The organism is Nitrosomonadales bacterium, from assembly GCA_016716325.1.
Taxonomy (GTDB): Bacteria; Pseudomonadota; Gammaproteobacteria; order Burkholderiales; family Gallionellaceae; genus Gallionella.
The window spans coordinates 979,616-1,090,822 of record JADJWO010000001.1 but is presented as its reverse complement, the minus strand read 5'-3'; the positions used below and the strand labels follow the sequence as shown (position 1 = coordinate 1,090,822).

At 60.7% G+C, this 111,207-nt stretch carries 115 protein-coding genes, 2 tRNA genes and 2 pseudogenes (2 of these 119 only partly in view); 72 read left to right on the top strand and 47 right to left on the bottom strand.

What is annotated here, in order from left to right:
* Both ybeY and IPM27_05180 read left to right on the top strand, forming a co-directional pair.
* Window positions 1–56, top strand: partial view of an rRNA maturation RNase YbeY gene (ybeY, locus tag IPM27_05185; protein MBK9160943.1) — the end only. 397 nt of this gene lie to the left of the window's left edge; 56 of the gene's 453 nt are visible here — the last part of the coding sequence; its start codon lies off the left edge, out of view; its stop codon occupies window positions 54–56.
* An 11-nt stretch (window positions 57–67) separates the two neighbouring features.
* Window positions 68–907: a CBS domain-containing protein gene (locus IPM27_05180; GenBank protein ID MBK9160942.1), complete on the top strand. Its 840-nt coding sequence runs from the start codon at window positions 68–70 to the stop codon at window positions 905–907.
* Between the two features lie 11 nt (window positions 908–918).
* On the opposite strand, the gene IPM27_05175 is transcribed toward IPM27_05180, so the two are convergent.
* On the bottom strand, window positions 919–1,650 hold the full coding sequence (locus IPM27_05175; protein MBK9160941.1) for an rRNA pseudouridine synthase: 732 nt from the start codon (window positions 1,648–1,650) through the stop codon (window positions 919–921).
* Window positions 1,651–1,754: 104 nt separating this feature from the next.
* On the opposite strand from IPM27_05175, the gene lnt reads away from it, so the two are divergent.
* The 8 genes from lnt to IPM27_05135 all read left to right on the top strand — a co-directional run bounded on the left by lnt (window position 1,755) and on the right by IPM27_05135 (window position 10,558).
* Window positions 1,755–3,362, top strand: a complete 1,608-nt coding sequence (gene lnt / locus IPM27_05170; GenBank protein ID MBK9160940.1) for an apolipoprotein N-acyltransferase — start codon at window positions 1,755–1,757, stop codon at window positions 3,360–3,362.
* Window positions 3,277–3,639: a GIY-YIG nuclease family protein gene (locus IPM27_05165; GenBank protein ID MBK9160939.1), complete on the top strand. Its 363-nt coding sequence runs from the start codon at window positions 3,277–3,279 to the stop codon at window positions 3,637–3,639. The genes lnt and IPM27_05165 overlap by 86 nt, the downstream gene beginning before the upstream one ends.
* 91 nt (window positions 3,640–3,730) lie before the next feature.
* Window positions 3,731–4,654, top strand: a complete 924-nt coding sequence (gene glyQ / locus IPM27_05160; protein ID MBK9160938.1) for a glycine--tRNA ligase subunit alpha — start codon at window positions 3,731–3,733, stop codon at window positions 4,652–4,654.
* Between the two features lie 153 nt (window positions 4,655–4,807).
* Window positions 4,808–6,925, top strand: coding sequence for a glycine--tRNA ligase subunit beta (locus tag IPM27_05155; GenBank protein ID MBK9160937.1), 2,118 nt, complete (start codon window positions 4,808–4,810; stop codon window positions 6,923–6,925).
* Between the two features lie 2 nt (window positions 6,926–6,927).
* Window positions 6,928–7,458 carry a D-glycero-beta-D-manno-heptose 1,7-bisphosphate 7-phosphatase gene (gene gmhB, locus IPM27_05150; protein ID MBK9160936.1) on the top strand — a complete coding sequence of 177 codons (531 nt, stop codon included), beginning with the start codon at window positions 6,928–6,930 and terminating at the stop codon, window positions 7,456–7,458.
* 4 nt (window positions 7,459–7,462) lie between these two features.
* Window positions 7,463–8,170 (top strand): 1-acyl-sn-glycerol-3-phosphate acyltransferase, encoded by a 708-nt coding sequence (locus IPM27_05145; GenBank protein ID MBK9160935.1) that lies wholly within the window; start codon window positions 7,463–7,465, stop codon window positions 8,168–8,170.
* Window positions 8,134–8,904 carry a M48 family metallopeptidase gene (locus tag IPM27_05140; protein ID MBK9160934.1) on the top strand — a complete coding sequence of 257 codons (771 nt, stop codon included), beginning with the start codon at window positions 8,134–8,136 and terminating at the stop codon, window positions 8,902–8,904. Before IPM27_05145 ends, IPM27_05140 begins: the two co-directional genes overlap by 37 nt.
* Window positions 8,905–8,956: 52 nt before the next feature.
* Window positions 8,957–10,558 carry a fatty acid--CoA ligase gene (locus tag IPM27_05135; protein ID MBK9160933.1) on the top strand — a complete coding sequence of 534 codons (1,602 nt, stop codon included), beginning with the start codon at window positions 8,957–8,959 and terminating at the stop codon, window positions 10,556–10,558.
* Here IPM27_05135 and cyaY read toward each other — a convergent pair.
* Entirely contained in the window at window positions 10,555–10,869 is a 315-nt protein-coding gene (cyaY, locus tag IPM27_05130; protein ID MBK9160932.1) for an iron donor protein CyaY, read from the bottom strand. The genes IPM27_05135 and cyaY overlap by 4 nt on opposite strands.
* Window positions 10,870–11,041: 172 nt before the next feature.
* On the opposite strand from cyaY, the gene lysA reads away from it, so the two are divergent.
* Together lysA and IPM27_05120 are read left to right on the top strand one after the other, a co-directional pair.
* Window positions 11,042–12,289 (top strand): diaminopimelate decarboxylase, encoded by a 1,248-nt coding sequence (gene lysA / locus IPM27_05125; GenBank protein ID MBK9160931.1) that lies wholly within the window; start codon window positions 11,042–11,044, stop codon window positions 12,287–12,289.
* Between the two features lie 152 nt (window positions 12,290–12,441).
* The gene (locus IPM27_05120; protein MBK9160930.1) at window positions 12,442–12,912 is read left to right on the top strand and encodes a histone H1-like repetitive region-containing protein; all 471 of its coding nucleotides are present in this window, start codon (window positions 12,442–12,444) and stop codon (window positions 12,910–12,912) included.
* Window positions 12,913–13,175: 263 nt separating this feature from the next.
* Here the strand turns inward: IPM27_05120 and mgtE are convergent, their stop codons facing one another.
* The 15 genes from mgtE to IPM27_05045 form a co-directional block, all read right to left on the bottom strand.
* Window positions 13,176–14,630 (bottom strand): magnesium transporter, encoded by a 1,455-nt coding sequence (gene mgtE, locus IPM27_05115; GenBank protein ID MBK9160929.1) that lies wholly within the window; start codon window positions 14,628–14,630, stop codon window positions 13,176–13,178.
* 55 nt (window positions 14,631–14,685) lie between these two features.
* The gene (gene mtgA / locus IPM27_05110; GenBank protein ID MBK9160928.1) at window positions 14,686–15,381 is read right to left on the bottom strand and encodes a monofunctional biosynthetic peptidoglycan transglycosylase; all 696 of its coding nucleotides are present in this window, start codon (window positions 15,379–15,381) and stop codon (window positions 14,686–14,688) included.
* Between the two features lie 2 nt (window positions 15,382–15,383).
* A complete protein-coding gene (gene aroE / locus IPM27_05105) occupies window positions 15,384–16,187 on the bottom strand; it encodes a shikimate dehydrogenase (GenBank protein ID MBK9160927.1) in 804 nt (267 codons plus the stop codon).
* A 42-nt stretch (window positions 16,188–16,229) separates the two neighbouring features.
* Entirely contained in the window at window positions 16,230–16,985 is a 756-nt protein-coding gene (locus tag IPM27_05100; protein MBK9160926.1) for a metal ABC transporter permease, read from the bottom strand.
* Entirely contained in the window at window positions 16,982–17,878 is an 897-nt protein-coding gene (locus IPM27_05095) for a zinc ABC transporter substrate-binding protein (GenBank protein ID MBK9160925.1), read from the bottom strand. The genes IPM27_05100 and IPM27_05095 overlap by 4 nt, the downstream gene beginning before the upstream one ends.
* An 8-nt stretch (window positions 17,879–17,886) precedes the next feature.
* Window positions 17,887–19,272, bottom strand: a complete 1,386-nt coding sequence (locus IPM27_05090) for a carbohydrate porin (GenBank protein ID MBK9160924.1) — start codon at window positions 19,270–19,272, stop codon at window positions 17,887–17,889.
* 86 nt (window positions 19,273–19,358) lie between these two features.
* Window positions 19,359–19,661 (bottom strand): hypothetical protein, encoded by a 303-nt coding sequence (locus tag IPM27_05085; GenBank protein ID MBK9160923.1) that lies wholly within the window; start codon window positions 19,659–19,661, stop codon window positions 19,359–19,361.
* Window positions 19,662–19,676: 15 nt separating this feature from the next.
* Window positions 19,677–20,510, bottom strand: a complete 834-nt coding sequence (locus IPM27_05080) for a TonB family protein (protein MBK9160922.1) — start codon at window positions 20,508–20,510, stop codon at window positions 19,677–19,679.
* A gap of 14 nt (window positions 20,511–20,524) precedes the next feature.
* Window positions 20,525–22,444, bottom strand: coding sequence for an RNB domain-containing ribonuclease (locus tag IPM27_05075; GenBank protein MBK9160921.1), 1,920 nt, complete (start codon window positions 22,442–22,444; stop codon window positions 20,525–20,527).
* A 117-nt stretch (window positions 22,445–22,561) separates the two neighbouring features.
* Window positions 22,562–22,882 (bottom strand): c-type cytochrome, encoded by a 321-nt coding sequence (locus IPM27_05070; GenBank protein MBK9160920.1) that lies wholly within the window; start codon window positions 22,880–22,882, stop codon window positions 22,562–22,564.
* 130 nt (window positions 22,883–23,012) lie between these two features.
* Complete coding sequence (gene lipA, locus IPM27_05065) at window positions 23,013–23,954, bottom strand: lipoyl synthase (protein ID MBK9160919.1); 942 nt, start codon at window positions 23,952–23,954, stop codon at window positions 23,013–23,015.
* Complete coding sequence (gene lipB, locus IPM27_05060; GenBank protein MBK9160918.1) at window positions 23,947–24,582, bottom strand: lipoyl(octanoyl) transferase LipB; 636 nt, start codon at window positions 24,580–24,582, stop codon at window positions 23,947–23,949. Before lipB ends, lipA begins: the two co-directional genes overlap by 8 nt.
* Window positions 24,579–24,863, bottom strand: coding sequence for a DUF493 domain-containing protein (locus tag IPM27_05055; GenBank protein ID MBK9160917.1), 285 nt, complete (start codon window positions 24,861–24,863; stop codon window positions 24,579–24,581). Before IPM27_05055 ends, lipB begins: the two co-directional genes overlap by 4 nt.
* Window positions 24,860–25,714 (bottom strand): D-amino acid aminotransferase, encoded by an 855-nt coding sequence (locus IPM27_05050; protein ID MBK9160916.1) that lies wholly within the window; start codon window positions 25,712–25,714, stop codon window positions 24,860–24,862. Before IPM27_05050 ends, IPM27_05055 begins: the two co-directional genes overlap by 4 nt.
* An 11-nt stretch (window positions 25,715–25,725) precedes the next feature.
* Window positions 25,726–26,865 carry a D-alanyl-D-alanine carboxypeptidase gene (locus IPM27_05045; GenBank protein ID MBK9160915.1) on the bottom strand — a complete coding sequence of 380 codons (1,140 nt, stop codon included), beginning with the start codon at window positions 26,863–26,865 and terminating at the stop codon, window positions 25,726–25,728.
* A gap of 163 nt (window positions 26,866–27,028) precedes the next feature.
* Between IPM27_05045 and IPM27_05040 the strand changes: the two genes are divergently transcribed.
* Window positions 27,029–27,457 (top strand): CZB domain-containing protein, encoded by a 429-nt coding sequence (locus IPM27_05040; GenBank protein MBK9160914.1) that lies wholly within the window; start codon window positions 27,029–27,031, stop codon window positions 27,455–27,457.
* 7 nt (window positions 27,458–27,464) lie between these two features.
* On the opposite strand, the gene IPM27_05035 is transcribed toward IPM27_05040, so the two are convergent.
* Both IPM27_05035 and IPM27_05030 read right to left on the bottom strand, forming a co-directional pair.
* Complete coding sequence (locus IPM27_05035) at window positions 27,465–28,010, bottom strand: response regulator transcription factor (GenBank protein ID MBK9160913.1); 546 nt, start codon at window positions 28,008–28,010, stop codon at window positions 27,465–27,467.
* Entirely contained in the window at window positions 28,007–29,266 is a 1,260-nt protein-coding gene (locus IPM27_05030) for a HAMP domain-containing histidine kinase (protein MBK9160912.1), read from the bottom strand. The genes IPM27_05035 and IPM27_05030 overlap by 4 nt, the downstream gene beginning before the upstream one ends.
* Before the next feature lie 298 nt (window positions 29,267–29,564).
* Here IPM27_05030 and IPM27_05025 point away from each other — a divergent pair, with 298 nt between their 5' ends.
* Together IPM27_05025 and IPM27_05020 are read left to right on the top strand one after the other, a co-directional pair.
* Window positions 29,565–30,053: a copper chaperone PCu(A)C gene (locus IPM27_05025; GenBank protein MBK9160911.1), complete on the top strand. Its 489-nt coding sequence runs from the start codon at window positions 29,565–29,567 to the stop codon at window positions 30,051–30,053.
* Window positions 30,054–30,196: 143 nt separating this feature from the next.
* A complete protein-coding gene (locus IPM27_05020) occupies window positions 30,197–30,619 on the top strand; it encodes an Hsp20/alpha crystallin family protein (protein MBK9160910.1) in 423 nt (140 codons plus the stop codon).
* On the opposite strand, the gene IPM27_05015 is transcribed toward IPM27_05020, so the two are convergent.
* Entirely contained in the window at window positions 30,608–30,775 is a 168-nt protein-coding gene (locus IPM27_05015; GenBank protein ID MBK9160909.1) for a hypothetical protein, read from the bottom strand. The genes IPM27_05020 and IPM27_05015 overlap by 12 nt on opposite strands.
* On the opposite strand from IPM27_05015, the gene argB reads away from it, so the two are divergent.
* Genes argB through IPM27_04995 form a run of 4 tightly spaced genes read left to right on the top strand, consistent with a single transcriptional unit; the run spans window position 30,774 to window position 34,017 of the window.
* A complete protein-coding gene (gene argB, locus IPM27_05010) occupies window positions 30,774–31,658 on the top strand; it encodes an acetylglutamate kinase (GenBank protein ID MBK9160908.1) in 885 nt (294 codons plus the stop codon). The genes IPM27_05015 and argB overlap by 2 nt on opposite strands.
* Window positions 31,658–32,299 (top strand): pyrimidine 5'-nucleotidase, encoded by a 642-nt coding sequence (locus IPM27_05005; protein MBK9160907.1) that lies wholly within the window; start codon window positions 31,658–31,660, stop codon window positions 32,297–32,299. Before argB ends, IPM27_05005 begins: the two co-directional genes overlap by 1 nt.
* 11 nt (window positions 32,300–32,310) lie before the next feature.
* Window positions 32,311–32,889 (top strand): nucleoid occlusion factor SlmA, encoded by a 579-nt coding sequence (gene slmA, locus IPM27_05000; GenBank protein MBK9160906.1) that lies wholly within the window; start codon window positions 32,311–32,313, stop codon window positions 32,887–32,889.
* A 15-nt stretch (window positions 32,890–32,904) separates the two neighbouring features.
* On the top strand, window positions 32,905–34,017 hold the full coding sequence (locus IPM27_04995; GenBank protein MBK9160905.1) for a 3-deoxy-7-phosphoheptulonate synthase: 1,113 nt from the start codon (window positions 32,905–32,907) through the stop codon (window positions 34,015–34,017).
* Window positions 34,018–34,173: 156 nt separating this feature from the next.
* On the opposite strand, the gene IPM27_04990 is transcribed toward IPM27_04995, so the two are convergent.
* A complete protein-coding gene (locus IPM27_04990; GenBank protein MBK9160904.1) occupies window positions 34,174–35,250 on the bottom strand; it encodes a calcium:proton antiporter in 1,077 nt (358 codons plus the stop codon).
* A 145-nt stretch (window positions 35,251–35,395) separates the two neighbouring features.
* Here IPM27_04990 and IPM27_04985 point away from each other — a divergent pair, with 145 nt between their 5' ends.
* On the top strand, window positions 35,396–35,776 hold the full coding sequence (locus IPM27_04985; GenBank protein ID MBK9160903.1) for a DUF2934 domain-containing protein: 381 nt from the start codon (window positions 35,396–35,398) through the stop codon (window positions 35,774–35,776).
* 71 nt (window positions 35,777–35,847) lie between these two features.
* On the opposite strand, the gene IPM27_04980 is transcribed toward IPM27_04985, so the two are convergent.
* The 13 genes from IPM27_04980 to IPM27_04920 all read right to left on the bottom strand — a co-directional run bounded on the left by IPM27_04980 (window position 35,848) and on the right by IPM27_04920 (window position 46,378).
* Window positions 35,848–36,414: a cob(I)yrinic acid a,c-diamide adenosyltransferase gene (locus tag IPM27_04980; protein MBK9160902.1), complete on the bottom strand. Its 567-nt coding sequence runs from the start codon at window positions 36,412–36,414 to the stop codon at window positions 35,848–35,850.
* A gap of 1 nt (window position 36,415) precedes the next feature.
* The gene (locus IPM27_04975; GenBank protein ID MBK9160901.1) at window positions 36,416–36,841 is read right to left on the bottom strand and encodes a DUF1841 family protein; all 426 of its coding nucleotides are present in this window, start codon (window positions 36,839–36,841) and stop codon (window positions 36,416–36,418) included.
* Between the two features lies 1 nt (window position 36,842).
* Window positions 36,843–37,475 (bottom strand): endonuclease III, encoded by a 633-nt coding sequence (gene nth / locus IPM27_04970; protein ID MBK9160900.1) that lies wholly within the window; start codon window positions 37,473–37,475, stop codon window positions 36,843–36,845.
* A complete protein-coding gene (locus IPM27_04965; protein MBK9160899.1) occupies window positions 37,472–38,161 on the bottom strand; it encodes an electron transport complex subunit E in 690 nt (229 codons plus the stop codon). Before IPM27_04965 ends, nth begins: the two co-directional genes overlap by 4 nt.
* Window positions 38,158–38,817: an electron transport complex subunit RsxG gene (gene rsxG, locus IPM27_04960; protein ID MBK9160898.1), complete on the bottom strand. Its 660-nt coding sequence runs from the start codon at window positions 38,815–38,817 to the stop codon at window positions 38,158–38,160. Before rsxG ends, IPM27_04965 begins: the two co-directional genes overlap by 4 nt.
* A complete protein-coding gene (gene rsxD, locus IPM27_04955; protein ID MBK9160897.1) occupies window positions 38,814–39,848 on the bottom strand; it encodes an electron transport complex subunit RsxD in 1,035 nt (344 codons plus the stop codon). The genes rsxG and rsxD overlap by 4 nt, the downstream gene beginning before the upstream one ends.
* A gap of 1 nt (window position 39,849) precedes the next feature.
* Window positions 39,850–41,505 carry an electron transport complex subunit RsxC gene (gene rsxC, locus IPM27_04950; protein MBK9160896.1) on the bottom strand — a complete coding sequence of 552 codons (1,656 nt, stop codon included), beginning with the start codon at window positions 41,503–41,505 and terminating at the stop codon, window positions 39,850–39,852.
* Window positions 41,502–42,050: an electron transport complex subunit RsxB gene (rsxB, locus tag IPM27_04945; GenBank protein MBK9160895.1), complete on the bottom strand. Its 549-nt coding sequence runs from the start codon at window positions 42,048–42,050 to the stop codon at window positions 41,502–41,504. The genes rsxC and rsxB overlap by 4 nt, the downstream gene beginning before the upstream one ends.
* A complete protein-coding gene (gene rsxA, locus IPM27_04940; GenBank protein ID MBK9160894.1) occupies window positions 42,050–42,625 on the bottom strand; it encodes an electron transport complex subunit RsxA in 576 nt (191 codons plus the stop codon). The genes rsxB and rsxA overlap by 1 nt, the downstream gene beginning before the upstream one ends.
* Window positions 42,626–42,728: 103 nt before the next feature.
* Window positions 42,729–43,751, bottom strand: a complete 1,023-nt coding sequence (locus IPM27_04935; GenBank protein MBK9160893.1) for a quinone-dependent dihydroorotate dehydrogenase — start codon at window positions 43,749–43,751, stop codon at window positions 42,729–42,731.
* Between the two features lie 181 nt (window positions 43,752–43,932).
* On the bottom strand, window positions 43,933–44,817 hold the full coding sequence (locus IPM27_04930) for a hypothetical protein (protein ID MBK9160892.1): 885 nt from the start codon (window positions 44,815–44,817) through the stop codon (window positions 43,933–43,935).
* On the bottom strand, window positions 44,817–45,590 hold the full coding sequence (locus tag IPM27_04925) for an arginyltransferase (protein ID MBK9160891.1): 774 nt from the start codon (window positions 45,588–45,590) through the stop codon (window positions 44,817–44,819). The genes IPM27_04930 and IPM27_04925 overlap by 1 nt, the downstream gene beginning before the upstream one ends.
* Window positions 45,587–46,378 carry a leucyl/phenylalanyl-tRNA--protein transferase gene (locus IPM27_04920; GenBank protein MBK9160890.1) on the bottom strand — a complete coding sequence of 264 codons (792 nt, stop codon included), beginning with the start codon at window positions 46,376–46,378 and terminating at the stop codon, window positions 45,587–45,589. Before IPM27_04920 ends, IPM27_04925 begins: the two co-directional genes overlap by 4 nt.
* Before the next feature lie 133 nt (window positions 46,379–46,511).
* On the opposite strand from IPM27_04920, the gene IPM27_04915 reads away from it, so the two are divergent.
* Window positions 46,512–47,996, top strand: coding sequence for a hypothetical protein (locus IPM27_04915; protein ID MBK9160889.1), 1,485 nt, complete (start codon window positions 46,512–46,514; stop codon window positions 47,994–47,996).
* Between the two features lie 54 nt (window positions 47,997–48,050).
* Here the strand turns inward: IPM27_04915 and IPM27_04910 are convergent, their stop codons facing one another.
* Entirely contained in the window at window positions 48,051–48,710 is a 660-nt protein-coding gene (locus IPM27_04910) for an alpha/beta fold hydrolase (protein MBK9160888.1), read from the bottom strand.
* Entirely contained in the window at window positions 48,707–49,231 is a 525-nt protein-coding gene (locus IPM27_04905; protein ID MBK9160887.1) for a DUF615 domain-containing protein, read from the bottom strand. The genes IPM27_04910 and IPM27_04905 overlap by 4 nt, the downstream gene beginning before the upstream one ends.
* A gap of 64 nt (window positions 49,232–49,295) precedes the next feature.
* Here IPM27_04905 and pmbA point away from each other — a divergent pair, with 64 nt between their 5' ends.
* The 15 genes and pseudogenes from pmbA to IPM27_04830 all read left to right on the top strand — a co-directional run bounded on the left by pmbA (window position 49,296) and on the right by IPM27_04830 (window position 64,246).
* Entirely contained in the window at window positions 49,296–50,690 is a 1,395-nt protein-coding gene (pmbA, locus tag IPM27_04900; protein MBK9160886.1) for a metalloprotease PmbA, read from the top strand.
* Between the two features lie 117 nt (window positions 50,691–50,807).
* The gene (locus IPM27_04895) at window positions 50,808–52,055 is read left to right on the top strand and encodes a serine hydroxymethyltransferase (protein MBK9160885.1); all 1,248 of its coding nucleotides are present in this window, start codon (window positions 50,808–50,810) and stop codon (window positions 52,053–52,055) included.
* An 87-nt stretch (window positions 52,056–52,142) separates the two neighbouring features.
* Window positions 52,143–52,637 (top strand): transcriptional repressor NrdR, encoded by a 495-nt coding sequence (gene nrdR / locus IPM27_04890; protein MBK9160884.1) that lies wholly within the window; start codon window positions 52,143–52,145, stop codon window positions 52,635–52,637.
* A complete protein-coding gene (gene ribD / locus IPM27_04885; GenBank protein MBK9160883.1) occupies window positions 52,637–53,725 on the top strand; it encodes a bifunctional diaminohydroxyphosphoribosylaminopyrimidine deaminase/5-amino-6-(5-phosphoribosylamino)uracil reductase RibD in 1,089 nt (362 codons plus the stop codon). Before nrdR ends, ribD begins: the two co-directional genes overlap by 1 nt.
* A gap of 4 nt (window positions 53,726–53,729) precedes the next feature.
* On the top strand, window positions 53,730–54,326 hold the full coding sequence (locus IPM27_04880; protein MBK9160882.1) for a riboflavin synthase: 597 nt from the start codon (window positions 53,730–53,732) through the stop codon (window positions 54,324–54,326).
* Window positions 54,323–55,420, top strand: a complete 1,098-nt coding sequence (gene ribB, locus IPM27_04875) for a 3,4-dihydroxy-2-butanone-4-phosphate synthase (GenBank protein ID MBK9160881.1) — start codon at window positions 54,323–54,325, stop codon at window positions 55,418–55,420. The genes IPM27_04880 and ribB overlap by 4 nt, the downstream gene beginning before the upstream one ends.
* A complete protein-coding gene (locus IPM27_04870) occupies window positions 55,417–55,881 on the top strand; it encodes a 6,7-dimethyl-8-ribityllumazine synthase (GenBank protein MBK9160880.1) in 465 nt (154 codons plus the stop codon). The genes ribB and IPM27_04870 overlap by 4 nt, the downstream gene beginning before the upstream one ends.
* 4 nt (window positions 55,882–55,885) lie before the next feature.
* A complete protein-coding gene (gene nusB, locus IPM27_04865; GenBank protein MBK9160879.1) occupies window positions 55,886–56,350 on the top strand; it encodes a transcription antitermination factor NusB in 465 nt (154 codons plus the stop codon).
* A 42-nt stretch (window positions 56,351–56,392) separates the two neighbouring features.
* Window positions 56,393–57,888: pseudogene (locus IPM27_04860) on the top strand (MBOAT family protein).
* Entirely contained in the window at window positions 57,888–59,027 is a 1,140-nt protein-coding gene (locus IPM27_04855; protein ID MBK9160878.1) for a hypothetical protein, read from the top strand. The pseudogene IPM27_04860 and the gene IPM27_04855 overlap by 1 nt, the downstream one beginning before the upstream one ends.
* Before the next feature lie 10 nt (window positions 59,028–59,037).
* Window positions 59,038–59,991: a thiamine-phosphate kinase gene (thiL, locus tag IPM27_04850; GenBank protein ID MBK9160877.1), complete on the top strand. Its 954-nt coding sequence runs from the start codon at window positions 59,038–59,040 to the stop codon at window positions 59,989–59,991.
* Complete coding sequence (locus tag IPM27_04845; protein ID MBK9160876.1) at window positions 59,975–60,478, top strand: phosphatidylglycerophosphatase A; 504 nt, start codon at window positions 59,975–59,977, stop codon at window positions 60,476–60,478. The genes thiL and IPM27_04845 overlap by 17 nt, the downstream gene beginning before the upstream one ends.
* 5 nt (window positions 60,479–60,483) lie before the next feature.
* A complete protein-coding gene (locus IPM27_04840) occupies window positions 60,484–61,149 on the top strand; it encodes a thermonuclease family protein (GenBank protein ID MBK9160875.1) in 666 nt (221 codons plus the stop codon).
* A 216-nt stretch (window positions 61,150–61,365) separates the two neighbouring features.
* Window positions 61,366–62,535 carry an IS4 family transposase gene (locus tag IPM27_04835; protein MBK9160874.1) on the top strand — a complete coding sequence of 390 codons (1,170 nt, stop codon included), beginning with the start codon at window positions 61,366–61,368 and terminating at the stop codon, window positions 62,533–62,535.
* A 160-nt stretch (window positions 62,536–62,695) separates the two neighbouring features.
* Complete coding sequence (locus IPM27_04830; GenBank protein ID MBK9160873.1) at window positions 62,696–64,246, top strand: bacteriohemerythrin; 1,551 nt, start codon at window positions 62,696–62,698, stop codon at window positions 64,244–64,246.
* A 286-nt stretch (window positions 64,247–64,532) separates the two neighbouring features.
* Here IPM27_04830 and IPM27_04825 read toward each other — a convergent pair whose 3' ends face one another.
* The 3 genes from IPM27_04825 to IPM27_04815 form a co-directional block, all read right to left on the bottom strand.
* Complete coding sequence (locus IPM27_04825; GenBank protein ID MBK9160872.1) at window positions 64,533–65,495, bottom strand: patatin-like phospholipase family protein; 963 nt, start codon at window positions 65,493–65,495, stop codon at window positions 64,533–64,535.
* 73 nt (window positions 65,496–65,568) lie between these two features.
* Complete coding sequence (locus IPM27_04820; GenBank protein MBK9160871.1) at window positions 65,569–66,177, bottom strand: ParA family protein; 609 nt, start codon at window positions 66,175–66,177, stop codon at window positions 65,569–65,571.
* 216 nt (window positions 66,178–66,393) lie between these two features.
* Window positions 66,394–67,899, bottom strand: a complete 1,506-nt coding sequence (locus IPM27_04815) for a DUF853 family protein (GenBank protein ID MBK9160870.1) — start codon at window positions 67,897–67,899, stop codon at window positions 66,394–66,396.
* Between the two features lie 73 nt (window positions 67,900–67,972).
* Here IPM27_04815 and IPM27_04810 point away from each other — a divergent pair, with 73 nt between their 5' ends.
* The 30 genes and pseudogenes from IPM27_04810 to IPM27_04665 all read left to right on the top strand — a co-directional run bounded on the left by IPM27_04810 (window position 67,973) and on the right by IPM27_04665 (window position 97,093).
* Window positions 67,973–68,698, top strand: a complete 726-nt coding sequence (locus IPM27_04810; GenBank protein ID MBK9160869.1) for a YebC/PmpR family DNA-binding transcriptional regulator — start codon at window positions 67,973–67,975, stop codon at window positions 68,696–68,698.
* Between the two features lie 55 nt (window positions 68,699–68,753).
* Window positions 68,754–69,311 carry a crossover junction endodeoxyribonuclease RuvC gene (ruvC, locus tag IPM27_04805; GenBank protein MBK9160868.1) on the top strand — a complete coding sequence of 186 codons (558 nt, stop codon included), beginning with the start codon at window positions 68,754–68,756 and terminating at the stop codon, window positions 69,309–69,311.
* Window positions 69,312–69,464: 153 nt separating this feature from the next.
* Window positions 69,465–70,403 carry a prenyltransferase gene (locus IPM27_04800; GenBank protein ID MBK9160867.1) on the top strand — a complete coding sequence of 313 codons (939 nt, stop codon included), beginning with the start codon at window positions 69,465–69,467 and terminating at the stop codon, window positions 70,401–70,403.
* Between the two features lie 147 nt (window positions 70,404–70,550).
* On the top strand, window positions 70,551–71,132 hold the full coding sequence (gene ruvA, locus IPM27_04795; GenBank protein MBK9160866.1) for a Holliday junction branch migration protein RuvA: 582 nt from the start codon (window positions 70,551–70,553) through the stop codon (window positions 71,130–71,132).
* A complete protein-coding gene (ruvB, locus tag IPM27_04790; protein ID MBK9160865.1) occupies window positions 71,129–72,190 on the top strand; it encodes a Holliday junction branch migration DNA helicase RuvB in 1,062 nt (353 codons plus the stop codon). Before ruvA ends, ruvB begins: the two co-directional genes overlap by 4 nt.
* Window positions 72,177–72,584, top strand: a complete 408-nt coding sequence (gene ybgC / locus IPM27_04785) for a tol-pal system-associated acyl-CoA thioesterase (GenBank protein MBK9160864.1) — start codon at window positions 72,177–72,179, stop codon at window positions 72,582–72,584. Before ruvB ends, ybgC begins: the two co-directional genes overlap by 14 nt.
* A 16-nt stretch (window positions 72,585–72,600) precedes the next feature.
* Window positions 72,601–73,278, top strand: a complete 678-nt coding sequence (tolQ, locus tag IPM27_04780; protein MBK9160863.1) for a protein TolQ — start codon at window positions 72,601–72,603, stop codon at window positions 73,276–73,278.
* Window positions 73,279–73,461: 183 nt separating this feature from the next.
* Window positions 73,462–73,854, top strand: coding sequence for a protein TolR (tolR, locus tag IPM27_04775; GenBank protein ID MBK9160862.1), 393 nt, complete (start codon window positions 73,462–73,464; stop codon window positions 73,852–73,854).
* Entirely contained in the window at window positions 73,851–74,495 is a 645-nt protein-coding gene (locus IPM27_04770; GenBank protein ID MBK9160861.1) for a TonB C-terminal domain-containing protein, read from the top strand. Before tolR ends, IPM27_04770 begins: the two co-directional genes overlap by 4 nt.
* An 11-nt stretch (window positions 74,496–74,506) precedes the next feature.
* Window positions 74,507–75,778, top strand: a complete 1,272-nt coding sequence (tolB, locus tag IPM27_04765; protein ID MBK9160860.1) for a Tol-Pal system protein TolB — start codon at window positions 74,507–74,509, stop codon at window positions 75,776–75,778.
* A 24-nt stretch (window positions 75,779–75,802) separates the two neighbouring features.
* Window positions 75,803–76,294 carry a peptidoglycan-associated lipoprotein Pal gene (pal, locus tag IPM27_04760; protein ID MBK9160859.1) on the top strand — a complete coding sequence of 164 codons (492 nt, stop codon included), beginning with the start codon at window positions 75,803–75,805 and terminating at the stop codon, window positions 76,292–76,294.
* Window positions 76,295–76,297: 3 nt separating this feature from the next.
* Window positions 76,298–77,052: pseudogene (gene ybgF / locus IPM27_04755) on the top strand (tol-pal system protein YbgF).
* 6 nt (window positions 77,053–77,058) lie between these two features.
* Window positions 77,059–77,721, top strand: a complete 663-nt coding sequence (gene queE, locus IPM27_04750) for a 7-carboxy-7-deazaguanine synthase QueE (protein ID MBK9160858.1) — start codon at window positions 77,059–77,061, stop codon at window positions 77,719–77,721.
* 3 nt (window positions 77,722–77,724) lie between these two features.
* Entirely contained in the window at window positions 77,725–78,399 is a 675-nt protein-coding gene (gene queC / locus IPM27_04745; GenBank protein MBK9160857.1) for a 7-cyano-7-deazaguanine synthase QueC, read from the top strand.
* 78 nt (window positions 78,400–78,477) lie between these two features.
* Window positions 78,478–78,553, top strand: a tRNA-Lys gene (locus tag IPM27_04740).
* Between the two features lie 30 nt (window positions 78,554–78,583).
* A tRNA-Thr gene (locus tag IPM27_04735) sits at window positions 78,584–78,659 on the top strand.
* A 104-nt stretch (window positions 78,660–78,763) separates the two neighbouring features.
* Complete coding sequence (sucC, locus tag IPM27_04730; GenBank protein MBK9160856.1) at window positions 78,764–79,933, top strand: ADP-forming succinate--CoA ligase subunit beta; 1,170 nt, start codon at window positions 78,764–78,766, stop codon at window positions 79,931–79,933.
* Window positions 79,930–80,811 carry a succinate--CoA ligase subunit alpha gene (gene sucD, locus IPM27_04725; protein ID MBK9160855.1) on the top strand — a complete coding sequence of 294 codons (882 nt, stop codon included), beginning with the start codon at window positions 79,930–79,932 and terminating at the stop codon, window positions 80,809–80,811. Before sucC ends, sucD begins: the two co-directional genes overlap by 4 nt.
* A 2-nt stretch (window positions 80,812–80,813) precedes the next feature.
* A complete protein-coding gene (locus IPM27_04720; protein ID MBK9160854.1) occupies window positions 80,814–81,554 on the top strand; it encodes a TerC family protein in 741 nt (246 codons plus the stop codon).
* Window positions 81,555–81,565: 11 nt separating this feature from the next.
* Window positions 81,566–81,991, top strand: coding sequence for a universal stress protein (locus IPM27_04715; protein MBK9160853.1), 426 nt, complete (start codon window positions 81,566–81,568; stop codon window positions 81,989–81,991).
* Window positions 81,992–82,134: 143 nt separating this feature from the next.
* Window positions 82,135–84,738 carry a CHASE2 domain-containing protein gene (locus tag IPM27_04710; GenBank protein ID MBK9160852.1) on the top strand — a complete coding sequence of 868 codons (2,604 nt, stop codon included), beginning with the start codon at window positions 82,135–82,137 and terminating at the stop codon, window positions 84,736–84,738.
* A 5-nt stretch (window positions 84,739–84,743) separates the two neighbouring features.
* The gene (locus IPM27_04705; protein MBK9160851.1) at window positions 84,744–85,571 is read left to right on the top strand and encodes a Stp1/IreP family PP2C-type Ser/Thr phosphatase; all 828 of its coding nucleotides are present in this window, start codon (window positions 84,744–84,746) and stop codon (window positions 85,569–85,571) included.
* 22 nt (window positions 85,572–85,593) lie between these two features.
* Entirely contained in the window at window positions 85,594–86,340 is a 747-nt protein-coding gene (locus tag IPM27_04700) for an FHA domain-containing protein (protein ID MBK9160850.1), read from the top strand.
* 100 nt (window positions 86,341–86,440) lie between these two features.
* A complete protein-coding gene (locus IPM27_04695; protein ID MBK9160849.1) occupies window positions 86,441–88,627 on the top strand; it encodes an adenylate/guanylate cyclase domain-containing protein in 2,187 nt (728 codons plus the stop codon).
* Between the two features lie 16 nt (window positions 88,628–88,643).
* A complete protein-coding gene (locus IPM27_04690; GenBank protein MBK9160848.1) occupies window positions 88,644–89,408 on the top strand; it encodes a 3',5'-cyclic-nucleotide phosphodiesterase in 765 nt (254 codons plus the stop codon).
* Between the two features lie 10 nt (window positions 89,409–89,418).
* Window positions 89,419–90,513 carry a cyclic nucleotide-binding domain-containing protein gene (locus IPM27_04685; protein ID MBK9160847.1) on the top strand — a complete coding sequence of 365 codons (1,095 nt, stop codon included), beginning with the start codon at window positions 89,419–89,421 and terminating at the stop codon, window positions 90,511–90,513.
* Between the two features lie 39 nt (window positions 90,514–90,552).
* Window positions 90,553–92,940 (top strand): Flp pilus assembly complex ATPase component TadA, encoded by a 2,388-nt coding sequence (tadA, locus tag IPM27_04680; GenBank protein ID MBK9160846.1) that lies wholly within the window; start codon window positions 90,553–90,555, stop codon window positions 92,938–92,940.
* A 4-nt stretch (window positions 92,941–92,944) separates the two neighbouring features.
* Entirely contained in the window at window positions 92,945–94,669 is a 1,725-nt protein-coding gene (locus IPM27_04675) for a GAF domain-containing protein (GenBank protein ID MBK9160845.1), read from the top strand.
* Between the two features lie 298 nt (window positions 94,670–94,967).
* Window positions 94,968–95,417 carry a prepilin-type N-terminal cleavage/methylation domain-containing protein gene (locus IPM27_04670; GenBank protein MBK9160844.1) on the top strand — a complete coding sequence of 150 codons (450 nt, stop codon included), beginning with the start codon at window positions 94,968–94,970 and terminating at the stop codon, window positions 95,415–95,417.
* A gap of 83 nt (window positions 95,418–95,500) precedes the next feature.
* Entirely contained in the window at window positions 95,501–97,093 is a 1,593-nt protein-coding gene (locus tag IPM27_04665; protein MBK9160843.1) for a hypothetical protein, read from the top strand.
* 15 nt (window positions 97,094–97,108) lie between these two features.
* On the opposite strand, the gene IPM27_04660 is transcribed toward IPM27_04665, so the two are convergent.
* Window positions 97,109–98,524, bottom strand: coding sequence for a M48 family metallopeptidase (locus IPM27_04660; GenBank protein MBK9160842.1), 1,416 nt, complete (start codon window positions 98,522–98,524; stop codon window positions 97,109–97,111).
* Window positions 98,525–98,667: 143 nt separating this feature from the next.
* Between IPM27_04660 and IPM27_04655 the strand changes: the two genes are divergently transcribed.
* Genes IPM27_04655 through IPM27_04645 form a run of 3 tightly spaced genes read left to right on the top strand, consistent with a single transcriptional unit; the run spans window position 98,668 to window position 100,516 of the window.
* Entirely contained in the window at window positions 98,668–99,960 is a 1,293-nt protein-coding gene (locus IPM27_04655; GenBank protein ID MBK9160841.1) for a protein kinase, read from the top strand.
* 11 nt (window positions 99,961–99,971) lie between these two features.
* Window positions 99,972–100,289 (top strand): rhodanese-like domain-containing protein, encoded by a 318-nt coding sequence (locus tag IPM27_04650; GenBank protein MBK9160840.1) that lies wholly within the window; start codon window positions 99,972–99,974, stop codon window positions 100,287–100,289.
* Window positions 100,286–100,516: a sulfurtransferase TusA family protein gene (locus IPM27_04645; GenBank protein MBK9160839.1), complete on the top strand. Its 231-nt coding sequence runs from the start codon at window positions 100,286–100,288 to the stop codon at window positions 100,514–100,516. Before IPM27_04650 ends, IPM27_04645 begins: the two co-directional genes overlap by 4 nt.
* A gap of 100 nt (window positions 100,517–100,616) precedes the next feature.
* On the opposite strand, the gene IPM27_04640 is transcribed toward IPM27_04645, so the two are convergent.
* From IPM27_04640 to IPM27_04625, 4 genes are all read right to left on the bottom strand, one after another.
* Window positions 100,617–103,442: a valine--tRNA ligase gene (locus tag IPM27_04640; protein ID MBK9160838.1), complete on the bottom strand. Its 2,826-nt coding sequence runs from the start codon at window positions 103,440–103,442 to the stop codon at window positions 100,617–100,619.
* A gap of 108 nt (window positions 103,443–103,550) precedes the next feature.
* Complete coding sequence (locus IPM27_04635) at window positions 103,551–104,003, bottom strand: hypothetical protein (GenBank protein MBK9160837.1); 453 nt, start codon at window positions 104,001–104,003, stop codon at window positions 103,551–103,553.
* Window positions 104,003–104,431 (bottom strand): DNA polymerase III subunit chi, encoded by a 429-nt coding sequence (locus IPM27_04630; protein ID MBK9160836.1) that lies wholly within the window; start codon window positions 104,429–104,431, stop codon window positions 104,003–104,005. Before IPM27_04630 ends, IPM27_04635 begins: the two co-directional genes overlap by 1 nt.
* Window positions 104,428–105,915: a leucyl aminopeptidase gene (locus IPM27_04625; protein ID MBK9160835.1), complete on the bottom strand. Its 1,488-nt coding sequence runs from the start codon at window positions 105,913–105,915 to the stop codon at window positions 104,428–104,430. Before IPM27_04625 ends, IPM27_04630 begins: the two co-directional genes overlap by 4 nt.
* 32 nt (window positions 105,916–105,947) lie before the next feature.
* On the opposite strand from IPM27_04625, the gene lptF reads away from it, so the two are divergent.
* Window positions 105,948–107,087: an LPS export ABC transporter permease LptF gene (gene lptF, locus IPM27_04620; protein MBK9160834.1), complete on the top strand. Its 1,140-nt coding sequence runs from the start codon at window positions 105,948–105,950 to the stop codon at window positions 107,085–107,087.
* Window positions 107,084–108,160: an LPS export ABC transporter permease LptG gene (lptG, locus tag IPM27_04615; protein ID MBK9160833.1), complete on the top strand. Its 1,077-nt coding sequence runs from the start codon at window positions 107,084–107,086 to the stop codon at window positions 108,158–108,160. The genes lptF and lptG overlap by 4 nt, the downstream gene beginning before the upstream one ends.
* Window positions 108,161–108,172: 12 nt before the next feature.
* Here lptG and IPM27_04610 read toward each other — a convergent pair whose 3' ends face one another.
* The 3 genes from IPM27_04610 to IPM27_04600 are packed head-to-tail and all read right to left on the bottom strand — an operon-like array spanning window position 108,173 to window position 109,459.
* Entirely contained in the window at window positions 108,173–108,541 is a 369-nt protein-coding gene (locus IPM27_04610) for a DUF3106 domain-containing protein (protein ID MBK9160832.1), read from the bottom strand.
* 4 nt (window positions 108,542–108,545) lie between these two features.
* Entirely contained in the window at window positions 108,546–108,899 is a 354-nt protein-coding gene (locus IPM27_04605) for a DUF3619 family protein (GenBank protein ID MBK9160831.1), read from the bottom strand.
* Window positions 108,896–109,459, bottom strand: a complete 564-nt coding sequence (locus tag IPM27_04600) for an RNA polymerase sigma factor (GenBank protein MBK9160830.1) — start codon at window positions 109,457–109,459, stop codon at window positions 108,896–108,898. Before IPM27_04600 ends, IPM27_04605 begins: the two co-directional genes overlap by 4 nt.
* 166 nt (window positions 109,460–109,625) lie before the next feature.
* On the opposite strand from IPM27_04600, the gene ilvB reads away from it, so the two are divergent.
* Window positions 109,626–111,207, top strand: the 5' portion of a protein-coding gene (gene ilvB / locus IPM27_04595) for a biosynthetic-type acetolactate synthase large subunit (protein MBK9160829.1). 128 nt of this gene lie beyond the right edge of the window; only the first 1,582 of its 1,710 coding nucleotides appear in the window; its start codon is at window positions 109,626–109,628; its stop codon lies beyond the right edge, outside the window.

The window sequence follows — 111,207 nt, the reverse complement described above, 5'->3', positions numbered from 1 at the left end:
TGGAAACCGCACTGATGCTAAAATTGCGCTACCCCGATCCTTACCAGGTGAATTAAGCAATACGAATATGGACGATTCAGAGAGTAGCAAGCCCACCCTGTTGGAGCGTCTTTCCACGTTGCTGCTTCGCGAGCCCGAAGACCGCGAACAGCTTATCGAACTGCTGCATTCGGCCTATGAGCGCAACCTGCTGGACGCGGAGGCGTTGTCGATGATGGAAGGCGTGATGCAGGTCTCCGAGCGCCAGGTGCGCGAGATCATGATCCCGCGCGCGCAAATGGATGTCATCGACATCAGCGAGTCGCCGGAAAAATTCATTCCTTTCGTTATCGAAACCGCACACTCGCGTTTTCCGGTAGTGGACGGCGACAAGGACAACATCATCGGCATCCTGCTGGCGAAAGACCTGTTGCGCTATTACGCGGGAGAGGAATTCGATGTGCGCGACATGTTGCGGCCTGCGGTATTCGTGCCGGAAGCGAAGCGTCTCAACGTGCTGTTGCGCGACTTTCGCAGCAACCGCAATCACATCGCGCTGGTCGTGGATGAATACGGCGGCGTGTCCGGCATGGTGACGATAGAGGACGTGCTGGAGCAGATCGTCGGCGATATCGAGGATGAATACGACTTCGACGAGGATGAGGACAATATCATTCCGGACGGCGCGGGCATGTATCGCGTCAAGGCCGACACCGAGATAGTGGATTTCAATGAAGTACTCGGAACGGAATTCAGCGACGAAGAATATGACACGGTGGGTGGACTGGTGCTGAAAGCCGCCGGGCAACTGCCCAGGCATGGCGCACATATCCAGATCGGGGACATGACGTTCACCGTGTTGCGCGCGGATAGCCGCAGGCTGTATTCGCTGCTGGTGGAACGCAAAAAGACCGAGCCTGCCGCTTAGCGGAGGGGGGATCAGAACTGCTCGTTCTCTCCCAGATAGCGCCACTGTCCGAGCGGAAGATTGCCCAGTTTTACCTTGCCGATGCGGATGCGTTTCAGGCCGCTCACTTTCAGCCCGACCAGTTCGCACATGCGGCGTATCTGGCGCTTCTTTCCTTCGTGCAGCACGAAACGTAGCTGGTCTTCATTCTGCCAGGTCACCTTGGCGGGTTTCAGGTAAGCGCCATCCAGTTTCAGCCCGTGGTTGAGCAGGGCCAGCCCGCTGTCATCCAGCTTGCCCTGCACGCGTACCAGGTATTCCTTGTCCACGGGAGAGTCCTCGCCGATCAGCCGTTTGGCGACACGGCCATCCTGGGTGAGTACCAGCAGGCCTTGCGAATCGATGTCCAGCCGGCCCGCCGGGGCGAGGCCGATGAGTTGGCTGCGATGGAAGCGTAGCGGTGAGCCATCTTCCTTCCAGTGGTTCGCCGCCTCGAACAGTACGCTGGCAGGTTTGTAGTTGTGCTCAGCCTGTCCCGATACGTAACCGATGGGCTTGTTGATCAGTATGGTCACGCGCTGTTGCTGGGTATGCTGCGCGGCGGTGCGCAACGTCACTTGCTGGTGCGGGTAGACCTTGCTGCCCAGTTCGCTGACCGTTTCGCCATCGACTTCCACCCAGCCTTTCTCGATATAGACGTCGGCTTCGCGGCGCGAGCACAGTCCGAGTTCGGACATGCGTTTGGACAGGCGGACTTTTTCCATGGGGCGGGGACAGATTCATTGGTTCGGGCGGCGATTTAATCACAAATGCCGCCCGGGACGGAATCGGTTATTCTTTGCGCCTCTCTCGCGGATCGCTTCATTCGATGTTCAAGACATATCAATCCCTGATCGCAGCCTGTGCCGCAGGAGCGCTTTGCGTGACCGGCTTCGCGCCGTTCGGCATTTTCCCGCTCCCGGTGCTCGCGCTTGCCGTGCTGTTCGTGCTGCTGCGCGCAGCCACTCCAACCGAGGCGGCGCGCCTGGGGTTTGCCTTCGGACTGGGGTTGTTCGTTGCCGGAATCGGCTGGATCTATGTCGCGCTGCACGATTACGGCGACATGCCGATGCTGCTGGCGCTGCCAGCCACCTTGCTGTTCGCGGCTTTCCTCGCGCTGTTCCCCTCGCTGGCCTGTTATGCGCAGGCGCGCTTTCCCTTGTTGAACGGCACATGGTTCAGGAGCCCGGAAGAATCGAGGCGCGCCAGACCGGATGCAACGTACGGCATTCCTGCGCCTGCGGCGCTCGTCCTGCTGATGCCGGCGGCCTGGGTGTCCGTGGAATGGCTGCGCGGCATGATCTTTACCGGATTCCCGTGGCTGACCCTGGGCTATGCTCATTCGGACAGCCCGCTGGCGGGATACGCGCCGCTGCTGGGTGTGTATGGCGTGTCGCTGGTAGCAGCGGTGAGCGCCGGGTTGCTTGCGATGCTATGGCTGGAACGCTGGAACAGGCTTGGGCGTGCCGCGCTGCTGGCATTGGCAGTATTGTGGGGAACCGGGGCGCTGTTGCGTGCCGTACCGTGGACGCAGCCTGCGGGCGGACCGGTCAGCGTCGCGCTGGTGCAGGGCAACATCGCGCAGGATCTCAAGTTCAACGAAGAAGCGCTGGTCGGCACGCTGGAAACCTATCGCCGTCTGGCGCTGCAAAGCGACGCGCGCCTCACCGTGCTGCCCGAGACCGCGCTGCCGCTGCTGCGCCACGAGATGCCCGGCGCCCTGCTCGAACAGTTGCGCAAGCACGCCCGGCAGAACGGCGGAGACATGCTGATCGGCGCCTTCGAGCGCGACAACGGCATCTATTACAACAGCGTGTTCACGCTGGGCATGGCGGATGAACAGCACTACCGCAAGCAGCATCTGGTACCGTTCGGCGAATTCATCCCGCTGCGCCCGCTCATCGGCTGGTTCATCAACGGCGTGCTCGACATCCCGATGGGCGATCTGGGTCGCGGCGGCATGCGTCAACCGCCGCTGGAAGTGGCCGGACAGCGTGTTGCGGCCAACATCTGCTATGAGGACGCGTTCGGTGAGGAGATCATCCGCGCCCTGCCGCAGGCCACGCTGCTGGTGAACGTCACCAACGATGCATGGTACGGCCATTCGCATGCAGCGGAACAGCATAACCAGATCGCGCAGATGCGCGCGCTGGAAAGCGGTCGCATGCTACTGCGCGCCACCAATACCGGTGTCACATCCATCATCGGTGCAGACGGCAGGGTATTGCAACAACTGCCGCAACATCGGGAAGGCGTGCTGCTTGGCGCGGCGCAAGGCTATCAGGGCATGACGCCATACGTGCGCTGGGGAAATGTTGCCGTGATGCTGCTGATCGCGCTGATGCTGGCCTATGCCTGGGTGCGCCGCAAAGCATTCCCTCTCCCGCTTGCGGGAGAGGGCAATACAGCCCCTCCCCCCTCGCGGGGGGAGGGGTAGGGGAGAGGGGGGGGTGAACTGGTTCTGTTACCTGTTGCGCTGCGCCGACGACACCCTGTACTGCGGCATCACCAACAACCTCGACAGGCGCATCGTTGCGCACAATGCCGGAACGGCATCGAAATATACGCGCGCAAGATTGCCGGTGGCGATGGTGTACGCCGAGGCGTGTCCCGACAAGTCTGGCGCACTGAAGCGTGAAAGGGTAATCAAGGGGATGCCGCGCGTTGCCAAGCTGAGACTTATCGACCTAACGGGAAGAGACGAAAAACGGTAAAATGCGCGCTCCTGCAATCGCCGAAAACTGAATAATGCAAACCTCTGGATCCGACATCACGCCTAAAAACGGGTATGAGTCTTCACCAAAGCTGGGCAAGCCCAGCTTTCAGCAAATCATCCTGACGCTACAGAATTACTGGGACAAACAGGGCTGCGCACTGCTGCAACCTTACGACATGGAGGTCGGCGCGGGCACGTCGCATACCGCCACGTTTTTGCGCGCACTGGGCCCGGAGCCGTGGAAGGCGGCTTACGTGCAGCCTTCGCGCCGCCCCAAGGATGGACGCTATGGCGATAACCCGAACCGGCTGCAGCATTACTACCAGTTCCAGGTGGTGTTGAAACCGGCGCCGGCCAACATCATCGATCTGTATCTCGGCTCGCTGGAGGCGCTCGGGTTCGACCTCAAGCAGAACGATATCCGCTTCGTCGAGGACGACTGGGAGAACCCGACGCTGGGTGCGTGGGGGCTGGGCTGGGAAGTCTGGCTGAACGGCATGGAAGTGACGCAGTTCACTTATTTCCAGCAGGTCGGCGGCATCGACTGCAAGCCGATCACCGGCGAGATCACATACGGACTGGAGCGGTTGGCGATGTACCTGCAGAGCGTGGAGAACGTGTTCGACCTGACCTGGACGCCGGGCGTCAGCTATCGTGACGTGTATCACCAGAACGAAGTGGAGCAATCCACTTATAACTTCGAGCATAGCGATGTGGAATTCCTGCTCGGCGCGTTCGGCAGCCACGAGAAACAGGCGAAGCATCTGATGGAACAGCAGCTGGCACTGCCTGCTTACGAGCAGGTGCTGAAAGCGGCACATACGTTCAACCTGCTGGACGCTCGCGGCGCGATCTCCGTCACCGAACGCGCCGCCTACATCGGCCGCATCCGCAACCTTGCGCGCAGCGTCGCGCAGAGTTACCTCGACAGCCGCGCCCGTCTCGGCTTCCCGATGGCGCCGAAAGCATGGGCCGATGAAGTGCTGGCCAAGTTGCAGAAGGAGGCCGCATAGCATGAGAGCCATCCATGCCGTCATTCCGGGCTTGACCCGGAATCCAGCGAAAATAAATCTTCCGCGCAGCGGACAAAACCAGCATTGTCCCGCGTTGCGGGATTCGTTGAATCAACTGGATTCCCGCCTGCGCGGGAATGACGAGGTTTGAGCATGACCAGCAGAAATTTATTAGTCGAATTGTTCGTCGAGGAACTGCCGCCGAAGTCGCTGAAGAGGCTGGGCGAAAGTTTTGCCGGGGAACTGGTTGCGGGTTTGCGGTCGCAGGGACTGGTTGCCGATGGGGCGGCCATTACTTCTTATGCGTCACCGCGCCGTCTCGGGGTGCATGTCGCGGACGTGGCGACGCAGGCGCCGGACAAGCCGGTGTCGCAGAAGCTGATGCCGGTGGCGGTGGGGCTGGATGCGAACGGGCAGGCTACGCCCGCATTGCTGAAGAAACTCGCCGGCTTGGGAGCCGATGCGTCGGTCGTGACTAAGCTGAAGCGTGCGCAGGACGGCAAGGCGGAGGCGCTGTTCTTCGACAGCATCGTGAAGGGTGCAACACTGGCGGAAGGCCTGCAGAAGGCGCTGGAAGAAACACTCGCTAAACTGCCGATCGCCAAGGTGATGAGCTACCAGCTCGAGGACGGCTGGAACAGCGTGAGTTTCGTGCGACCCGCGCATGGGCTGGTCGCCTTGCACGGTGCCGACGAGGTGCCGGTCAGCGTGCTGGGCCTGAATGCCGGGCGCGCCACGCAGGGCCACCGTTTCGAGGCCGACGTTGCGCAGGTGGTATTGAAGGATGCCGACAGCTACGAGGCGCAACTGGAAAGCGAAGGCGCGGTGATCCCGTCCTTTGAGAAGCGCTGCGCCGAGATCGCCAGGCAACTCACCGCTGCTGCTGCACAGGAAAACCTCAAGCCGATCGAGGACGAAGCCTTGCTGGACGAGGTGACCGCGCTGGTCGAGCGCCCCAATGTGCTGGTTGGCACGTTCGAAGCCGAATACCTGGAGGTGCCGCAGGAATGCCTGATCCTGACCATGAAGGCGAACCAGAAGTATTTCCCGCTACTGGATGCGGGGGGCAAGCTGACCAACAAATTCCTGATCGTGTCGAATATTCGCCCTGCGGATGTGAGCCTGGTGGTCGGTGGCAACGAGCGCGTGGTGCGTCCGCGCCTGGCCGACGCGAAGTTCTTCTTCGACCAGGATCGCAAGAAGCCGCTGGAGTCTCGTGTCGACAAGCTCGCCAACGTGGTGTACCACAACAAGCTGGGTTCGCAACTGCAGCGCGTCGAGCGTATCGAGACACTGGCCGGCACCATCGCGCGCCTGCTGGATGCGGACAAAGCGGACGCGGAACTGGCGGCGCGGCTGTCCAAGGCCGACCTGCTGACCGACATGGTCGGCGAGTTCCCGGAACTGCAGGGCATCATGGGCCGTTACTACGCGCTGCACGACGGCGAGAAGCCGGAGGTGGCCGATGCGATCGAGGCGCACTACCGTCCGCGCTTCGCCGGGGATGCGTTGCCGCAGGGCAATATCGCCTGTGCGCTGGCGCTGGCCGACAAGCTGGAAACGTTGCTGGGTATCTACGGGGTGGGACAGGTGCCCACCGGGGACAAGGACCCGTTCGGTTTGCGCCGCCATGCGTTGGGCATCCTGCGCATCCTGATCGAGACGCCTCTCGATCTGCCGCTGGGCGCCTTGCTCAAGAAGGCGGCGGAGAATTTCCCGGACGGGATGCTGAGCGCAACGGTCGCCGCAGATGTGGAATCCTTCATGCTGGATCGTTTACGCGGTTACCTGCGCGACCGCAGCTTCGAGATTTCCCATATCGAGGCGGTGCTGTATATGCTGAATGGCCGCCTGCACGAAGCCCTGCCGCGACTCGAAGGCGTGCGCGCCTTTGCCGCGCTGGATGTTGCGAAAGACCTGGCGGCCGCCAACAAGCGCGTGCAGAACATCATGCGCAAGAACCAGGACGAGCTCGGCGCTGACCTGAAAGGCGCAAAGGTGAAGCCGGCATTACTGAAGGAAGATGCGGAGCGGGAGTTGTATCAGGCGATGAGCGACATCGGGCCGTTCGCGCAGGGGTATTTCGAGAAGCGCGAGTATGGGCAGAACCTGAAAGCGCTGGTCACGCTCAAGCCGTTCATCGACGACTTTTTTGAAAAAGTCATGGTGATGTGTGAAGACAGGGAGATGCGCCTGAATCGTGCGGTGCTGTTACAGCAACTCGGCAGGCTGATGAACCAGGTCGCCGATATTTCCAAACTGGCGCCCTGAACATGAAGCTCATCATCCTCGACCGCGACGGCGTGATCAATCACGATTCCGACCAGTTCATCAAGAACCCGGAAGAATGGAAGCCCATCCCCGGCAGTCTGGAAGCGATCGCGCGCCTGAACCAGGCCGGCTACCGCGTGGTGGTGGCCACCAACCAGTCCGGCATCGGGCGCGGCCTGTTCGACATGACGATGCTGAACGCGATCCACGACAAGATGCACAAGGCCTGTGCATTGGCCGGCGCACGCATCGACGCGGTCTTTTTCTGTCCCCATACTGCGGACAACCATTGTCATTGCCGCAAGCCGAAGGCCGGCATGCTGGAAGAGATCGCCGCCCGCTACAACGCCGACCTGTCGGGCGTGCCGGCGGTCGGCGACTCGCTGCGCGATCTGCAATCCGCCGTTGCGGTGGGTGCGAGCCCCTGCCTGGTGCTGACCGGAAAGGGCATGAAGACTCAGGCGGCGGGCGGCTTGCCGGAAGGCACGCAGGTATTCCCCGATCTGGCTGCGGCGGTCGCCGCGCTGGTGTAGGAAGATGCTGGCGATACGTTCTTTCGTTTTTCTGCTGTTGCAGATCGTCATCACGCCGGTATTCGCGATGCTGGCCCTGCTGCTATTCCCCTTGCCGCCGCTCACCCGTTACCGCTTCATCTCACAATGGGCGAAGCTGATGCTGCCGTTGCTGCGCCTGGTGTGCGACATCCGCCATGAAGTGCGCGGCATCGAAAATATCCCCAGGGAACCCTGCATCGTGCTGTGCAAGCACCAGTCGGCATGGGAGACGATCGCCTTGCAGGAGATCTTCCCGCCCCAGGTATGGGTGTTGAAACGCGAGTTGTTGTGGCTGCCATTCTTCGGCTGGGCGCTGGCGCTGACCAGCCCGATCGCCATCAATCGCAGCGACGGCAAGGGCGCAATGAAACAATTGCTGAAGCAGGGCAAGGAGCGCCTTGCACAGGGATTCTGCGTGGTGATCTTTCCGGAGGGAACGCGCGTGCCGTTCGGCAAGCGCGGCAAATACAAGATCGGCGGGGCATTGCTGGCGGCGAGCAGCGGGGCGCCGGTGGTGCCGGTGGCGCATAACGCCGGACGTCTGTGGGGACGCAACGCGTTCAGCAAGCATCCCGGACTGGTCACGATGAGCATCGGCAAGCCCATCGCCACACAGGGCCGCAAGGCCGAAGAGATCAATGCCGAAGTCGAGGCATGGATCGAGAACGAGATCCAGCAACTGCCGCACTGATGTTCAAGCGCCTGCGCAATCTGGTCACGCCTCCCGCAATGGAACAACGTGCCGCATTGCTCGCCGGCAAACATGTCACCTACACGTTGAAGCGCAGCGGCAGACGCCGCAGCATCGGCCTGCGCATTGACGATCGCGGGCTCACCGTGAGCATGCCGTTGCGCGCATCGGAGAAATGGCTGCACAGCGTGTTGCAGGACAAGGCGCGCTGGGTGGTGGAAAAACTCGACGGCTGGCAGACGCGCAAGGTGGCAGAACCCCGTTGGGCCGATGGCGAGACCATCGACTATCTGGGCGGGCAACTGATCCTGCGCGTGCGACCAAGCCTGTTCGCTGCGCCGGCGCAGCAACATGGCGGGGAATTGTGGGTGTTCGTTGCCGACGACAACGATGCGTCGCAGATCGAGCGCGCGGTGACGGACTGGTACCGGAGCGAAGCCCAACTACTGTTCGTGGAACGTGTCGCGCATTACGCGCCGCTGCTGGGTGTCATGCCGCGCGCGGTGAAATTGTCCGCCGCAAGGACGCAGTGGGGTTGCTGCACGGCACGCGGCACGGTGCGGCTCAACGCGCAACTCGTCAGGTTGCCGCAACGGTTGGTCGATTATGTGGTGGTGCACGAGCTCGCCCATTTGCGCGAGATGAATCATTCCGAGGCATTCTGGCGCGTGGTGCGGGATGCCTGTCCGGATTACGGGAGGATGCGCCGCGAACTCAGGGCGGTAGCGTTATAGATCGCCTGCAGAGGGTATCGGCTGCTTCAGGAATGCGAACGGGAGTGTCGAGATGACCGCTTATACCTATCCGCTGCTCATCAAACAGTTGTTGCACACGCCGCTGGCGAATGCGCCGGATCAGGAGATCGTCTATCGCGACCGGGTGCGTTATGACTACCGTACTCTGCGCGCGCGCATCGGCCGGTTGGGCAGCAGCCTGGGAGTGTCGCCGGGGCAGACGGTCGCAGTGATGGACTACGACAGTCATCGCTATCTGGAATGTTTCTTCGCGATCCCGATGCTCGGGGCGGTGTTGCAGACGGTGAACGTGCGCCTGTCGCCGGAGCAGATCGCATACACCCTCAACCATGCGCAAGCCGACGTGCTGCTGGTGCACGAGGATTTTCTGCCGTTGCTGGAGAGTTTCCGCGCCCGGCTCGAAACGGTGGGCCGCTTCGTGCTGCTGTCCGATGGTGAGCCGCCAGCCTGTCCGGAACCGTTTGCCACCGATTACGAAACCCTTCTGGCGGGAGGAGAGCCGGAGCACGTGTTCCCGGATTTCGACGAGGACACGCGCGCCACGACCTTCTATACCACCGGCACGACCGGGTCGCCCAAGGGCGTCTATTTCAGCCATCGCCAGCTGGTGCTGCACACCCTCTCGGCTGCGGTCGCCTTCGGTACCGCACCGGTGCAGGGGCGCTTCGGGAGGGGGGATGTGTATATGCCGATCACGCCGATGTTCCATGTCCATGCATGGGGCTTCCCGTATATCGCCACGATGCTGGGCGTCAAGCAGGTGTATCCGGGGCGTTACCAGCCGGACGTCCTGTTGCAACTGATCGGGAGCGAAGGCGTGACATTTTCGCATTGCGTACCGACGCTGCTGCACATGCTGCTGTCCAGCCCGCTTGCCAAGGAAACGGAGTTGGGTGGATGGAAAGTGGTCATCGGCGGATCGGCATTGCCCAAAGGACTGGCGCAGGCTGCGCTGGAACGCGGGATAGATGTGTATGCCGGATATGGTCTGTCGGAGACCTGTCCGATCCTGTCGCTCGGATTGCTGGAGGCGGGAGAGGATGACGGTACGGAGGCTGCCATCGAACGGCGCATCAAGGCCGGCCGCGCCATTCCGCTGGTGGATATGCGCATCGTGAACGAATTCGGAAGGGAATTGCCGCAGGACGGACGCGCCGCCGGCGAGGTTGTGGTGCGCGCGCCCTGGCTGACGCAGGGTTACCTGCGCGACGCGGCAGCGTCGGATAGGCTGTGGGAAGGCGGATACCTGCATACCGGCGATATCGCGACGCGCGACGCGAGCGGTTTGCTGAGTATCACTGACCGGCTCAAGGATGTCATCAAATGCAGCGGCGAATGGCTGTCTTCGCTGGAACTGGAGAGCCTGCTCTCCGAACATCCGGCGGTGAGCGAGGTGGCGGTGATCGGTATGCCGGACGAAAAATGGGGTGAGCGTCCTCTGGCGCTGGTGGTGCTCAATGCGGGGCAGTCGGCGTCCCCGGATGCGTTGCGCGAACCGGTGGATCGGCGCATCGATACGGGCAACCTGTCGCGCTATGCCCGGCTGATGCAGATCCGTTTCGTTGCCGGCCTGACGCGCACCAGCGTCGGAAAACTGGACAAGAAAGCGATGCGGCAGCAGTTTGCCGGCTAGGCTGTGAAGGAGATGGTCTCGTCCTGGGCGGCGAACAGTTCGGCAAGCCGCGCATAGAGTTCGCTGCCGTCCCGCCGGCTGAGCCACGCGCCATCCTGCCATGCGTAATGGAAGCCGCCGGATTTCGCGGCGACCCAGACTTCCTGATTGGCGTCGTGGCGGTTGACGATGATCTTCTGGCCGTTGTCGAACTCGATTTCCAGCACGTTGCCGCTGCGGTTGCATTCGATATCGCCGGCGCAACGATCGACGGCAGATTCGATGCGCTGCAGTGCCGCATCGGCCAATCGGTTGAATTCGCTTTCATTCATGGTCAGCCCTTATAATCGCCCCGTCTGAATTTTCCCCCGGGTGTCATCATGCGTTTTAGCATCCTCCTGTCCATTATCGTGGCTTTGATCCTGCTGCTGCAAGGCTGCGGACACAAAGGGCCGCTGCTGCTACCGCCGCCCGCTGCGACAACCTCTCCGCAGGGCGAATAGCATGGACGATCATTTTCATTATCAGGGCGATGCACTGTATGTCGAACAAGTGCCGCTGGCCGATATCGCCGCGCAGTACGGTACACCATGCTATGTCTATTCGCGCGCCGCGCTGAGCGACAGGTTCCGCCAGTTCGCCGATGCGCTGCGCGGTCGCGAGCACCTGATCTGCTATGCGGTGAAAGCCAATTCCAATCTGGCGATCCTGAATGTGCTGGCGCGCCTCGGCGCGGGATTCGATATCGTGTCCGGCGGGGAGTTGCAGCGCGTGCTGGCGGCCGGAGGGGATGCGAGCAAGGTGGTGTTCTCCGGCGTGGGCAAGAGCGTTGCGGAAATGCGCATGGCGCTGGAAGCGGGCATCCTGTGCTTCAACGTCGAGTCGGAAGCCGAACTGGAACGGCTCAACGAAGTGGCCGGCAGCATGGGCAAGGTGGCGGCAATCAGCCTGCGCGTGAATCCGGATGTGGATGCCAAGACGCATCCCTATATTTCGACCGGCCTGAAACAGAACAAATTCGGCGTGGCATACGCCGAAGCCATCGCGCTGTACCGCAGGGCGCGCGATCTGCCTTGTCTGCGCATCACCGGAATGGATTGCCATATCGGTTCACAACTCACCGACATCGGCCCGTTCATCGCTGCCGCGGAAAAGGTGCTGGCTCTCGCGGATGCATTGGCGAAAGACGGTATTGTGCTGGAGCATCTCGATCTCGGCGGCGGTCTGGGGATACGTTACAAGGACGAGACGCCGCCGGCGATAGCGGATTATGCAGGTGCGCTGCTAGGTGCGCTGCTAGGCCGGAGCGAGAAGATTATCCTGGAACCCGGACGCGCATTGGTCGGCAATGCCGGCGTGCTGCTGACCCGCGTCGAATATCTCAAGCATGGCGAAGAAAAGAATTTCGCCATCGTAGACGCCGCGATGAACGACCTGATGCGTCCAGCCTTGTACGATGCCTACCACGACATCATTCCGGCGCAGCGTGAAAATCATGTATTGCAAAGCTACGAAGTGGTCGGCCCGATTTGCGAAACCGGGGACTTCATCGGTCATGCGCGCAACTTGGCGATTGCGCCGCAATCGTTGCTGGCTGTGCGTTCTGCGGGAGCTTACGGGATGAGCATGAGCTCCAATTACAACACCCGGCCGCGTGCTGCAGAGGTGATGGTGGAGGGCGATACGGCACATTTGGTGCGAGAACGCGAATCGGTGCGGCAGTTGTATGCCGGCGAGAATATCGTCCCTTGAGTGTTGCAATTTCCGCAAATTTTTTTCACGAATCTTGTTGCGTGATTTTTTAAACGTGGATACAGTGCCATTGCCGCAAGCGTCTTGGCTTTGATGGCAGGCGTTTGGGGGGGTAGTGAGTCGTAAGTGAATGTTCTAAATTTTTATGGAGAATGAAAATGGCAACATCAAAAACGCCCGCAGCAAAGAAACCCGCCGCCAAGAAAGCAGTCGCCAAGAAGCCGGCAGCCAAAAAAGTCGTAGCGAAAAAACCCGCCGCTAAAAAAGTAGTCGCCAAGAAGCCGGCAGCCAAAAAAGTCGTAGCGAAAAAACCGGCCGCTAAAAAAGTAGTCGCCAAGAAGCCGGCAGCCAAAAAAGTCGTAGCGAAAAAACCAGCCGCCAAAAAGGTGGTCGCCAAGAAACCGGCAGCCAAAAAAGTCGTAGCGAAAAAACCAGCCGCCAAAAAAGTGGTTGCCAAGAAACCGGCAGCCAAAAAAGTCGTAGCGAAAAAACCGGCTGCCAAAAAAGTGGTTGCCAAGAAACCGGCAGCCAAAAAAGTCGTAGCGAAAAAACCGGCTGCCAAAAAAGTAGTTGCCAAGAAACCGGCCGCAAAGCCGGCGGGCAAGGGCATTCTGGGCGCTTGATCCTGCTTTGCAGGTGGGCGGGATGATCGTTCTCCGCCCTTTTTGATCGCTCGGCAGGTTTGTGCAGTGACCCGTGCTTATGCGCGGGGCGTTTTTGCTCCCCCCTGAATAAAGAACGCCCGGACAAAACCGTCCATAACCGCAAGACCTGGCAACAGGTTTCTTGTGGGCGGGCGGCAGAGTCTGGATGTCTCTACTGGATCCGGCTGTCGTTGTCAGAGCGAGTCGTTGAAGTTGTGGTTGCTTGTCCCGTCATCCGATCATCAAACCAGGAAGATCGTTGCCAATCCCAGGAAGATAAAGAAACCGCCACTGTCTGTGATGGCGGTAATCATTACGCTTGAACCAATGGCCGGATCGCGCCCCATTTTCTGCATGACCAGCGGGATCAACAACCCGGCGAGAGCGCCTACTGAAAGATTGAGTATCATTGCGCCGGTCATCACGAGACCGAGCGGTATGCTGTGATACAGGAAATAAGCGAACAGCCCGGCGATACCTCCCCATACCAGACCGTTCAGGCCGCTGATGGCCAACTCCTTGAGCATCAGCCGTTTGGCATGACCTTGCTTGATCTGCTCCAGGGCCAGTGAGCGGATGATGATGGCGGTGGTCTGGTTTGCCGAGTTGCCTGCGATGCCGGCAACGATGGGCATCAGCGTGGCGAGAGCAACGAATTTTTCGATGGTGCCCTCGAACTCGCCGATCACGCGCGAGGCGAAGAATGCCGTGCACAGATTCAATGCCAGCCATGCCCAGCGGTTCTTCGCCGATTTCCACATCGGCGCGAAGATGTCTTCCTCTTCGCGCAGGCCCGCCTGGTTCAGCAAGTCGGTTTCCGATTCCTCGCGGATGAAATCGAGCACGACGTTCACCGTCATGCGTCCGAACAGCTTTCCGTCCTCATCCACTACCGGTGCGGAAACCAGGTCGTAGCGTTCGAAGGCCTGCGCAGCGTGGTCGGCCTTGTCGTCGGGATGCAGCCGGATGGTGTCGGTCAGCATCAGGTCTCCGACGACGACGTCGGGTTCGTTGACCACGATCAGGTTGATCGGCAGGGCGCCCTTGAAGCGGTCGTCACGGTCGACCACGAATACCTGGTCGGTGTGGTCGGGCAGTTCGTCAAAGCGGCGCAGGTAGCGGGAGACAGCTTCCAGCGTCACATCTTCGCGCACATGCACCATATTGAAATCCATCAGCGCGCCGACCGAATCCTCCGGATAGGACATCGCCGCGCGCAGCTGTTCGCGTTCCTCGATGGGCAGCGACTTGAACACGTCGCGGATCACGTGTTGCGGCAGATCCGGCGCAAGGTCGGCGATCTCGTCGGTGTCGAGCTGCTCGGCGGCCTCGCGCAGTTCCTCGCGGCTCATGGTGGCAATCAGCGATTCGCGTACCGCGTCGGAAACCTCGATCAGGATTTCGCCGTCGCGTTCGGATTTGATCAGGTCCCATACCATCAGGCGCTGCTCGATGGGCAGCGCCTCCAGAATGTAGGCGATGTCCGCGGGATGCAGGCCGTCGAGCTTGCGCCGCAATTCGGCCAGGTGTTGCTTGTGCACCAGTGTATCTACCAGCGCATGACGTTCTTCGCGCGGCATTTCCTGGCGGTGGATGACGTCTTCCAGCAGGGCGTGTTTGTGCAGCAGCGATTCCACCTGCTTGAGGTGATCCTGCACATTCTCGGTGTAGTGCTTTTTCTGGCGTTCGTCTGTCATGGCGCGCTCTGCCTGTGAATCGCGCGCTATTGTAAAGAATTAGGCATGCGCCTGCTCACGGAATTTCGGCGCTGTTCATCCGTGCACGGATGATGGCGGTCTTGCGCAGCAGGCCTCGCGCCTCGCGGTGCGTATCGTAATAACGCGGATTGGGCACCATTGCCGCCAGTTTTGCGGCCTGTTCGGAGGACAGGTTCGCCGCGCTGACATGGTAGTAATGGCGTGCCGCAGCTTCCGCGCCGAACACGCCGTTGCCCCATTCGATGATGTTCAGATAAATCTCGAAGATGCGCCGCTTGTCCATCACCGCTTCAAGCATCACGGTGATTGCCGCCTCCTCGAGCTTGCGCCATGGTGTGCGTCGGGTGGACAGGAACAGGTTTTTGGCGAGTTGCTGGCTGATGGTGGAACCGCCCGCGACGATCCGGCCTTTCTTCAGGTTCTTCTCGTAGGCCTTCTGGATGCCTTCCCAGTCGAAGCCCTCGTGATCGACGAATTTCGCGTCTTCCGATGCGATCAGCGCGCGTTTGAGGTTGTTGGAAATCTTCGCGTAGGGAACCCACTTGTGGCGAAGTTCCGCATCCGGGTTCTTGTCCTGCATGACTTCCAGACGACTTTCCATGAATGCGCTGGTGGACGGGTTGAACTTGATCCACCAGCAGATGTGCGCGAACAGCCAGATCTGGTAGAGCAGTACCAGGCCGACCGCAACGGCGAATGCGCGCCACATCCAGCCATACAGCCTTTTCATGGTCACTTGCGCAGGGCGGCGATGACTGGGGCAGTGTCTGGACGTAGGCCGCGCCAGAGGTGAAAGGCTTCCGCGGCCTGTTCGACCAGCATGCCCAACCCGTCTGCCACCACAGCCGCGCCATTGGCGCGTGCAAACTTCATGAACGACGTCTCGCGCCCGTACATCATGTCGTATGCCAGCGCGCCCGGTTTGAACAGGTTGGCGGGCAAGGGTAGTTGTTCGTCCTTCAGTCCGCTGGAGGTGGCATTGATGACAAGATCGAATTTTCTTTCCGGAAGTTGGTCGTAGCTGCGCGCAAATACCGAGCAATCCTCGAAATCGGCAGCAAGCGCCTGCGCCTTTTCGATCGTGCGGTTGGCGATGACCACGCCAACCCCGGCACTGAACAGCGGCCACAGCACGCCGGCTGCAGCGCCGCCGGCGCCCAGCAGTAGCGCGTCTTTCCACATCAACTTAAAGCCCAGGTTGTTCTCGATATCGATGAGCAGGCCGGCCCCGTCGGTATTGGTGCCCAGTATCCTTCCGTCGCGGAACAGCAGGGTATTGACTGCCCGTGCATTCCGGGCGCGGGCGCCGATCTCGTCACACAATTTGAACGCTTCGAACTTGAATGGCACGGTCACGTTGCAACCCAGGTATCCCTCGTCGCGCAGACGGTGTACGGTCGCGGCGAAGCCGTCCAGCGGAGCTTCGATGGCTTCGTAGCTGATGTCCTGGTTGGTCTGTTCGGCGAACATCCTGTGGATCAGCGGTGACTTACTGTGTGAAACGGGGTTGCCGATGACGGCGTAACGGTCGGTCATGTCGAATCTGCGATAAATGGAATATGCGCATTGTAAAGAAAATCAGGCCGCCTTTCGTGCGCTTGTCAACGGTATGGCGGCGGCACCTGAGATAGCCATCGCCCAGACAATGGCTGCGCCGGCAGGCAGGTCGAACCATGACGAAACCAGCAGGCCGCCGGCATAGCCCGAAATGCCGATGAAGAAGGCATATGCCGCCCGTCGCGAAGCAGCACGGAAGGAGGCGAGTGCCGGAACGATCAGGCTGGCGAATACCAGATATACGCCGACCAGTTGTACCGAGGCGGTGACTGCAAGGGCGAACAGCGCGTAGAAGCCAAGATCGCCCAGCCGGGCACGTTGCCAGCGCCATATCAGCAGCAGCACGGTGCTCAGGATGGCGGTGGCGATCAGTTGCGTATTGCTGACCCACAGGATCTGCCCGACCAGCAGGTCATTCAGATGTTCGCCGGCATGGGTGTCACGGCTCATCAGCAGGATACCGCCGCTGGCGGCGAGCACGAAGGTCAGGCCGATGCAGGCCTCCTTCACCGCTTCCAGACGCCGCTCGATCCATGCCAGCAACGCCGCGCCGCACAATGCGCTGGCCGCAGCGATCAGTTGCACCAGTAGCGGCTGGTCGGTCAGTTCCAGCAATCCGGCGATTACTACACCCAGCCCGGCGATCTGCGCGACGGCAAGATCGGCAAAGATCACACCGCGTGCCAGTATCTTCATGCCGAACGGGATATGCGTGGACAATACCAGCAGGCCGGCGATGAAGGCTGGCAACAGGATGTCGAGTTCGATGTCGTTCATTTCAGTCCCGCCAGCAATCTCCGGATGGTGTCGTCAAACAATCCGGACAGGTCCGTGGCAGCCTTACTGCCGCCGACCGTGTAAGGGAGTTCCACTGCGGCGATCTGCGCGCGATCCGCGATCCATCCGGAAGGACGCCCATCCTGGTAGGCGGCGCGCAGCACCATCTTTGCCGGGTGTTGTTGCAGCCGGTCCAGCACCTGTCCCAGATAGGCGACGCCGGGTTCCATACCGGGCCTGGGTTCCAGTTCGGCGACCTGTTTCAGTCCCAGCCAGTTGTTCAGGTAGGGGAAGCCGCGGTGTTGCGCGATCACCGGCACGCCCCTGAGCGGTGCGGCCTGTTGTTCCCATCTGGCGATGGAGGCGCGCCATTGCTTGTCGAATGACGCAAGCTGTTTCCGGTAGTGTGCGGCGTTGGGCGGGTCGAGCCGGCACAGGCGATCGGCGAGTGCGTCGGCGACGGGCAGGAAGTTGCGCGGGTCGGTCTGGATGTGTGGATTGCCCGTCGCATGTACATCACCCTCGGCGCGATCCAGGCGAGTCGGCACTTCCAGCATTTGCACCGATTGCGCCGCCTCGAAATAACCGTTGCCGCCGGGTTGTATCGCGCGGTTGCCCGACTCTCGCAACACCACCGGTAGCCAGGCCGCTTCGAGTCCGGCGCCGGTGCATACCATCAGGTCTGCGCGGCGAGCCTTGGCGATCAGGCTGGGACGCGCTTCGACGCGGTGCGGATCCTGCAATGGGCCAGTGGCGGTGTAGATGGTGGCACGGTCCCCCGCGAGTTGCCGGGTGAGCGCCGCCCATTCCGGTTCGCAGGCGAATACGTTGAGCGCTGCGTGGGCATTGCCGCCAAGCAGCAGCAGCAAGAATGCATGGAGAATTCTTCGCATGATTTTCATTAGTATTGATGTGAGCTGTGCGCGCCCAGACTCATGATGTATTGCACGAACAACTGGTTGTCGGGCAGGCCTTGCCGCGTGTTGTCACGAGCCAATTGCAGGCGCAGGCGCGAGAATTCGCTCGGGCTGTAATCCAGCATCAGGCTGGTGCGCGCGGGTTGGAAACCGTAGTCGGCGATGACGTTGGCGGCGTTCAGCGCGCCGATCGTGGCGATGCCAGGATCGAGCCTGTCATAACGCAGGCCGGCGCGCCAGTTCGGCTGGAACTGGTATACGCCTTGCAGATACCAGCCGCTTTGCGTCACGCTGAAACTGTCGGTCACATTCGCAAGCGCGGTGTCGTATGTCAGCATGCCGATTTCCTTACGGCGGAAATATTCGCCCTGAAATTTCGCGTAACGGTTGCGCATGTTGCCGTTGGGCGCATATTTCCAGACGAAGTCCAGCCCGGTCGTTTGGCTGTCGCCGCTGAAACTGTTGCTCACGCCGCCGGCGGTTCCAAGCAGATCGGGCACGGCATCACTGACGCGATCCGCCGCGCGCGTCCTGTGCAGCGATGCGCCGATGCGCCAACTGTGTTCGATGCCGATGTCGTCGCCGGCATGCGCGAACAGCACGCCGGAGCCAGCGCCGTTCTTGACGCGATCCGAGCCGGGGAAGCCACGTCCGCGCCCGAGCTCTGCGCCCAGTTCGATGAAGGTGTCGGTAGGTGCCAGCCATTTGACTTGCAGGCCATCTTCGCCCAACTGGTTGCCCCACAGCGAGGCATACACCAGCGGTTGATCGACGAAATCCCAAGCGTGGGCATGCTGCTCGTTGAGATAGCCCAGCCCGGAGAAATAGCGGCCAAACTTGAGGTTGATGCCGTTGCCCGGTGCGGATGTCTGGACGAAGGCATTCTCCACGCCGACTCCGCCGGCCGGATCGAGCGCCAGCGTGGCAACGCCGCGATAGTCGGCATCGATGTTGGCGCTGATGCCCAGTTCGGATTCGCCGAGGTTGAAGCCCTGCTCGTGCCCCATGTTCGGGTTCATCGCGAAACCGGTGGCCGGGATGGCAGGATCCTGACGCACAGACCCGTAAGTGCCGCCCAGTATCAGCGCAATCGCCGGATTGAAGGCGTTGTCGGCGCCGACAGTGGGGGACGATGGTGCCGCATCCGCTGGTCGCAGCCGAGTTTGGGCTGCATCGGCTTGTTTGCCGGCCGATTCGGCGGTTTGCAAACGTTGCTCCAACTGGGCGATACGTTGCTCATAGCTTTGCTTCAGTTGTTGAATCTGCTCGCGGATGGCTTGCAGATCGGGGTCGCTCGCGGCGGATGCGTTGAGCGAATGGGGCAGTAGCGCGACAGCAATCGCCACGCTAAAACAGGATTTGTTGAACATGTATTACTCCGTAAAAACAATGAATGAATCGCGTAAAGCAGGCCGGGGCAATTCCGGTCCGCGTTCAGTGCGAGAAATCGATTGAACTAAACGAAGTAAGGTGGGGCCCGAGCGGTGAAGGCAGTGAAGGCGGTGGAAAAGAGCGAAGCGGAAGCAGCGGTGGCGAAATGCGTCTCTTGCCTTGCCGGGATGAATTGATGCGTGTGGTTGCCGAGGGCGCTGCCGAGTTGCGCATAACTGGCGCACAAGTCGCATAGCCGGTCGTGCGGCTGCGATTGATCCTGAGATTGCTGTTCCAGCGTGTGCGCGATGCCGTGCGCCAATCCGCCAAGCTGGCTGAGCAGCAAGGCTAAAACGAGCAGCAGACGGATGGGCAGAGAGCGGTGCATGGGGCGCATTCTAGCCTACTCGCTTTCGAGCCGGTCGGACGAAGTGAACGTCCAGGTACGCGTGATGGTCAGGATATCCCAGTCCCTGGTAATGTCCGGCGGCAGTGGCGCATAGGGCGCGGCAAGTTTGACGATGCGCATCGCCGCCGCATCCAGGATGCGTTGCCCGGAGGAGCGGTTGACTTCGACGCTTTCGACGCTGCCGTCTGCCCTGATCGAGACGCTGAGCTGCAATTTCCCGTAGATGCGTTCACGCCGTGCCTGCTCCGGATAATTCAGGTTGCCGATGCGCTCAACCTTGACGCGCCAGTCTTCGATGTATTGTGCGAAACGGTACTCCTGCGTGCGTGCGCCGATGAATTTTCGGCGCGGCATTTTCTGGTAGGCATCCCAATTCTTGTTGATCTGCGCCTCCAGTCGGGCGATTTCCAGGCTTTTCTCCACCAGTTCATTGCCGCTGCTGGGTGAGGCGCTGCGCTGATTTTTCAGTTCCTGCTGCGTCACCTTGAAGTCGCTCTTGAGCCGGGTCAGCATGCGCCGCGATTCCTGCTCAAGTTGCGCGACGCGCTTGGCAAGTTGTTCCGGCGTGAATTGTTTGTCGTCGCGTATGGTGGGCAGCGGGCTTTTGGCTTGCCGATCTTCGACGGTATTGCCGCCGCCGTCCAGATTGGCCTGTGCCAGCGCATCGGCCTTGCTCGGCCTGGATTTCGATTTGCTGTTGACCAGCACCACTTGCAGCGGCTGCATGAAATTGGGGGCGCTGCGGGGATCGGGCAATACCAGTGCAATGCCGAACAATGCGAATGCATGCAACGCGACCGAGAAGGTCATGGCAATGGACAAACGCATTTTCAGCGTAGCGATCAAATCGCGCTCTCCTCCATTTTCGCGACGAAGCGTGCGCGCACGTCCAGATCGAGCAGGTCGATCTCATCGATGGCCAATCGCACGCGGCTGTTGGCAGGCAATTCCGGCAATGAGGGAACCTTGAATACCAGCGGAATGTCGGTCAGTTTCACCAGATTCTCGCGCAGCACGACGGCAGTAACAACAAGTTCGCGCAGCGCTCCGTTCGCTTCCTCTTTATCTGTGCGGGAAGGGGCATCCCTTTCCTGCAACAGCCAGCGCAGGCACCAGTAACGTTCCATGCCGCGCTGGAATTCCCCATAGATGCCGTACATGGTGTCGAAATCGCGCATCGCGGCATACAGCGCCTCGTCGTTCCGGGCGTAGGCCGGTTCGCTCTCGTGCAGCATGGCGATGATCTGGCGCTGGTTCAGCATATCCACATAGCGGCGTAGCGGTGAACTCGACCACATGTATTGCGCGACGCCCAGTCCCTGGTGCGGCGCGGCGACGGTACTCATCTTTACCTTGCCGCCCTGCTGGGTACGGTAGATGCCGACGAAGCCGTGCTCGGCAAGATGCCTGCCCCATTCGCTGTTCACCAGGATCATCAGCTCGGAGACCACCTTGTCGATGGGCGAGCCGCGACGGCGCTGGGTGATGCTGACTTTTGCCTTTTCACTGGACGGGTCGTTGTCGATATGGAAGTTGTAATCGGTCTGCTGGGTGTTGTTGTCCGCCGGCTTGCCGCGCGCCGTCTCCAGTTTTTGCGCCAGGCGCCACAGTAGCGTGAGTTCGTTCGCGTAGGGGTAATCCAATTTTCCGGCAGCCAGCGTGTCCTCGTTGAACAGCGGTTCCAGCGTATCGTGGCGCAGATTCGCCGTAATGTGGATGCGCTCGACGCGGCTTTCGTGGCTTAGCAGATCCAGCGTTTCGCCATCGATTTCGTTGTACATCGACAGCGCCGGGCATATGTGATCCGCGCACAGCGTAAAGGCTTGCACTACATTGTCCGGCAGCATGGTGATCTTGTTGCCGGGCATGTATACCGTGGAAAGCCGTTGGGCGGCGAGCCGGTCGACCTCCGAGTCGCGCAATATTCCCAAGGCGGGCGCGGCGATATGCACGCCGACGCGCCAGTTGCCGTTGGCCAGTTTTTCCACCGAGAACGCATCGTCGATTTCGGTCGTTGTCGCATCGTCGATACTGAAGGCGTCCACGCCGGCCAGCGGCAATTCTTCCCATGCGCACGGTTCGACGGGCGGAAAGCCGGTCCCGCCGGGGAAATGTTCGAGCAGGAAACGCTGCAAATGGTAATCGTGCGTGGAGGGGATCGCGCCGCAGCGCTGCAACAGATGCGCGGCAGACAGGTGGCTGGCGGCGCAGGCGGCTTCCAGTGCCTTGGCTTCGATGGTGTTGCGATCCGGTTTGTAGAGCAGTTGCGGCAAATGCCCGGAAAATTCGGGCGGCAACTCGAAACGGCCAAGTTGTTCGGCATAACGCGCTTGCAATGCCAGTTGCTGGCGTTTCTTCTCCGCGCCGGCCAGTGCGGCCTTGAGCACGTCGGGCGGCGCAGCGCGATAGCGGCCTTTGCCCTTTTTGTGGAAATAGATCGGCGCGCCATGCAGACGGATCAGAGCGGCGGCAGCTTCCAGCGAACTGGGGGGGTGGCCGAAATATTCGGTGGCGATCTGCTCGGAACCGAATTCGTCGGGCGGACAGCATTCCCAGAGGAAGTCCACGTCGATGGTTTCAGCCAGCGCTTCCGCTTGCGGCAGCAACTCCGACAAAGCGGGCTGCGTGAAGCGCAGCATCACATGGGTTGCCTTGACTTTGCTGCGCTTGCCGGACAGGCTTTCGACCTGCAGCGAAGTGATGTTGTCGGTCATGACGCTGCCGACCTTGAAAGCGCCGTCTTCTTCGTAAAGGATGTTCATTGGGCGGGACGGTAAAAGTTGGCGCAAATTATAACAGTTCGGTCATGCCGGGGCGGCTTGCGCCGGACAACAAAAAAGCCGGCGCAAGCCGGCCTTTTTGAGTGAGAACGGTTCGCCTTATTTCTGGCTGAGGGTCCATTCCACGATGGTCTTGATGCTCTCATCGCTAACCGATTTGGGTGTGGCGGGCATCGGCATCGAACCGAAAGCACCGCTGCCACCGTTACGCACCTTGGCTTCCAGTTTGGCTGCCGCCCCCTGGACGCCTGCGTACTTGAGCGCGATATCCTTGATCGACGGGCCGACGGTCTTTTTGGCGGCAGCATGACATGTGCCGCAGTTGCTCTTCTTGAACAGGGCTTCGCCATCGCTGGAAGCAACGGCAGCGGTGGAAACGGACAGTGCGGCAGTCAAAGCGACGAGATAACGAACTTTCATAACGATCTCCTTATATTAAAAAAACGGATGCAATCTGCATTCCAATGAACAACATACAACATACGATGCCAATTCTGTCCATCCGGGGATATGTGCGGGTGGGTAGACAGTTAATTGAATGCCGAGTTCCTCAAATGATACCAGCTTGTTGGGCCTGTTCGTCGGCAAAATAGCTGCTGCGCACCATCGGTCCGCAGGCCGCATGGTTGAAGCCCATGTCTTTTGCGGCCTGTTCGAGCAGCGCGAACGATTCCAGCGGCGCGTAGCGCAGCACCGGCAAATGTCCGTCGGATGGTTGCAGATACTGGCCGATGGTGAGCATGTCCACGCCATGCGTGCGCAGGTCGCGCATCACCTCCAGCACTTCTTCGTCGGTCTCGCCCAGCCCGAGCATCAGGCCGGACTTGGTCGGAACGAGCGGGAAGCGTGCCTTGAAGGCCTCGAGCAATTTCAACGAGTGCGCATAATCCGCTCCGGGACGTGCCAGCCTGTACAGACGCGGCACGGTTTCCAGGTTATGGTTCAGCACGTCGGGCAGGCTGGCGGCAAGCGCATCCAGCGCTTCTTCCATCCTGCCGCGAAAATCAGGCACCAGGATTTCCAGACGGGTGTCCGGGGAGTTGGCGCGGATCGCGCTCAGGCAGTCGGCAAAATGCCGGGCGCCGCCGTCGCGCAGGTCATCCCGATCCACGCTGGTGATGACCACATATTTAAGCTTGAGCAGGCCGATGGAGCGGGCGAGGTTGTACGGCTCTGTGGCGTCGGGCGGTTGCGGCTTGCCGTGCGCCACGTCGCAGAACGGGCAACGGCGCGTGCAGATATCGCCAAGGATCATGAACGTAGCGGTGCCTTTGCCGAAACATTCGCCGATGTTCGGGCAGGATGCTTCCTCGCATACCGTGTGCAGGCTGTGCTCGCGCAGCATCCGCTTGACCTCGTTGTATTCCGCGCCGCTGCCGGATTTGACGCGTATCCATGCCGGCTTGCGCAGGCGCTCCTGCAGCGGCACGATCCTGATCGGGTTGCGCGCGGTCTTGGAATGTCCGGTCTGTTTATGGCTGTCACTACTCATGCCGGTTCTTCCTTTCGAGGTGTTGCTGTAATCCGTGGGTCAGGTTTTGCACCAGTTGCGCCTGCAATTCGCCGATCGAGGCGGTGATGCCGAGTTCGCAGCACTGTGTGACGCGCAGCCCGGCATAGCCGCACGGGTTGATGTTGGCGAACGGGCCGAGATCCATGTCCACGTTGAGTGACAGGCCGTGATAGCAGCAGCCGTTCCTGATCTTCAGCCCGAGCGCGGCGATCTTTGCGTCATCCACATATACGCCGGGCGCATCCTCGCGCCGCTGTGCGGCCACGCCGAACTCTCCAAGCAGGTCGATCACCGACTGTTCCATCAGGCGCACCAGTTCGCGCACGTTGATCTTCCAGCGGCGCATGTCGAGCAGCAGGTAGGCGACGATCTGGCCGGGACCATGGTAGGTGATCTGCCCGCCGCGATCGATCTTTACGACCGGGATTCCGGTATGGTGCAGCAGATGCTCCGGTTTTCCCGCCAAACCCTGCGTATAGGTGGGCGGATGCTGTACCAGCCAGATCTCGTCGCGCGTTTCGGGGGTGCGCTCCGCAGTGAAGCGCTGCATCGCTTCCCATGTGGGCTGATATTCGACCAGACCGAGCGAGTGGATATGCGGGATCACAGCACCATCACCACCATCGGGTGGTCGCAGAGTTCCTGATAGACCGCATCGAGTTGTTCGCGCGAGGTGGCGGTGATCGTGCAGGTGAGGCTGACATACCGGGCGTTCTTGCTGGCACGCATCTCCATGCTGGCAGCAAGGAAGTCGGGGTCGTGCCTGTTGACCACTTCCAGCACGGCCTGTGCGAAACCGGCCTGCTGCAGGCCGAATATCTTCAGCGGGAATTCGCAGGGATACTCGAGCAGGCTGTCGGTCAGTCTGGTTTCGGGCAGATTGTTCATGCGCGCATCACGTTCCGTTTGAAATCCTGGTAGCCCCGGTTCAGTTGGTCGAACACCGCCCCCGGCTTGCCGGAACCGACGGATTTGCCATCCAGCGTCGTGATGGCCAACACTTCCTTGGTGGACGAGGTAAGCATCAGTTCGTCGGCGTCGAACAATTCTTCTTTCAATATGCGCCGCACTTCATGCGGGATACCGCTGGCGGCGGCGATTTCCAGCATCACGTCGTACGTGATGCCGGGCAGCATCAGGTTGTCCTTGGGCGGCGCGAGCAGCTTGCCGTTCTTCACCAGGAAAATATTGCTGGCCGATCCCTCAGTCAGGAACGCGTTATCCCGTATCAGGATGGTTTCCGTGCAGCAGGCATCGACCGACATTTGGCGCAGCAACACGTTGGGGAGCAGCGAGATGGATTTGATGTCGCAGCGCAGCCAGCGGTTGTCTTCCGCCGTGATGCATGAGACCCCGGCCTCCAGCAATTCCGGTGGCGGGGAGGTGAGGGGGTTGCTCATCGCGAATACGGTCGGCGGCACCGGCGGAACGGGGAAGACATGATCCCGTTTTGCCGCGCCCCGGGTGACGTGCAGGTACACGTACTGGTCCTCTTCCGTACTGCGCGCGACGAGTTCATTGACGATGGTGGCCCATTCGGGCGCGCTGAGCGGATTGGTGAGCCGGATGCCGTCCAGGCTGTATTGCAGCCGCAACAGATGTTCTTCCATGCGGAACGGCCTGCGCGAATACACGGGGATCACTTCATAGACGCCGTCGCCAAAGATGAAGCCGCGATCCAGCACGGAAATCTTCGCTTCTTCGACCGGCATGTATTGCCCGTTCAGGTAGATGGTCATGGAGGAATCCCTCATTGGAACAGCAGGCGGATATTATCCCATCCGCGCGAGAATACATTGGCCAAGGGTACCTCCTCCAGCGCCACAAGGGGAAATTCCGCGTAGGGTTTGCCGGCCAGGGTCAGTTTGAGCGTGCCCAGAGGCTGGCCGCTGCTGACCGGCGCGATGATGGGTTGCCTCGTTTCCATCGTTGCCTTGAGTTGGTCGAGCGTACCCTTGGGAACCGTCAGGAGCAGATCGTTGCGGGGGCCGACCTCCACTTGTCGTTGCGTACCTTTCCAGATGCGTACACTGGTTACCGGCTGGCTCTTCTGGTAAAGACGGACCGCATCGAAATCCTGGAAGCCGAAATTCAGCAGTTTCTGGCTTTCGGCGGCACGCAGGCTGTCGGAATTCGCACCGAGCAGCACCGAGATCAGGCGGCGATGGTCGCGCAGCGACGAGCCGATCAGGCAATACCCGGCTGTATCGGTGTGTCCGGTCTTGACGCCGTCCGCATAGGGATCTATCCACAGTAACCGGTTGCGGTTGGCCTGGGTGATCTTGTTGAAGGTGTAGTCGCGCAGGGAAAACAGCCTGTAGTGTTGCGGATAGTCTCGCATGACGGCTGCCGTCAGCAGGGCAAGGTCGATTGCGCTGCTGTAATGCTGCGCGTCCGGCAAACCGACCGGATTGGCGAAGTGCGTGTTATGCATGCCCAGCCGTCCTGCTTCCCTGTTCATCATGTCGACAAAACCCGCTTCGCTGCCGGCGATGTTGACTGCAAGGGTGATGGCGGCGTCGTTGCCGGACTGCACGATCAGTCCGTGCAACAGTTCATCCACGGTCACTTCCTGGTCGGCTTTGAGCAACATGCGCGATTCGCGGCTACTGCTACGCACTACGGCCGAAGCGGGAACGGTCAGGCTTTGCTTCAGCGACAGCGTGCCGTGTTTGATCGCGTCGAAAACCAGATACGCGGTCATCAGCTTGGTCAGCGAAGCGGGTTCCGTGCGCATGTCGCCGTTCCGGCTCGCCAACACCTGGTTGCTGGTGTAGTCGTAAAGCACATAGGCTCTGGCGGCCAGTTCCGGCGCGGCGGGCATTTGCGGCGGAAGCGCGAAGCCGGCTGAGGGCAACAGGAGGGTGATGAGCAGGAAGATGGATTTCATGGTTTGACGGTTTTCTGGGTGCGCAATTATAGACTTTGCGCAACGGCAGGCGATAGCCGTTGAGGGACTAGGCCGAAATGCATAGATATTTCGGCATATTGTTCTTTGGTTAGCAAGTGGCTATAAAGATGCATATGGACGGTTCGGTTGGAGGAGGTGTGTGATGGCGTCAGTACCTGGAGTAAATAGTCTGGCTGGATTCGGCCTGTACCCGCGGCGTGAGATGCGCGACCGCTATAACCTCATTGCAGCGGCCGAGGCGCATGTTTTGTGGAAGGCGCATCTGGGGCACCATGTTCGCGGCACCATCCGCGAGCCGCTGGAATCCGCGCTGATCGGGCAGGACGGCATCTGCCAGCTGGGGAACTGGATCCGCGGCTCGGTGTTCAAGCCGTTCCGCGAGACGGAGGCATACCGGCAACTCAACGAAGCACACCTGCAATTCCATGAGATGGGCAGGAATATCGTCGAACACCTGAAGCGCGGCGACCGCAAGGGTGCGGAAGCCCTCTTTGATAACGAATATAGCCTGGCCCTGCGTCGCATCCTGCAGTCGCTGACGGAGATCAACCGGCTGTTGTACGACATCTGAAGCAGGATCACTTGCCCGGCGGCGGTTTGGCGAGTTTTCGCTGCAATGTGCGGCGGTGCATGTTCAGGGCGCGTGCAGTAGCAGAGATGTTGTCGTCATGTTCGCGCAACACACGCTGGATGTATTCCCACTCCATATTTTCGATCTGCATCGGGTTGGCCTTGATCGGCGCATTGCCGTCGGCGGCATGCGCAAAGGCCGCGACGATCTCGTCGGCATTGGCAGGTTTGGCGAGATATTGCGTTGCGCCCAGCTTGATGGCCTCGACGGCTGTGGCGATGCTGGCATAGCCGGTCAGGACGACGATGCGCGTATTCGGGTCGAGACCGTGCAAAACGCTGACCAGCGCCAATCCGGTCGCGCCGCCCATTTTGAGATCCACTACTGCGAATTCCGGCGGATTCGCTTCAGCCAGCGGGATCGCCTGTTCCACGCTGTGCGCTACGCCGACGCAGAAGCCGCGTTTCTCCAGTGCGGCCCCCAGTACCCTGCAAAAGGTGGCATCGTCGTCCACCAGCAACAGCGAGGCGGATTCTTCGCGGGCATGGGTCATGCCGCCGCCCCATAGGTCGGCAAGGTCAGTTCGGTGATCGTGCCGCCTTCCTGGCTGCTGAGCAGGCGTACCGTCCCGCCCAGGCGTTCGATGGTGGCGTTGGCCAGAAACAGCCCCAGGCCGCGTCCCTCCGGCTTGGTGGTGAAGAATGCCGCGCCGGCATGAAGGGCGGCCTCCCCGTTCAATCCCGCTCCCTGATCCCGTATTTCGAGTGTGAAGCGGCGGTTGTCCCAGCGGCTGACGATCTCGATGGGCTGCGGGCAGGCATCCGCCGCATTGTTGAGCAGGTTCATCAGCGCGGCACGCAACGTCATGTCTGCACGGATGCCGGGAGCGGGCGGCGGGCTGTCGGTGCGGTAGCGGTATTGCGCAGTGGGACGCAGCAACTGCCATTCGTCCAGAACTTCCGCCATCAGTCTGTCTGCCGTTTGCGGGGAAGCGGCGCCGTCATCCTGAGCATTGGCCAGCATCTTGTCGAGGATGCGCTTGCAGCCGCGCACCTGCTCGTCGAGGATGGACAGGCTGTCGTGCAAGGCCGGTTGCCCGTCGCCGGCATCGTGCTTCAGTTCGCCGATCACGACGGCGATGGTGGACAGTGGCGTGCCCATTTCGTGCGCCGCCCCGGCGGCCTGGGTGCCGAGCGCCACGATACGTTCGTTGCGCAGGATGTTTTCGCGAGCCTGCGCCAGCATCTCATCCCGGCTGCGCACCGCCTGCGCCATCCGCACCACGAAGTATGCGACGACGACCGCGCTGATGACGAACCCCATCCACATGCCCATGACATGGATGTTGAACGCCGAGTCGCTGTCGTGATGGCGGTGGCCGGACGGCAACGGGATGTAATGGAACATCAGCAGGCTGTAGCAGGCAGTAGTGAGTGCCGCCATTCCCCACGTGTAGCGGGCGGGCAGAGTGGCGGCAGCGATCACCAGCGGCAGCAGGTACAGCGAAACGAACGGATTGGTCGAACCACCGCCGAAATACAGCAGGATGCTGAGCGCCGCGACATCGACACCCAACTGCGCGAACATTTCCGCGTTGGAGACGGCCCTGTCGCTGTGCAGACGCCACCAGCTGAGCAGGTTGGCGAGGACGAGCGCGGCGATGGTCATCAGCATCGGCTGCCAGTCCAGCTCCAGTTCGAGGATTTTCCAGACTGCCGCAAGCGTCAGAAGTTGCGCGGCGATCGCCACGCCGCGCAGGGCGATCAGCCGCTGTAACTGGTTGTGGCCGGGAAGGGCGGAGAGGGTCATGCTGTCCATGGCGCAATTGTATGCGGATAGAAGCGCACGGTGGTGCGACAAAATGACGCATTCCAATGGCGCCGCATTCGGCGAATAATCCGTACTGCCAAAAGTCGTGCATCGGGCTCACAGCGTCCGCACCGGTTATGGCTGATCCTGGCGTCCAGTTACCTCCTCCCGACTGCGACACAGCGATAAGCCGAGCGTACGATGCCGGCTTTTGGGTTTTTGCGGGCATCCTGTGACAGGATCGCCGCGTATAATGCGCCGCTCCGAATCCATTTCAATTTCATAACGGGTAATCACCATGAAAAACCTGATCAAGTCATGCGGCCTGCTGGCCGCAATGTTGTTGAGCTCCGGTGCCTGTGCGGGCGATATCAGCGTCGAGGACGCATGGGTGCGTGCCACCGTGCCCGGGCAGGATGCGGCGATGGCGGACATGCGCATCACCAGCAAACAGTCGGCGAGCCTGGTCGGGGCATCCAGCTCGGTTGCAAAAATCGTCGAGATACACAGCATGTCGCACGAAAACGGCATGATGAAGATGCGCGAGGTGAAATCCGTGGAATTGCCTGCCGGCCGGCGGGTCGGCTTGGGCGAGAGCGGCTATCACCTGATGCTGATCGGGCTGAAGGCCCCGCTCAAGGCGGGCGATAGCGTGCCGCTGACCTTGCGCATCCGGGTCGGAAAGAGTGAGCCGGTCGAACTCGAAGTCCAGGCCGGGGTGAGGCCGCTGACCGAGACCAGAGCGCCGCCGCAGGAAACTGGGCACATGCATCACCACCAGCACTAGTAATTCATGATCTCGTCATAAAACGGGCGGCGGCAAGCCGCCCGTTTTTTGTCTTTTCGATCACTTGAGATCGCGGCAGGCCACCCATATATCTCCTGCACGGGGCGATCCCGGATTGATTGTTGACCTTTTGAGGAGGGCATATGGCCAACATTACTCGCTACGACCCGGCAAGCGACACGTTTGACGATTTGTTCCGGGGGTTCTTCATGCGTCCGGTGCGATTCGAGGGGCAGACCGAGATGCAGTTCAAGATGGACGTCAAGGAAGACGACAAGGTTTACGTCGTGCATGCGGAGATTCCCGGCGTCAAGAAGGAGGACATCCATGTCACGATAGACGGGAACCAGGTCTCGATCAGTGCGGAGGTGAAGAACGAGAAAGAGGTGAAGGAGGGCGAAACGGTGCTGCGCAGTGAACGTTATTACGGCAAGGTGGCGCGCGCATTCGCACTCGGCCAGGAGATCGACGAGGCGGCATCGCAGGCAAAATATAACGACGGCGTGCTGGAGTTGCGGTTGCCCAAACAGGTGGCAGCTAAAGCGAAACGCCTTTCAGTCGAGTAAGTCCCGACTTCGTTCCCGGATCAGGCGGCATATGCCGCCTGATTTTATTTCGGCCATCGGGAATTTCTTCTGGTGTAGAATTCGCGGCAAATTTTCACGGGCGTTCTGCCGGACGGCAAAATGCCTGGCCATATCAATTCCCGGGAGTTCGATCATGTCGCTTTCGCCTTCTGCCGCAGACAAAAAAGCCCGCACGCTGTCGGAGGCGATGCCCTATATCCAGCGTTTCTTCGACAAGACCATCGTCATCAAATACGGCGGCAACGCGATGACCGATCCGGCCCTGCAGGAAAGTTTTGCCAGCGATGTGGTATTGCTCAAGCTGGTCGGCATGAACCCGGTCGTGGTGCATGGTGGCGGACCGCAGATCAATGACCTGCTTAACCGCGTGGGCAAACAGGGCGAGTTCGTCCAGGGGATGCGCGTCACCGACGAGGAGACCATGGACGTGGTCGAGATGGTGCTGGGCAAGGTCAACAAGGACATCGTCAACTTGATCAACAAGCACGGCGGCAAGGCTGTCGGTCTGACCGGTCAGGATGGTTCTTTCATCCGCGCCAACAAGATGATGCTGGAAAGCCATGCCGAACCGGGCAAGATGCTGGACATCGGCCAGGTCGGCGAGATCACCAAGATCGATCCTTCCATCATCTCCTTCCTTGATTCGGGCGACTTCATCCCGGTGATCGCGCCGATCGGCGTGGCGCCGGACGGCGATACGCTGAACATCAATGCCGACTTGGTCGCGGGAAAGCTGGCCGAGGTGCTGGGCGCCGAGAAACTGGTGCTGCTGACCAACACGCCGGGCGTGCTGGACAAGGATGGCAACCTGCTTACCGGCATGACGCCGAAACAGTTCGACGATATGGTGAAGGAGGGGACGCTGTCCGGCGGGATGCTGCCCAAGATCGGGTCCGCGCTGGATGCGGCGCGCGGCGGGGTGCGATCGGTGCATATCATCGACGGCCGGGTGCAGCATGCCTTGCTGCTGGAGATCCTGACGGACGAAGGTGTGGGTACGCTGATCAAAAGCAAATAATGAGCGGGCGCGTCTGGGTTTTCGATCTCGACAATACGCTGCATAACGCTACGCCGCACATCTTTCCGCACATCAACCGCAGCATGACCGCTTATCTGCAGCAGTATCTGCAACTGGATGAGCAGGCGGCGAACGATCTGCGGGTGTATTACTGGCGGCGCTATGGCGCGACGCTCAGCGGATTGATGCGTCATCACGGCACACGGCCGGAGCATTTCCTGTGGCACACCCATCAGTTTCCCGAACTGGATCGGATGGTGTTGCGCGAACCGCGCTTGCGCCATGTATTGAAGGTCTTGCCGGGTAGAAAGGTGGTTTTCTCGAACGCGCCGCTGCATTATGCGCGGGCAGTGCTGAAATTATTGCGCGTGAACGACCTGTTCGATGATGTGATGGCGGTCGAGCATACGCGCTTCCGTCCCAAACCGGATGTTTTCGGTTTTATGCGTCTGATGAAAAAACACGGGGTCAGGGCGGCACAATGCGTGATGATTGAGGACAGTCTGGACAACCTGCGGGCTGCGAAGAGATTGGGGATGCGCACGGTGTGGGTGAACGCGGGCAACAGGAACGCGCCGTGCGTGGATATCAGGATTCGTGATGTGATGCAGCTGCCGGGCGTGCTGCATCGTTTGAATTGAAGGGACGAAAAATGGCCGTCAAGCCGGGCGAAAGAAAACTGCAGATACTGCAAACCGTGGCGCATATGCTGGAGCAACCCAAGGGGGAGAAGATCACCACCGCCGCACTGGCGGCGAAACTGGAACTTTCCGAGGCGGCCCTGTACCGGCATTTTGCCAGCAAGGCGCAGATGTTCGAGGGATTGATCGAATTCATCGAGCAGACCGTGTTTGGCCTGATCAACAAGATCACCCAAGAGGAAAAGAGCGGCGTGAAGCAGGTCGAGGCCATCGCAACGATGCTGCTCGGCTTCGCGCAAAAGAATCGCGGCATGGCGCGCGTGCTGATTGGCGATGCGCTGGTGAATGAGGACGAACGGTTGCAGCAACGCATCAACCAATTGCTCGACCGCATCGAAGCGACGCTCAAGCAGTCGTTGCGCATTGCCGCGACCCAGGGGGAGCTTGGCGAAGCCGTTGATGTGGGCGCGCACGCCAATCTGCTGCTGTGCTACGTGATTGGCCGCTGGCAGTTGTTTGCCAAGAGCGGCTTCGCGCGCGATCCGCTGGCGCAATGGCCCGCTCAGGCGGCAATCCTGCTGGGCAGATAATTCCGGAGAATAAACATGATTCTGATACTCAGTTCCAATACCAACGAGCAGTCGCCGGAATACCGGCAGTTGCTGACACATCTGGCGACGCTACAGGGCATCACCGTCCGTGTGCATGTCGAACACGGCGCCGAACAGAACCTGACCGAGATATATCTGGTCGGCAATACCAAAGCGCTGGATATAGAGGATATGCAGAACCTGCCGTGTGTCGAGCGCGTCGTGAGGGTATCCGAGGAGTACCGCATCTTGGGGCGGCACAAGGACGAGCATCGCCCGACGCATTTCGATTACAACGGCGTTCGCTTCGGGCAGGATACGCTGAACGTGTTCGCCGGGCTGTGCGCGGTGGACAGCCGCGAGCATGTCGAGATCATGCTCAAGGCGGTGCGCGACAACGGGCAGGTCTGTACGCGCATGGGCGCCTATAAGCCGCGCACCAGCCCGTACGCTTTCCAGGGGCATGGCAGGAACTGCCTGCCTTATGTATTCGAGCTCGCGGGAAAATACGGCATCAGGGTGATGGCGATGGAGATCACCCACGAATCGCAGCTCGACGAGATCAGGGAAACGCTGCATCTGACCGGCAATCCGACCGGCGTGATGCTGCAGATTGGTACGCGCAACACGCAGAATTTCGAATTGTTGAAGATCGTCGGACGGCAGAGGGAAATGCCCGTCCTGCTCAAGCGCGGCTTCGGCATCACGCTGGACGAGTCGCTGAATGCGGCGGAATACCTGGCTTCGGAAGGCAACCGCAACGTGGTGTTCTGCCTGCGCGGGATGAAGACCAACATGGGCGATCCGCACCGCAACTTTGTCGATTTCGCGCAGGTGCCGGTGGTGAAACGGCTGACGCGCATGCCGGTATGCGTCGATCCGTCGCATTCGGTCGGTTCCCGCGCCGCATCGCCGGACGGCATCCTCGACATGATGCATGTCACCGCACAGGGGGTGCTGGCCGGCGCCAACATGGTGCTGGTGGATTTCCATCCCGCGCCGCCCAAGGCGCTGGTGGACGGGCCGCAAGCCATGCTGCTGAGGGAGTTGCCGTATTTCCTCGAGGATGTGCAGATCGCGCGCGAGGCGTACCTCAAGCGTGTTGAATTGCGCCAGCGCCAGGAATAATTCCTGGAAAATCCGTTGTCCACGAAACACGCCAAGTCCACGAACGGATTCAGATGTAATTGATGACTTCAGTGTCACCGTACGGGTGGGTTGATTCGTGACTTTCGTGTTTTTCGTGGATAAATAATATTTTTGGAATGGCTTGTTCAATAGCCGCTAAATCAGCCCCATTGCCACCAGTGCGATGAAGGCGGCGAACAGTACAAAGTGACTGATGCCCTCGATGGCATTGGTCTCGCCGTCGTGCAGGTTGTTCATCACGGTCAGGAAAGTGAGCAATAACATGCCACCCTGCACCGGTGTCAGCGCCATCACGATGCGCTCGCCGCTGAACAGTGCGATGGTTTCGATCACCGGCAGTGTCAACAGCACGGTGGCGAGCGAGGCGCCCAGCGCGATGTTGACGGTGGTCTGCATGCGGTCGTGTTGCGCGGCGCGCAGTGCGGTGAGGATCTCCGGGCTGGCCGAGATCAGCGCCACCAGCACCGCAGGGATCGCCTTGGGCAGACTGCTGCCCGCCAGCCCCGCATCAAGCAACACCGACAACACTTCGGACAGCAGACCGACCAGCACGATGGCGCCGACCATGATGCCGACATGCATCCCGTTCGGGCTGTGCGCCGTATCGTGCGCCTCCTCCTCGGTCACCGACGAGTATTCGAAGAAGGTGCGGTGCTCAACCGTTTGCAGGCGCAGGAAGGCGGCATACATCACTGCCATGATCAGAACCGAGAACACCGAGTAGACCTGCCATTGTGCGTCCGGCACGAAATCCGGGATGAACATGCCGATGCCGATGGCCACCAGCAGCATGGCGACGAAGGAGTTGGCCGACGAGATGTTGTACTTGTTCTGGCCGTGCTTGAGCCCGCCAACGATCGCCGCGAGACCGAGGATGCCGTTGATGTCGAACATCACTGCGGCGAACACCGTGTCACGTGCCAGTGTGGCATTGGGTTCTCCCGTCATCAGTACCACCAGGATCACCACCTCCACCGATACTGCCGCCAGCGTCAGGATCAACGTGCCATACGGCTCTCCCAGTCGGATCGCCAGCACCTCCGCATGATGCGCGATGCGGAACGCAACGCCGATGATCGCCGCAAGGATGATGGTCAGTAGTCCCCACAGCGCGCCGCCACCGTGTTCGACAGCGGCATGTTCAAGCGCGAAGCCAAGTCCCAGAACGATGAACGCGATGGCGATGGGGTATTCCGATTTGAGATATTTCATGGCTTGATTTTGTTGTTTAAGGTTTCGGGAGTGTAAGGCAAATTTGGTATATTATAGATAACTTGTTGACTATTAAGGGGTAGTCTAGTACCATCCTGCGCATTCCGGTTTCTGGAATTTAATTTGACAAGGAAGAGGCTGCATCATGGTAGAGCAAAAAACAAAAACGACCGTTAAAAAAACGACAGTAGCCGCCAAAAAAACGGCCACTGCCAAAGCGGTTGTCGATAAGACCAAAAAAACGGCGGTAGTAACGGCCGAGAAGAAAGTGGTCGCAAAAACGACGGCCAAAACCGAGCCGAAGAAGGCTGCGGCACCTGCCGTAAAGAAAGCGCCGGCTGCAACAGCCGCCGCCAAGGCGAAGCCGGCTGCCGCCAAGAAGGTCGCGAAGCCGACACCGGAAGAGCGCTATCGCATGGTGGAAACTGCAGCTTATTTCATCGCCGAGCGCAGCGGTTTCCAGGGGTGCACGACCGAGCATTGGGCTGCCGCCGAACTTGAGATCGCGGCCAAGCTGGGCGAGTAGGTTTACCAGTAAACACCGGTATTCGGAAACGGCCGCACGATGTGAATCGTGCGGCTGTTTTCTTGCGCGCTTCATTCGTCTTCGCGGGAGCGTTGCCATAGCCTTTCCTGTGTCGCGCACACGCGGTTGATGCAGCGGCTCAGCACGAACAGCAAGTCCGACAAACGATTCAGGTAAGGGAGCGCGTGTTGCGGCGCATTGCCATCGGGTGAGCCGCCATTCCGGCGGGACAATGCGACCACATCGCGTTCCGCGCGGCGGGCGATACACCGTGCCACATGGCACAGCGCGGCGGCACGCGAGCCACCCGGCAGGATGAATTCGCGCAACGGCGGCAGGTCGGCATTGAAATGTGCGACCTGTCCGTCCAGCCAGGCGACCCTGGTTTCCTGGAATGTTCCTCGCCCGGGCTGTGCCAGCACGCCGCCGAGATCGAACAGGTCGTTCTGTATCTGCAACAGTACCGTGCCGATGTCACGGGGCAGGTCTTCTGCAAGCAGCACGCCGATCTGGCTGTTCAATTCGTCGATATTGCCTATCGCGACGATGCGCACGTCATCCTTGGACAGACGCGCGCCGTCGGCAAGTCCGGTGCTGCCATCGTCGCCGGTACGGGTGGTGATCCTGGTCAGGCGCATGTCATTCCTCTTCCAGGCAGGAGAAATAGATCGCGGCATCCGGCTGCGTACGGTTGCGTTGCGCCTGCCAGATCATCTCGCCGAGGCATTCCATCATGCGATGCTGTGCATCGTGTTCCGACCCCAGCTTGCGGGTGAGGCGCTCAAAGTGTGCGCGGATGCCGGCCGGCTGGTCGATGGAGATCTGTTCCTCGATGGTGAGGTGCATCATCAGATGCAGGAACGGGTTGGTCTCGCCATTTTCCGGCAGGTAGTCGCGTTCCTGATAACGTTCCGGGTCGCTGAATACGGAAAAATATTCGGGATGTTTTTCGATGAGCTGCGCGGCAAGGTCTTCCAGCGGCGATAACAGTTCCCTGGCGCGCCGCTTGCGCCAGGATTCGAACAGGAAGTTGCGCGCTTCGTCGCGAGACGGGTTGAACAGCATGTCAGGGAACCTTGTCCTTGTATTCGCACAGGTCGCTAATGATACAGGCGGCGCATGCCGGTTTGCGTGCCCGGCACACATAGCGGCCATGCAGGATCAGCCAGTGGTGCGCATCGCGCTTGAATTCGTCCGGCACGACCTTCATCAGCTTTGTTTCCACTTCCAGAACGTTCTTGCCGGGTGCCAGGCCGATGCGGTTGTTGATGCGGAAGATGTGCGTGTCCACCGCGATGGTCGGCTGGCCGAAGGCGGTGTTGAGGATCACGTTGGCAGTTTTGCGGCCCACCCCGGGCAAGGCTTCCAGCGCCTCGCGTGTCTGCGGTACCTGACCGCCATGCCGTTCCAGCAATAACTGGCACATCCGGATGATGTGCCTGCCTTTTGTCTGATGCAGGCCGATGCGCTGGATGTGTTCGCGCAGTCCCCTTTCGCCGAGCGCGAGCATGGCTTGCGGAGTATTGGCGACGGGGAACAGTTGCCGTGTGGCGGCATTGACGCTGACATCGGTGGCCTGCGCCGACAAGATCACTGCAACCAGCAGTTCAAACGGCGTGCGGTATTCCAGTTCGGTGGCGGGATGCGGATTCGCCGCTTGCAGGCGCAGGAAGATCTCGCGGCGCTTGGCGGCGTTCATGCCGCCTGGGATGCGACCGCGCTCGTTGCCGTTGTGCGTGTTTTTGCCTCGGCGCGCAGGCTCAACCAGTTCCTCAGTGCGATGAGCAGGCCCAGCACGATGAACGCGCCGGGCGGCAGCACGGCAAGCAGAAAGCCGTGATAGTCCGGTATCACGGTGATGACCAGAGATTTCGCCGCTTCTCCGAACACCAGGTCGATGCCGGACAGCAGCGTGCCGTGGCCGAAAACCTCGCGGATGGCGCCCAACAATACCAGTACTGCGGTCAGGCCCAGTCCCATCGCGATGCCGTCCAGCGCCGAGGCCGCCGCGGTGTTCTTGGAGGCGAAAGACTCAGCCCGCGCCAGCACGATGCAGTTGGTGACGATCAGCGGGATGAAGATGCCCAATACCAGATAAAGGGAGTGTACATAGGCGTTCATCAGGAATTGCACGATGGTGACCAGCACCGCGATGAGCAGCACATAAACCGGGATGCGCGCCTCGTTGGGGATGAACTCGCGTATCGTGGCGACGGTTGCGCCGGACAGGGTCATCACCAGCGTCGTCGCCAGGCCGAGGCTGAGTGCGTTCACCACCGAACTGCTGATTGCCAGCAGCGGGCACAGGCCGAGCAGTTGCACGATGCCGGGGTTCTGCTTCCACAGACCGGCATGAAAAATGTCTTTCACTTCCTGTGAGGTCATTTTTTCTCCTTGGCAGACGCTTCGAGCCGTGCGACTGGCACGAGCAGTTCATCGCGGTGCTGTGCGTAATACTGTAGCGCTTTATGCACCGCCTTGACTATCGCGCGTGGTGTGACGGTCGCGCCGGCCATATGGTCAAATTTCCCGCCGTCCTTGCGGACTTTCCAGTCCCCTTCCCTGCGGTTGTCCAGCGAGGTGCCGTTGAATGCGGTGATCCAGTCGCTCCTTGCGATCTCGATGTAATCGCCCAGTCCGGGCGTCTCGTTGTGCGACACCACGCGCACGCCGCCAATCTGGCCATTGCTGCGGATGGAAACGATCAGTCTGATCTTGCCGCCATAGCCGTCCGGTGCGATCACGCCCAGCACGACGATGGAGGGGTCGCCCTGCATGCGGCCGAGATAGGCCATGGTTGTTTCTTCGTTGCCGAGCAGTTCGTCCGGTGCGAGCGGCACGGTGTCTTTCATGAGGTCGTTGTCATGTGCATCCGCAGGCACGATCTGCGAGATCAGTTTCAGTTTCTCTTTCTCCTCGCTTTGCACGATGGTGTCGTGAGTGAGATTGTAGGTCAGCGCCAGCAGGGCCGTACCGATCGCCGTGAAGAACAGCAGGTTCATCGCGGTATGGAAGGAGGCCTTCGCCATGGTGCGCCTCATGGCTGCTTCTCCTTCCTGCCGAACACCCTGGGTTGCGTGTACAGCACGATCAGCGGCACGCAGATGTTCATCAGCAGGGTGGCGAACGCGGTGCCATCCGGGAAATTACCGAACGCTCGGATCAGGTAGGTGATCAGGCCCGCGCCTGCGGCAAAGATCAACCGCCCCTTGTTCGTGGTGGGGCTGCTGACCGGGTCGGTCAAAATGAAGAATGCGCCGATCGTCGCTGCTCCGGAGAGCAGGTGGAACAGCGGCGAGACATAATGCGCTGGATCGGTCAGGTGGAAGATTCCGGCCATGGCGAACAGGGTGCCAAGATAGGCGACCGGGATATGCCAGCTGATGATGCGCGCGGCGATCAGGTACAGACCGCCGAGGGCGAATCCCGCCGCCACCATCTCGCTGCCGTGTCCGGCCAGTCGGCCATAGATCGGCATGTCGAGGATCTCCTTGATATGCTGGTCGAGGTGCAGGTTGGTCTTCAGCGTATCCAGCGGTGTGGCCATGGTGATGGCATCCATCGTCACACCCGGCGGAAGCGCGCCGAGGAAGATGTATCCGATCTGCTCGGCGAAGCTCAATTCGATCTGACCCAATCCGTGCGGCGTGAGCCACTGCGTCATTGGTACTGGGAACGAAATGATCAGCACCGCGAAGCCGATCATCGCCGGGTTGAACAGGTTGTTGCCCAGTCCGCCATACAGGTGTTTGGCGACCGCGATGCAGAATGCCGTGCCGACCACGATCAGCCACCAGGGGGCCAGCGGCGGGATGGACAGCGCCAGCAGCCAGCCGGTGAGCAGCGCGCTGTTGTCCCTGAGGGATGGTGCGATGGGACGATTGCGCAACTTGAGCATGAGCGCTTCGGTGGCGAGTGCGGTGATGCTGGCCAGCGCGATCGAGACCAGGATCGCCGGGCCGAAATACCATACGTACATCGCGATGCCGGGAATCAGGGCGAGCAGCACCTTGAGCATGATCTGCGACACGCTGTCCGGTTTGCTGATGAAGGGGGAAAAGAATGCGGACATGTTATTCCTTGGAGTGCTCGACTTCTGATTTTGCCTGCTCGCGCAGGCGTGCCCGGCTGATCTCGATTTCGGCGATCTCTGTTTGTTGCGCCGGGGTCAGGTTCTCGGTGTTTTTCGGCACTACGGCGGCGGCTTGCAGTCTGGCCCTTTCCACGGCCTGCTGGATCTTTGCGTGTGCGTCGTCCGGTGCAGGTACCGTGGCCGGAGCGGCTGAAGCCGCTTTTGCCGCCAGAGCAGCCTTTTCCCGGGCAGCCAGCTTTTCGGCCTTTTCCCGTTTTTCCTGCTCGATGCGGAATTCGCGGAACTCGTGCCGCTGGCGCGCCTTGTCAGCCGCCAGCTTGTCCTGTTCGCGTGCGCGAATTTCGCTCTTGGCAAAGCGGAAGTATTGCACCAGCGGGATGTGGCTGGGGCAGACATAGCTACACGCGCCGCACTCTATGCAGTCGAACAGGCTGAAAGCCTGCGCCTTGCCGAACTCCCTGGATTGAGCGAACCAGTAGAGATCCTGCGGCTGCAAATCGGCAGGGCATACCTGCGCGCAACGCGTGCAGCGGATGCATGACAACGGCGGCGGCGGCGGCGGGAACAGCGCGGGGGAGCCGGCGATGATGCAGTTGCTCGCCTTGACCAGCGGAACGGATAACGAAGGCAGAGCGAATCCCATCATCGGTCCGCCCATGATGTGGCGGTCGGTGTCCGGCAACGCTTCACTCAGCGCGACCAGTTCTTCGATCGGCGTGCCGAGCAGCGCCTCGTAGTTCTGCGGACGCCGCACATTGCCGGTGACCGTGACGACGCGCGAGATCAGCGGTTCACCGTGCGCGATGGCGCGCCACGCGGCGTAGGTGGTGCCGACATTGAAACATTGCACGCCGATATCGGTGGGCAGTTTTCCGGAAGGGACTTCCAGCCCGGTGAGTGTGCGGATCAGTTGTTTTGCGCTGCCGCCGGGATACAGGGTGGGTATCCGGATCACCTCGAGCGGGAGGCCGGCGGCGGTCACGGCCTGCTGCATCATGGCGATCGCCTCGGACTTGTTGTCCTCGATACCGATCAATACTTCCTTCGCCTCCAGCATGAAGCGCAGCATTTCCGCGCCCTGAACGATCTCTGCGGCGCGCTCGCGCATCAGCATGTCGTCGCAGGTGATATAGGGCTCGCATTCCGCCGCGTTCAAAATCAGGGTCCTGATCTTCTGCCTGGACAGGCGCAGCTTGATGTCGCTCGGGAAGACGGCGCCGCCCAATCCGACAATCCCGGACATGCGCAGTAACTGGCGCAGTTCGACGGCGCTGCAATCGCGGTATTCGAGCGGCTGGCGCGCTACCCATTCATCCCTGCCGTCCGGCAGCAGGGTGGCGCACATATCGGGCAACCCTGACGGGTGGGCGACGGGCTGCATGTCGATCGAGACGATGGTGCCCGAGGTGGGGGCATGCACCGCGCTCGATACGAATCCCTCCGGCTTGCCGATCAACTGTCCTTTCAGTACCCGCTCTCCGGCCTGCACGACCGGCTTTGCGGCTTCACCCGCGTGCTGCCGGAACGGGATGACCAGCTTCGATGGCATCGGTGCGGTGGCGATCGGCGCGCGCGTCGATTGCGCCTTGTGACTGGGCGGATGGATACCGCCATGAAATTGATGGAGTGTTCTCATTGTGAAGGTTGTAGCTGGAACACCGGATATTTCCATTTCCATGTGCCGATCTTTTCTTCGATGACCACCATGCTGATGCAATCCACCGGGCAGGGCGCAACGCACAATTCGCAGCCGGTACATTCCGATGCGATGATGGTGTGCATCTGTTTGGCGGCGCCGACGATGGCATCCACCGGGCAGGCCTGGATGCACAGCGTGCAGCCGATGCAGGTGTTCTCGTCGATGAAGGCAACGGCCTTTTCCTTGGGGGCGGTGCCTTCGCCGAATGGTTTGTACTCGACGCCGAGCAAGTCGGCCAGTTTATGGATGCCGTCCTCGCCACCGGGCGGGCACAGGTTGATGTCAGCTTCGCCGCCGGCGATCGCATCGGCATAAGGCTTGCAGCCGGGGTAGCCACACTGGCCGCATTGCGTTTGCGGCAGGATGGCGTCGATCTTGTCCACCAGCGGGTTGCCTTCGACGCGGAACTTGATCGCGGCAAAGCCCAGCACCGCGCCCAGCACGATCGCGATAGCGGCCATGACCAGCAACGCGCCGAGCATTATTTGACCAGTCCCGAGAACCCCATGAACGACAGGCTCATCAATCCGGCGGTGATCATCGCGATGGCCGAGCCCTTGAATATCGCCGGCACATCCGCGCCTTCCATGCGTTCGCGCATCCCGGCGAATAGCACCATCACCAGCGTGAAACCCAGCGCGCCGCCCATGCCGAAGAAGAGGGATTCCATGAAATTGTGTTTGGCCTGCACGTTGAGCAGCGGGATGCCCAGCACAGCGCAGTTGGTGGTGATCAGCGGCAGGTAGATGCCCAGCACCTGGTACAGCACCGGGCTGGTCTTCTGTATCACCATCTCGGTGAATTGTACGATCCCTGCGATCACCACGATGAACGACAGCGTGGTCAGATAGGATAGTTCGGGACCGAGCAGGTACTGGTTGATCAGGTAGCTTGCGCCGGAAGCCAGCGTCAGGACGAAGGTGGTGGCCGCACCCATGCCGATCGAGGCCTCCAGCTTCCTGGAGACGCCCATGAACGGGCAGAGCCCGAGAATCTTGACCATTACGATGTTGTTCACAAACACCGTGCCGACCAGGATCAGCAAATATTCAGTCATTTATTTTGCTTTCAAAATCAGGCGCGGATTATCCCCTGATTCATATGCCGCTTCAACCATGCGCGGAACGATAAGGATATTCCGGAAAGTTATACCCAATACATCAACCGGCACGGATCGCCGCGCAGCATTCATCTGCCAGTTCGGGGCCGCGATAGATCAGGCCGCTGTATAGCTGCACCAGCGCCGCGCCTGCCTGCATCTTCTCGACCGCATCCGCGCCTTTGAGGATGCCGCCGACGCCGATGATGGGCAATGTGCCATTCAGCTCGGCAGCCAGCGCGCGGATGACGGCGGTGGATTTGTCGCGCACCGGTGCGCCGGAAAGGCCGCCGGTCTCGTTGCCGTGCGGCAATCCTTCCATTCCCTCGCGCGACAGCGTGGTGTTGGTGGCGATCACGCCGTCGATGCGGTGTTTCATCAGCAATGCGGCGATCTGCACAATCTGTTCCGTGTCGAGATCGGGCGCGATCTTCACGGCCAGCGGCACGTATTTCCCATGCTGCTGCGCGAGCTTTTCCTGTTCCGCTTTCAGTTGCCCAAGCAGCGCGTCGAGTTCATCGCCGCCCTGCAACTGGCGCAGGTTTTTCGTATTGGGCGAGGAGATGTTGACGGTGACGTAGCTGGCATGGGCGTACACCTTGCGCAGGCCGATCAGATAGTCGTCCGCTGCTTTCTCGATCGGCGTGGCGGCGTTCTTGCCGATGTTGATGCCGAGGATGCCTTTGAATTTTGCGCGCTTCACGTTCTCGATCAGTGCGTCCACACCGTCGTTGTTGAAGCCCATGCGGTTGATGATGCCCCGTGCTTCCGGGATGCGGAACAGGCGCGGCTTGGGGTTGCCGGGCTGCGGCAACGGCGTCACCGTGCCGATCTCGATGAAGCCGAAACCGAGCGCCGCCAGTCCGTCGATGCAGTCGCCGTTCTTGTCCAGTCCCGCAGCCAGCCCGACCGGATTGGGGAAGGTCAACCCCATCACGGTGCGCGGGTCGTCCGCCGGGCGCTTGAACATCAGCGCGGTGAGACCGAGACATTGTGCGGTCTTCAGCCCGTCGAGGGTGACGTGGTGGGCGGCCTCGGGATCGAGTGCGAACAGGGCGGGGCGGAATAGCTGAAACAGGGGCATGTGTACCTCTAATAATTCAAAGTTCTAAGCAAGGCAAGGCGCGAGCAAGAAATTGCGACGCGGCATATGGACGATATGTAAGGAGCAATTTATTGTAAGCAACGCGGTATTGCGACGAAGTGGGGTAAGCAGGCAATCCGCAAAGCGGATGCTCGCAAATTTGGATTAGTAGAGGTGCGCATCACTGATCTTTCCTGGAAACGACGGGGATGGGGAACGGTTTTTTCTTGAATACTTCGCCGCGCGGTTTGCCGCGCCATTGCTCGGCAATGACATCGCCCAGTTGCAGGCACAGCAGGCCGAACAGTACGTAACCGAGTTGCGGGAACAGCGGGTTTGTCAGGTTGCCTATCAGGCTGCCGCCGGCGGCCTGATAGGTGTAAACGGAAAGATTGCCCACGATCAGCCCGGCCAGCGCGGTGCAGATCAAACGTCCCCAGTCACCGGATCTCAGACCAGAGAAGAGGGTGCTTTCGTGCCACAGCAGTTGCAGCGCGAGCAACAGCAGCAAGGGCGACAGCCACATCAGCCAGAACAAGTAAGCGGGCCAGGCCGCACCACCCAGCAAGCCGAGGGCGGCGACCGGGATGAGGCCGAATGCCAGGGGCTCGTTGCCGATCACGGGTAATGGGATGCCCCGCGCCAGATATTTGAGCCATCCACGGAGCGAGCCGAGCAACGCGCGGGTGATCGATACGGCGGGCGCCAGCAGCGCGAACAGGATGGAGAACAGCACTTCCGAGCCCCTCTGTGCGGTCGACCAGTTGGCCGCGAACAGGTTCAGGTAGACCAGCAGCCAGCCGAGCACGATACCTGCCGCACCGAGCGCCAGATGATATTTGAGCTGCATGGCGAGGGGGCTGTTGCCGGTGGTGATCTTGACCAGTTTGTTGATGAGCAACAGGTAGCTGATCAACATGAAGATACAGGTGATGGTTGGGCCGATGCTGATCTTTTCGGAGGATGTCCCCGTGTCGAGATCGCTCCATTCCGCGCCGCCCAGGAACAAACCCGCAGGCGGTAGCAGCAATAAGGTCAATACGAATATTCCCAGGCGTGTTTTCATCAGGATTCCCCCGTGGTGTCGTCGGGTGCGGGGATCTCGCGCCAGATGCCGTCCTGCAGGCCCTGCGCGGGCCGGTAGCGCGACTTGTAGGCCATCTTGCGGCTGCGCCCTATCCAGTAGCCCAGATAGACGAAATCCAGTTCGAGCTTGCGGCACATTTCAATCTGCCACAGCACGTTGTATATCCCGAAGCTCGTACCGGGCAGGCCGGGCTCATAAAAGGTATAGACGGAAGACAGGCCGTCGTCGAGCAGATCGATCACGCTGACCATGCGCAACGTACCCTGTTTTCCACGGGCCAGGCCGCAGGGCTCGCGGAATTCCACCAGCACCGAATCGACATGGCTCTGCATCAGGAAATTGCGGTACGACTCGCGGTCGTCGTCGTCCATGCCGCCGTCCGGATGCCGTGCGCGCTGGTAGCGCAGGTAGAGATCGTAATATTCGGCGCTGTCGTGCAGCGGGTGCAGGGTGGCTTCGAGATGGGCGTGCCGCGACCATGCGCGGCGCTGCGAGCGGCTCGGCACGAATTGTCCTGCCGGTACGCGCAACGGGATGCAGGCGCGGCACTCGTCGCAGCGCGGGCGATAGGTGTAGGTGCCGCTACGGCGGAAACCGTGCCGCACCAGTTCCGAATACACCGGGGGGCTGATCAGGAAGGCGGGTGTGGCGACCTGCGAGCGCGCCTGCAGGCCGTGCAGGTAGCTGCACGGGTAGGGCGCGGTCAGGTAGAGATGCAGCGCGGAAAGCGGGATGTCGTTCAGCAGACTCATGGGTAAAGATCGTCGTCGAAGCACCAGTGGTTGACCGGGTCATAGTGTATCAATTCCCGCAGCCGCGCGATGAACTCGCTGCGCGGAATTTCGCGGGCGCCCAGCGAGGACAGGTGCGGCGTGCTCATCTGGCAATCGATCATGCCGAACCTCCAGCGCACGAGCTGTGCGGAGAGATGTGCCAGCGCGATCTTGGAGGCATCCGGCTTGCGGCTGAACATGGATTCGCCGTAGAACATGCGTCCGATGGCGATGCCATACAGTCCGCCTGACAATTCACCATCCATCCACACTTCCACCGAATGCGCGTACCCCATGCGGTGCAGTTCGCCGTATGCGGTGATCATCTCTGCGCTGATCCAGGTGCCGCCCTGACACGGTGTGGCGGAGCCTTCTGGTGCGGGAAGGGCGGCTTGGCGGCTGCTCCCGCTCCCGTCGCTATCGCGCACCGTGTCGCAGCCGCCATCCGCACCCTTGCGCGGCGCGGCGCAGGCGCGCATCACCCGCTCGAACGCGGTATCCACGCGCACTTCATGGGTTGCCTTGCGTAACGTCTTGGCGAGCGAACGGGAGATGCTGAACTCATCCGGCATCAGCACCATGCGCGGGTCGGGGCTCCACCACAGGATCGGCTCGCCGGGATTGAACCACGGGAAGATGCCGTGCCGGTATGCCTCCAGTAGCCGGGCGGGAGACAGGTCGCCCCCGGCGGCCAGCAGTCCATCAGGCGACCGCAGGGCGCGTTCGACCGGTGGGAATGGCGTATCGTTGTCTAGCCATGGAATCATGAAAACAGCCTGCGCGGTATATTCAATCGGGACATTTTGTGTTTATATTGCCACGTATGGAAGTGATTGATTCGCGAGGTTGAAGATGTTTTCCGGTATTTTTGGCAAAAAGCCCGACCACCCCATGGCGGACATGAAGTCCGCGCAAGCGCTGCTGGATGACCTGCCGAGGAACGATGCGCACAAGGCGTTGATGGAACTGACCGAGTGGATCGAGTCGGTGATGGGCAATGCCGACTTCAAGCTGGACCACCAGTTTGCCGTGCTGAGCCTGCTCGACGAGACGGGGCATCCCCATGCGCGCAAACTGGCGCGCGAATATTTTGTGCCGCACGAATTGAACAAATTCCAGGAGAACCGCCTGTGGCTGGTGCTGGGTAATCTTTCCCGTCATACGGCCGGTGCATACATCACGCTGTTCGACCGTTATTGCCAGGGTGACAAGGGCAGCTCGGCGATCAAGGCATACGTTCCGATGATCGTGGCACGCGCAATTCATGCCACGGCTGGGCAGTTGAAGTATATCTGCGCGCGCTATGGCCCGATCGATGCCGCCATCTGGGCCAACCTGGCGAAACTGTATTCGCATGCCGAACAGCAGGGGTATCTGGATACGCCGGTTGCGTTGTATCCGGGGGCGCCGGAGACTTCGGTCAGGTGTCTGGTCGGGCAGACGTTGGCATGGTGCGGCAGCGGCGTCAATGCGTTGAGTCCGCTAAGCATGCATTTCACCGAACGCCTGTTCACCCAATATTGCGCCGATATCGACATCACCGTGCGCCAGGACGGGGCGACGGTGTTCAGTTTCGACCTGAACCGGCCGGTCGCGCCGATCCGCGCCAAGGTGGATGCGACGGAGCATCCGTCCCTGCGTTTCATCGGGCTGGCGAGGTTGCGGCCGAAACTGGAGGCCTTGCTCAAGACGCTGGACAAGAACGTCGTCCCGGACAGCATCAATCTGGGCGGGACATACGATGCGGAACTGGTGCGCGAGGCTGTTCAGTATCTGGTGAATTACCTGAACGAACCGCCGGTGCGGCGCAGCGTGCGGCGCTGGATCAGGGTCAGTCTGAACGTGGCGAACGGTTTCGCCAAGGTGCTTGAGCGCACCGATGTCGGGCTGAACTTTAACGCCGAGGAGCCGCAGCGCTGGGAGGTCGAGGATATCAGCACCGGGGGATTCCGCACTGTGCTGCCGGCTCAGGGGGCAGACGGCATACGCATCGGTAGCCTGCTTGGCGTGCAACCGGAGGGCGTACCGTCCTGGGGTGTGGCGGTGGTGCGGCGCTTGTCGCGCGACGAATCGAACCGGCTGCACGTCGGTGCGGAGATGCTGACCAGCCAGATCGACGGCGTTGCCTTGAGCCAGAGCGGCGGCGGGGGCGGCGGGTTCGAGGACGGACAGCCCGCGTTATGGTTGCAACCGAAACAGGGCGATTCGTCGGCAGAAACCAGGCTGCTGATGAAGGCAGACACCTTTTCCAACAACCGCAGTTTGCAGACCAGCCTGAATGGCAAAGGCTATCTGTTGATCCCGGCCGGGCTGCTGGAAAAAGGCCAGGACTACGATCTGGCCAGATTCCGCGTCATCGAGCAGGAAGTCGGCGGTTCCGAATAATTCTCCCAAGGGATCTTTGATAAGTCCGCCATGCGGGACTTAATCAGAGGTTCCCTAAGCTTTCTGTTTCAGCCAGGCCCCGATATCGCGCAACTCCTGCTCGCACACCGAGTGTTGCATCGCGTAATCGTGCCATTCCACGGCGTGGCCCAGTTCGAGCAGCGCATCCCTTGAAGCCGATCCCAGCGCATAAGGCACGACCGGGTCGTAGCGCCCATGCGCCATGAAGACCGGCAGATGCTGCGCTGCTGCTGCGCTTTCCTGCGCAACGGTTCCGGCCAGCGGCAGATAGGTGGATAGTGCCAGGACACCGCCCAGTATTTCGTTATGACGCAGCGCGGTATGCAGCGCGATGGCGCCGCCCTGCGAAAACCCGGCCAGGAAGATGCGGCACGGCTCGATGCCGCGGCCTGTCTCCTGGGCGATGAGCGCCTCGATGGCGCGTTGCGAATCGCGTATCCCCGCTTCGTCCTGCTGTGCGCCGATGTCCGTGCCGGCGATGTCGTACCAGGCGCGCATCACGAATCCGCCGTTGACGGTCACCGGGCGTTGCGGCGCATGCGGGAAGATGTAGCGCACGGCGAACGGCAGCTCCAGTTCGTCAACGACGGGAACGAAATCCTGCCCATCCGCGCCCAGCCCGTGCAGCCAGATGATGCTGTGGCGGGGCTGCTTGCCCGATTCCAGCGTGATATGCGGCAGGGTGGCGCTCATGCCGGTTCGGGGATGGCCTCGCGCAATACCTGGAAGATCTCGCGGAAACTCTTCGGCGGCTTCTGCAGTTCCTGTTCCTTCTTGGCATTGCGTATCAGGGCGCGCAAGCGCTGCACATCGGTCTGCGGATAGGCCGCGAGCAACTCGGTGAGTGCCGCATCGCTTTCCAGCAGGCGCTCGCGCCAGCGCTCCAGTTGGTGCATGTGGGCGGTATGCTGCCGGGATTTTCCCTGCCACGCGTCCAGCTTGGCGAGGATCGGGGCGGGATCGACCTCGCGCATCAGCTTGCCGATGTATTGGATCTGGCGGCGTTGCGCGCCGAAAGAATTGATCCGTCCCATCTCGCGTATCGCTTCGCGCAGCTTGTCGGGAAGATCGAGTTGCGCGAGCTGGTCCTTGCCCAGTTCGGTCAGTTCCTTGCCGAGGTCGCGCAATTCGTGCATCTGTTTTTTCACCCTGGTCTTGCTGGGTGGCAGCGCGGCTTCGTCGTCGTCCTGTTGGTGCGGGCTGTGCGGGTTCATGGTGTGCAATGAGGCATGGTGATGCTGATATGATACCGCCTTTCGTGATTTTCCCGCTTCGCATATGAACATACTCGTGCCGTCCATAACGCGTTCTGCCGTTGCCGAACAGGGCAGGTTCGCCCACTCCTCCGACGAGTTGCGCAACATCGCGCAGGACATGCTGGCGTATGCCCGGCAGCGCGGTGCATCGTCCGCGTCTGCGGAGATCTCCGAAGGGTTCGGTCAGGCGGTCACGGTGCGCCACGGCGAGGTGGAGACCATCGAATACAACCGCGACAAGGGCCTGGGCATCACCGTCTATATCGGCAGGCAACGCGGCAATGCCAGCACCTCGGATCTTTCGGCCAAGGCGGTGCGCGATACGGTCGATGCCGCGCTGTCCATCGCGCGCTATACCGCACAGGACGAATGCGCCGGCCTGCCCGATGCCGACCTGCTGGCCGGCGCCTGTCCCGACCTCGACCTGTACCACCCGTGGCTCTTGCCGGTCGAGGATGCGATCGCGCTGGCCGGGGAATGCGAGCAGGCCGCACTGGATGCGGACCGGCGCATCGGCAATTCTGAAGGCGCGACGGTGAACGTGCATGAGGCGCAGTTCGTGCAGGCCAACAGCCTCGGTTTCGTCGGCGGCTATCCCTCTTCGCGCCACAGCGTCAGTTGTGCGGTGATCGCGGGCAAGGGCGATGCGATGGAACGCGATTACTGGTACAGCGTGGCGCGCGACGCCAGGGATATCGTCGAGGTGCGCCAACTCGGGCGCATCGCGGCGGAGCGCGCGGTACGCCGCCTCAACGCGCGCCAGATCGACACCATGCAGGTGCCGGTGCTGTTCGAGGCGCCGGTCGCGGCCAGTCTGCTGGGGCATTTCGTCGGCGCGGTGAGCGGCGGCAGCCTGTACCGCAAGTCCTCGTTCCTGCTCGACCGCCTCGACCAGCCGGTCTTTGCGCCGCACATCAGCATCGACGACATACCGGACATTCCCAGGGGGCTCGCTTCCAGTCCGTTCGATGATGAGGGCGTGCGGGTGCAGTCCCGCACCGTCGTCGAAAACGGCGTGCTGCGCGGCTATTTCCTGGGCACCTATTCGGCGCGCAAGCTCGGCTTGCGCTCCACCGGCAACGCCGGCGGGAACCACAACCTGATCCTGCGCTCGACCAAAGGCCCGGCGCGCGGCACGGATTTCGGCGCGCTGCTGAAACAGATGGGGCGCGGTTTGCTGGTCACCGAACTGCTCGGGCAGGGCGTGAACCATGTCACCGGCGATTACTCGCGCGGCGCGGCGGGCTTCTGGGTCGAGCACGGCGAGATCCGGTATCCGGTGCAGGAGATCACCATCGCCGGCAACCTCAAGGATATGTACCGCAACATCGTCGCGGTCGGCAACGACGTGCTGGTACAGGGTTCGCGCCAGTGCGGCTCGATCCTGCTCGACGGGATGACCGTGGCCGGCAGATAGCCGGTCAACAGGCGGGATACAGCCCCTGCCGATGCGGCAACCGGCATTACCGGGCTTGCCGGGCAACATGGTAGAATCCGCGCCTTTCCCGTTTACCGTTATTTTTGGAAGGCTGCCATGTTCTCTAGCAAAAACACCCTTGCCCACACCGACCCGGAATTGTGGGCTGCGATCCAGGACGAAAACCGTCGCCAGGAAGACCACATCGAGCTGATCGCCTCGGAAAACTACACCAGCCCGGCGGTGATGGAAGCGCAGGGCAGCAAGCTGACCAACAAGTACGCCGAGGGCTATCCCGGCAAACGCTATTACGGCGGCTGCGAGTATGTCGACGTCGCCGAGCAATTGGCGATCGACCGCGTCAAGTCGCTGTTCGGCGCGGAATACGCAAACGTCCAGCCGAATTCCGGTTCGCAGGCCAACCAGGCGGTATACATGTCGGTGCTCAAGCCCGGCGACACGATACTCGGCCTGTCCCTGGCGCACGGTGGGCACCTGACCCACGGCGCGACGGTGAACGCCAGCGGCAAGCTGTACCACGCGGTCCAGTACGGGTTGAACGAGAAAGAGGAGATCGACTACGACCAGGTGCAGGCGCTGGCGACCGCGCACAAGCCGAAGATGATCGTGGCGGGCGCGTCGGCGTATGCGCTGGTGATCGACTGGAAGCGCTTCCGGGCGATCGCCGACAGCGTCGGCGCCTACCTGTTCGTGGACATGGCGCACTATGCCGGCCTGGTTGCGGCGGGCGTGTACCCGAGTCCGGTCGGCATCGCCGACTTCGTCACCAGCACCACCCACAAGACCCTGCGCGGCCCGCGCGGCGGCATCATCCTGGCCAAGGCGGAGTTCGAGAAAGTGCTGAACTCGGCGATCTTCCCCGGCATCCAGGGCGGCCCGCTGATGCACGTGATCGCGGCCAAGGCGGTGGCGTTCAAGGAAGCGGCCGGCAAGGAGTTCAAGGTCTACCAGAAGCAGGTGGTGGACAATGCGCGCGTGATGGCCAAGGTGCTGCAGGAACGCGGCCTGCGCATCGTGTCTGGCCGCACCGATTGCCATCTGTTCCTGGTGGATCTGCAAGCCAAGCACATCACCGGCAAGGATGCCGAAGCGGCGCTGGGGCGCGCGCATATCACGGTGAACAAGAACGCGATCCCGAACGATCCGCAGAAGCCGTTCGTCACCTCGGGCATCCGCATCGGCACCCCGGCGATGACCACGCGCGGCTTCAAGGAACTGGAAGCGGAAAAACTGGCGCACCTGATCGCCGACGTGCTGGACGCGCCGAACGACGAGGCGGTGACCGCGCGCGTGGCCGGCGAGGTGAAGAAGCTGACTACCCAGTTTCCGGTGTATGGAAACTAAAGCTGGTAAGTGGAGCGGCACTATGTGCCTTAGTGGGGAGTGGGGAAGCCACTTCCCACTTTCTACTTTCCACTCCCTGTTCACCAAATGAAATGTCCGTTCTGTAAACACGAAGACACCCAGGTGGTGGATACCCGTCTCAGTGAGGAGGGGGATACCGTGCGCCGCCGCCGCCGATGCCTGTCGTGCGACAAGCGCTTCACCACTTACGAGATGATCGAGTTGCGCATGCCGCAGGTGGTCAAGCAGAACGGCATGCGCAGCGAGTTCGACGAGGAGCGGCTGCGCACCAGTTTTGCGCGCGCGTTGCACAAGCGGCCCGTCCCCACCGAGATGGTGGATGCCGCGATCGATCGCGTGACGCAGAAGATCTTTGCTCTTGGCGAGCGCGAGATCGGTTCGCGCCTGATCGGCGAACTGGTGATGAAGGAGTTGCTCAAGCTCGACAAAGTGGCCTATATCCGTTTTGCCTCGGTTTACAAGAGCTTCCAGGATGTGGGCGATTTCACCGATGCCATCGACGCGGTGAGCAAAGCGCCGGCACGGCGTGCCACGGACAGCCTCGGGAAGAAAAAGAGTTGATGTTCACTGCCCGGGACAGCGCGTGGATGGCACAGGCCTTGCGGCTGGCGGAACTCGGGTTGTATGGTGCCAGCCCGAACCCGCGCGTCGGATGCGTGCTGGTCAGGGACGACACGCTCGCGGGGCAGGGTTGGCATCGGCGAGCGGGAGAAGCGCATGCCGAAGTCCACGCGCTGAACGAGGCGGGCGATGCGGCGCAGGGCGCGACGGCGTATGTGACGCTGGAGCCGTGCAATCATCACGGCAGGACGCCGCCCTGCACGGATGCGCTGATCGCGGCAGGCGTGGCGCGCGTGGTGGTGGCGGTGCAGGATCCGAATCCGCAAGTGTCGGGCGCGGGTATCGCGAAGTTGCGCGAGGCCGGGATCGCGGTCGATTGCGGCCTGATGGAAGCAGCGGCGCGGGAATTGAACATCGGCTTCTTCTCGCGCATGACGCGTGGCACGCCCTGGGTGCGCAGCAAGATCGCGATGAGCCTGGACGGGCGCACCGCACTGGGCAACGGGATCAGCCAGTGGATCACCGGAGAAGCGGCGCGCCATGACGTGCAGCGCTGGCGCGCACGTTCGTGCGCCGTGCTGACGGGGGTCGACACGGTACTGGCGGACGATGCGCGTTTGAACGTGCGCGAGATCGACACCCCGCGCCAGCCGTTGCGCGTGGTGCTGGACAGCCGTCTGCGCATCCCGCTGGACGCGCGCATCCTGTACGACGGCGGCACGCTGGTCTATGCCGCGCAGGGCGACGAACAGAAGATCGCCATGCTGCAGGACCTCGGCGCGACCGTGTCGGTGATGCCGGGCGACGACGGGCGGGTGGATCTGGAGGCCGTATTGCGCGACCTTGCGCAACGCGGTTGCAACGAAGTGATGGTCGAGGCGGGCAGCACCCTGAGCGGGGCCCTGCTGCGCGCCGGACAGGTGGATGAATTGCTGCTGTATGTCGCGCCGCAGTTGTTGGGCGATGCGGCGCGCAGTATGGTGAGACTGGGCGAGATGACCCGTCTGGAGCAGCGCATCGAATTGCAATGGCAGGATGTGCGGCAGATCGGCAACGACTTGCGCATCACGATAAAGGTGAAGGGATAAATCGGTGTTTAGTGGAATCATTGCAGATGTAGGCAACATCAAACAGGCAACCGACCGTGACGGCGGGCTGCGGCTGGAGATCGCGACACAGTCGCTGGACATGGGCGACGTCAAGCTTGGCGACAGCATCGCGGTGAACGGGGTCTGCCTGACGGTGATCGAACGCGCCACCCGTTCCTTTACGGTCGAAGTGTCGCGCGAGACGCTGGATTGCACGGTCGGCCTGGATGCGCAGGGCGCGCCGGTCAACCTGGAAAAGGCGCTGTGCCTCGCCGACCGGCTGGGCGGTCATCTGGTCAGCGGTCATGTGGATGGCGTCGGCGAGGTGGTCGAGTTCACCGACCTGGGGGAGAGCTGGAGACTGGTCGTGCGCGCCCCGCATGCGCTGGCGAAATACATCGCGATCAAGGGTTCGATCACCATCAACGGCGTCAGCCTGACCATCAACCGGGTGGAGGGCGACGAATTCAGCGTCAATCTGATCCCGCACACGCTGGCGATGACCAACCTGAAAAACCTGCGCGCGGGCGGCCGCGTCAATCTCGAAGTGGATCTGATCGCGCGCTACGTGGAACGCATGATGCAGAAAGAGACGCAATGACAGGGATATCGCCCACACCGGAAATCATCGCGGAGATCCGCGCCGGACGCATGGTCGTGCTGGTCGACGAGGAAGACCGGGAGAATGAAGGCGACCTGGTCTTTGCGGCGGAGTTCGCCACGCCCGAGATGGTCAACTTCATGGCCAAGCATGCACGCGGCCTGATCTGCCTGACGCTGACCGAGACGCATTGTCGCCAGCTCGACCTGCCGCTGATGGTGCGCGACAACGGCCTGGCGTTGGCGACCAACTTCACCTTGTCGATCGAGGCGGCGACGGGGGTGACCACCGGCATCTCGGCGGCGGACCGTGCGCGCACCATACTCGCGGCAGCGAACAGGGACGCCAGGCCGGCCGACATCGTGCAGCCCGGCCACATCTTCCCCTTGATGGCGCGCAACGGCGGCGTGCTGGTGCGCGCCGGACATACCGAGGCGGGCTGCGACCTGGCGCAACAGGCGGGACTGACACCGGCTGCGGTGATCTGCGAGATCCTCAAGGATGACGGCGAGATGGCGCGTCTACCCGACCTGATCGAGTTCGCCAGACAGCATAGCCTCAAGATCGGCACGATCGCCGACCTGATCGAATACCGCATCCAGAACGAGGCGCTGATCGAACGCGTCGCGCGCCGTACGGTACAGACCGCCTACGGCACGCTCGACCTGGTGACCTATTTCGACAAGACCTCGCAGCGCACCCATCTGGCGCTGGTCAAGGGCGACATCGTGCCGGACGAAGAAACCCTGGTGCGCGTGCATGAGCCGTTGTCGGTGATGGACTTCATCGAACAGGCGCATTATCCGAACTCCACCAGTGTGCATGACGCGCTCTCGAGGATCGGCAGATCGGAGACGGGCGTGCTGGTGCTGATGCACTATAGCGAGACCCCGGCGGACCTGCGCGCGCGCGCTGCCGGGATGGATGTGCATCCGGCGCAATGGGATCCGCGCAACTACGGTATCGGCGCGCAGATCCTGCGCGACCTCAATGTCGGCAAGATGTGCCTGATCGCCACGCCGCGCAAGATGCCGAGCATGACCGGCTTCGGCCTCGAGGTGGTGCGTTATTGTCAATCGAAGGAAAACACATGAAAGAGATCGAAAAGAACCTGGACGGCAGCGGGATGCGCATCGGAATCGTGCAAAGCCGGTTCAACAGCGAGGTCTGCGAAGGCCTGCTCGGGGAATGCCGCGCGCAACTGGTCAAGCAGGGCGTCGCGGACGGTGACATCACGCTGGCCACCGTGCCCGGCGCGCTGGAGATCCCGTTGGTGCTGCTTAATATGGCGGAGAGTGGCAAGTTCGACGCGCTGATCGCGCTGGGTGCGGTGATCCGTGGTGATACCTACCATTTCGAGGTGGTGTCGAACGAATCGGCGCGCTGCGTCGGCGACGTCCAGTTGGCCTGCGGCGTGCCGATCGCCAATGCCATCCTCACCACCGATACCGACGAGCAGGCAATCGCGCGCATGCGCGTCAAGGGCGGCGAAGCCGCGCTGGTCGCGATCGAGATGGCCAATCTGTTGCGGGATGTCGCCAGTGACGCGGAGTGAGGCCATGAGCCCGACCGAGGCATCAAAGGCGCCGGGCAAGAGCCCGCGCCATCGCGCGCGCGAACTTGCGTTGCAGGGCATCTACCAGTGGCGCGTCACGGCTGGCGATGCGGCAGGGATCGAGAAACAGATCCAGTCCGAAAAGAAGCTCGGCCGCTACGACAAGGAGTTGTTCTCCAAGCTGCTGCGCGGCGCATTGGCGCAACATGCCGACATCGAGGCGCTGCTCCTGCCGCATCTCGACCGTCCGCCCGGCGAACTCAGCCCGGTGGAATTCGCGGTGCTGCTGCTGGGCACGTTCGAACTGGCACAGCATCCCGAAGTGCCCTACAAGGTCGTCATCAACGAAGCGGTCGAACTGGCCAAGACCTTCGGCGGCACCGACGGGCACAAGTACGTCAACGGCGTGCTCGACAAACTCGCCCCGCAATTGCGCGCCGTGGAATTCGCCGGGCGCGGCAAGAACTGACCGGTGTTGCGGGCTGGCGTTCGTACCGGCTGAGATAACGCAATGCTGTTCAACTCCTACGCCTTCATCTTCGTGTTCCTGCCGGTGGTGCTGCTGGGTTTCTTCCGGCTGGCACGTATCGGACACGGCTATGCCGCCGCCTGGCTGGCGCTGGCCTCGCTGTTCTTCTACGGCTACTGGAACCCGGCCTACGTCGGATTGCTGCTCGGCTCCATCGTTGGCAACTACGCGTTCGGCACCTGGATCGCCCGGGCCGGCGCAAGACAGGACGAACGGCGCAAGAAATCCCTGCTGGCCCTCGCCGTCGCCGCCGACCTCGCACTGCTGGGCTACTACAAATACGCCAACTTCTTCGTCGACAACCTGAACCCGCTGCTGGGCACCGACTGGAACCTGTCCCACATCATCCTGCCGCTGGGCATCTCGTTCTTCACCTTCACCCAGATCGCCTTCCTGGTGGACACCTGGCAGGGCAAGGTCAGGGAATACAACTTCGTGCACTACCTGCTGTTCGTCACCTACTTCCCGCACCTGATCGCCGGACCGGTGCTGCACCACCGGGAGATGATGCCGCAGTTCGCCCATGCCGCCACCTACCGGTTCAACTACGAGAACATGGCGGTGGGCGCGACCATCTTCTTCATCGGGCTGTTCAAGAAGGTCGTGCTGGCCGACGGCCTGTCGGTCTACGTCGGGCCGGTGTTCGACGCCCCCGCCGCCGGCGTCACCCTGACCTTCGTCGAGGCCTGGGGCGGGGCGCTGTGCTACACCCTGCAACTGTACTTCGACTTCTCCGGCTACTCGGATATGGCCATCGGCCTGTCGCGCATGTTCGGGGTGGTGCTGCCGCTGAACTTCCATTCGCCGTACAAGGCGGTGAACATCATCGAGTTCTGGCGGCGCTGGCACATGACGCTGTCGCGTTTCCTGCGCGACTACCTGTACATCCCGCTGGGCGGCAACCGCAGGGCGCGCCGCGCCGCTACCTGAACCTGATGGCCACCATGCTGCTGGGCGGGTTGTGGCACGGGGCGGGCTGGACGTTCGTGATCTGGGGCGGCCTGCACGGCCTGTATCTGGTCGTCAACCACGCATGGCATGCGCTGCGCCGCAGCCTCGGGCAGGACCCCGACCGGCCGCTGTCCCGTCCGGCCCACCTGCTGTCGGTGCTGCTGACCTTTCTGGCGGTCGTCATGGCGTGGGTATTCTTCCGCGCATCCGATCTGCATACTGCGAACGTCATCGTGCAGGCCATGTGCGGTGGCAACGGTTTCGATCTGCATTCGGGCAACCATCTGGTCGGGCATGCCACGCGTAATTACCTGCTGGTTGCGTTGCTGCTGGCATGGCTGGCGCCGAACACTCAGCAGATCATGCGCCGCTTCGATCCGGCGCTGAACATGCCGTCGCAGGCAGAATCGCCGGCGCGCCTGGTGTGGCAGCCAAGCTATCGCTGGGCGGTATGGAGTTCGTTCGTCGCGCTGTTCGCGCTGATGTCGATCTCCGAGTTGAGCGAATTCATCTATTTCCAGTTCTAATGACCAGCGCCCGTTACCTTGCCGTGTTCTGCATCCTGTTGGCCCTGTTGGCAGGGTTGACCGTGGTCTTCAATCGCGTGGTCGATCCGTTCTGGTATTACCGCGACATATCCATCGCCGGTTTCAATGCGGTCAAGCCGAAGTTCCGTCGTTACGAGCGTCACGTCAAGCCGGCACTGGTGCAGCGCGAGCAGCCGGTATCGTTGATCTTCGGCAGCTCGTACTCCGAGATCGGCTTCGATCCTTCACATCCGGCATTGCGGGCAGCTGGCAAGAGCTTCAATTTTGCTCTGGCCGGAGCATCATGGGAAATGGTGCAATGTAATGTTCAGTTCGCACTCCAGCACGACACAGCGTTACGCCAGATCGTGCTTGGGATACATCCGAGGGAGATGCCGAAGAAAGACTGCGCGGCAGAGATCGCCGCAATGGCATCCCCGGACGAGCGCGCTTTCCTGTTTTCCTTCGAAGCACTGGACGCCTCGCTGAACACGCTGCTGGAGCAGCGCCATGAACAGCCCAGCCACAATGCGGACGGCCTGTATTTCTACACGCGCGGCAAGCCGGGTACCGCGGGCCGCTTCCGCGAGCATCTGGCTCTTCATCGATCATGCCGGGTCGGGCGGGTCTCGGAACAACCGGCGCCTCCCTTATCCGGTCGGGCACCGGATGCGCTGGATCTGGGCGGCTTGCGGGAGTTGCTTGTGCTGGCACAGCAAAAGCACATTGCCATGAAGCTGGTGGTGTATCCGCGCCATGCCCTGTCGTTCGAGCTGGAATACCAGTGCGGCGAGCGCCAGGCGCGCTGGGATGCGCTGCGGCAAATCGCGGCGTTGGCGGATGACATGGGCGATGCGCAGGTGGAGGTATGGGATTTTGAGGGTTATCATGCCTTGGGCACCGTGCCGATTTCCGACAAGGTTGATATTTACTGGCAGGATCCGGCACATTTCAATTACGAGGCAGGCAACCTGATGCTGGATGAGATGTTCGGACTGAAGCCGCCGCAACTGGGTATGCGGCTGAATGCGGGGAACGTTGATGCGCGCGCCGAAGCCGAACGGCAGGCGCGGGCCCGTTATCTGGCTGCGCACCCGGAGTTTCTGCAGCAATTGCAAAACCTGTTGCCGGGGCACTGAATACTTCGCCATGAGTGAATTCGATCTGATCCAGCGTTACTTCACCCGCCCCGCGCCTGACGCGATCCTGGGCGTGGGCGACGATGCGGCGCTGCTGCAAGTGTCGGAAGGCCGGGTGCTGGCGGTGTCCACCGACATGCTGGTGAGCGGCACGCATTTCCTGGCCGATGCCGATCCGTATCAGCTGGGACACAAGGCGCTGGCGGTGAACCTGTCCGACATGGCGGCGATGGGTGCCGCGCCGCGCTGGGTGACGCTGGGCATCGCGCTGCCCGCAGCGGACGGGGCATGGTTGGAGCAGTTCAGCGCGGGCTTCTTCGCGCTGGCCGACGAATATCATGTCGCACTGGTTGGCGGCGACACCACGCGCGGGCCGCTCAACCTGTGCGTCACCATCTTCGGCGAAGTGCCGCCGGGCGCCGCATTGCGCCGCGACGGTGCGCTGCCGGATGACGACATCTGGGTATCCGGCACGCTGGGCGATGCGGCACTGGCGCTGGCACACCTGCAAGGGAAGGTCGTCTTGGACGAGGCGGATCTCGCCGCCTGCGCGTTGCGCTTGCACCGGCCGCAGCCGCGCGTCGCGCTGGGGCTGGCATTGCGCGGTATCGCCAGCAGCGCGATCGACGTTTCCGACGGGCTGCTGGCCGACCTGGGCCATATTCTGGAGGCATCCCGGGTGGGGGCCGAGATCGACTTCGCGTCGCTGCCTGTGTCCCCGATCTTGCATCGGCACATGCAACAGCCGCTTGGGCAGCGATGCGTGCTGTCCGGTGGCGACGATTACGAATTGTGCTTCACCGCGCCTGCCGTGCGCCGTGCAGACGTGCCGCTCATCGCCGCGCAGCTCGGCCTGCCGCTGACGCGCGTCGGCAGGATCGTTGCGGGAAGCGGCTGCCTGGTGCAGGATGCGTCCGGCCATCCCATCAATGTCGGGACGGGGGGATATGACCACTTTGAATGAACCAACCATCAAGCCGGATTGGCGCTTCCTGCTCAGCCATCCGGCACACCTGCTGTCCTTCGGCTTCGGCAGCGGGCTGGCGCGCAAGGCGCCCGGCACGTTCGGCACGCTGGTCGCCTTCCCGATGTACTGGTACCTCGCGCCGCGCCTGTCCGACGCGCTGTTCCTGCTGGTGCTGATCTGGGCGTTCGCCATTGGCGTGTGGGTCTGCGACATCACCGGCAAGGCACTGGGCGTCGCTGATCACGGCGGCATCGTGTGGGACGAGATCGTCGCCTTTCTGCTGGTGCTGTTCTTCACGCCGGCCGGATGGGAATGGTCGCTGCTGGCCTTCACGCTGTTCCGCTTTTTCGACATCACCAAGCCGCCCCCGATCCGCTATTTCGACAGCAACTGGCACGGCGGCCTCGGCGTGATGTTCGACGACCTGCTGGCGGCGGGCTACGCGCTGCTGTGCATGGCTGTCATCAAGACCTTCCTGCCGTGATGAGCATGACGCGCGCGATCTTCCTCTGTGCCGCGCTGCTGGTTTCCGCCGGCGCTGCGCATGCGGCGGATTTCACGGCGCGCGTGATTGCCGTGATGGACGGCGACACCCTCATGGTGACGGACGGGGGCAAGCCGAAGAAGGTGCGTCTGGCCGGGGTGGACGCGCCGGAAAAGAGCCAGCCCTACGGTGCGACCTCGCAGCAATCGCTCTCGGAAATGGTGGCCGGCAAGACCGTCACCGTCATCCCCCGTGCGAAAGACGACTACGGGCGCATCGTGGCCGAGGTGGTCGCGGACGGCGTCAACGTCAACCGGGAGCAGGTGCGGCGCGGCATGGCGTGGGAATACTCGCGTTTCCACAGCAACCGCGAACTGATGGCCTTGCAGCGCGAAGCGCAATCACAACGGCTCGGCCTGTGGGCGGGCGACGGCATCGTCGAACCGTCGCAGTGGCGCAAGCAGCACCCGTCCATCCAGGCTGTACCGGCCCAACCCGCAGCCAGCGCCGCCATGCCGGCCGCAGACCCCGCCTGCGCCGGGAAACGCCGCTGCGCGCAGATGACCTCGTGCGAAGAAGCGCGGCACTACCTTGCACTGTGCGGCCCGGAATCGCTGGATGGCGACCGCGACGGCGTGCCGTGCGAAAAATTGTGCGTTGGGAAGAAATAGTCTTAGCTTATTGGGCGGCTTTGTGCCAGCCGCCGCACTAGGTCGAATTATCTAGGTGATTTGGCATATTGACCCACTAGTGTCCGGTTAAAAACGATTCCATGACTCTGAAATCCTTATTTGATGCCGCATCCGGAGATTTTTATAGTGTCTCCGACTTGAACGGCGAACCAGCCTTGGTGCAGTCTGGCAGCTTTCCTGCTGCTGGAGACTGCGATGTACGTTGGCAAGCCCTTGTTCGCCCAAGTCATGGACTTCCTGCCATGGAAGACCTTTCATCGCATCGTGGCTCGGCATGGCGGCGATCATCGCGTCAGGACATTGTCCTGTGCCGAACACTTCCGTATTCTGGCCTTCGCTCAACTCACCTATCGCGAGAGTTTGCGCGACATCGAGGCCTGCCTCTCGGCACAGGCTGCCAAGCTCTACCACATGGGCATCAGAAGCACGGTATCCCGTTCGACACTGGCCGATGCCAACGAACTGCGCGACTGGCGCATCTACGCCGAATTCGCTCACCGTTTGATTGCTCAAGCCAGAACGCTTTACGCCAGCGAAGACTTGGGCTTGGATTTGACCAACACAGTGTACGCACTGGATTCGACCACCATCGATCTGTGCCTGTCGGTATTTCCATGGGCGCATTTCAGAACGACCAAGGCAGCGGTGAAGATGCATACGCTGCTGGACTTGCGCGGCAGCATTCCCAGCTTCATCCACGTCTCCGATGGCAAGATGCACGACGCCCGCATCCTCGACTTGTTGATCCCGGAGCCGGGTGCTATCTATGTCATGGATCGGGGCTACGTCGATTTCGTGCGTTTGCATCGGCTGCATCTGGCCGGGGCGTTCTTCGTCACCCGCGCCAAGTCGAATCTCGACGCGCACCGGATGTATTCTGCCAAAACCGACCGCAGCCTCGGCATCATCTGCGATCAGACGATTGCGCTCGACGGGTTTTATACCCGACAGGATTACCCGGAGCCGTTGCGCCGCATCCGCTTCAAAGACCCGGAAACCAACAAGACGCTGGTGTTTCTCACCAACAACTTCACGTTGCCGGCGGCAACGATCTGCGCGCTCTACAAGAGCCGCTGGCAGGTGGAGTTGTTCTTCAAATGGGTCAAGCAGCATCTTCGTATCCAACGTTTCTATGGCACGTCCGAGAATGCGGTGAAGGCGCAAATCTGGATCGCCGTCTCGGTCTACGTCCTCGTCGCCATCATCAAAAAGCGCCTCAATCTGGACGCTTCGCTCTACACTTTGCTACAGATTCTATCGGTCACGCTGTTCGAGAAAATGCCCATCCAGCAAGCCTTGCAGGGCATCGGTGGGCAGCCAGAAAACACCGATTTCAACAACCAACTGAATCTATTCGATTCTTAACCGGACACTAGTGATATTGACCATGTTGCAAGGGTGGGGTAGCTTTCGGGCATGTGTCCACCCAACGATTTCCTCAACGAACTGGTCGAGTCGAGAGGGAAAAATTAGGGCTCCGTCCCCGTGTGATTGTCCCCGTGTAATTCTGGATGGGTTATGAATTATGAATAAAGAAGAGGAATTGCTGGCAATTCGCAACTTGGTATTTGAGTTGTCGATCAATAGCCAAGATATGTATGACCTGGATGTATTGCTGGAGCGGCTGCTCTCGATTCTGCGCGATTACCCCGATCTGCCGTTGGAGGAACGTGCTGCCGTGGTGTTATCGAATCCGCGCGGCAATCTATATCAGGTTGCCCAGTTTGGCATGGAGCCCGCGTGGAAGACGAGTTTTAAATGGGAATTGAAAGCATGTGAAAACTTGTCTGATAGCCCTATCCAATCTTCCCTGATTGAAGATTCGGGTGCGGAGGGAGGCGTCAGAAGATTGCTATTGTTGCCGCTGGCTAAGAGCCAACATTGCTTCGGCTACACCCTTCTGTTTGCGGCACCTTTGTACCATCCTTCGGAAATCGATCTGGATTTTTTGGCGGATATAGCCAGGGCGCTTTCCAGTTTGGTGCAACGGAGCATGGAGCACGAGACTTTGCAGGTTCGTGATCTCGAGCTGGAGGATATGCGCAAAGATGCCATCCGCAGTCTCGGCGTGGCTTCTCAATTTCGGGATGACGATACCGGCTGGCACATCATGCGCATGACCAATTACGCAATAGCCATCGCCAAGGCGTACGGTCTGCCCGAGGAGCAGAGAGAATTGCTGCATATCGCCGTTCCCATGCATGATGTCGGAAAGATCGGCATACCCGATTCCATCTTGCTCAAGCCCGGCAAGCTGACTCCGGAAGAATTCAAGATCATGCAGACTCATACTGAGATCGGTGTGTCTATCCTGACCGGCAAGGATCCCATGATCGTGGCCGCTCGTGACATCGCGGGCTCGCATCACGAACAATGGGATGGATCGGGCTATCCAAGGGGGTTGGCGGGTGAGGAGATACCGCTGATGGCTCGTATTTGTGCGGTGGCAGATGTGTTTGACGCGCTGACATCCGTTCGGCCTTACAAGAAATCCTGGAGTGTCGAGGATGCGTCTGGTTGGGTCAGCGCTCAAGCTGGAAAGCACTTTGATCCTGCTATCGTAAAGGCTTTCGAAGCAGCCTTCCCGGAGATATTGCGCATACGTGAACTGTATCGCGACGAGATCATTGATCCCAATCGACCTTCAGTTCTACAACCTATACCGGTTCGTGAGAACGCTTGGGTGGAATGGCATGAAGACCTGAGTGTGGGGATTGATACCATCGACGAACATCACCGCTATTTGTTCGACCTGATCAACGATTTGTTCGAGGTGGTCAGCAACAAGCGCGGTGTGCGTGAGGTGGCCAGGCTGATCATGTGTACCGATTCCTACGCCAGAGTCCACTTTCGTATCGAAGAGCAGATGATGCAGCATTTCCAGTATGAAGGCATACATCGACAAGAGCAGCAGCATCATGCCTTTGAAGCCAAGATTCGGGAATTTTATGCAGAGCTGCACGACAATCCGTTGATTGCCCAATTTGATGTGTTGTCCTATCTGCGCGATTGGTTGATCCATCACATTCGCGTCGAGGATGCCCAGCTAAGTACGTTGGTCAGCAGCCCCGCCTAGCACCGCAAATGAAAAAGGCCGACAGTCAAGTCGGCCTTTTCGTTAATGTGTGACGAGAAACTTACAGCAATGGAACAATCATCAGCACGACCATATTGATGGTCTTGATGAGGAGCGGTTTCCCCTTATCCAGCAGGTCTGTCTTTGGCCTTCCGCTGTCGGTTCGGCGATCCGCTGTTCTGCGGACTTCCGGTCCGTGAACGTGGCGACCGGGAATTCATTGTCGTTGTCGTCGCGGCGCCGGACTTCATGAACGGGCGTCCCCCCGGGGGGGGCGAGGCCGTTTTCAAGGCATCCCCGGCACACGCCGTATTTCATTGAGTTTTTCCAGTCTGGCTTTCAGTTCCGGCAGGATTTTCGCGACTGCCTTTTCTCCTTCCAGCACGGCTTTGTTGCGACCGCTTGCGTCGGTGGAGGGGAGGCCGGATATGGCGGGGCGGATGACGATATCCGCATTGGATTGCTCGTGGCGATTGATGGATTTTCCGAAAATGGAGAAGGTCTGCCACAGGATGTCATAGATGCCCGCGGTGCTTCTGTCCTGGGGGCGGCCGGAGATGTCGACGGCGATGACGAAATCCGCTCCCATCGTGCGAGCCACGCTGGACGGTACCGGCGCGACCAGCCCGCCATCGACGTAATCCTGTCCGTTGATGGTGACGGGCTCGAAGAATACCGGCACGGAAGACGAGGCGCGAACCGCGAGGCCGGTATCGCCCGAACGGAATGCCATCAGTTCACCGGTCTTCAGGTTGGCGGCAACGGCGGCGAAAGTCTTGCCGAGTTTTTCCATCGTGCGGCCCCGGATGTTGTTGTTGATGAAAACCTGTAGTGCCTGCCCCCTGATGCATCCGCGCTTGTCCGAGATCATGGTTTCGAATATGCATTGGTAAAAGCCGGAGCCGTCGAGCACCTGCTCTTCCTTCATGTTCATGGACAGCTCCTGGATCTGGAAGCCGTTGAGTCCGGATGCGTAGAGTGCGCCGACGACAGCGCCGGCGCTGGTGCCCACGACGATGTCGGGCGAGATGCCTTGTGCCTCCAGTGCCTTGATCACGCCGATGTGCGCAAAGCCGCGCGCGGCCCCGCCGCCCAGTACCAGAGCGATCTTCGCGGGCGGCCGTTCCACTGCCGGCTGTTCCACTACCGGCGGCTTTTCCTCTGGAGGCGCTACCGGCGGCGCAACTTTGGTGGTTGTGCAGGCTACCGTGCCGAGCAATAACAGGAGGGCGAGGATATTATTTTTCATGGTTGAATCTGTTTGTCCGGTGTGTGGCGATGTGTCGGAATGCGTCCGGATCGATTGCTCCGGGCGCAATGCTTCAGTCTGTTTCCAGCCAGTCGAGCAGGTAGGCCCATTGTTCCAGCTCCCGCTCGGCAAGGTGGTGCGGCAGGTCGAACAGGGACTTCCCTTCGAAGGCGGCGTTGACGTATACCTGCGTCTCGCGCAGGTACGCCAGTATCGGCAGGTCCAGCGTGGAGAGGAAATGTTCCAGCGCCCAGGCGGCCTTGGTGCGCATCTCCATGCGCATACCGACGACGCCGATGCGGCACTTGTGTTTGCGCACAGCTTTCTCTTCGGCCAGTTCTTTCAGGAAGTCGCGGCTGGCATCCAGGTCGAACAGCGAAGGCGCGACCGGGACGACGACCTTGTGCGCCAGCTTGATGGCGTGGGCGAGGTTCTTGCCGTGCAGTCCGGCGGGCGAGTCGATCACCAGCCAGTCATGGGCATGCTCCTTCTTTTCATCCAGTGTGCGGATGCGCGGCAGGTCGTCGGTACGGGTTTTCAACCACAGCGCGGAAGATTGCTGGCGGTCCAGGTCGAGCATCGCGACACGATGTCCGCGGCTGGCCAGATAGCCGGCGATGTTGACCGACAGCGTGGTCTTGCCGCTGCCGCCCTTTGGGTTTGCGATCAGAATGGTTTTCATTTCATCTCCGCCTTTCCTGTGAACCCAAATAATCCATTAGGCCGTCATTCCGGCGAAGGCCGGAATGACGCAGTTTTTGCTAAGGATGCGCTGATCAAGTCGTCATTCCCGCGAAAGGGGGAATCCAGCTTATTGATTTAACTGGGTTCCCGCTTTCGCGGGAACGACAAAACCATACTTGTTCAGCGTATCCCTGATGGACAATCTGGGCTGAACTTACCTGCGGCCTCCCAGCAACGAACCGAGCACGCCGCGGATGATCTGGCGACCGACGGCCGAGCCGATGGCGCGTGCGGCGCTCTTGGCGAGCGCTTCGCCGACGCCTTCGCGGCTGCGCCCGCCCGTGCCGCCACCGCCAAGTAGTCCGCCCAGCATGCCGCCGCCGGCAGGCGCTTGCGCCGCCTGCGCCGCCTGCTGCTGTGCCGTGGCTTCGGCCTGTTTCTGGCTGGCGCGTGCCTTGATGATCTCGTAGGCCGATTCGCGATCCAGGGCCTTTTCGTAATGTCCGGCGAGCAATGAGCTGCGCATGAGGGCGCTGCGCTCGGCATCGCTGATCGGGCCGATCTGCCCCTGCGGCGGAACGATCAGCGCGCGCTGCACGATGCCGGGGCGGCCTTTCTCGTCCAGGCAGGAGACCAGCGCCTCGCCGACGCCGAGTTCGGTGATGGTGGCTTCCTCGTCCAGCTCGGGGTTGTCGCGCATGGTTTCGGCGGCGGCCCGGACAGCCTTCTGGTCGCGCGGGCTGAAGGCACGCAGCGCGTGCTGCACGCGGTTGCCGAGCTGGCCCAGCACCTTGTCCGGCACGTCGGCGGGGTTTTGCGTGACGAAATACACGCCCACGCCCTTGGAGCGGATCAGGCGCACCACCTGCTCGATCTTTTCCACCAAGGCGGCGGGCGCGTCGTTGAACAGCAGGTGCGCCTCATCGAAGAAGAACACCAGTCTGGGTTTGACCAGGTCACCCGCTTCGGGAAGGTTCTCGAACAGTTCGGAGAGCAGCCACAGCAGCATCGTCGAATACACCTTGGGCGAGGTCATCAACTGGTCGGCGGCGAGGATGTTGATCATGCCGCAGCCGTTGTTGTCGGTCTGCATCAGGTCTTCGATATTTAACATCGGCTCGCCGAACAGGCTGTCGCCGCCCTGCGTCTCGATCTGCAGCAGGCCGCGCTGGATCGCGCCGATGCTGGCGGTGGAGATGTTGCCATATTCGGTGGTGAAGTCGGCGGCGTTGTCGCCCACGTTCTGCACCATCGCGCGCAGGTCTTTCAGGTCGAGCAGCAGCAGGCCGTTGTCGTCGGCGATCTTGAACACCAGCGCCAGCACGCCCTGTTGCACCTCGTTGAGGTTCAGCATGCGCCCGATCAGCAGCGGCCCCATGTCCGAGATCGTGGCGCGCAGCGGATGCCCGGCCTTGCCGAACACGTCCCAGAACGTCACCGGCCAGGCGCGATGCGCGAAATCGGCCAGCTTGAGCTGTTCGACGCGCGCCGCGACCTTGGCGTTGCCGCCGCCGGCCTTGCTCAGCCCGGACAGGTCGCCCTTGATGTCGGACAGGAACACCGGCACGCCGATGCGGCTGAACGCTTCCGTCAGTGTTTGCAGCGTGACGGTCTTTCCAGTGCCGGTCGCGCCGGTGATCAACCCGTGTCGGTTGGCCATCTGCGGCAACAGGAAGAGTTCATGTTCGTCGTTCTTGGCGATCAGCAGCGGTTCGGTCATGGCAGTCCGGCTCGGGTTGGGTTAACGGGGCGAAAATGATACCATCGCGCAGCATTTTTTTTGGGGGAATAGCATGGCCGGTCACAGCAAATGGGCGAACATCCAGCATCGCAAGGGCAAGCAGGACGCCAAGCGCGGCAAGATCTTCACGCGGCTGATCAAGGAGATCACCGTGGCGGCGCGCATGGGCGGCGGCGATCCGGGCGCGAACCCGCGGCTGCGTCTGGCGATCGAAAAGGCGCGCGAGAACAACATGCCCAAGGATACCGTGGAGAACGCCATCAAGCGCGGCAGCGGCCAGCTGGAGGGCGTGAACTACGAGGAACTGCGCTACGAGGGCTACGGCATCAACGGCGCCGCAGTGATGGTGGACTGCATGACCGACAACAAGACGCGCACCGTCGCGGAAGTGCGCCACGCTTTCAGCAAGCACGGCGGCAACCTGGGTACCGACGGTTCGGTGGCGTTCATGTTCAAGCATTGCGGGCAACTGGTCTTCGCGCCGGGCACCGACGAGAACGGCCTGATGGAGGTCGGTCTGGACGCGGGGGCGGAAGATATCACCACCAACGATGACGGCAGTATCGAGGTGATCACCGCGCCCAACGATTTCGTCAACGTGAAGCAGGCGCTGGAAGCGGCGGGCTACAAGGCGGAATTCGGCGAGGTCATCATGAAGCCGGCCAACGAGATCGAATTCACCGGCGAGGACGCGGTGAAGATGCAGAAGCTGCTCGATGCGCTGGAGGACCTGGATGACGTGCAGGAGGTCTATACAACTGCCGTAATCGAGGATTGAGGATGCAGGATACGGGATACAGGATTCAGGGGCGGTTCGCTCTCATGCCAAGCCCATGAGTCCCACTTCCCACTTCCCACTTCCCACTTCCCATACAAGGATATTGGGCATCGACCCCGGCCTGCGCATCACCGGATTTGGTGTCATCGACAAGGAAGGCCAGCAATTGCATTACGTTGCCAGCGGTAGCATCCGGACGCCGGACGGGGAGTTGCCGGAACGGCTGAAGGTCATCCTGAGTTCATTGGGCGAGGTCATCGCGCAGCATCGGCCGCAGCAGGTGGCGGTGGAAAAAGTGTTCGTCAACGTCAATCCGCAATCCACCCTGTTGCTCGGACAGGCACGCGGCGCGGCGATCTGCGCGGCGGTGCAGGCCGGCCTGCCGGTGGCGGAATATACCGCGCTGCAGGTGAAGCAGGCGGTGGTCGGCAACGGCCACGCCGACAAGGAACAGGTGCAGCAGATGGTGCAACGTTTATTGAAATTGTCCGGCACACCCGGCCCGGATGCGGCCGATGCGCTGGCCTGCGCGATCTGTCACGCGCACGGCGGCATGGGGTTGGGGGCGCTGGCGACCAAAGGATTTCGGGTTAGAGGCGGGAGATTGGTGTGAAATATAACCCATGTGCTCCGTCATTCCCGCGCAGGCGGGAATCCAGCAATTACAAAAATCCTGCGGAGCAGACAAAACCAGCAAGTTGGCCCGCTTCGCGGGGATGTTCAATCGACTGGATTCCCGCCTGCGCGGGAATGACGGAGTAATACGATGCGACCGATGGAACCGACGCTGGAGCTTTTTTCAAATCCCGTCGCGCGCTATGTCGCCGCGACCCGTCCGGCCTTTCTCACGGCAAGCCTGATGTCGTGCCTGATCGGGCTGGCGATGGTCTGGCACGACGGCCTCGCGTTCGATGTCCCGCTGGCGCTGGTCACCCTGCTGTTCGCGCTGCTGGCGCACGCCGGCGTGAACGTGCTGAACGATTATTACGATGCGCTCAACGGTACCGATGCGCAAAACACCGGGCGCATCTTCCCGTTCACCGGCGGCAGCCGCTTCATCCAGAACGGCGTGCTGACCCCGGCGCAGACGCGCAACTTCGGTTTCGCGTTGCTGGCGGGCGTGGCGCTGGCGGGATTGTGGCTGATGGCACGATCCGCGCCGCAATTGCTGTACGTCGGCTTGACCGGTCTGTTCATCGGCTGGGCCTACTCTGCGCCGCCGTTCAAGCTGGTGAGCCGCGGGCTGGGCGAGTTATGCGTGACGGCGGGCATCCTGTCGATTTCGGTCGGCGCGGATTTCGTGCAGCGCAAGGGCTTCGATGCGGCGCCTTTTGTGGCCGGACTGTCCTATGCCCTGCTGACCGCCAATCTGTTGTACATCAACCAGTTCCCGGATCGCTCTGCGGACATTGCGGCAGGCAAACTGCACTGGGTCGCGCGGCTCGAGGCCGGCACGGCGCGCTGGGGATATGTGCTGATCGCGGCGCTGGCGTATGCATGGTTGCTGGCGGGTGTGTCGCTGGGCTGGTTGCCTGCGCTCGCGCTGCTGTCGCTGTTCGCTTTGCCGTTGAGTTTGCAGGCCGCGCGTTTGCTGTTGCGCCATGCCGCGCAGCCGCAAATGCTGGGCGATGCGATCAAGCTGACCATCGCCGCGATGCTGGCGCACGGGGCGCTGCTGTCACTGGCGTTGTTCATGGGAAAATGAACCGGTGTCATTCCCGCGCAGGCGGGAATCCAGCAAGATGAATACTCCGCGTAGCGGACAGAATCTTTGCTGACCCGCTTCGCGGGGCTTTTGAATCAACTTGATTCCCGCTTTCGCGGGAATGACGGAATGAAAAGGTAAAAGGAAATGATCGGTCGTTTAACCGGAACATTGCTGGAAAAGAACCCGCCGCAGATATTGCTGGACGTGCAGGGCGTGGCGTACGAGCTCGACGTACCGATGAGCACGTTCTACAACCTGCCGGTGCTGCACGAGAAGGTGGTGTTGCACACGCAGTTGATCGTGCGCGAGGACGCGCATCTGCTGTACGGCTTCCTGAGCCTGGACGAACGCGCCGCGTTCCGCCTGTTGCTCAAGATCAGCGGGGTCGGCCCCAAGCTGGCGCTGGCGGTATTGTCCGGCCTGAGCCTGGGCGATCTGGCGGGCGCGGTGGCGAGCAAGGATGCCGCGCGCCTGAACCGGATCCCCGGGGTCGGCAAAAAGACTGCCGAACGCCTGCTGCTGGAACTGCAGGGCAAGTTCGCGGCGGGCGGTGCGGGCGCCGCGCCGAGCGTTTCCGCTGCTTCGTCCGATAACGATATCGTCAATGCGCTGCTGGCGCTGGGGTACAGCGCGAAAGAGGCGGACTGGGCGGCGAAACAGTTGCCCAAGGATGCGGGCGTTTCGGAAGGCATCCGTCAGGCGCTTAAGTTATTATCCAAGGCATGATCCAGAACGACGACCTGTCCGCCGAACCGCGCATCGTTTCCGCCGCGCCCGCTTCCCATCAGGAGGAGGCATTGGAGCGCGCGCTGCGTCCCAAGCAGCTCGACGAATACGTCGGGCAGGAAAAGATACGCGGGCAACTGGAGATCTTCATCCAGGCGGCGAAGCAGCGCGGCGAGCCGCTCGACCATGCCTTGCTGTTCGGCCCGCCGGGGCTGGGCAAGACCACGCTGGCGCAGATCATCGCGCGCGAGATGGGTGTCAATCTGCGCCACACTTCCGGCCCGGTGCTGGAGCGCGCCGGAGACCTTGCGGCGCTGTTGACCAACCTCGAGCCGCACGATGTGCTGTTCATCGACGAGATCCACCGCCTGTCGCCGGTGGTGGAGGAGATCCTCTATCCCGCGCTGGAGGACTACCAGATCGACATCATGATCGGCGAAGGGCCGTCGGCGCGCTCGGTGAAGCTCGACCTGCCGCCGTTCACGCTGGTCGGCGCGACCACGCGTGCGGGCATGCTGACCAACCCGCTGCGCGACCGTTTCGGCATCGTCGCAAGACTGGAGTTCTACACGCCGGAAGAGTTGCAGCGCATCGTGATGCGCTCGTCGAATCTGCTGGAGATGAATCTGTCGCACGAAGGCGCGCTGGAGATCGCCAAGCGTTCGCGCGGTACGCCGCGCATCGCCAACCGCCTGCTGCGCCGCGTGCGCGATTTCGCCGACGTGAAAGCGGCGGGCGATGCCAGCCGCGCGGTGGCGGACGCCGCGCTGACCATGCTGGATGTGGATGCGCGCGGGCTGGACGTGATGGACCGCAAGCTGCTGCTGACCGTGATCGAGAAGTTCATGGGCGGGCCGGTCGGGGTGGACAACCTGGCTGCCGCGATCGGCGAGGAGCGCGACACCATCGAGGATGTGCTGGAACCGTACCTGATCCAGCAGGGCTATCTGCAGCGCACGCCGCGCGGCCGCATGGCGACCGCGATCGCGTATCGCCATTTCGGCCTGACGGTCGCGAACAATCCGGTCGGCGGGGACCTGCTCGATGACCAGACATAAAATATTCTCATTGCCGGTGCGCGTGTATTTCCAGGATACCGATGCCGGCGGCGTGGTGTATCACGCCAGCTATGTGAACTTTATGGAACGTGCGCGGACCGAGTGGTTGCGCACCCACGGTTACAGCAACGCCGGGTTGATGAAGGAGTTCGGCGTGGTGTTCGTGGTGCGTTCGCTCAAGCTGGATTATCTCAGGCCCGCGCTGCTCGATGATTTGCTGGAGGTGACCGCGCAGGTCAAGGATTTCGGGCGCAGCCGCCTCACGCTGGTGCAGACGGTGCAACGTGGTGACGAGGTGCTGACGGAAGCGGAGGTGCATCTGGTATGCGTCTCGCTGGAGAGTTTCAAGCCGGTGTCGGTGCCGGAAGTTTTGCGCAAGCAGTTGGAAAAATGATCGGAAAGGTATCGCAATGGAAGTGACGCAGGATTTGTCGTTCATACATCTCATCGGCAACGCCAGTGTGCTGGTGCAACTGGTGATGGGGCTGTTGCTGCTGGTATCGCTGCTGTCGTGGTGGTACATCTTCATCAAGCTGTTCGCCATCCGCAGGGAGGTCACGTTGACCGAGGAGTTCGAGGAGGCGTTCTGGCGCAATGCGAATCTGACCGATCTGTACAAGCATGCGAACAGCAGTACACGAAGCGAACAGGGTGCGCTGGAACGCATCTTCGCCGCCGGGTTCGCCGAGTTCGTCAAGCTGAAGAAACAGCACGGTGTGGAAAGCAGCGACGTGATGGACGGAACGCGCCGGGCGATGCGCGCGACCTACCAGCGCGAGATGGACCGGCTGGAATCGCACCTGGCGTTCCTCGCGTCGGTCGGTTCGGTCAGTCCCTATGTCGGCCTGTTCGGCACGGTATGGGGCATCATGAACGCGTTCCGCGGGTTGGCGAACGTCGGACAGGCGACGCTGGCGCATGTCGCGCCCGGCATCGCCGAGGCGCTGGTGGCGACCGCGATGGGCCTGTTCGCGGCGATCCCGGCGGTGATCGCCTACAACCGCTACGCGCATGACATCAACCGACTGTCTACCCGCTTCGAGAGTTTTACCGAAGAGTTTTCCAATGTGTTGCAGCGCCAGCCATGAAAAACGCATCTCACCACGAAGGACACGGAGATCACGAAGATTTGCGGGCTTGCGTGATGGTGGCGCCCATCGGCACGGCGGCATCGCCTGGAATAACCTGCTTTTCTCTGTGCGCTTCGTGTTCTGCGCGGTTCAAATCAGGAGGTCAGGGTGAAATCTGACCGCCGATCTTCCAGGAGGCTGATGAACGAGATCAACGTCGTGCCGTATATCGACGTGATGCTGGTGCTGTTGGTGATCTTCATGGTGACCGCGCCGCTGATGAATCCCGGCCAGATCGACCTGCCACAGGTCGGTAAGTCGCTGGCGCCGCCGGTGGCGCCGCTGGAGGTCATTGTCAGGAAAGACGCCACGCTGGCGTTGCGCGACCATGCCAGAGGCGGCAAGGAGAGCGGTGTATCGCGCGAGGAACTGGTCGCGATCCTGAAGGCCAGGCAGGGCGACCTGGCGGAACAGGCAGTGGTGATCTCCGCCGACAAGGATGTGCGCTACGAAGAAGTGATCAATGTGATGGACGTATTGCAGCAGCAGCAGATCAGGAAGGTCGGGCTGTTGACGCAAGCCAGGGTGAAATGACTGCGGCGACTTATCCGGAACCCTACAGGTTGCCGGCAGGCGTGTTGGCGCTGGCCGTGCATGGCGTGTTCTTCGTGCTGTTGTATTTCGGTTTCAGCTGGCAGACGCAGCCCGCGGCGACCATGAGCGCGGAATTGTGGTCGAGCATTCCGGGTGTCGAAGTGCGGCCGGCGGCCAAACCCAAACCCAAGGTGGTGGAACCGGTCGAGCCCGAGCCGGAGCAACCCGAGGAAAAAGCCCGGCCGGACATAGAGGTACCGGACAAGAAGGCGGAGAAACGCAGTCCGGTGGTCCAGCCGCATGACGACATCGCGGACCGGCTGGCGCGCGAACAGGCCGAGCGCGCGGCGACGACCGGCCGGGTAGTGGATGAATTCGTCGCCAAGATCCAGAGCAAGATCAGGCGCAACATCGTGATGCCGCCGGACGTGGCGGGCGATGCGCGCGCCGAATTTTCCGTGACGGTGTTGCCGGGCGGTTCGGTGTTGCCGCCGAGGTTGCTCAGGTCGAGCGGCAATGCAGCGTACGATAACGCGGTGGAACGGGCGATCCTGAAATCCGAACCGTTGCCGCTACCTGCCGATGCGGGGCTGTACAGTCGTTTCCGTGAATTGAAACTGGTCTTCCGGCCGGGCGAATAGAAAGGGGATTTATGTTGTTGCGCATATTGCAAAGCGTGGTTGGGCTGATGTTGCTGGTGCAGGCCTCGGTCGCCAGCGCGGTGCTGAGCATCGAGATCATCGGCGCGGGTGAGCACCAGATACCGATCGCGATCGTGCCGTTCGGCGGCGATGCCAAGCTGGCGCAGTCCATCAACGAGGTGGTGGTGGGCGACCTGCAACGCAGCGGGTTGTTCCGCCTGGTGGATCCGGTGGGCAAACAACCGCATGAAGTTGCCGAGGTCAATTATGCGGATTGGCAGGTGCGCGGAGCGGAAGCGCTGGCGATCGGCACGGTCGCGGCGCAGCCGAACGGCCGCATCGAGGCGCAATTCCGGCTGCTGGATGCGGTCAAGCAGACCGAGTTACTCGGCCAGGCGGTCGCGGCGAGCGGCGGCCAGGTGCGCGCTGTCGGGCATCGCATCGCCGACCTGATCTATGAGAAGCTGACCGGCGACCGGGGGGTGTTCAGCACGCGCATCGCCTATGTGAACCGGCAGGGCAGCAAGTATCGCCTGATCGTTGCGGACAGCGACGGTTACAACGAGCAGACCGTGCTGGCGCAAACGGAGCCGATCATGTCACCGGAATGGTCGCCGGACGGAAGCCATCTCGCCTATGTGAGTTTCGAGACCGGGCATGCGGTGCTCTACGTGCAATCGCTGTACACCAACCTGCGCAAGGTGCTGGCCGACTTTCGCGGCAGCAACAGCGCGCCGGCCTGGTCGCGGGACGGCAGGCAACTGGCGATCGTGCTGACGCGGGACGGCAGTTCGCAGATCTACCTGGTGCGCCCGGACGGCAGCGGCATGCGGCGCCTCACCTTCAGCGGCGCGATCGACACCGAGCCGAATTTCTCGCCGGACGGGCAATCCCTGCTGTTCACTTCGGATCGCGGCGGCAGTCCGCAGATCTATCGCCTGTCCGTGAACGGCGGGCCGGTGGAGCGCATGACATTCGGCGACGGCGCCAACTTTTCGCCGCGCCACAGGCCGGACGGCAAGGGCTTCGTGTTCGCGCATCGCAACAAGGGCAGATTCCATATCGCCACGCAGGATTTCCAGACCGGCCAGATGGAAGTTCTCACCGAAGGCGGGTGGGAGAAAAAACCCAGTTACGCACCCAACGGCAAGCTCATCCTGTTTGCCAGCGAGGCGCGAGGACGTGGTATATTGGCAACCGTTTCCAGCGACGGTCGTGTCAAGCAGCACATGTTCACGCAAAGCGGCGATGCACGCGAACCGGTTTGGGGACCCTATCCTTAAATCCATCAAGAAAAGGGGAGCATTATGAAAAAACTCGTTATCAGTATCGTGTTGGTGAATTTGCTCGCGGCCTGTGCCAGCCAGAAACCCAAGGAAGAGGCCGTTGCTGCGCCACACGCCGCGCCTGTCAAGGCAACGCAACAAGCCGCCATGGTTGATCCATTGAACGATCCGAACAGCATCCTGGCCAAGCGCAGCACCTATTACCCGTTCGACGTTTCCGTGGTGCAGGATTCCGACAAGCCGCTCGTTCAGGCGCATGCGCAATACCTGAGCCAGCATCCGGAGCGGATGGTCAGGCTGGAAGGCAATTGCGACGAGCGTGGCAGCAACGAATACAACCTCGCACTGGGTCAGCGTCGCGCCGATGGCGTGAAGAAGATGCTGGAACTGGGCGGCGCCAAGGCATCGCAATTGAGCGCGATCAGCTACGGCGAAGAGAAGCCCCGTGCCACCGATCACGACGAGGCTGCATGGGCGCAAAACCGCCGCACCGACCTGAACTACGCGAAGTAATCCATGCTGAAGCAAGGCGCCCTCATTTTGCTGGCTCTGTGTTTTGCCGCACCCGCGCAAGCGGGGTTGTTTCAGGACGAAGATGCGCGAAAACAGATCCGGCAACTTGAGGCGCGCGTGCTCAAGCTGGAAGGTATCATCGAGCAGCAAACCAAGTCCAACATGGATCTGCAGACGCAGCTTGATGCGTTGAACAGTGAATTACGCAAACTGCGCGGCCAGAATGAAGAGCTGGCGCACGGCTTGCAGGATGCCGAAAAGCGCGAGAAGGATTTCTATGTGGATCTGGACACGCGCCTGCGCCGTTTCGAGGCGATCGACGGTTCGTCACAAGCGGCGGACGATGCCCCGGCAGAAACGGCCAAGGTCGATCCTTACGATCTCGCAGCGGAGAATCGCGCCATAGAAACGGCTTACGGCTTGCTGAAGGGCGGGAGTTACCCGAATGCGGTCAAGGCATTCCAGGAGTTTCTCAAGAGCTATCCCGATTCGGTACATGTGCCCAATGCGCAGTACGGGTTGGGCAAGGCACAGTTCGCCATGAACGACTACAAGGCGTCGCTGGGCACGTTCCAGGGGCTGCTCAAGGCTTATCCGGGCATGCCCAGAACGGCAGACATCCTGTTCGATATTGCCGGATGCCAGCAGGAGTTGAAGCAGGGGTGGCAGCAAAGAAGACGCTCAAGCAACTCGTCGCCAAATATCCTGACAGCGAAGCTGCCGCAAAAGCAAAAAAACTGCTCGCTTCCGCCAAGTAGCCTGTCATGTCGTCGTCTCCCGATACAGGCGCGCCATTGCGCATCAGCGAGATCTTCCATTCATTGCAGGGTGAGACCGGCCGCATCGGCTTGCCGACGGTATTCGTCCGCCTGACCGGTTGCCCATTGCGTTGCACCTATTGCGATACGTCCTATGCGTTCACAGGCGGGCAGAATATGAGCGTCACGGAAATACTCGGGCAAGTCGCCGGGTACGACGCGCGTTATGTGTGCGTCACCGGAGGCGAACCGCTGGCGCAGAAGGGATGCCTGCAACTACTGGAAACGCTGTGCGACGCGGGTTACGAGGTGTCTCTGGAGACCAGCGGTGCCCTTGACATCGGCGCAGTGGATACGCGCGTGATGCGCGTGCTGGATATCAAGACGCCCGCCTCCGGCGAAGCGGGCAGGAACCGCTGGGAAAATCTGCCATTGCTGACCATGCACGACGAAGTCAAGTTCGTGCTGGGCGACGAAGACGACTACAGCTGGGCAAGGCAGGTCCTGTCGCAACATCGCCTGACGGAGAGATGTCCCGTGACATTCTCTCCTGCGCACGGCACGCTTGATGCGACTCAACTGGCCGAGTGGATATTGCGCGACCGACTGAGGGTGCGCATGCAGGTGCAGTTGCACAAATTATTGTGGAACAACGCGGCGGGACATTAGGCAATGAAGAATGCGGTGGTGCTCCTTTCGGGCGGGCTGGATTCGGCGACGGTGCTGGCGATGGCACGCGCGCAGGGATTCGACTGTTATGCGCTGAGCGTGGATTACGGGCAGCGGCATCATTCCGAACTGGCGGCTGCGCGTCGCGTCGCGCAAACGCTGGGCGTGCGCGAGCACCGTGCGGTGGACATCGATCTCACCGGCTTCGGCGGTTCCGCGCTGACGGATGATCGTATCGCGGTGCCGCGACAAGCCAGCGAGGGCATTCCGCCGACCTATGTGCCGGCGCGCAATACCATCATGTTGTCGCTGGCGCTGGCATGGGCCGAGGTGTTGCAGGCACGCGATATTTTCATCGGCGTGAACGCGGTCGATTATTCCGGTTATCCCGATTGCCGGCCGGACTATATCGAGGCCTTCGAGCGCATGGCCAATCTGGCCACCAAGGCGGCCGTCGAGGGGAATACGCTCGAACTGCATGCACCGTTGCTGCATCTGTCCAAGGCGGAGATCATCCGGCAGGGGGATGCGCTCGGCGTGGATTACGCGCTGACGGTGTCCTGTTACCAGGCGGATGAACAGGGGCGTGCCTGCGGCGAATGCGATTCCTGCCGTTTGCGCCGTGCCGGCTTCGCTGCGGCGGGAGTGGATGACCCGACGCGCTATCGTTCTGTATAGGGCTGAGCTGCCTGTCGGCGCGGCATTTTGCGTTGACAGGGTGAGTCAATTCCGTATAATTCGCGCTCCTTCGCACATGGGTCGTTAGCTCAGCCGGTAGAGCAGCGGACTTTTAATCCGTTGGTCGGCAGTTCGAATCTGCCACGACCTACCAACCTGCCTTGGATGCCGGATTTTCGGCAATGCCGCCTTAGCTCAGTTGGTAGAGCAACCGCCTTGTAAGCGGTAGGTCATCAGTTCGAATCCGATAGGCGGCACCATTTCACTTCAATCGACAGATTCCCCGCTTCGTCGCATGATAATTCGGTAAGATTCCGTCCGTGCGGCCTGTGCTGCACGTCTTTTGTATGGGCGGTCATGCGTTATGAAAATTCACGAATACCAGGGTAAAGAGATATTGCGGCAGTTCGGCGTGCCGACGCCGCGTGGCAGCGCCTGTTTCAGCGTCGACGAGGCGGTCGTGGCGGCGCAAGAATTGGGCGGCGAGGTGTGGGTGGTGAAAGCTCAGATCCACGCTGGCGGGCGCGGCAAGGGCGGCGGCGTGAAGGTGGCGAAGTCGCCCGACGAAGTGAGGCGTTACGCGCAGCAGATCCTCGGCATGCAGCTGGTGACGCACCAGACCGGGCCGGAAGGCCAGAAAGTGCGCCGTCTGCTGGTCGAGGAAGGTGCGCAGATCGCCAGGGAATTCTACGTTGGCATGGTGGTGGACCGTGTCGCGCAGCGCGTGGCGCTGCTGGCTTCCAGCGAGGGCGGCATGGAGATCGAGGAGGTCGCCAAACATTCGCCGGAGAAGATCATCACGGTGCGCATCGATCCGGTCGCCGGCTTGACGGATGCGGAAGCGGCGCAAACGGCACGTGCCATCGGCATCCCCGATGTGGCGAATGCGCAGGCGGTGGAGGTGTTGCAGGGTTTGTATCGCGCCTTTGTGGAGAAGGATGCGATGCTTGCCGAGATCAACCCGCTGATTCTGACGGCGGACGATCGTGTCGTCGCGCTCGATGCCAAGTTCAACTTCGATTCCAACGCGCTGTATCGCCATCCCGAGATCGTTGCCATGCGCGACCTCGACGAAGAAGATCCCGCCGAGATCGAAGCGTCGAAATTCGACCTGTCCTACATCTCGCTGGACGGCGATATCGGCTGTCTGGTGAACGGCGCGGGGCTGGCGATGGCGACCATGGACATCATCAAGCTGTATGGCGGGAATCCGGCCAACTTCCTGGATGTGGGCGGTGGCGCGACCACGGAGAAGGTGACCGAGGCGTTCAAGCTGATGCTGAAGAATCCCAATTTGAAGGCCATTCTGGTGAATATCTTCGGCGGTATCATGAAATGCGACGTGATCGCCGAAGGGGTGGTCGCGGCGGCGCGCGAGGTGCATCTGGCTGTGCCGCTGGTGGTGCGACTGGAAGGGACCAACGTCGAGTTGGGCAAGAAGATACTGGCCGAGTCCGGCTTGCCCATCATCTCCGGCAACGACATGGCGGATGCGGCAGCGAAAGTGGTGAATGCCGCAAGGGGCGAGCAATGAGCATCCTCATCAACAAAGACACAAGAGTCATCACACAGGGCATGACCGGCAAGGTCGGCCAGTTCCATACCCAGCAATGCAAGGCATATGCGAACGGTGCGAACTGTTTCGTGGCGGGTGTGAACCCGAAGAAAGCGGGCGAGCAGTTCGAGGGCATCCCGGTGTATGCGACCGTGAAGGATGCGAAGGCGGCGACCGGCGCCACGGTATCGGTGATCTATGTGCCGCCATCCGGCGCGGCAGCGGCCATCGACGAAGCAGTGGAAGCCGACCTCGATCTGGTGATCTGCATCACCGAAGGCATTCCCGTGCACGACATGATCAAGACGCGCTACAGGATGCAGGGAAAAAGGACGGTTCTGATCGGGCCGAACTGCCCGGGTCTGATCACGCCCGACGAGATCAAGATCGGCATCATGCCCGGTCATATCCACAAGAAAGGGCGTATCGGCGTGGTGTCGCGTTCAGGTACGCTGACCTACGAGGCGGTCGGGCAACTCAGCGCGCTGGGCTATGGTCAGTCGTCCTGCGTGGGCATCGGCGGCGACCCGATCAACGGGCTGAAACACATCGATGTGATGAAGCTGTTCAACGGCGACCCGGACACCGATGCAGTGGTCATGGTGGGCGAGATCGGTGGCAGCGACGAGGAAGAATGCGCGCGCTGGATCAGGGCCAACATGGATAAGCCGGTGGTCGGCTTCATCGCGGGGATCACCGCCCCGCCGGGCAAACGCATGGGCCATGCCGGTGCGATCATCTCGGGCGGACAGGGTGGCGCCAACGAGAAGCTGGCGGTGATGGAGGAATGCGGCATCCACATCACGCGCAACCCGGCGGAGATGGGGCGCGTGATGCAGAACATCCTGAAAGGCTGATCATGCTGGAAATGATGCAGACCCCCCAGTTCTGGGTGGATGTCTTGAAGATCATCATGATCGACCTGCTGCTGTCGGGCGACAACGCGGTGGTGATCGCGCTGGCCTGCCGAAACCTGCCGGAGGCGCAGCGCAGAAAAGGCATCATGTACGGTGTGGGCGGCGCGATCGGTCTGCGCATCGTGCTGACCTTTTTTGCGGTCGGCTTGCTGTCGCTTCCGTATCTGAAGCTGGTCGGTGCGCTGCTGCTGTTATGGATCGGCATCAAGCTGATCCTGCCCGAAGATGAGACGCACGGTGAAGGCAGCATCAAGGCCGAGGGGCATCTTTGGGGAGCGGTGAAGACCATCATCATCGCCGATTTCGTGATGAGCCTGGATAACGTGCTGGGTGTGGCAGCCGTTGCAAAAGGGAGCGTGTTCCTGCTGGTGTTCGGTTTGTTGATCAGCATTCCGCTGATCGCGTGGAGCAGTCAACTGGTGCTGAAACTGATCGACCGCTATCCATTCATCATCTATGCGGGTGGCGCACTGCTGGGATATGTGGCGGGCGAGATGCTGGTGACCGAGGCCTTGTTCAAGGAGGTGGTCGAGGCGCATCACTCGCTACATCTGCTGGTGCCGATTGCCTGTGCGGTGTTCGTGCTGGCAATGGGGTGGTGGCTGGCGATGCGCAAGGCAGAGGCGATCAAGGCGGTCGATCTGGTGGATGAAAAGGTGTCCGTTGTCGCGGATGACAGATAGTGGGGATGACGATGAAGATATTGATTCCGGTGGATGGTTCAGCCAACGCGGAGCGCGCGGTGAATTGGGCAGTAGAACAGGTTGATAGGTTCAGGGAGCGTCCGCAATTGCTGTTGCTGAACGTGCAATGGAACGTGGCGGCGGGTAACGTGAAACTGTTCATCGACCAGCAGACCATAGACGGCTACTACCGTGAGCAGGGGTTGGCCGCCTTGAGCACGGCCCGCGCGGCGCTGGACGCCGCAAAGCTGCCATACCAGTACCACATCAGCATCGGTACGCCGGCTGAGGCGATCACGCAATATGCGCGTGAGCAGGGAGTGGATCAGATCGTCATGGGCAGGCGTGGACAAGGTGGGTTGCAGGCCCTGCTGCTGGGTTCGGTGGTGAACAAGGTGTTGCATCTGGCTGATTGTCCGGTACTTCTGGTCAAATGACCAACGCGCGATCTGGTTTTTCGATGTAGGTCGGGTTATCTAGATAATTCGTAATAAATCGAAAGGATTATGGTGTGTTTATGCGAAATACTTTAATATCTGCGGCGTAATCTGCTTATCGGGAAGTATTCAGGGGGGGATTGATGGGTAAGTGGTCGTTCTGGCGGAAGGACTGGTTTGTTGGTCTGCTGGTCGCGCTGGCATTTCTGCTGGGTGCGAATACCGACCTGATGCAGAGTCTGGAGCGCAAGGCTTATGACTGGGGAGTGCAGGTCTCTTCCCGCACGCCGAGTGACAAGATCGCAGTGATCGCGATCGATGACCAGAGCATCGCCAATCTGGGGCGCTGGCCATGGCCGCGCGAGACGCATGCGAAGATGGTGGACATCCTGGCATCGGGCCATGCGAAAGTGGTCGGTCACACAGCCTTTTTCTTCGAACCCCAGGTGGATCCTGGTCTTGAATATATCTACATGATTGCCGACGTGCTGGGCAAGGCTTCGTTGCTTGACCCGGCCCCGGTGGTTGCCATCAATCCCGAAAGTGCGGTCGGCACGCCCGGAACCCTCGAAGATGAAGCGGTGGCGGCCACGTCCGAACCGTCGCCGCTGGATGCGTTATTGCTGGAGGCGGCACGGAGTCTCAATAATGACCAGAAGCTCAGCGACAGCATGGCCAGTGCGAACAATGTCCTGTTGGCGATGTTCTTTGATCTGGGCGAACCGCAAGGCCGGCCGGATCAGCCGCTGCCGGACTATGTGCTGGCCAACACCCTCAGCAACGTCAACGATGCCAGCGGAAGCGGTGCGTTCCCGTTGCCTTCGCTGGGTGTGTGGCCGCCTATTCCTTCGCTGGGCGGAAAAGCGCTGGCCATCGGCCATTTGAACAGTTCCCCGGATGTCGATGGCGCGGTGCGCACCGAGCCGCTGGTGGTGGGCTACTACGACCAGTATTATCCATCCCTGTCGTTGATGCTTGCCGCAAAGAGCCTCAATCTCGATCCCAAGGACATCCAGGTCAGCCTGGGTGAAGGCGTGCAACTGGGCAACCAGAAGATCGCAACCGACCCCGCCTTGCAGATGCACACCTATTTCTACAAAGACAAGGACGGGCGTCCGGCATTCCCGGTGGATTCGTTCTACGACGTATTCACCGGCAAGATTCCCGCAGAGAAGTATCGCGACAAGATTGTGCTGATCGGTGCGACGGCGGCCGGGGTGGGCACGCCGCAAGTGACGCCGATCTCTCCGGGCATGGATCCCGTCGTAACTCTGGCGCACTCGGTCTCAAGCATCCTCAAGGGCGACTTCTTCGTTACGCCGGGCTGGGCGCTGATGGCGGAGATGGGCGTGTTCCTGTTGGTGGCGATGTATCTGACCCTGCTGCTGCCGCGCCTGAATGCATTGATCGGCGCAGGCGTCACCGGGGTGCTGTTTGTGGTGCTGCTGGGCGCGCATTTTGTATTGATGACGACGCAGGCGATGTGGCTGCAACTGATGCTGCCCGCGACCTTGCTGCTGATCGGCCACGCGCTGCTGACGACCAAACGGTTCCTGATGACCGAAAAGGGCAAGCAGAAGTCGGATGCCGATTCCGCAGAAAGTAACCGCATGCTCGGCCTCGCATTCCAGGGGCAGGGCCAGCTGGATATCGCGTTCGACAAGTTCCGCAAAGTGCCGATCGACGACAGCCTGATGGAGGTGCTGTACAACCTGGGGCTGGATTTCGAGCGCAAGCGCCAGTTCAACAAGGCCGAATCGGTGTTCAAGTACATGTCCGCATACAACGCCAAGTTCCGCGATCTGGAACAGCGGCTGGCTCAGGCCAAGGAGATGTCGGAGACCGTCATACTGGGCGGCGGCGGTGGCGGACGCACCAATTCCAGTACCATGGTGCTGGACAAGGCGGGCGTTTCCAAGCCGATGCTGGGTCGTTATGAGATCGAGAAGGAGTTGGGCAAAGGGGCGATGGGTGTCGTGTATTACGGCAAGGATCCCAAGATCGGACGGGTGGTGGCGATCAAGACCATGGCCTTGGCGCAAGAGTTCGAGCCCGACGAACTTGCAGATGTGAAGGAGCGCTTCTTCCGCGAGGCCGAAACGGCGGGCCGCCTCAACCACCCGAACATCGTGTCGATCTACGATGCGGGCGAGGAGCATGACCTGGCCTATATTGCGATGGAATTCCTCAAGGGCAAGGACCTGGTTCCCTATACCAAGGCGGCTAATCTGCTGCCTTTGCCCCAGGTGTTGAGCATCATCGCGCGCGTTGCGGAGGCGCTGGACTATGCGCACAAACAGAACGTGGTGCACCGCGACATCAAGCCGGCCAACATCATGTACGATCCGGATACGGACACGCCCAAAGTGACCGACTTCGGCATCGCACGCATCACCGATTCAAGCAAGACCAAGACCGGCATGGTGCTGGGCACTCCCTCCTACATGTCGCCGGAGCAACTGGCCGGCAAGAAAATCGAGGGTCATTCCGACCTGTTCTCGCTGGGTGTGAGCCTGTATCAACTGGCTTGTGGTAAGCTCCCGTTCGAGGGGGATTCGATGGCGCAACTGATGTACCGTATCGCCAACGAGCCGCATGCTGATATTCTTGGCGTCAAGGCGGATTTGCCGCCTTGTCTGGTTGCGATCATCAACAAATCGCTGGCCAAGCAGATTGAAGATCGTTATGTCAATGGCACGGAGATGGCTGAGGCGTTGCGGCAATGCGCGGCCAGTTTACAGGGGTAATAACCATGAAGATTACGGAGGCGTTGGAAATCGTCAGCCAGACCAGTCCCGGGATGGTCCGTTCGCACAACGAGGATAGCGTAACGTATGACGCCGGATGCGGGTTGGTGGTGCTGGCGGACGGCATGGGTGGTTACAATGCGGGCGAAGTGGCGAGCGGAATCGCGGTTTCGGTGACCGCCACCGAGATCGCACATCGTCTGGAGAATGACAGCCCGACCAGTCGCGACGGAGACAGCGGGGAAGAGCTGGGAGTGATATTGCTGCGCGACAATATCAAAAAAGCCAATGCGTCCATCTACCATGCTTCGCAAAGCCAGCCTCAATATGCCGGCATGGGGACGACCGTCGTTTCCGGCCTGTTCTATGATAATCGCGTGGCTGTCGGGCATGTGGGCGATTCGCGCATGTACCGGTTGCGCGGTGAAGCGCTGGAAACGATCACCCGCGATCATTCGTTGCTGCAGGAGCAGATCGACAGCGGAATGATCAGCGCGGCGGATGCGCGTAATTCCAAAAACAAGAATCTGGTGACACGCGCAGTCGGGATCGATGCCGAGGTGGAGCCCGAGATCAATGTGTATGACGTGCAGGTGGGGGATATTTACCTGTTGTGTTCGGATGGCCTGAACGACATGGTCGAGGATGATGACATCCAGTCCATGCTGTATTCGATGCAGGGCAATTTGCCTCTTGCTGCGGAGCAGTTGATACAGGCCGCGAACGACAACGGTGGCCGTGATAATGTTTCGGTGATCCTGGTCAAGGTGAAAGGCGAATTCGTCGCGCCGCGCGGTTGGTTGGAACGATTGCTCAATTGGTTGATGAAATAATATTAGTAAGAGGGTCACGACTATGACTGCAAAATTGATACTTAGCATGGACGGTGTGGTGGTGAAGGAGTATCCGCTGAACAAGGAACGCATGACCATCGGGCGCAAGGCGCATAACGATATCGTCATCGACAACCTGGCAGTGAGCGGTGAGCATGCCGCGATCGTCACCATCCTGCATGATTCTTTCCTTGAGGATCTGGACAGTACCAACGGTCTGGAAGTGAACGGGACCGCCACCAAGAAGCACTTTCTGCAGAACAACGACCTGATCGAGATCGGTAAATACAAGCTGAAATACATCAACGACCAGGTCAGTCCGGCCAGTTCGGACGATTTCGAGAAAACCATGGTGATCCGTGCGCCCATCAAGCAGGCCGGTTCCGGAGTGGAAAAAGCCGGCGAGATCGTCAAACCGGCGGGTACCGGGGATGCTGCCGCAAAGCCAGGCGCGCAACCGCCTGCTGCCGCGCCCGCACCGCAGGCCGCTCCCCAGGCCGCCCCCCAAGCCGCAGCAGTGCAGATATTGACCGGCCCCAATGCGGGCAAGGAACTCGAACTGGTCAAGAACCTGACGACGCTGGGTAAGCCGGGCGTGCAGGTCGCCGTGCTTACGCGCCGCCCGCATGGCTTCTTCATCACCCATGTCGAGGGTGCGCAACATCCATCGGTGAACGGGCAGGCATTGAGCGATCAGCCGCATCAATTGCAGGATCATGATGTGATCGAGTTGGCGGGAGTGAAGATGGAGTTTTATTTCAAGGGCTGACACGGCTCTCATGGGCGGGAGTACGGGGCTTGTATTTTCGTCCAGTCATAATTAAGGGAGCGGAGTGAAAAAGAACGCAATCTTGATTGGGCTTGGACTGATGGTGGTCCTGTTCTTCGCGGGCAACGCTGCCGGTTTCTACCAGCTGCACTTTATCGATCGCCTGTCATCCATCCTGTATGACTACCGTCTGCAGCTGACCATGCCGCGCACGGTGGATGAACGCATCGTCATCCTCGACATAGACGAAAAAAGCCTGAAGGAGGAGGGGCGCTGGCCGTGGGGCCGTGACCGCCTGAGCCTGTTGCTGGACAAGCTGTTCGACAAGCACGGCATCGCGGTGCTCGGTTTTGACGTGGTGTTCGCCGAAAAAGACGAGAGTTCCGGGCTTCGGGTACTGCAGAAGATCGGGCAAAACCAGCTCAAGGGCGACGCGCAGTTCCAGGCAACCTTGGCGCAGTTGCAGCCGCAGCTCGAATACGACGCCCTGTTCGCCAGCAAGATCAGGAACCGCAACGTGGTGTTGGGGTATTACCTGACCGATCAGGGCGACAGCAACACATCCGGCGTGTTGCCCGAGCCGGTGTTCCCGGCGGGCACGTTCAAGGGGCGACCGATCACGTTTACCCGATGGAACGGATACGGCGCCAACCTGCCGGAATTGCAGCAGGCGGCGGCCAGTGCCGGGCACTTCAATCCTCTGGTGGATGCGGACGGTGAGGTGCGCCGCGTGCCGATGGTGGTGGAATATGCTGGCGCATATTACGAGTCGCTGTCTCTGGCGATGGTGCGCACCCTGCTGGGGCACCCTGGATTGCTTCCTGTTTTGGAGGATACGACCGGAGGTTATGCCGGTCTGGAATGGCTGGAACTGGATGGAGTCGGTGGCAAGCTGAGGATCCCCGTCGATAGCGATGTGGCGGCCTTTGTGCCATACCGCGGTCCGCAAGGCAGCTTCCGCTATATATCTGTTGCGGACGTGCTGCACGACCGCGTGGATGTCGCGCAGCTCAAAGACAAGATCGTGTTGCTGGGCACGACTGCTCCGGGCTTGCTGGATATGCGCGCCACACCGGTGGCCGAGGTCTATCCGGGAGTGGAGATCCATGCCAACGTGATATCCGGCATTCTCGATCAGGATATGAAGGAGCACCCGGCTTATATGCCTGTTGCTGAAGCCGCCTGGCTGCTGCTGATCGGCATCGGTCTGAGTCTCCTGTTGCCGTTGCTGAGCCCTGCCAGGGCCATCCTGGTTTCGCTATTCCTGCTGGCAATCACGCAGGGAATGAGCCTGACGCTGTGGCACTACGGCAATTTGCTGTTCCCGGTAGCGAACAGCCTGCTGATGATCTCGCTGCTGTTTGCGCTGGCCATGTCATACGGTTACTTCGTCGAGTCGCGCACCAAGCACCAGATCACCCACCTGTTCGGGAAATATGTTCCGGCCGAGCTGGTCGACGAGATGAGCAAACACCCGGAACAGGTGGTGTCGATGGAAGGCGAGAGCCGCGAGATGACCATCCTGTTTTCCGATGTGCGCGGTTTTACCACCATCTCGGAGGGGCTGGACCCGAAAGAGCTGAGCCAGTTGATGAACGAGTTCCTGACGCCGCTGTCGCGTGTGATCTCGAAATATCATGGCAAGGTGGATAAATACATGGGCGACTGCATCATGGCATTCTGGGGTGCGCCGAATCCTCTGCCCGATCATGCGCGCAATGCCATACTGGCGGGCCTAGAGATGCAATCGACCCTGGCGGCCTTGCAGCCGCACTTCAAGGAACGCGGCTGGCCGGAGATCCATGTCGGGGTGGGCATCAATAGCGGCCGTGTCAGTGTCGGCAACATGGGTTCGGAGGTGCGCGTCGCTTACACGGTGATGGGCGACGAGGTGAATCTGGCTTCACGCCTTGAAGGGATCACCAAACAATATGCGGTGGGTATCATCGTAGGCGAGAACACCCGGAACGCGGTCACTGATTTTGTCTATCGTGAACTTGACCATGTCCGAGTAAAAGGTAAAGATAAGCCCGTGGCGATCTATGAGCCGATCGGATTGGCCGGCGAAGTGGGCAAAGACCTGCTCGACGAGATCAAGTTGTTCCATGAAGTGCGCCGCCTGTATCGCAAGCAGGATTGGGATCAGGTCGAGCTGCAACTGATGAACCTGCAGCGCATGTCGCCGGATACGGGGTTGTACAAGATATATGCCGAACGCGCTGCCTATTTCCGCAAGCATCCGCCGGCAGCAGATTGGGACGGCGTGTATGTGTTCGAGACAAAATAGCAAAGGCTGACGAACGATGAAACTCAGAATATTGGGGTGTAGCGGCGGGATTGGTGTGAATCTCCGCACGACTTCGTTCCTGCTCGATCAGGACATATTGATCGATTCGGGCACCGGCGTGAATGAACTCAGCCTGACCGAACTTACGCTGATCGACCATGTTTTCATCACGCACTCGCATCTCGACCATATTGCCTGCCTTCCGTTCATCGTGGACAGCGTCGGGTTCATGCGGGATCGCCCGCTGACCATCCATGCCACCGAAGAAACGCTGGATATCCTCAAGCAGCATATCTTCAACTGGAAGATATGGCCGGATTTCAGCGAGATACCCAATGCGCAGCAGCCGATCATGCGCTACCAGCCGATGGTGCTGGGCGAGACCATCGTGCTGGACGGGCGCAGGATCACTTCGTTGCCGGCCAATCATACCGTTCCGGCGGTGGGTTACCGCCTCGACAGCGGCCATTCCAGCCTGGTGTTCAGCGGCGACACCTTTACCAATGACAGCTTCTGGGAGGTAGTGAACAAGATCGAGAATTTGCGCTACCTGATCATCGAGACCGCATTCTCGAACAGCGAGAAAGAACTGGCGGTGCTCTCCAAGCATTTGTGCCCCAGCCTGCTGGCTGAAGAGCTGGCCAAGTTCAAGCTGGATGCGAAGGTCTTTATCACCCATCTCAAGCCGGGCGAGCTCGAGGTGACCATGTCCGAGATCGAGAGTTGCGTGGAAAGAGTGCGCCCCACGATGTTGCAGAACAATCAAGTGTTCGAGTTCTGAGGAACCAGCGATGGCCTATGCACTGGATATCAAGGTGCTTGCGGGACTGGAGCCCATCTCCACGTTCAATCCGGCACGCTTGCGCGAATTGCTCGATTATTGCCACATCGAGACGGTTGCGCAGGGCGACGATCCGTTCAAGGTCAACGGATTGACCGGCCAGTCGGTTTATCTGGTGCATGGCGAGATCGAGCTCGTATATCAGGATGGCAACCGGGTGGTGGTCAATGCCCAATCGGAGTGGGCCAAGCATCCGCTGGGCAAGCGCCAGCCGTATATCGTTTCGGCCAGGGCGTTGAGCGAAAGCCACCTGCTGCGGATCGACGACGAATTGCTGGATCGCATGGTGACGCTGGACCAGTTCTCGCAACATGATTCGACCGGGGCCGGTTATGTCGCGAGCACGGAGGCAGCGCAGGCAGAGGTTTCGGCCAGCATCAAGCGATTGCTGAGTTCCAACATGTTCAGCGCGGACAACCTGAAGAACGGGCCGCTGGCGCACCTGCCGATGGCGAACATCAGCGCGCTGTTGCAGCGCGTCGAGGCGATCGCGGTGCTGGCCGGGGAGGTCATCATCCGCGAAGGGGACGAAGGGGATTACTATTACCTGATCGACAGCGGTCGCGCGCAGGTGACGCGGCGCGTGGGCGGGGTGGACATGCAACTGGCCGAGCTGAAGTCCGGCGACGTGTTCGGCGAAGAAGCGCTGGTATCCGGCGTCAAGCGCAATGCGACCGTCACGATGAAATCAGGCGGTGTGTTGTTGCGCATCGGGCGGCAGGATTTCCTGTCGCTGCTGCAGGAACCGCTGCTGCACAAATTGAGCTACGAACAGGCCAGGCAGAAAATCGCCGAGGGCGCGATCTGGCTGGACGTGCGTCATCCGCCGGAATACCGGTACGATCGTCTGCAGGGCGCGATGAACGTGCCGCTGAACGACATACGCAATGCGATCGGGGTGTTGGACCGCGGCAAGGAATATATCGCCTACTGCCAGAGCGGACGGCGCAGTTCGGCCGCCGCGTTCATTCTGGCGCAGGCCGGATATGACGTATACGTTCTGGATGGCGGATTATGGTCGGTGCCGAGGTCGGCGCCGCAGTGATGAGATGACACAGGTAAGGGAGTGGGAATGAGTACAGTGATGGCGGCCAATGCTGCGGCAGGAAATAGTGGTGAAATGAGCCTGAAGCTCGAGTTCACCAAGAACCTCAACCATGTCACCAACAAGATCCATGCCACCAGCAACATCGACGAGATCATGCTGGATGTCAGCAAGGACATCTGCGCATTATTCAATGCGGATCGCCTGACCATTTACGTGCTGGGCGAGGATAACGCTTCGCTGGTTTCAAAGGTCAAGACCGGCCTGAACTCCTTCAAGGATCTCAAGCTGCCCATCGCGGAGCAGAGCGTCGCCGGCTACGCGGCGATGCACAAGAAGATGCTCAACATCAAGGATGTCTACGACGAAAAGGAGTTGGCTGCCTACAGCACCCATCTGCGCTTCCTGCAAGAGGTGGACAAACGTACCGGATACCGCACCAAGCAGATGCTGGTCGCGCCCATCCTGGATGCCGGCACCGGCGATCTGGTCGGAGTCATCCAGGTCATCAACAACAAGGCGGGCGTCCCTTTCACGGGGATGGTCGAGGAGGGCGTGCAGGAGCTGGCACAGACCATGGCGGTCGCGTTGCGCCAGCGCCAGCAGAACAGCACCGTCAAGACCAAGTACGACTATCTGGTCTCCGACGCGGTACTGTCGGCGGCCGAGTTCGAACTGGCGACCCGCACCGCGCGACGCAAGGGCATCGACATCGAAGAAGTGCTGATCGACGAATTCCAGGTCACCATTCCCGCCCTGGGCAAGGCGCTGTCCAGTTTCTTCGGTGTGCCTTATGAGCCCCACAAATCCGACCGGATCAAACCGTCCGACCTGCTGAAGAACCTGAAGCGCGAGTATGTCGAGAGCAGCCACTGGATCCCGATCGAGGAAACTCAGGAAGGGCTGGCGATCCTGACCACCGATCCGGAGCGCATCCAGGCCTCGCGGGTGGTCAACAACATCTTCCCGAAGAACCGGTTGGTCTACAAGGTCTGTTCGCAGCGCGAATTCAAGCAGACGCTCGATCTGTTCTATGGCGGGGGCGGCGCGGACGCGACCGGCGGTTTCGCGGTGGACGATTCGTCCATGGACGACCTGTTGTCCAGCCTCGGCGGGGAAGACGAGGAAACTTCCACCGTCAGCCAGGACGATGTCAATGCGGCAGCCGACAACGAACTGGTCAAGCTGGTCAACAAGATCATCGTTGATGCCTACCGCATGGGCGCCTCGGACATCCACATCGAGCCGGGTCCGGGCAAGATGAAGACCCAGATCCGGGTGCGCAAGGACGGCTCGCTGATGAACTACATCGAGGTGCCGTCCACCTACCGCAATGCGCTGGTGACGCGCCTCAAGATCATGTGCGACCTGGATATCTCCGAGAAGCGCAAGCCGCAGGACGGCAAGATCAAATTCAAGAAATATGGCCCGCTGGACATCGAGTTGCGCGTGGCGACCCTGCCCTCGCAGGGCGGCGTCGAAGACGTGGTGATGCGTATCCTCGCTTCCGGCGAGCCGCTGCCGCTGGAAAAGATGGGCTTCTCGAAGCGAAACGATGAGCTGATCCGCGAGACGGTGAGCAAGCCGTACGGCCTGTTCTTCGTGTGCGGCCCGACCGGTTCCGGCAAGACCACCACGCTGCACTCCATCCTCAAATACATCAACACGCCGGACACCAAGATCTGGACGGCCGAGGACCCGGTGGAAATCACCCAGAAGGGTCTGCGCCAGGTGCAGATCAACAAGAAGGCCGGGCTGGATTTCGCCACGGTGATGCGCGCTTTCCTGCGCGCCGACCCGGACGTGATCATGGTCGGCGAGATGCGCGACAAGGAAACCGTGTCCATCGGCATCGAGGCCTCGCTGACCGGCCACCTGGTGTTCGCCACCCTGCACACCAACAGCGCGCCGGAATCGATCAACCGCCTGCTGGACATGGGCATGGACCCGTTCAACTTTGCCGATGCGCTGCTGGGCATCCTCGCGCAGCGTCTGGGCAAGCGCCTGTGCGGCGACTGCAAGAAGCCGCATATCGCGACGGCCGACGAGATGAAGGCGATGATCACCGAATACAGCATGGAGCTGCAGAACACCTCGTCGTGGAAGAAGGACCCGGCCGCCGAGGCCAAGAAGCTGTATGGCGAATGGGTCAAGCTGTTCGCCGACGAGAAGGGTCAGTTCACGTTGTACGGCCCGGTTGGCTGCGACAAGTGTTCGGGTACCGGCTACCGTGGCCGGGTGGGCCTGCACGAACTGCTGATCGGCAGCGATGCGGTGAAGAAGGCGATCCAGGAACATGCGCGCGTCGCCGAACTGCTGGCCATCTGCCTCGAGGACGGCATGCACACCCTGAAGCAGGACGGCATGGAGAAGGTGCTGCAAGGCATCACCGACATGCACCAGATACGGGCCGTCTGCATCAAGTAGGCCGATGGACGCTTCGGACACCCTGCGGCTGCGCCTCAAGGAACTCAACGAGATCGGCATCGCGCTGTCGCAGCAGCGCGACATCAACAGCCTGCTGGAAACCATCCTCGAGGCCGCCAGGCGCATCACCCATGCCGACGCCGGCACGCTCTATCTGCACGAGCCCGAGCAGCGCGTGCTGCGGTTCGAGATCCTGCGCAACGACTCGCTGAATATCGCGATGGGCGGTACCAGCGGCGTGCCGATCACCTTCTACCCGATCCATCTGTATGACGAGGCCGGGCAGCCCAACCATGCGATGGTGGTGAGCCACGCCGCGCTCAGCAGCGAAACGGTGAACATCCCGGATGCCTATGCGGCGGAGGGATACGACTTTTCCGGCACCAAGAAATTCGACGCCAAGACCGGCTACCGTTCGCAATCCTTCCTGACCGTGCCGATGCGCAACCACGAGGACGAGGTCATCGGGGTGCTGCAACTGATCAATGCGCAGGACCGGGGCAGCGGGGCGATCGTGCCGTTCTCCCGCGATGACCAGCAACTGGTGGAGTCGCTCGCCTCGCAGGCGGCGATCGCGCTGACCAACCGCCGCCTGATCGTGCAACTGGAAGAGCTGTTCGAATCCTTCATCCAGCTCATCAACACCGCGATCGACGACAAGTCGCCCTATACCGGCGGGCATTGCGAGCGCGTGCCGGTGCTGACCATGATGCTGGCCGAGGCGGTCAACCGCACCAAGAGCGGGCCGCTCAAGGACTTCGTGATGACCGACAAGGACCGGCGCGAACTGAAGATCGCCGGCCTGCTGCACGATTGCGGCAAGATCACCACGCCGGTGCATGTGGTGGACAAGGCCACCAAGCTGCATACCCTGTTCGATCGCATCGGGTTGGTGGATACGCGCTTCGAGGTGCTCAAGCGCGACGCCGAGATCGCCATGCTGCGCGCATTATCAAATCTCCCCTCTACCGCTTGCGGGATAACCAATGACTTGGCTGTCGTTGTTGGACAGCCTAGTCAGATGGCTAGTCGTTCCATCAGAGGGGTTGGGGGAGAGGGGAATGCTTCGGCGGATGCGGCGAAAATCCGTGCCGAATACGAAGCACGCATCCGGCAGCTCGACGACGACCGCGAGTTCCTGCGCCACTGCAACATCGGCGGCGAGAGGATGTCCGACGAAGATGTGGCGCGGGTGGAACGGATCGCCGCTTACCAGTGGCGCGATACGGATGGCAAGCCGGGCCGCTTCCTCAGCACCGACGAGGCGGAGAACCTGACCATCCGCGCCGGCACGCTGACCGCCGCGGAACGCGGCATCATCAACCACCACATCGATGTCACCATCAAGATGCTGGAAGCCCTGCCGTGGCCCAAGCACCTGCAGAACGTGCCGGAATATGCCGGCGGGCACCACGAGCGCATGGACGGCAAGGGCTATCCGCGCGGCCTGACACGCGAGCAGATGTCGGTGCAGGCGCGGGTCATGGGCATCGCCGACATCTTCGAGGCGCTGACCGCCAAGGACCGGCCCTACAAGGACGGCAAGACCCTGACCGAATCGCTGACCATCCTCGGCAAGTTCAAGCTCGGCGGGCATATCGATCCCGACCTGTTCGACGTGTTCATCCGCGAGAAGGTCTATCTCGACTACGCCCGGCAGTTCCTGTCGCCCGAGCAGATCGACGAGGTGGACCTGGGCGGGATACCGGGCGTGAACCCTGATTCGTAGGAGCGCAATTTATTGCGCGATTTGAACGGATCGCGCAATAAATTGCGCTCCTACACAGGCGGTTTCAGATTAATGGAATATCCGGGTTTGATCTGCGTCTCCATCAGCGTTTTACACAACCCGACTGACGAAAATCGTCACCCCGTTGACGGGATTGGTCTGTCCGTCCAGTTCGATATGCTCCCTGTTTCAGGATGGTGTTAATGGAAACATAGGGTTGCGATATTGGCACGGCTATTGCTGCATATCCAAGCGACACACGGCGTGTGTGTTCAATCCAATCTTATAAGGAGCTCTTATGAAGAACGTTCAAAAAGGTTTTACCCTGATCGAACTGATGATCGTGGTCGCGATTATCGGCATTCTGGCCGCTGTGGCGATCCCCGCTTACAGCGACTACACCAAGAAAGCCAAGGCGACCGAGCTGGTACAGGGTTCCGCATCGCTGAAGACCGCAGTGGAAGCCTGCGTGCAGGATACCGCCACGCTGACCGGTTGTACCGGCGGTTCCAACGCGATCCCGGCTGACCTGGATAGCCTCGACGCAGCCACGGCTGTTTCCGGCACCAAGATCATCAAGAGCAAGTCTACGGTTGACGGCGAGATCACCATCACTTCGACCACCGCTCTGCCCGATCCGGCCAACACTGCCCAGGGCATCACTTACATCCTGACCCCGTCGGAAGGTTCTGCCGGTCTGGCATGGACTTCTTCCGGTACTTGCGTGGACAACAACTGGTGTAAGTAAGCTGACTTGAGTTAGCTGCGAAGGCCGGGCCCTGCCCGGCTTTCGTTTTTGGCAGTTCCTGTTTTACCGAAGGAAGCACAACGATGAGGCGTTTCGTCGCATATCCGGTCGCGCTGTTCATTGCCGTCCTGGCGCTGTACGGGCAGTTCCTGTGGAACCCCATCGTGTTCGACGACCTGCCGTTCTTCACGCTGGACAGAAGCGGCGTGCAACCGGTCTCCAATTTCCATTTTTCCCCGATCAAGCTGCGTTCCCTGCCTTATGCCACACTGGCCTGGGGCAAGGATGCGTTCGGGCTGGACATGCTGCATTTCCGCATCGAGAACCTGCTGCTGCACGCGGCGGTGGCGGTCGCGCTGTTCTCCTTTCTGGCGCGGCTGTTCGACACGCTCTATGGGGCACGTGCCAGTTCATTGTTTAGTGCCCGTGCGCTGGCTTTCTGTGCGGCACTGCTGTTCGCGCTGCACCCGGTCGCGGTGTATGCCGCGGGTTATCTGGTGCAACGCTCCCTCGTGATGGCGACGCTGTTCAGCCTGCTGGCGATGCTGGCTTACCTGCACGGCAGCGTGCGGCAAAAGCCGCTGTGGCTGTGGGCCTGCGTGCCGCTCTATTATCTGGCGGTGTTCGCCAAGGAGCATGTCATCATGCTGCCGGCGGTGCTGCTGGCATTGACCATACTGCTGCATCAGGACTGGCGCGCAAAACTGCGCGAGCGCTGGAGGGTGTTCGCCGCGCTGGCCGCGATCGCCCTGTTCGTGGTCGCGATCAGGAAAGGTGTGATTGGCTCGGCCTACGAGATCTATGCGATGGAGATGCTGGAGGTCGATAACGAACTGAATTACCCGATGAGCGTGTTGACGCAATCGTGGCTGTTCTTCAAGTATGCCGGCCTGTGGTTGTTCCCCAATCCAGACTGGATGTCGGCCGACATGCGCGAACCTTTCGCGACTTCGTTCGCCTCGCCCTATCTGGCTGCCTTTGCGGCTTTCCTGATGTGGGGGGCGGGTGCTTTCTGGTTGTTGCTGCGGCGCGGACGGACGGGACTGCTCGGCTTCGCCCTGCTGTTCCCCTGGCTGATGTTCATGACGGAGTTTTCCACGATACGGGTGCAGGAGAGCTTCGTGCTGTATCGCAGCTATCTGTGGGCGGTGGGCGCCTGCGCGGTCATCCCGCTGCTGCTCGATGCGCTGGACAAGCAGATGGGGCGGGTCGTCGTCGCGGCGGTATGCCTGGCGTTGTTCCCGATCTCGATGGACCGGCTGGCCACTTTCTCCCATCCGCTGATGCTGTGGGACGACGCGGAAAAACTGGTGCACGGCAGGGACGACCTGCACGGCGCGTACCGCATCTATTACAACCGCGGGACGGAGCTGGTCAAGGCCGACGAGTACGACTACGCGATCCGGGACCTGAAGCGCGCGGTCTTCCTGAAGCCGGACTGGCCCTATCCGTACAACAACCTGGGGGCGGCCTACATGAAGAAGGAGCAATGGCGCGAGGCGGCGGACGCCTTCACGATGGCGATCGAGACCGCTTCGGCCAAGGGCATGGGCACGAACGCGAAAACGCACTATGGCCGGGCCATGGCCTATGGGTTCATGGGGGAGACGGAGAAGGCAAAACAGGATTACCAGATCAGCTGCCGCCGCCTCGGGAAAGGCTGCGAAAAGCTCTGAGCGTGCCGGTTTTCGTTATTGTCCGTGCGCGGCGGTCATCTCGCGCAGTTCCCGCAGATCACTTTCTATCGTGGACATCTGGTAGAAACTCCCGCCCGCCCGCTTGGCCATTTCCAGCTGCTCGATCGCGGCAACCAGGTTGCCCCGCCATGCGTAGCTGTAGGCCTGCGCCTGGTGCTGTTCCAGACGCTTGTCCAGCATCGCGTAGCCGCGCGCCTGCAGGCTGTAGAGCGTGGTATCGCTGGGGTGGCGGACGAGCTGTTCGCCGAGCAGCTTGACGGCGGTTTCGGCCTGACGGCTGTCCAGCAACAGGTCGGCGTAGTCGTAGATCAGCGCGCGGTGCTGCGGGAAGTTCTGCATGGCGGTGCGGTAGAACGCCAGCGCTTCGGCATTGTTGTTCGCGGCACGCTTGACCTGTCCGGCCAGCGTCTCGATCATCGGATTGCGGCCTGATTGCTTGCGCAATACCGCCAGTTCGCGCGCGGCGCGCGCGGGGTCATTGTTGCGCAGCAGCGCACTGACCAGTCCGTAGCGCTGCGCGACCGGGTTGCCGTGCTTCTTTTCGCCCAGCGCGTCGTTGAAGTAGGCGACGGCGTCCGGCGCGGTCTTTTGCGCGGCGATGAGCTTGGTGCGCACCAACTGGAAGTTCAGGCTGTCCGGAACCAGGCGGTAGGGCTGCTTGCTGACGCGGTTCTCGATGTCGGCGACCCGCTCGCTGGTGATCGGGTGGGTGCGCAAATAGCTCGGCGCGTTGCCTTCCAGCAGTCGGGTCGCACGTTGCAGCCGGTCGAGGAATTCCGGCATGGCATGGGTATTGAAGTTCGACTGTTGCAGGATCTCGAATCCGATGCGATCCGCTTCCTGTTCGTGGACGCGCGTGAAATCGAGCTGCTTCTGCATGGCGCGCGCCTGCGCGCTGACGATGGCCGCCTGCGAAGCCTGCGGGTTGTTGCGGGCGGCGAGGATGGCGATGGCGACGGCGGCCATCGAGGCGAGGCTGTCGCCCTGATGCCCGGCGACCATGCGCGCCAGATGGTGTTGCGTGACATGGGCGATCTCGTGGCTGAGCACGGCGGCCAGTTCGGATTCGCTTTGCGCGGTGAGCAGCAGTCCGGCATTCACGCCGATGAAGCCGCCCGGCATGGCGAAGGCGTTGACGTTGAAATCGTCGAGCGCGAAGAATTCGAAGCCGAGGCCGGGTTCGGCGCTGTATTCGACCAGCCGGTAGCCGAGCTGGTTGAGGTAGTCGTTGATCTCCGCGTCATCGAGGTACAGGCGGCTGGCGCGGATCTGCATCATGCTTTGCTGGCCGATCTGGCGTTCCTGTATCGGGTTGAGCACGGTCTGCGAGACGTCGCCCAGATCGGGCAGCCCCTCGCCCATGGCGCAGGGCGCAACACACAGCATCGACATCAGGATCAGTTTTCTCATGGCCGATATGATAGTTGTTTTCCGGCAGGGTTCACACGCCAATCGGGCCGCGCAAATGTTGCAGGATGTTTCAGTCTGGACTTTAAGCCGCATTGTGCGCAGAATTGCACCGTTTTTCACAGCATGCCCGGAAGGGCGGTCGGATGGACAAGATCGGAAAATATGAAGTCGTGCGCGAGCTCGGTACCGGCGCAACCAGCACCGTGTACCTCGCGACCGATCCGTTCAGCAAGCAGGCGGTCGCCATCAAGCTGTTCGACCTCAAGGCGTTGCGCGATACCAATCGTGCCAAGGTCTATCGCAAGCTGCTGATGACCGAGGCGTCGCTGGCCGGGAAGTTGTCCCACCCGCACATCGCGAGGATCTACGATGCGGTGATGGAGGGTAGCGTCAATTACATGGTGATGGAGTATGTCGAGGGCAGCACGCTGGAGCAGTATGCCGAGGTCGACAACCTGCTGCCGCTCAGCACCATCGCGGAGATCATCTACAAGTGCTGCAAGGCGCTCGAATATGCGCAGTACCAGGGGGTGATCCACCGCGACATCAAACCGGCGAATATCCTGTTGCAGGGCGAGACGAACATCAAGATCTCCGACTTCGGCTCGGCGGCGATCATGACCCAGCAGACCACCCAGGTCGCCGGGGTGGGGTCGCCGGCCTATATGTCGCCCGAGCAGATCAAGGAGCTGCAGCTGACCCACCAGACGGACATCTATTCATTGGGCGTGGTGATGTACAAGCTGTTGACCGGCAAGCTGCCGTTCGACGCCGGCAACAATTTCAGCATGATCTATCACATCCTCAACATCGAGCCCCCGCTGCCCAGCACGTTCCGCCCGGAGATCCCGCAGGAGCTGGATATGATCGTGCAGCGCGCGATGGAGAAGGACACGGGAAAGCGTTACCAGACCTGGGACGAGTTCGGGCGCGACATGGTCGGGTTCTTCAGCCATGCCGCCCCGACGCGGAACGAGATCTTCGATACCGAAAAGTTCGATACGTTGCGCGGACTGGCATTCTTCAGGAGTTTCAGCGACGTGGAGCTCTGGGAGGTGTTGCGCATCAGCGGGTGGCGCAAGGTTGCGGAATCGGAATATATTCTCCGCGATGGCGAGACCGGACGTTCGTTCTTCATCCTGGCGCAAGGCACGGTGCGCGTGGTCAAGCAGGGCCGGTTGCTGAGCCTGTTGCACAAGGGGGATTGCTTCGGCGAGATGGCCCACCTTTCCGAGCGCGACTTCAAACGCAGCACCGATGTGATCGCCAAGGATGACGTGATGTTGATCGAGATCAATCCGGACGTGCTGATGCACGCCACGACCGGTTGCCGGTTCCAGTTCGGCGACGCGTTCCTGCGCATGCTGGTGAAGCGTCTGGCTATGGCGAATACGCGCGTCTCGCACTTGCTGGCGGACCAGGATCAAACGAAATAAGGATGAAAGACATGCAGGGTTTCAAGAATATTACGGTGGTTGAATTGCAGGAAATGCTGCAACACGACGGATTGCGCCTGATCGATGTGCGTACCGATGCCGAAGTGGCGCGCGGCAGGATACCGCGGGGGGATTCCGTGCCGTTGCACCTGATCCCGTTCCGTCTCAACGAGATGGATAAGGCAGGGCCGACGGTGTTCTATTGCCAGATGGGCGGACGTTCCGCACAGGCGGCGGCGTTCGCTGCCGCAAACGGGTTTTTCGATGTGTATAACCTGCAGGGCGGGATCACGGCCTGGGCACACGCCGGCCTGCCGATCGCCGCATGACCGGATTCGACGTCGAACTGGATGTGCGCAAACTGGCCTGCCCGTTGCCTATCCTGCGCGCCAAGAAAGCGCTGTCGTCGATGGGTAGCGGGCAAGTGTTGAAAGTCGTGGCGACCGATGGCGGTTCTCCCAGGGATTTCGTGGATTTCTGCGACAAGACCGGCAACACGCTACTGTCTTCGACGGAGCAGGACGGCGAATTCGTGTTCATGATCCGCCGCCGCTAGTTAGAGCAAAAGCTGTAGTCCACGAAAAACACGAAATTCACGAAAGAAACCCCGATTTTTATCGGCCACTTTTCGTGCCTTTCGTGGATAGGTCGGGTTTTTACCCCAGCTTCTTCCGCTGCGCCTGCAACTGCACCAGTGTCGCACCGAAATCTTCCAGACGTTTCTTCTCCTGTTCCACCACCGCCGCCGGCGCGCGTGCGACAAAACTCTCGTTCGATAGCTTGGCGTTGGCCTTGGCGATCTCGTTGGTCAGGCGGGCGATCTCCTTGTCCAGACGCTCGCGTTCGGCGGCGACGTCGATCTCCACCTTGAGCATCAGCTTGATGTTGCCGACGATGGACACCGGCGCGTCGCCTTCCGGCAGTTCGGATACCACTTGTACCTCGCTCAACTTGGCGAGGCTGCTGATGTATGGCGCGAGTGTATTTAACACCGTCGCATCGCCGGCGGCGATCAGCGGCACGCGCGCGGCGGGTGACAGGCTCATCTCGCTGCGCAGGCTGCGCGTGGCGGTGACGAGTTCCTGCAACAGGGCGATCTGCGCGCTGGCAGCTGCGTCGATCTTGCTGCTGTCGGCCTTGGGGTAGGCTTGCAGCATGATGCTGGAGTCGGTGAGCGCAGAGTGCCAATGACCAGCCAACGGTGCGACCGACTGCCACAGCTCTTCGGTGATGAACGGGATGATCGGGTGGGCCAGGCGCAGGATGGTCTCCAGCACGCGCACCAGAGTGCGGCGGGTGGCGCGCTGCCGCGCCGCTGAATCCTGTATCCCGTCCCCTGTATCCTGCAGTTGCACCTTGGCCAGTTCCACATACCAGTCGCAGTAGGTGTTCCACACCAGCTCATACACCGCACGTGCCGCCATGTCGAAACGGTAGTCGGCGAAGTGCGTCGCCACTTCGGCCTCGGCCTTTTGCAGTTCGCCGATCATCCATTTGTCGGCGGCGGAGAATTCCAGCGGCAAGCTCTCGTCGAGTCCGACATCCTTGCCTTCGCAGTTCATCAGCACGAAACGCGTGGCGTTCCACAGCTTGTTGCAGAAGTTGCGATAGCCTTCGCAGCGCTGCATGTCGAACTTGATGTCGCGGCCGGGCGAGGCGAGCGAGGCGAAGGTGAAGCGTAGCGCGTCGGTGCCGAAGGCGGTGATGCCTTCGGGGAATTCTTTGCGTGTGCGCTTCTCGATCTTCTCTGCATCCTTCGGGTTCATCAGGCCGGTGGTGCGTTTCTTCACCAACTCTTCGATGCCGATACCGTCGATGAGATCGATGGGGTCGAGCACGTTGCCCTTGGACTTGGACATCTTCTGGCCTTCCGCATCCCGGATCAGACCATGCACGTACACATCCTTGAACGGGATCTTGCCGGTGATGTGCTTGGTCATCATCACCATGCGCGCCACCCAGAAGAAGATGATGTCGAAGCCGGTGACCAGTACTGAGGATGGCAGGTATTGCTTCACGAATGCGTTCTGGGCATCGAACGGTTTGTCCATGTCCCAATCCAGCGTGGAGAACGGCCACAGCGCGGATGAGAACCAGGTGTCGAGTACGTCGGCATCTCGGTCGAGTTGCCCGGCGTAGCCGGCCTGGTCGGCGAGGTGGCGCGCCTCGATCTCGTCGTGCGCGACGAACACTTCACCGTTCACGCCGTACCACGCCGGGATCTGGTGGCCCCACCACAACTGGCGCGAGATGCACCAGTCCTGGATGTTGTTGAGCCACTGGTTGTAGGTGTTCACCCAGTTCTCGGGGTGGAACCTGATCTCGCCGGAGCTCACGCATTCCAGCGCCTGTTCGGTGATACTCTTGCCGCCTGCACCGGGTTTGCTCATGGCGACGAACCACTGGTCGGTCAGCATCGGCTCGATCACCACGCCGGTGCGGTCGCCGCGCGGTACCTTGAGTTTGTGCTTGTCGGCCTTGATGAACAGTCCGGCGGCTTCAAGGTCGGCCACGATCTGTTTGCGTGCGGCGAAGCGATCCATGCCTTGATATTGCCTGGGGGCGTGTTCGTTGATCTTCGCATCCAGCGTGAGGATGGAGATCATCTCCAGTTTGTGGCGCTGCCCCACGGCGTAGTCGTTGAAGTCATGTGCGGGCGTGACCTTCACCACACCGGTGCCGAATTCCTTGTCCACATATTCGTCGGCGATGACGGGGATGGTGCGCTCGCACAGTGGCAAGGTGACCTGCTTGCCGATGAGGTGCTTGTAACGTTCATCCTCGGGATGCACCATCACTGCCACGTCGCCCAGCATGGTCTCGGGGCGGGTGGTGGCGACCACCAGTTCGCCGGAGCCATCGGCCAGCGGGTAGCGGATGTGATACATGAAGCCGTCTTCTTCTTCCTGAACCACTTCAAGATCGCTCACGGCAGTGTGCAGCTTCGGGTCCCAGTTCACCAGGCGTTTGCCGCGATAGATGAGGCCTTCGTTGAACAGGCGCACGAAGGTCTCGGTAACCGATTCGGACAGGCCTTCATCCATGGTGAAGCGCTCGCGCGACCAGTCGGGCGAGGTGCCGAGACGGCGCATCTGCCGGGTGATGGTGTTGCCGGAGTGCTCTTTCCACTCCCACACCTTTTCCAGGAACTTCTCACGGCCCAGATCATGGCGCGTGATGTTCTGCGCGTTCAACTGGCGTTCCACCACGATCTGCGTGGCGATGCCCGCATGATCGGTGCCCGGTTGCCACAGCGTGTTGTCCCCACGCATGCGGTGGTAGCGGGTGAGTGCGTCCATCAGCGTCTGGTTGAAGCCGTGGCCCATGTGCAATGTGCCGGTAACGTTGGGCGGCGGCAGCAGGATGCAGAAATTGTCCTGTTTTTCCGCATCGGTTCCGGCGTTGAAGTGGCCGGCGTTCTCCCATGCGGGATACCAGCGAGCCTCGATGTCTCTGGGGTCAAAACTTTTTGCGAGTTCCATGATGATAGCTGCTGCTGAAAAGGCCGCGATTATAACAAAGTCGCGCGCTTCATTCCCCCGCTAAAGCGGGCGGCGGATGCGCTTCGGTGGCTTGCCGGGTGAGATCGATCAGGTGTCGCGCCGGGAATCCAGTGCGTCACGCAGCAGTTCGGGCAATTCGTCCCTGAACTCGCCGATGGCGTGCGCTACGGCCTGATGGTGCAATTGTTCGAGATGCCGGGAAAGTTTTTCCGTGAAGGCCGTTGTCAGATGCGTCCCGACGCGATCCAGCAACTGTTGCAGTTCGGCCTCTGTCAATATGCGGGGAATTTCGGCCGGGGACGATGTGTCAGGTTGCGCTTCGGGATACGCGACGATCTCGCTCGGTGTGACGCGATCCGGCGAGTCGTCATGCGGTGGTATATCGTCGGTGATGTCGTCCGGTTGCAACCCCTCTGGGCGCGTGGTCTCGGTGACGACCTCGGTGAGTGTCGGCAAGTCGTCCAGCGCTTCTTCACCGACCACGTTGGTCAACAGCGGCAAGTTGTCTGCCGGGTCCCCAGGTCGGTCCGGTGTGGTCATCAGGCCTTCACTTTCGTAAGGTCGATATGGCTGATCTCATAGCCGCGGTCGCGGTAGAACTTGAAGCGTGCCCGACCCCGCTGGGCATCATCCGCGTCGTGGCCGACGATCTCGATCACGCGTTCGAAGCGACTGAAGAACGCCGTGCATTCGTCATGCAGGCTGATCAGCAGGTCATGATGCGGAAATTTCCCGTGGCCATGATCGAGTACGACAGGCATCGTTTCTGCTTCTGCGGCATCGCTGCGGCAATGCGGGATGAAGGCGGTCGCCGGGTAATGCCACAACAGCCGATCCAGAGTTTCTCCTATGGAGGGGTCGGGCAAGCTGATGACTGTGCGCACGCCGTTCTGCAATGCCTTGTGGCTGAGCTGGCAGGCGGTGCGCAGTTTGTCTTTCGAGCCGGTGTAGAAATCTATTCTCGTCACTTCGAGCCTGCGCGGTTGATCAGGTACTGCGCCAACAGCGGCACGGGCCGTCCGGTCGCGCCCTTGTCCTTGCCGGACTTGTTGGCGGTGCCGGCGATGTCGAGGTGCGCCCAGCGGTAGTCCCTGGTGAAGCGCGCGAGGAAGCAGGCGGCGGTGATGCTGCCGCCGGCGCGTCCGCCGATGTTCTGCATGTCGGCGAAGTTGCTGTCAAGCAGGGGCTGGTAGTCGTCCCACAGCGGTAACTGCCACACGCGGTCATGCGATTGTTCGCCGGCGGCGATGAGTTCGCCGGCCAGCTTGTCGTCGTTGGCGAACAAGCCACTGGCGACATGGCCCAGCGCGATGACGCAGGCACCGGTCAGGGTGGCGATGTCGATCACGGTATCCGGCTTGAATTTCGCCGAGTAGGTGAGGGCGTCGCACAGGATGAGACGGCCCTCTGCGTCGGTGTTCAGGATCTCGATGGTCTGGCCGGACATCGAGGTGACGATGTCGCCCGGTTTGGTGGCCTTGCCCGAGGGCAGGTTCTCGCAGGTCGGGATGACGCCGACCACGTTAAGCGGGAGTCCCATTTCGGCGACTGCCTGCAACGTGCCCAGCACGCTGCCGGCACCGCTCATGTCGTATTTCATCTCGTCCATGTCGGCCCCGGGTTTCAACGAGATGCCGCCGGAATCGAAGGTGATGCCCTTGCCGACCAGCACGACGGGTTTCTGTTTCTTGTCGCCGCCGCGGTATTCCATGGTGATCAGCTTGGCCGGCTGTTCGCTGCCGCGCGTGACGGAGAGTAGAGAGCCCATCCCCAGCTTTTGCATGTCCTTCTCTTCCAGCACGGTGGTCTTGATGCTCTTGTATTCCTTGGCCAGTGCCAATGCCTTGGCAGCGAGATAGCTCGGCGTGCAGATGTTGCCGGGCAGGTTACCGAGGTCCTTGGTCAATGCCATGCCGCGCGCGATGGCAGCAGCCTGTTCGACGGTCTGTCGGAGGGCGGCATCGGGTTTGTTCAGCGTGGCGAAGGTGATGTGTTTCAGCGTGGCAGCCTTGGCGGGTTTGCTCTTCAGGCTGTCGGCGCGGTAGGCGCCGTCGGCTGCCGCGATGATGGCCTGTTTCAGTACCCATGCGGCGTCCTTGCCGATGCTTTCATCGACGATGAACAGGGCCGCATCTTTGGACGGCGTGTTGTGCAGTGCCTTGAGCGTGGCCTGCAGGATGCCCGCACTGGCCTTGCTGTCGAGTTTGCCGGCCTTGCCCAGTCCGACCAGCAGCACGCGCGTCGCGGCGATGCCGGGCAGTTTGTGCAGCAGCAAGGTGCTGGACGCTTTGCCGCTCATGTCGCCGTGCCCGACAATCTCGCTCAAGGCATGGCCGGTCGCCTTGTCCAGTGCCTGGGCGGCCTTCGACAGTTTTCCGCCCTCGAATACGCCGACCGCGATGCAGCCGCTCTTCAGCTTGTCCGGACTGGCTTGTTTTATGCTAAATTCCACGCGTTACCCCCTCTTTGGAAACCAACGTTTCGATGCCGGATTATCCGCATACTCACCGCCTAAAGTCAAAGCCGCTACGCTTCGGGCTGTTCCATCGCATGCTGGTGGGTGAATTTGCCAGCAATGGGCTGCTGGTGTTCTCGGTATTGCTCGGCATCGTCGTGGTCAGCCAGTTGATACGCCTGCTGGGCGATGCGGTCAGCGGCAGGATTGCGGTGGAGGGGGTGCTGGCACTGCTGGGATTCAGCGCCATGAATTATCTGCCGGTATTGCTTTCCATCAGCCTGTTCATCTCCATTCTGCTCACCCTGTCGCGCTGTTACCGGGACAGCGAGATGGTGGTGTGGTTGTGTTCCGGGGTTGGCCTGACGCGCTGGATACGCCCGGTGATGTGGTATGCCACGCCGGTGGTGGGGTTGGTCGCGTTGCTCAGCCTGGTGCTGTCGCCGTGGGCGTTGCAAAAAGCCGAACAGTTCAAGAACCGGCTGGAGAGCCGCGATGACGTATCGGCGGCCATCCCGGGAACGTTCCGCGAATCGAGACACGCCGACCGGGTTTATTTCGTAGAGAACGTCGATGTGGGCTCCAATCGTATCGGCAACGTGTTCGTGCAGTCTGTGCAGAATGGCAAACTCGGTACGATGGTGGCCCGGCAAGGCCTGCAGGAAACGCTGCCGAACGGGGATCGTTTCCTGGTGCTGCTCAACGGTACGCGCTACGAGGGTACGCCGGGACAACGCGACTACAATATCGTGGAGTTCGAGCGTTATTCGATACGTATCGACAGCGTGCCGGTCAAACAATCGCGTCCCTATTCGCGCACCATGTCCACGCTGGAGCTGTGGCAGAAGCGCGCAGATACACTGTGGAACGTTTCCGAGCTGGAATGGCGGCTGGGATTGCCGATCAGCGCGGCGATCCTCGCCCTGCTGGCGATCCCGTTGAGTTATGTCAATCCACGCGCCGGCCGTTCGCTTAATCTGGTGCTGGCGATCGTGCTGTACATGCTGTACAGCAACATGATCAGCGTCACCAATGCGTGGGTCGGTCTGGGCAAGCTGTCTCCGGGTGTCGGGTTATGGGGCATACATCTGGTCATGTTGGCGGTTGCGCTGCTGATGTTTTACCGCCGCATGACGTTGTTTTCGCTACGCAGGGTGTGGTCGAGATGAATCTGCTGACACGCTATCTCGGGCGCGAGGTCTATCTCAGCATCGCACTGGTCTTCGGTGCGCTCATCATGCTGTTCGCCTTTCTGGATCTGATCCATGAGTTGAACGTGATGGGGCAGGAGCAATATCACTTGGGATACGTGCTGCTGTTCGTTATCCTGACCATTCCCGGTCATGTTTACGAGTTGTTCCCGGTCGCGGTGCTGGTGGGCGCCATTTTTGCGCTGGTGCAGATGGCGGCCAGTTCGGAACTGACCGTTTTTCGCGCCTCAGGCGCATCGCTGTGGCAAATGGTCAATGCGCTTTTCAAGATCACGCTGCCTTTGGTGGTGTTGAGCTTTGTCATCAGCGAATTTATCGCGCCGCCCAGCGAGCGGTTGGCGCAGCAGTTGCGCCTGAAGGCTCAGAACGCACAGGTTTCGCTCAAGGAATTCCGCTCCGGCCTGTGGGTAAAGGACGAGAACAGTTTCGTGAACGTAAAAAACGTGATGCCGGATACCTCGCTGTCTGATATCGACATTTACCGGTTCGACGAGAACTATCATTTGCAAACGATCACCCATGCCGGGCAGGCTGATTTTGTCGAGGAGGGGTATTGGCAACTGAAAGATGTGCTGGAAACACGCTTCGACAAGCATGGAACCAGCATCAATGCATCTCCTGCCCAGCAATGGTATTCGGCCCTGAATCCGGGGCTTTTGAGCGTGCTGCTGGTGGTGCCCGAACAAATGTCCGCCTACGATCTGTACCAGTACACCGTCCACCTGAGGGATAACCACCAGAAGAGCGTGCGCTACGAGATCGCCATGTGGAACAAGCTGGTCTATCCGTTCGCCTTGCTGGTGATGATGCTTCTTGCGCTGCCATTCGCGTCTTACCACCGGCGCACAGGCGGAATCAGCGCGATGATCTTCATGGGGATCGTGCTGGGCCTGGTGTTCCATTTCGTCGGCCGGCTATTCGCCAGTCTGGGGGCGCTCAACGACTGGCAACCCTTCATCAGCGCTACGGCGATGACGGGTTTGTTCCTGTTGCTGGGGATGCTGATGCTGTGGTGGACCGAAAGACGATAAAGAAGCTGGAGCTTACGGCTTTTTTCCGGTTTGTTCTTCCTTGACCATTTGCTTTACCTGTTCGCGTTTGTCGGCGGGAACCAGGCTGAATGCGCGATATTTGTCGCGCGCCGCCTGACGCTGTTCCGGGGTGAGTTGGCTCCATGCGTTCAGACGGCTGAGAAAACGCTGTTTTTCCGCGGCGCTCAATCCGGAAAAGTGCTGGGCCACATCCAGCAGGTTGGACTGTTGCGCCTCCGGCAGCCTGTCCCATTGCCGCGCCATCGGCGCAAGCGCTTCCTGCTGGGATGACGTGAGCGTGCGCCAAGGTTGGGGCTCCGCCAGGGCGCCGGAAGTTTGCAGGGCACAGAACAGCGCGAGCGCAATGATCGGTTGTCTCATATGTCTAGCGGTCTATGAAAACTTCCATGGGCATATCGTCGGTCAGGATTGCGAGATCCAGATGGGTCGCTTCGTGTTTGCGCACATGTTGCCAATAACTTGCGCTGCCGACAAGTATGGATACGAGCAGGATGGCCGCGACCGCCCATTGGTGAGGGGAATGCGGAACAGGCCATTGTATGTGGTGCCCGGTATTCAGCGCTAAAGCCGGCATGTTCCGGTGCTGCCGCTCAAGGGCGGCATGACGAGCATGGCGCAATGCGCTCATTGTCCCGGAATCAAGCTGTTCCGTGGCGCGCGTAAGCAGTCCTGCAACCCTTTTTGCGAAGTTGTCTTGAAGATTGCCATCTGAGCTCATGATAAATCCACTCCTTTTGCTTTGAGGGATGCCGCCAACGCATGCACGGCACGGGAACAATGGGTTTTTACGCTTCCTTCAGTACATCCCATTGCAACAGCAGCCTCTGCTGTATCCAGCCCTTCCCAATAACGCAGCAGAAAGGCTTCGCGTTGACGCGCCGGGAGCTTGGTCAGCGCCTGTTCGATCAGCGCGATAACCTGACTCTGTTGCAAGGATTCATCAGGTTTGGCGGGAGCGCTTGGGTTCGTGCTGTCTTCCAGGTTTTCGAGCGGATCGTATTCGTCATGTTCGGGAGTTAATGACGAAAAAAGCGTGGTCCATGCATTCCTGACTTTCTGCCTGCGGTAATGGTCGCGGATGGTGTTCTGCAGTATGCGCTGGAATAACAGCGGAAATTCCTCTGCGGGCTTGTCGCCGTATTTCTCGGCGAGCTTGATCATCGCGTCCTGCACGATGTCCAGCGCGCTATGCTCGTTGCGTACCGCGAACAGCGCTTGCTTGTAAGCACGACGTTCTACGTTGCCGAGGAACTGCGATAATTCGGCGGGGCTGGCCAGTTCTATTTACTCCCAAGTTTCACTTAAGCTTTGAGGGGGGAATAGTAGCAAATCACCGACGATGGCACATGAAACCATGCCGACGGTGCTGTGAAGGTTGACCAAAATGCCGCCAGCCATTATCTTACACGGTCTTTATTTGGCTTAATTACTTAGGGTGTGCGTGATGGAATTGACGGGCGCGGAGATAGTCGTACGCTGTCTGCAGGAAGAAGGGGTTGAGTATGTATTCGGCTATCCCGGCGGCGCAGTGCTGTTCATTTATGACGAGTTGTTCAAGCAGGACAAGGTCAAGCATGTTCTGGTGCGCCATGAGCAGGCTGCGTTACATGCAGCCGACGGCTACGCGCGATCATCCGAAAAGGTCGGGGTCGCCATCGTTACTTCCGGTCCTGGGTTGACCAATGCGGTGACAGGAATCGCGACCGCCTATTTGGACTCTATCCCGCTGGTGGTGATCAGCGGCCAGGTGCCGACTTTTGCGATCGGTGAAGATGCCTTCCAAGAGGTGGATGCTGTGGGTATCACCCGTCCGTGCGTGAAGCACAATTTCCTGGTCAAGAACCCCAAGGATATTGCTTCGACCATCAAGAAGGCATTCTATCTTGCCAAGTCGGGTCGCCCCGGGCCGGTGCTGGTGGATATTCCCAAGGATGTGTCGAATCAGAAGGCGGATTTCGAATACCCGGGCAGCGTTCATATCCGTTCCTATCATCCCGAGGGCAAAGGCGATAGCGGCCAGATCAAGCGCGCGGCACAGATGCTGCTGGAAGCCAAGCGGCCGATGGTATACAGCGGCGGCGGCGTGGTTTTGTCCGGCGCATCCACGCAGTTGACCGAACTGGTACGCCTGCTCGGTTTCCCATGCACCAATACGCTGATGGGGCTGGGAGGCTATCCCGCCAACGACAAACAATTCGTCGGCATGCTGGGGATGCATGGCACATACGAAGCCAATATGGCAATGCAACATTGCGATGTGCTGGTGGCGATCGGCGCGCGCTTCGATGACCGCGTGATCGGCAATGTCGAACATTTTGCCGAAGTGCCGCGCAAGATCATCCATATCGACATCGACCCTTCTTCGATCGCAAAACGCGTCAAGGTCGATGTGCCGATCGTCGGCGATCTGAAACTGGTGCTGGACGAATTGCTCGACGTGTTGCGCAGCAGCAAGCAGAAACCCGATGCGGCGGACATGGCGGCATGGTGGAAACAGGTCGAAGAGTGGCGCGTCAAGGGAGGCGGCCTGCGTTACAGGAATTCCACGGATATCATCAAGCCTCAATTCGTCATCGAAAAACTCTATGAGATTACCGGCGGAGATGCTTTTGTCGTCTCGGATGTAGGGCAGCATCAGATGTGGGCCGCCCAGTATTACAAGTTCGACAGGCCGCGCCGCTGGATCAACTCGGGCGGTCTTGGCACGATGGGCTTCGGCCTGCCGGCGGCGATGGGCGTGCAGCTTATGAATCCCGGTGCGAACGTGGCTTGCATATCGGGCGATGGCAGCATCCAGATGAACATCCAGGAACTGTCCACCTGCAAGCAGTTCCATCTGCCGATCAAGGTGTTGGCACTGAACAACCTGTATCTGGGAATGGTGCGTCAGTGGCAACAGTTCTTCCACGGCAACCGTTATTCGGAATCCTACATGGACGCCCTGCCGGATTTCGTCAAGCTGGCGGAAGCCTATGGGCATGTAGGCATGTTGATTGAAAAGCCCTCCGATGTGGAACCGGCATTGA

What these genes read in the sequence shown, in the direction of transcription:
- IPM27_04975 (MBK9160901.1), bottom strand. Translation starts at nt 36,841, where the DNA reads ATGCTGTTCAACCCGTCTCGCGACGAAGCGCGCAACTTCCTGTTCGAA.
- IPM27_04815 (MBK9160870.1), bottom strand. Translation starts at nt 67,899, where the DNA reads ATGACCGAACCGCTGCTGATCGCCAAGAACGACGAACATGAACTCTTC.
- IPM27_04720 (MBK9160854.1), top strand. Translation starts at nt 80,814, where the DNA reads ATGCTGGAAATGATGCAGACCCCCCAGTTCTGGGTGGATGTCTTGAAG.
- IPM27_05030 (MBK9160912.1), bottom strand. Translation starts at nt 29,266, where the DNA reads ATGACCCTCTCCGCCCTTCCCGGCCACAACCAGTTACAGCGGCTGATC.
- IPM27_05080 (MBK9160922.1), bottom strand. Translation starts at nt 20,510, where the DNA reads ATGCGTTTGTCCATTGCCATGACCTTCTCGGTCGCGTTGCATGCATTC.
- sucD (MBK9160855.1), top strand. Translation starts at nt 79,930, where the DNA reads ATGAGCATCCTCATCAACAAAGACACAAGAGTCATCACACAGGGCATG.
- pmbA (MBK9160886.1), top strand. Translation starts at nt 49,296, where the DNA reads ATGAACATACTCGTGCCGTCCATAACGCGTTCTGCCGTTGCCGAACAG.
- IPM27_05175 (MBK9160941.1), bottom strand. Translation starts at nt 1,650, where the DNA reads ATGGAAAAAGTCCGCCTGTCCAAACGCATGTCCGAACTCGGACTGTGC.
- ruvB (MBK9160865.1), top strand. Translation starts at nt 71,129, where the DNA reads ATGATCCAGAACGACGACCTGTCCGCCGAACCGCGCATCGTTTCCGCC.
- IPM27_05095 (MBK9160925.1), bottom strand. Translation starts at nt 17,878, where the DNA reads ATGCGAAGAATTCTCCATGCATTCTTGCTGCTGCTGCTTGGCGGCAAT.
- IPM27_04905 (MBK9160887.1), bottom strand. Translation starts at nt 49,231, where the DNA reads ATGAACCCGCACAGCCCGCACCAACAGGACGACGACGAAGCCGCGCTG.
- ruvA (MBK9160866.1), top strand. Translation starts at nt 70,551, where the DNA reads ATGATCGGTCGTTTAACCGGAACATTGCTGGAAAAGAACCCGCCGCAG.
- IPM27_04710 (MBK9160852.1), top strand. Translation starts at nt 82,135, where the DNA reads ATGGGTAAGTGGTCGTTCTGGCGGAAGGACTGGTTTGTTGGTCTGCTG.
- IPM27_04830 (MBK9160873.1), top strand. Translation starts at nt 62,696, where the DNA reads ATGAATAAAGAAGAGGAATTGCTGGCAATTCGCAACTTGGTATTTGAG.
- lipA (MBK9160919.1), bottom strand. Translation starts at nt 23,954, where the DNA reads ATGAGTAGTGACAGCCATAAACAGACCGGACATTCCAAGACCGCGCGC.
- lptG (MBK9160833.1), top strand. Translation starts at nt 107,084, where the DNA reads ATGAATCTGCTGACACGCTATCTCGGGCGCGAGGTCTATCTCAGCATC.
- IPM27_04910 (MBK9160888.1), bottom strand. Translation starts at nt 48,710, where the DNA reads ATGAGCGCCACCCTGCCGCATATCACGCTGGAATCGGGCAAGCAGCCC.
- IPM27_05100 (MBK9160926.1), bottom strand. Translation starts at nt 16,985, where the DNA reads ATGAACGACATCGAACTCGACATCCTGTTGCCAGCCTTCATCGCCGGC.
- IPM27_04665 (MBK9160843.1), top strand. Translation starts at nt 95,501, where the DNA reads ATGAGGCGTTTCGTCGCATATCCGGTCGCGCTGTTCATTGCCGTCCTG.
- IPM27_04835 (MBK9160874.1), top strand. Translation starts at nt 61,366, where the DNA reads ATGTACGTTGGCAAGCCCTTGTTCGCCCAAGTCATGGACTTCCTGCCA.
- IPM27_04660 (MBK9160842.1), bottom strand. Translation starts at nt 98,524, where the DNA reads ATGAGAAAACTGATCCTGATGTCGATGCTGTGTGTTGCGCCCTGCGCC.
- IPM27_05025 (MBK9160911.1), top strand. Translation starts at nt 29,565, where the DNA reads ATGAAAAACCTGATCAAGTCATGCGGCCTGCTGGCCGCAATGTTGTTG.
- IPM27_04610 (MBK9160832.1), bottom strand. Translation starts at nt 108,541, where the DNA reads ATGAGACAACCGATCATTGCGCTCGCGCTGTTCTGTGCCCTGCAAACT.
- thiL (MBK9160877.1), top strand. Translation starts at nt 59,038, where the DNA reads ATGAGTGAATTCGATCTGATCCAGCGTTACTTCACCCGCCCCGCGCCT.
- IPM27_04990 (MBK9160904.1), bottom strand. Translation starts at nt 35,250, where the DNA reads ATGAAATATCTCAAATCGGAATACCCCATCGCCATCGCGTTCATCGTT.
- IPM27_04635 (MBK9160837.1), bottom strand. Translation starts at nt 104,003, where the DNA reads ATGACCACACCGGACCGACCTGGGGACCCGGCAGACAACTTGCCGCTG.
- IPM27_04820 (MBK9160871.1), bottom strand. Translation starts at nt 66,177, where the DNA reads ATGAAAACCATTCTGATCGCAAACCCAAAGGGCGGCAGCGGCAAGACC.
- IPM27_05135 (MBK9160933.1), top strand. Translation starts at nt 8,957, where the DNA reads ATGACCGCTTATACCTATCCGCTGCTCATCAAACAGTTGTTGCACACG.
- queE (MBK9160858.1), top strand. Translation starts at nt 77,059, where the DNA reads ATGTCGTCGTCTCCCGATACAGGCGCGCCATTGCGCATCAGCGAGATC.
- slmA (MBK9160906.1), top strand. Translation starts at nt 32,311, where the DNA reads ATGGCCGTCAAGCCGGGCGAAAGAAAACTGCAGATACTGCAAACCGTG.
- tadA (MBK9160846.1), top strand. Translation starts at nt 90,553, where the DNA reads ATGGCGGCCAATGCTGCGGCAGGAAATAGTGGTGAAATGAGCCTGAAG.
- lnt (MBK9160940.1), top strand. Translation starts at nt 1,755, where the DNA reads ATGTTCAAGACATATCAATCCCTGATCGCAGCCTGTGCCGCAGGAGCG.
- IPM27_04930 (MBK9160892.1), bottom strand. Translation starts at nt 44,817, where the DNA reads ATGAAAACACGCCTGGGAATATTCGTATTGACCTTATTGCTGCTACCG.
- rsxA (MBK9160894.1), bottom strand. Translation starts at nt 42,625, where the DNA reads ATGACTGAATATTTGCTGATCCTGGTCGGCACGGTGTTTGTGAACAAC.
- ribD (MBK9160883.1), top strand. Translation starts at nt 52,637, where the DNA reads ATGTTCACTGCCCGGGACAGCGCGTGGATGGCACAGGCCTTGCGGCTG.
- cyaY (MBK9160932.1), bottom strand. Translation starts at nt 10,869, where the DNA reads ATGAATGAAAGCGAATTCAACCGATTGGCCGATGCGGCACTGCAGCGC.
- argB (MBK9160908.1), top strand. Translation starts at nt 30,774, where the DNA reads ATGTCGCTTTCGCCTTCTGCCGCAGACAAAAAAGCCCGCACGCTGTCG.
- IPM27_04825 (MBK9160872.1), bottom strand. Translation starts at nt 65,495, where the DNA reads ATGAAAAATAATATCCTCGCCCTCCTGTTATTGCTCGGCACGGTAGCC.
- IPM27_05085 (MBK9160923.1), bottom strand. Translation starts at nt 19,661, where the DNA reads ATGCACCGCTCTCTGCCCATCCGTCTGCTGCTCGTTTTAGCCTTGCTG.
- IPM27_04920 (MBK9160890.1), bottom strand. Translation starts at nt 46,378, where the DNA reads ATGATTCCATGGCTAGACAACGATACGCCATTCCCACCGGTCGAACGC.
- sucC (MBK9160856.1), top strand. Translation starts at nt 78,764, where the DNA reads ATGAAAATTCACGAATACCAGGGTAAAGAGATATTGCGGCAGTTCGGC.
- lysA (MBK9160931.1), top strand. Translation starts at nt 11,042, where the DNA reads ATGGACGATCATTTTCATTATCAGGGCGATGCACTGTATGTCGAACAA.
- rsxD (MBK9160897.1), bottom strand. Translation starts at nt 39,848, where the DNA reads ATGTCCGCATTCTTTTCCCCCTTCATCAGCAAACCGGACAGCGTGTCG.
- IPM27_05055 (MBK9160917.1), bottom strand. Translation starts at nt 24,863, where the DNA reads ATGAACAATCTGCCCGAAACCAGACTGACCGACAGCCTGCTCGAGTAT.
- mtgA (MBK9160928.1), bottom strand. Translation starts at nt 15,381, where the DNA reads ATGAAAAGGCTGTATGGCTGGATGTGGCGCGCATTCGCCGTTGCGGTC.
- rsxC (MBK9160896.1), bottom strand. Translation starts at nt 41,505, where the DNA reads ATGAGAACACTCCATCAATTTCATGGCGGTATCCATCCGCCCAGTCAC.
- tolQ (MBK9160863.1), top strand. Translation starts at nt 72,601, where the DNA reads ATGGAAGTGACGCAGGATTTGTCGTTCATACATCTCATCGGCAACGCC.
- IPM27_05140 (MBK9160934.1), top strand. Translation starts at nt 8,134, where the DNA reads ATGGATCGAGAACGAGATCCAGCAACTGCCGCACTGATGTTCAAGCGC.
- IPM27_05155 (MBK9160937.1), top strand. Translation starts at nt 4,808, where the DNA reads ATGACCAGCAGAAATTTATTAGTCGAATTGTTCGTCGAGGAACTGCCG.
- IPM27_04965 (MBK9160899.1), bottom strand. Translation starts at nt 38,161, where the DNA reads ATGACCTCACAGGAAGTGAAAGACATTTTTCATGCCGGTCTGTGGAAG.
- IPM27_04800 (MBK9160867.1), top strand. Translation starts at nt 69,465, where the DNA reads ATGCGACCGATGGAACCGACGCTGGAGCTTTTTTCAAATCCCGTCGCG.
- IPM27_05075 (MBK9160921.1), bottom strand. Translation starts at nt 22,444, where the DNA reads ATGAACATCCTTTACGAAGAAGACGGCGCTTTCAAGGTCGGCAGCGTC.
- IPM27_04690 (MBK9160848.1), top strand. Translation starts at nt 88,644, where the DNA reads ATGAAACTCAGAATATTGGGGTGTAGCGGCGGGATTGGTGTGAATCTC.
- IPM27_04895 (MBK9160885.1), top strand. Translation starts at nt 50,808, where the DNA reads ATGTTCTCTAGCAAAAACACCCTTGCCCACACCGACCCGGAATTGTGG.
- IPM27_04915 (MBK9160889.1), top strand. Translation starts at nt 46,512, where the DNA reads ATGAAGTCCGCGCAAGCGCTGCTGGATGACCTGCCGAGGAACGATGCG.
- IPM27_05145 (MBK9160935.1), top strand. Translation starts at nt 7,463, where the DNA reads ATGCTGGCGATACGTTCTTTCGTTTTTCTGCTGTTGCAGATCGTCATC.
- IPM27_05015 (MBK9160909.1), bottom strand. Translation starts at nt 30,775, where the DNA reads ATGATCGAACTCCCGGGAATTGATATGGCCAGGCATTTTGCCGTCCGG.
- IPM27_04995 (MBK9160905.1), top strand. Translation starts at nt 32,905, where the DNA reads ATGATTCTGATACTCAGTTCCAATACCAACGAGCAGTCGCCGGAATAC.
- IPM27_04605 (MBK9160831.1), bottom strand. Translation starts at nt 108,899, where the DNA reads ATGAGCTCAGATGGCAATCTTCAAGACAACTTCGCAAAAAGGGTTGCA.
- IPM27_04935 (MBK9160893.1), bottom strand. Translation starts at nt 43,751, where the DNA reads ATGCCCCTGTTTCAGCTATTCCGCCCCGCCCTGTTCGCACTCGATCCC.
- rsxB (MBK9160895.1), bottom strand. Translation starts at nt 42,050, where the DNA reads ATGCTCGGCGCGTTGCTGGTCATGGCCGCTATCGCGATCGTGCTGGGC.
- IPM27_04685 (MBK9160847.1), top strand. Translation starts at nt 89,419, where the DNA reads ATGGCCTATGCACTGGATATCAAGGTGCTTGCGGGACTGGAGCCCATC.
- IPM27_05020 (MBK9160910.1), top strand. Translation starts at nt 30,197, where the DNA reads ATGGCCAACATTACTCGCTACGACCCGGCAAGCGACACGTTTGACGAT.
- nrdR (MBK9160884.1), top strand. Translation starts at nt 52,143, where the DNA reads ATGAAATGTCCGTTCTGTAAACACGAAGACACCCAGGTGGTGGATACC.
- IPM27_04670 (MBK9160844.1), top strand. Translation starts at nt 94,968, where the DNA reads ATGAAGAACGTTCAAAAAGGTTTTACCCTGATCGAACTGATGATCGTG.
- gmhB (MBK9160936.1), top strand. Translation starts at nt 6,928, where the DNA reads ATGAAGCTCATCATCCTCGACCGCGACGGCGTGATCAATCACGATTCC.
- tolR (MBK9160862.1), top strand. Translation starts at nt 73,462, where the DNA reads ATGAACGAGATCAACGTCGTGCCGTATATCGACGTGATGCTGGTGCTG.
- IPM27_04840 (MBK9160875.1), top strand. Translation starts at nt 60,484, where the DNA reads ATGACGCGCGCGATCTTCCTCTGTGCCGCGCTGCTGGTTTCCGCCGGC.
- IPM27_05090 (MBK9160924.1), bottom strand. Translation starts at nt 19,272, where the DNA reads ATGTTCAACAAATCCTGTTTTAGCGTGGCGATTGCTGTCGCGCTACTG.
- IPM27_04845 (MBK9160876.1), top strand. Translation starts at nt 59,975, where the DNA reads ATGACCACTTTGAATGAACCAACCATCAAGCCGGATTGGCGCTTCCTG.
- IPM27_05035 (MBK9160913.1), bottom strand. Translation starts at nt 28,010, where the DNA reads ATGACCCATGCCCGCGAAGAATCCGCCTCGCTGTTGCTGGTGGACGAC.
- IPM27_04650 (MBK9160840.1), top strand. Translation starts at nt 99,972, where the DNA reads ATGCAGGGTTTCAAGAATATTACGGTGGTTGAATTGCAGGAAATGCTG.
- IPM27_04925 (MBK9160891.1), bottom strand. Translation starts at nt 45,590, where the DNA reads ATGAGTCTGCTGAACGACATCCCGCTTTCCGCGCTGCATCTCTACCTG.
- IPM27_04655 (MBK9160841.1), top strand. Translation starts at nt 98,668, where the DNA reads ATGGACAAGATCGGAAAATATGAAGTCGTGCGCGAGCTCGGTACCGGC.
- nth (MBK9160900.1), bottom strand. Translation starts at nt 37,475, where the DNA reads ATGAACGCCGCCAAGCGCCGCGAGATCTTCCTGCGCCTGCAAGCGGCG.
- IPM27_05045 (MBK9160915.1), bottom strand. Translation starts at nt 26,865, where the DNA reads ATGAAATCCATCTTCCTGCTCATCACCCTCCTGTTGCCCTCAGCCGGC.
- ribB (MBK9160881.1), top strand. Translation starts at nt 54,323, where the DNA reads ATGACAGGGATATCGCCCACACCGGAAATCATCGCGGAGATCCGCGCC.
- IPM27_05120 (MBK9160930.1), top strand. Translation starts at nt 12,442, where the DNA reads ATGAAAATGGCAACATCAAAAACGCCCGCAGCAAAGAAACCCGCCGCC.
- aroE (MBK9160927.1), bottom strand. Translation starts at nt 16,187, where the DNA reads ATGACCGACCGTTACGCCGTCATCGGCAACCCCGTTTCACACAGTAAG.
- mgtE (MBK9160929.1), bottom strand. Translation starts at nt 14,630, where the DNA reads ATGACAGACGAACGCCAGAAAAAGCACTACACCGAGAATGTGCAGGAT.
- IPM27_05070 (MBK9160920.1), bottom strand. Translation starts at nt 22,882, where the DNA reads ATGAAAGTTCGTTATCTCGTCGCTTTGACTGCCGCACTGTCCGTTTCC.
- IPM27_05050 (MBK9160916.1), bottom strand. Translation starts at nt 25,714, where the DNA reads ATGACCATCTACCTGAACGGGCAATACATGCCGGTCGAAGAAGCGAAG.
- IPM27_05005 (MBK9160907.1), top strand. Translation starts at nt 31,658, where the DNA reads ATGAGCGGGCGCGTCTGGGTTTTCGATCTCGACAATACGCTGCATAAC.
- IPM27_04980 (MBK9160902.1), bottom strand. Translation starts at nt 36,414, where the DNA reads ATGCGCCTGACCAGGATCACCACCCGTACCGGCGACGATGGCAGCACC.
- IPM27_04675 (MBK9160845.1), top strand. Translation starts at nt 92,945, where the DNA reads ATGGACGCTTCGGACACCCTGCGGCTGCGCCTCAAGGAACTCAACGAG.
- IPM27_05165 (MBK9160939.1), top strand. Translation starts at nt 3,277, where the DNA reads ATGCCTGGGTGCGCCGCAAAGCATTCCCTCTCCCGCTTGCGGGAGAGG.
- IPM27_04695 (MBK9160849.1), top strand. Translation starts at nt 86,441, where the DNA reads ATGGTGGTCCTGTTCTTCGCGGGCAACGCTGCCGGTTTCTACCAGCTG.
- IPM27_04985 (MBK9160903.1), top strand. Translation starts at nt 35,396, where the DNA reads ATGGTAGAGCAAAAAACAAAAACGACCGTTAAAAAAACGACAGTAGCC.
- lptF (MBK9160834.1), top strand. Translation starts at nt 105,948, where the DNA reads ATGCCGGATTATCCGCATACTCACCGCCTAAAGTCAAAGCCGCTACGC.
- queC (MBK9160857.1), top strand. Translation starts at nt 77,725, where the DNA reads ATGAAGAATGCGGTGGTGCTCCTTTCGGGCGGGCTGGATTCGGCGACG.
- IPM27_04870 (MBK9160880.1), top strand. Translation starts at nt 55,417, where the DNA reads ATGAAAGAGATCGAAAAGAACCTGGACGGCAGCGGGATGCGCATCGGA.
- rsxG (MBK9160898.1), bottom strand. Translation starts at nt 38,817, where the DNA reads ATGAGGCGCACCATGGCGAAGGCCTCCTTCCATACCGCGATGAACCTG.
- ybgC (MBK9160864.1), top strand. Translation starts at nt 72,177, where the DNA reads ATGACCAGACATAAAATATTCTCATTGCCGGTGCGCGTGTATTTCCAG.
- IPM27_05040 (MBK9160914.1), top strand. Translation starts at nt 27,029, where the DNA reads ATGGCGTCAGTACCTGGAGTAAATAGTCTGGCTGGATTCGGCCTGTAC.
- IPM27_04715 (MBK9160853.1), top strand. Translation starts at nt 81,566, where the DNA reads ATGAAGATATTGATTCCGGTGGATGGTTCAGCCAACGCGGAGCGCGCG.
- IPM27_04855 (MBK9160878.1), top strand. Translation starts at nt 57,888, where the DNA reads ATGACCAGCGCCCGTTACCTTGCCGTGTTCTGCATCCTGTTGGCCCTG.
- IPM27_05180 (MBK9160942.1), top strand. Translation starts at nt 68, where the DNA reads ATGGACGATTCAGAGAGTAGCAAGCCCACCCTGTTGGAGCGTCTTTCC.
- IPM27_04705 (MBK9160851.1), top strand. Translation starts at nt 84,744, where the DNA reads ATGAAGATTACGGAGGCGTTGGAAATCGTCAGCCAGACCAGTCCCGGG.
- IPM27_04645 (MBK9160839.1), top strand. Translation starts at nt 100,286, where the DNA reads ATGACCGGATTCGACGTCGAACTGGATGTGCGCAAACTGGCCTGCCCG.
- IPM27_04640 (MBK9160838.1), bottom strand. Translation starts at nt 103,442, where the DNA reads ATGGAACTCGCAAAAAGTTTTGACCCCAGAGACATCGAGGCTCGCTGG.
- tolB (MBK9160860.1), top strand. Translation starts at nt 74,507, where the DNA reads ATGTTGTTGCGCATATTGCAAAGCGTGGTTGGGCTGATGTTGCTGGTG.
- ruvC (MBK9160868.1), top strand. Translation starts at nt 68,754, where the DNA reads ATGAGTCCCACTTCCCACTTCCCACTTCCCACTTCCCATACAAGGATA.
- pal (MBK9160859.1), top strand. Translation starts at nt 75,803, where the DNA reads ATGAAAAAACTCGTTATCAGTATCGTGTTGGTGAATTTGCTCGCGGCC.
- IPM27_04700 (MBK9160850.1), top strand. Translation starts at nt 85,594, where the DNA reads ATGACTGCAAAATTGATACTTAGCATGGACGGTGTGGTGGTGAAGGAG.
- nusB (MBK9160879.1), top strand. Translation starts at nt 55,886, where the DNA reads ATGAGCCCGACCGAGGCATCAAAGGCGCCGGGCAAGAGCCCGCGCCAT.
- IPM27_04770 (MBK9160861.1), top strand. Translation starts at nt 73,851, where the DNA reads ATGACTGCGGCGACTTATCCGGAACCCTACAGGTTGCCGGCAGGCGTG.
- IPM27_04810 (MBK9160869.1), top strand. Translation starts at nt 67,973, where the DNA reads ATGGCCGGTCACAGCAAATGGGCGAACATCCAGCATCGCAAGGGCAAG.